The sequence below is a fragment of the Methylobacterium sp. PvP105 genome (assembly GCF_017876975.1).
Lineage (GTDB): Bacteria > Pseudomonadota > Alphaproteobacteria > Rhizobiales > Beijerinckiaceae > Methylobacterium > Methylobacterium radiotolerans.
Genome location: NZ_JAGIPA010000001.1, coordinates 4017635 through 4128520, shown reverse-complemented (window position 1 = coordinate 4128520; position 110886 = coordinate 4017635). Strand labels below are relative to the sequence as shown.

The 110886-nt window shown below is 71.3% G+C and carries 103 protein-coding genes, 1 tRNA gene and 2 pseudogenes (2 of these 106 only partly in view); 52 read left to right on the top strand and 54 right to left on the bottom strand.

All coding sequences use genetic code 11. The features are described from left to right. Positions 1-12 carry the beginning of a methyl-accepting chemotaxis protein gene (locus J3A75_RS20345; RefSeq protein WP_070999807.1) on the bottom strand. The gene continues 1680 nt to the left of window position 1, outside the view, so 12 of the gene's 1692 nt are visible here — the first part of the coding sequence; the start codon lies at positions 10-12; its stop codon lies off the left edge, out of view. A 474-nt stretch (positions 13-486) separates the two neighbouring features. On the opposite strand from J3A75_RS20345, the gene upp reads away from it, so the two are divergent. After that, entirely contained in the window at positions 487-1122 is a 636-nt protein-coding gene (upp, locus tag J3A75_RS20340; RefSeq protein ID WP_012319922.1) for a uracil phosphoribosyltransferase, read from the top strand. 9 nt (positions 1123-1131) lie between these two features. On the opposite strand, the gene J3A75_RS20335 is transcribed toward upp, so the two are convergent. The 4 genes from J3A75_RS20335 to kaiC are packed head-to-tail and all read right to left on the bottom strand — an operon-like array spanning position 1132 to position 5226. Further along, a complete protein-coding gene (locus J3A75_RS20335; RefSeq protein WP_012319921.1) occupies positions 1132-2886 on the bottom strand; it encodes a PAS domain-containing sensor histidine kinase in 1755 nt (584 codons plus the stop codon). Then, entirely contained in the window at positions 2886-3191 is a 306-nt protein-coding gene (locus J3A75_RS20330) for a circadian clock KaiB family protein (RefSeq protein ID WP_029359961.1), read from the bottom strand. The genes J3A75_RS20335 and J3A75_RS20330 overlap by 1 nt, the downstream gene beginning before the upstream one ends. Before the next feature lie 8 nt (positions 3192-3199). Further along, entirely contained in the window at positions 3200-3541 is a 342-nt protein-coding gene (locus J3A75_RS20325) for a circadian clock KaiB family protein (RefSeq protein ID WP_209650708.1), read from the bottom strand. Further along, positions 3538-5226, bottom strand: coding sequence for a circadian clock protein KaiC (gene kaiC / locus J3A75_RS20320; protein ID WP_070999806.1), 1689 nt, complete (start codon positions 5224-5226; stop codon positions 3538-3540). Before kaiC ends, J3A75_RS20325 begins: the two co-directional genes overlap by 4 nt. A gap of 245 nt (positions 5227-5471) precedes the next feature. Between kaiC and J3A75_RS20315 the strand changes: the two genes are divergently transcribed. The 4 genes from J3A75_RS20315 to J3A75_RS20300 all read left to right on the top strand — a co-directional run bounded on the left by J3A75_RS20315 (position 5472) and on the right by J3A75_RS20300 (position 9013). Then, positions 5472-6098: a DUF938 domain-containing protein gene (locus J3A75_RS20315; RefSeq protein WP_024829613.1), complete on the top strand. Its 627-nt coding sequence runs from the start codon at positions 5472-5474 to the stop codon at positions 6096-6098. A gap of 119 nt (positions 6099-6217) precedes the next feature. Continuing rightward, on the top strand, positions 6218-7459 hold the full coding sequence (locus J3A75_RS20310; RefSeq protein ID WP_012319916.1) for an ABC transporter substrate-binding protein: 1242 nt from the start codon (positions 6218-6220) through the stop codon (positions 7457-7459). A gap of 120 nt (positions 7460-7579) precedes the next feature. After that, entirely contained in the window at positions 7580-8593 is a 1014-nt protein-coding gene (locus J3A75_RS20305; RefSeq protein ID WP_053620912.1) for an NAD(P)H-quinone oxidoreductase, read from the top strand. Positions 8594-8707: 114 nt separating this feature from the next. Beyond that, positions 8708-9013, top strand: coding sequence for a hypothetical protein (locus tag J3A75_RS20300; protein WP_012319914.1), 306 nt, complete (start codon positions 8708-8710; stop codon positions 9011-9013). A gap of 42 nt (positions 9014-9055) precedes the next feature. Here the strand turns inward: J3A75_RS20300 and J3A75_RS20295 are convergent, their stop codons facing one another. From J3A75_RS20295 to J3A75_RS20250, 10 genes are all read right to left on the bottom strand, one after another. Beyond that, positions 9056-9937: a 3-hydroxybutyryl-CoA dehydrogenase gene (locus J3A75_RS20295; RefSeq protein WP_012319913.1), complete on the bottom strand. Its 882-nt coding sequence runs from the start codon at positions 9935-9937 to the stop codon at positions 9056-9058. Between the two features lie 183 nt (positions 9938-10120). Next, a complete protein-coding gene (locus tag J3A75_RS20290) occupies positions 10121-11074 on the bottom strand; it encodes an electron transfer flavoprotein subunit alpha/FixB family protein (RefSeq protein ID WP_012319912.1) in 954 nt (317 codons plus the stop codon). A 67-nt stretch (positions 11075-11141) separates the two neighbouring features. After that, positions 11142-11891, bottom strand: a complete 750-nt coding sequence (locus tag J3A75_RS20285; RefSeq protein WP_012319911.1) for an electron transfer flavoprotein subunit beta/FixA family protein — start codon at positions 11889-11891, stop codon at positions 11142-11144. A gap of 169 nt (positions 11892-12060) precedes the next feature. Beyond that, positions 12061-12633, bottom strand: coding sequence for a cob(I)yrinic acid a,c-diamide adenosyltransferase (locus J3A75_RS20280; RefSeq protein ID WP_012319910.1), 573 nt, complete (start codon positions 12631-12633; stop codon positions 12061-12063). Between the two features lie 13 nt (positions 12634-12646). Further along, positions 12647-13279, bottom strand: a complete 633-nt coding sequence (locus tag J3A75_RS20275) for an acyloxyacyl hydrolase (protein WP_012319909.1) — start codon at positions 13277-13279, stop codon at positions 12647-12649. A 139-nt stretch (positions 13280-13418) separates the two neighbouring features. Next, a complete protein-coding gene (locus tag J3A75_RS20270) occupies positions 13419-13604 on the bottom strand; it encodes a twin transmembrane helix small protein (RefSeq protein ID WP_012319908.1) in 186 nt (61 codons plus the stop codon). Between the two features lie 66 nt (positions 13605-13670). Next, positions 13671-16310 carry a TIGR02302 family protein gene (locus J3A75_RS20265; protein WP_012319907.1) on the bottom strand — a complete coding sequence of 880 codons (2640 nt, stop codon included), beginning with the start codon at positions 16308-16310 and terminating at the stop codon, positions 13671-13673. Between the two features lie 132 nt (positions 16311-16442). Then, positions 16443-17651 carry a polyhydroxyalkanoate depolymerase gene (locus J3A75_RS20260; protein WP_012319906.1) on the bottom strand — a complete coding sequence of 403 codons (1209 nt, stop codon included), beginning with the start codon at positions 17649-17651 and terminating at the stop codon, positions 16443-16445. Positions 17652-17886: 235 nt separating this feature from the next. After that, entirely contained in the window at positions 17887-18132 is a 246-nt protein-coding gene (locus J3A75_RS20255; protein ID WP_012319905.1) for a hypothetical protein, read from the bottom strand. Positions 18133-18302: 170 nt separating this feature from the next. After that, a complete protein-coding gene (locus J3A75_RS20250) occupies positions 18303-18512 on the bottom strand; it encodes a hypothetical protein (RefSeq protein WP_024829618.1) in 210 nt (69 codons plus the stop codon). A 378-nt stretch (positions 18513-18890) separates the two neighbouring features. Between J3A75_RS20250 and J3A75_RS20245 the strand changes: the two genes are divergently transcribed. The 3 genes from J3A75_RS20245 to J3A75_RS20235 all read left to right on the top strand — a co-directional run bounded on the left by J3A75_RS20245 (position 18891) and on the right by J3A75_RS20235 (position 19905). Further along, a complete protein-coding gene (locus J3A75_RS20245; protein ID WP_012319903.1) occupies positions 18891-19544 on the top strand; it encodes a Maf-like protein in 654 nt (217 codons plus the stop codon). Then, positions 19541-19726, top strand: a complete 186-nt coding sequence (locus J3A75_RS20240; protein WP_012319902.1) for a DNA gyrase inhibitor YacG — start codon at positions 19541-19543, stop codon at positions 19724-19726. The genes J3A75_RS20245 and J3A75_RS20240 overlap by 4 nt, the downstream gene beginning before the upstream one ends. 103 nt (positions 19727-19829) lie before the next feature. Further along, positions 19830-19905, top strand: a tRNA-Phe gene (locus J3A75_RS20235). 97 nt (positions 19906-20002) lie between these two features. On the opposite strand, the gene J3A75_RS20230 is transcribed toward J3A75_RS20235, so the two are convergent. After that, positions 20003-20755: a Crp/Fnr family transcriptional regulator gene (locus J3A75_RS20230; protein ID WP_012319901.1), complete on the bottom strand. Its 753-nt coding sequence runs from the start codon at positions 20753-20755 to the stop codon at positions 20003-20005. Between the two features lie 212 nt (positions 20756-20967). On the opposite strand from J3A75_RS20230, the gene J3A75_RS20225 reads away from it, so the two are divergent. After that, complete coding sequence (locus J3A75_RS20225) at positions 20968-21945, top strand: phosphoribosylaminoimidazolesuccinocarboxamide synthase (RefSeq protein ID WP_209650707.1); 978 nt, start codon at positions 20968-20970, stop codon at positions 21943-21945. Between the two features lie 53 nt (positions 21946-21998). On the opposite strand, the gene J3A75_RS20220 is transcribed toward J3A75_RS20225, so the two are convergent. The 3 genes from J3A75_RS20220 to J3A75_RS20210 form a co-directional block, all read right to left on the bottom strand. Then, positions 21999-22280, bottom strand: a complete 282-nt coding sequence (locus J3A75_RS20220; RefSeq protein ID WP_012319899.1) for a DUF2312 domain-containing protein — start codon at positions 22278-22280, stop codon at positions 21999-22001. A gap of 55 nt (positions 22281-22335) precedes the next feature. Continuing rightward, entirely contained in the window at positions 22336-23517 is a 1182-nt protein-coding gene (locus J3A75_RS20215; protein WP_063111826.1) for an alpha/beta hydrolase, read from the bottom strand. Positions 23518-23602: 85 nt separating this feature from the next. Then, positions 23603-24967 (bottom strand): MFS family transporter, encoded by a 1365-nt coding sequence (locus J3A75_RS20210; protein ID WP_012319897.1) that lies wholly within the window; start codon positions 24965-24967, stop codon positions 23603-23605. Between the two features lie 238 nt (positions 24968-25205). Here J3A75_RS20210 and J3A75_RS20205 point away from each other — a divergent pair, with 238 nt between their 5' ends. Then, on the top strand, positions 25206-26006 hold the full coding sequence (locus J3A75_RS20205; protein WP_012319896.1) for a DUF1236 domain-containing protein: 801 nt from the start codon (positions 25206-25208) through the stop codon (positions 26004-26006). A 54-nt stretch (positions 26007-26060) separates the two neighbouring features. Here J3A75_RS20205 and hrcA read toward each other — a convergent pair whose 3' ends face one another. After that, positions 26061-27116: a heat-inducible transcriptional repressor HrcA gene (gene hrcA / locus J3A75_RS20200; RefSeq protein ID WP_085985315.1), complete on the bottom strand. Its 1056-nt coding sequence runs from the start codon at positions 27114-27116 to the stop codon at positions 26061-26063. 167 nt (positions 27117-27283) lie between these two features. Between hrcA and rph the strand changes: the two genes are divergently transcribed. The 3 genes from rph to hemW are packed head-to-tail and all read left to right on the top strand — an operon-like array spanning position 27284 to position 29838. Next, entirely contained in the window at positions 27284-27997 is a 714-nt protein-coding gene (gene rph, locus J3A75_RS20195) for a ribonuclease PH (RefSeq protein ID WP_012319894.1), read from the top strand. Beyond that, complete coding sequence (gene rdgB / locus J3A75_RS20190) at positions 27994-28623, top strand: RdgB/HAM1 family non-canonical purine NTP pyrophosphatase (RefSeq protein ID WP_012319893.1); 630 nt, start codon at positions 27994-27996, stop codon at positions 28621-28623. The genes rph and rdgB overlap by 4 nt, the downstream gene beginning before the upstream one ends. Positions 28624-28662: 39 nt before the next feature. After that, positions 28663-29838, top strand: a complete 1176-nt coding sequence (hemW, locus tag J3A75_RS20185; RefSeq protein ID WP_012319892.1) for a radical SAM family heme chaperone HemW — start codon at positions 28663-28665, stop codon at positions 29836-29838. Here the strand turns inward: hemW and J3A75_RS20180 are convergent, their stop codons facing one another. After that, positions 29839-31104 (bottom strand): penicillin-binding protein activator, encoded by a 1266-nt coding sequence (locus tag J3A75_RS20180; RefSeq protein ID WP_070999805.1) that lies wholly within the window; start codon positions 31102-31104, stop codon positions 29839-29841. 134 nt (positions 31105-31238) lie between these two features. Between J3A75_RS20180 and rsmI the strand changes: the two genes are divergently transcribed. Together rsmI and J3A75_RS20170 are read left to right on the top strand one after the other, a co-directional pair. Beyond that, entirely contained in the window at positions 31239-32210 is a 972-nt protein-coding gene (rsmI, locus tag J3A75_RS20175) for a 16S rRNA (cytidine(1402)-2'-O)-methyltransferase (RefSeq protein ID WP_012319890.1), read from the top strand. Continuing rightward, the gene (locus J3A75_RS20170) at positions 32207-32596 is read left to right on the top strand and encodes a YraN family protein (RefSeq protein WP_070999803.1); all 390 of its coding nucleotides are present in this window, start codon (positions 32207-32209) and stop codon (positions 32594-32596) included. The genes rsmI and J3A75_RS20170 overlap by 4 nt, the downstream gene beginning before the upstream one ends. Before the next feature lie 38 nt (positions 32597-32634). On the opposite strand, the gene J3A75_RS20165 is transcribed toward J3A75_RS20170, so the two are convergent. From J3A75_RS20165 to J3A75_RS20155, 3 genes are all read right to left on the bottom strand, one after another. Continuing rightward, on the bottom strand, positions 32635-33024 hold the full coding sequence (locus J3A75_RS20165) for a response regulator (protein WP_012319888.1): 390 nt from the start codon (positions 33022-33024) through the stop codon (positions 32635-32637). 270 nt (positions 33025-33294) lie between these two features. Then, positions 33295-34407 carry a L,D-transpeptidase gene (locus J3A75_RS20160; protein ID WP_071000694.1) on the bottom strand — a complete coding sequence of 371 codons (1113 nt, stop codon included), beginning with the start codon at positions 34405-34407 and terminating at the stop codon, positions 33295-33297. A 76-nt stretch (positions 34408-34483) separates the two neighbouring features. Further along, positions 34484-35479, bottom strand: coding sequence for an extensin family protein (locus J3A75_RS20155; protein WP_070999801.1), 996 nt, complete (start codon positions 35477-35479; stop codon positions 34484-34486). Positions 35480-35661: 182 nt separating this feature from the next. On the opposite strand from J3A75_RS20155, the gene J3A75_RS20150 reads away from it, so the two are divergent. Continuing rightward, the gene (locus tag J3A75_RS20150) at positions 35662-37731 is read left to right on the top strand and encodes a M3 family metallopeptidase (RefSeq protein WP_070999799.1); all 2070 of its coding nucleotides are present in this window, start codon (positions 35662-35664) and stop codon (positions 37729-37731) included. An 84-nt stretch (positions 37732-37815) separates the two neighbouring features. Further along, positions 37816-38694 carry a hypothetical protein gene (locus J3A75_RS20145; protein ID WP_070999796.1) on the top strand — a complete coding sequence of 293 codons (879 nt, stop codon included), beginning with the start codon at positions 37816-37818 and terminating at the stop codon, positions 38692-38694. Positions 38695-38719: 25 nt separating this feature from the next. On the opposite strand, the gene J3A75_RS20140 is transcribed toward J3A75_RS20145, so the two are convergent. Both J3A75_RS20140 and J3A75_RS20135 read right to left on the bottom strand, forming a co-directional pair. Continuing rightward, positions 38720-38938: a hypothetical protein gene (locus tag J3A75_RS20140; protein ID WP_012319883.1), complete on the bottom strand. Its 219-nt coding sequence runs from the start codon at positions 38936-38938 to the stop codon at positions 38720-38722. 175 nt (positions 38939-39113) lie between these two features. Next, on the bottom strand, positions 39114-39506 hold the full coding sequence (locus tag J3A75_RS20135; protein ID WP_012319882.1) for a DUF2267 domain-containing protein: 393 nt from the start codon (positions 39504-39506) through the stop codon (positions 39114-39116). A gap of 275 nt (positions 39507-39781) precedes the next feature. Here J3A75_RS20135 and J3A75_RS20130 point away from each other — a divergent pair, with 275 nt between their 5' ends. The 6 genes from J3A75_RS20130 (at position 39782) to J3A75_RS20105 (ending at position 47160) form a co-directional block, all read left to right on the top strand. Then, positions 39782-40525: a (Fe-S)-binding protein gene (locus J3A75_RS20130; RefSeq protein WP_058606850.1), complete on the top strand. Its 744-nt coding sequence runs from the start codon at positions 39782-39784 to the stop codon at positions 40523-40525. Further along, positions 40522-42093, top strand: a complete 1572-nt coding sequence (locus J3A75_RS20125; protein ID WP_024829627.1) for a lactate utilization protein B — start codon at positions 40522-40524, stop codon at positions 42091-42093. Before J3A75_RS20130 ends, J3A75_RS20125 begins: the two co-directional genes overlap by 4 nt. After that, the gene (locus J3A75_RS20120) at positions 42090-42695 is read left to right on the top strand and encodes an LUD domain-containing protein (protein ID WP_209650706.1); all 606 of its coding nucleotides are present in this window, start codon (positions 42090-42092) and stop codon (positions 42693-42695) included. The genes J3A75_RS20125 and J3A75_RS20120 overlap by 4 nt, the downstream gene beginning before the upstream one ends. Before the next feature lie 249 nt (positions 42696-42944). After that, complete coding sequence (locus tag J3A75_RS20115; protein ID WP_012319878.1) at positions 42945-43805, top strand: transglutaminase-like domain-containing protein; 861 nt, start codon at positions 42945-42947, stop codon at positions 43803-43805. A gap of 735 nt (positions 43806-44540) precedes the next feature. Further along, positions 44541-46271 carry a dihydroxy-acid dehydratase gene (gene ilvD, locus J3A75_RS20110; protein ID WP_012319877.1) on the top strand — a complete coding sequence of 577 codons (1731 nt, stop codon included), beginning with the start codon at positions 44541-44543 and terminating at the stop codon, positions 46269-46271. After that, a complete protein-coding gene (locus J3A75_RS20105; protein WP_012319876.1) occupies positions 46258-47160 on the top strand; it encodes a tetratricopeptide repeat protein in 903 nt (300 codons plus the stop codon). Before ilvD ends, J3A75_RS20105 begins: the two co-directional genes overlap by 14 nt. A gap of 7 nt (positions 47161-47167) precedes the next feature. Here J3A75_RS20105 and J3A75_RS20100 read toward each other — a convergent pair whose 3' ends face one another. After that, positions 47168-47791 (bottom strand): glutathione S-transferase family protein, encoded by a 624-nt coding sequence (locus tag J3A75_RS20100; RefSeq protein WP_029357532.1) that lies wholly within the window; start codon positions 47789-47791, stop codon positions 47168-47170. 23 nt (positions 47792-47814) lie between these two features. Then, positions 47815-48609 (bottom strand): exodeoxyribonuclease III, encoded by a 795-nt coding sequence (gene xth, locus J3A75_RS20095; protein ID WP_053620923.1) that lies wholly within the window; start codon positions 48607-48609, stop codon positions 47815-47817. A 95-nt stretch (positions 48610-48704) separates the two neighbouring features. On the opposite strand from xth, the gene J3A75_RS20090 reads away from it, so the two are divergent. The 3 genes from J3A75_RS20090 (at position 48705) to glpX (ending at position 51946) form a co-directional block, all read left to right on the top strand. After that, positions 48705-49391, top strand: coding sequence for a ceramidase domain-containing protein (locus J3A75_RS20090; RefSeq protein WP_209650705.1), 687 nt, complete (start codon positions 48705-48707; stop codon positions 49389-49391). Positions 49392-49500: 109 nt separating this feature from the next. After that, entirely contained in the window at positions 49501-50817 is a 1317-nt protein-coding gene (locus tag J3A75_RS20085; protein ID WP_029357531.1) for a homoserine dehydrogenase, read from the top strand. Between the two features lie 145 nt (positions 50818-50962). Then, positions 50963-51946 carry a class II fructose-bisphosphatase gene (glpX, locus tag J3A75_RS20080; protein WP_012319871.1) on the top strand — a complete coding sequence of 328 codons (984 nt, stop codon included), beginning with the start codon at positions 50963-50965 and terminating at the stop codon, positions 51944-51946. Between the two features lie 57 nt (positions 51947-52003). On the opposite strand, the gene J3A75_RS20075 is transcribed toward glpX, so the two are convergent. Next, a complete protein-coding gene (locus tag J3A75_RS20075; protein WP_012319870.1) occupies positions 52004-52954 on the bottom strand; it encodes a L,D-transpeptidase in 951 nt (316 codons plus the stop codon). Between the two features lie 499 nt (positions 52955-53453). Between J3A75_RS20075 and J3A75_RS20070 the strand changes: the two genes are divergently transcribed. The 4 genes from J3A75_RS20070 (at position 53454) to J3A75_RS20055 (ending at position 58281) form a co-directional block, all read left to right on the top strand. Continuing rightward, positions 53454-54704 carry a nitrate/nitrite transporter gene (locus tag J3A75_RS20070; protein WP_012319869.1) on the top strand — a complete coding sequence of 417 codons (1251 nt, stop codon included), beginning with the start codon at positions 53454-53456 and terminating at the stop codon, positions 54702-54704. Between the two features lie 220 nt (positions 54705-54924). Continuing rightward, positions 54925-56217 (top strand): MFS transporter, encoded by a 1293-nt coding sequence (locus tag J3A75_RS20065; protein WP_012319868.1) that lies wholly within the window; start codon positions 54925-54927, stop codon positions 56215-56217. Positions 56218-56223: 6 nt separating this feature from the next. Beyond that, complete coding sequence (locus J3A75_RS20060; RefSeq protein WP_209650704.1) at positions 56224-57444, top strand: CaiB/BaiF CoA transferase family protein; 1221 nt, start codon at positions 56224-56226, stop codon at positions 57442-57444. 24 nt (positions 57445-57468) lie between these two features. Continuing rightward, positions 57469-58281, top strand: a complete 813-nt coding sequence (locus tag J3A75_RS20055) for an enoyl-CoA hydratase/isomerase family protein (protein ID WP_209650703.1) — start codon at positions 57469-57471, stop codon at positions 58279-58281. Positions 58282-58533: 252 nt separating this feature from the next. Here J3A75_RS20055 and J3A75_RS20050 read toward each other — a convergent pair whose 3' ends face one another. The 4 genes from J3A75_RS20050 to dctP form a co-directional block, all read right to left on the bottom strand. Beyond that, on the bottom strand, positions 58534-59001 hold the full coding sequence (locus J3A75_RS20050; RefSeq protein ID WP_012319865.1) for a YbaK/EbsC family protein: 468 nt from the start codon (positions 58999-59001) through the stop codon (positions 58534-58536). 196 nt (positions 59002-59197) lie between these two features. Further along, complete coding sequence (locus J3A75_RS20045; RefSeq protein ID WP_024829636.1) at positions 59198-60550, bottom strand: TRAP transporter large permease; 1353 nt, start codon at positions 60548-60550, stop codon at positions 59198-59200. Beyond that, positions 60547-61239, bottom strand: coding sequence for a TRAP transporter small permease (locus J3A75_RS20040; RefSeq protein ID WP_012319863.1), 693 nt, complete (start codon positions 61237-61239; stop codon positions 60547-60549). Before J3A75_RS20040 ends, J3A75_RS20045 begins: the two co-directional genes overlap by 4 nt. Next, positions 61236-62258, bottom strand: coding sequence for a TRAP transporter substrate-binding protein DctP (gene dctP / locus J3A75_RS20035; RefSeq protein WP_012319862.1), 1023 nt, complete (start codon positions 62256-62258; stop codon positions 61236-61238). Before dctP ends, J3A75_RS20040 begins: the two co-directional genes overlap by 4 nt. Positions 62259-62451: 193 nt before the next feature. Here dctP and J3A75_RS20030 point away from each other — a divergent pair, with 193 nt between their 5' ends. After that, the gene (locus J3A75_RS20030) at positions 62452-63105 is read left to right on the top strand and encodes a GntR family transcriptional regulator (protein WP_012319861.1); all 654 of its coding nucleotides are present in this window, start codon (positions 62452-62454) and stop codon (positions 63103-63105) included. Between the two features lie 177 nt (positions 63106-63282). After that, positions 63283-64212: a class I SAM-dependent methyltransferase gene (locus J3A75_RS20025; RefSeq protein WP_012319860.1), complete on the top strand. Its 930-nt coding sequence runs from the start codon at positions 63283-63285 to the stop codon at positions 64210-64212. A gap of 47 nt (positions 64213-64259) precedes the next feature. On the opposite strand, the pseudogene J3A75_RS20020 reads toward J3A75_RS20025, so the two are convergent. The 5 genes and pseudogenes from J3A75_RS20020 to J3A75_RS20000 all read right to left on the bottom strand — a co-directional run. After that, positions 64260-64880, bottom strand: a pseudogene (locus tag J3A75_RS20020) (GntR family transcriptional regulator); the annotation flags it as partial. Between the two features lie 129 nt (positions 64881-65009). Next, positions 65010-67949, bottom strand: a pseudogene (locus J3A75_RS20015) (FAD-binding and (Fe-S)-binding domain-containing protein); the annotation flags it as partial. Positions 67950-68181: 232 nt separating this feature from the next. Then, on the bottom strand, positions 68182-69987 hold the full coding sequence (locus tag J3A75_RS20010; RefSeq protein ID WP_012319857.1) for an IlvD/Edd family dehydratase: 1806 nt from the start codon (positions 69985-69987) through the stop codon (positions 68182-68184). Between the two features lie 156 nt (positions 69988-70143). Continuing rightward, positions 70144-70911 (bottom strand): SDR family oxidoreductase, encoded by a 768-nt coding sequence (locus J3A75_RS20005; protein WP_029357525.1) that lies wholly within the window; start codon positions 70909-70911, stop codon positions 70144-70146. 2 nt (positions 70912-70913) lie between these two features. Further along, on the bottom strand, positions 70914-71627 hold the full coding sequence (locus tag J3A75_RS20000; protein ID WP_012319855.1) for a GntR family transcriptional regulator: 714 nt from the start codon (positions 71625-71627) through the stop codon (positions 70914-70916). Positions 71628-71746: 119 nt separating this feature from the next. Here J3A75_RS20000 and J3A75_RS19995 point away from each other — a divergent pair, with 119 nt between their 5' ends. Genes J3A75_RS19995 through J3A75_RS19975 form a run of 5 tightly spaced genes read left to right on the top strand, consistent with a single transcriptional unit; the run spans position 71747 to position 78314 of the window. After that, positions 71747-73006 (top strand): ABC transporter substrate-binding protein, encoded by a 1260-nt coding sequence (locus tag J3A75_RS19995; protein WP_070999785.1) that lies wholly within the window; start codon positions 71747-71749, stop codon positions 73004-73006. A 7-nt stretch (positions 73007-73013) separates the two neighbouring features. Further along, positions 73014-73889 (top strand): branched-chain amino acid ABC transporter permease, encoded by an 876-nt coding sequence (locus tag J3A75_RS19990; RefSeq protein ID WP_012319853.1) that lies wholly within the window; start codon positions 73014-73016, stop codon positions 73887-73889. A gap of 14 nt (positions 73890-73903) precedes the next feature. Next, positions 73904-76462, top strand: coding sequence for a branched-chain amino acid ABC transporter ATP-binding protein/permease (locus J3A75_RS19985; protein ID WP_209650702.1), 2559 nt, complete (start codon positions 73904-73906; stop codon positions 76460-76462). Further along, positions 76459-77382 (top strand): 3-hydroxyacyl-CoA dehydrogenase, encoded by a 924-nt coding sequence (locus J3A75_RS19980; RefSeq protein WP_209650701.1) that lies wholly within the window; start codon positions 76459-76461, stop codon positions 77380-77382. Before J3A75_RS19985 ends, J3A75_RS19980 begins: the two co-directional genes overlap by 4 nt. A gap of 2 nt (positions 77383-77384) precedes the next feature. Further along, positions 77385-78314 carry a 3-keto-5-aminohexanoate cleavage protein gene (locus tag J3A75_RS19975; protein WP_012319850.1) on the top strand — a complete coding sequence of 310 codons (930 nt, stop codon included), beginning with the start codon at positions 77385-77387 and terminating at the stop codon, positions 78312-78314. 173 nt (positions 78315-78487) lie between these two features. Here J3A75_RS19975 and J3A75_RS19970 read toward each other — a convergent pair whose 3' ends face one another. Genes J3A75_RS19970 through J3A75_RS19960 form a run of 3 tightly spaced genes read right to left on the bottom strand, consistent with a single transcriptional unit; the run spans position 78488 to position 81378 of the window. Then, positions 78488-78769: a DUF167 family protein gene (locus tag J3A75_RS19970; RefSeq protein WP_024829646.1), complete on the bottom strand. Its 282-nt coding sequence runs from the start codon at positions 78767-78769 to the stop codon at positions 78488-78490. A 10-nt stretch (positions 78770-78779) separates the two neighbouring features. Beyond that, entirely contained in the window at positions 78780-80147 is a 1368-nt protein-coding gene (locus J3A75_RS19965; protein WP_245295786.1) for an FAD-binding oxidoreductase, read from the bottom strand. 37 nt (positions 80148-80184) lie between these two features. Further along, positions 80185-81378: a fumarylacetoacetate hydrolase family protein gene (locus J3A75_RS19960; protein ID WP_070999773.1), complete on the bottom strand. Its 1194-nt coding sequence runs from the start codon at positions 81376-81378 to the stop codon at positions 80185-80187. A 276-nt stretch (positions 81379-81654) separates the two neighbouring features. Here J3A75_RS19960 and J3A75_RS19955 point away from each other — a divergent pair, with 276 nt between their 5' ends. The 6 genes from J3A75_RS19955 (at position 81655) to J3A75_RS19930 (ending at position 88870) form a co-directional block, all read left to right on the top strand. After that, on the top strand, positions 81655-82716 hold the full coding sequence (locus J3A75_RS19955) for an ABC transporter ATP-binding protein (protein ID WP_029357517.1): 1062 nt from the start codon (positions 81655-81657) through the stop codon (positions 82714-82716). A 73-nt stretch (positions 82717-82789) separates the two neighbouring features. Continuing rightward, positions 82790-84100, top strand: coding sequence for an ABC transporter substrate-binding protein (locus J3A75_RS19950; RefSeq protein WP_053620930.1), 1311 nt, complete (start codon positions 82790-82792; stop codon positions 84098-84100). A gap of 23 nt (positions 84101-84123) precedes the next feature. Continuing rightward, positions 84124-85080: a carbohydrate ABC transporter permease gene (locus tag J3A75_RS19945; RefSeq protein ID WP_012319844.1), complete on the top strand. Its 957-nt coding sequence runs from the start codon at positions 84124-84126 to the stop codon at positions 85078-85080. After that, entirely contained in the window at positions 85077-86015 is a 939-nt protein-coding gene (locus J3A75_RS19940; protein WP_209650700.1) for a carbohydrate ABC transporter permease, read from the top strand. The genes J3A75_RS19945 and J3A75_RS19940 overlap by 4 nt, the downstream gene beginning before the upstream one ends. Positions 86016-86215: 200 nt before the next feature. Further along, on the top strand, positions 86216-87844 hold the full coding sequence (locus J3A75_RS19935) for a dihydroxyacetone kinase subunit DhaK (RefSeq protein ID WP_070999770.1): 1629 nt from the start codon (positions 86216-86218) through the stop codon (positions 87842-87844). A gap of 69 nt (positions 87845-87913) precedes the next feature. Next, a complete protein-coding gene (locus J3A75_RS19930; protein ID WP_024829650.1) occupies positions 87914-88870 on the top strand; it encodes a D-2-hydroxyacid dehydrogenase family protein in 957 nt (318 codons plus the stop codon). Positions 88871-88896: 26 nt separating this feature from the next. Here J3A75_RS19930 and J3A75_RS19925 read toward each other — a convergent pair whose 3' ends face one another. The 4 genes from J3A75_RS19925 to J3A75_RS19910 are packed head-to-tail and all read right to left on the bottom strand — an operon-like array spanning position 88897 to position 92949. Further along, positions 88897-90006, bottom strand: coding sequence for an ABC transporter permease (locus J3A75_RS19925; protein ID WP_083374363.1), 1110 nt, complete (start codon positions 90004-90006; stop codon positions 88897-88899). Further along, positions 90003-90926 (bottom strand): ABC transporter permease, encoded by a 924-nt coding sequence (locus tag J3A75_RS19920; protein WP_043073947.1) that lies wholly within the window; start codon positions 90924-90926, stop codon positions 90003-90005. The genes J3A75_RS19925 and J3A75_RS19920 overlap by 4 nt, the downstream gene beginning before the upstream one ends. Continuing rightward, on the bottom strand, positions 90923-92509 hold the full coding sequence (locus tag J3A75_RS19915) for a peptide ABC transporter substrate-binding protein (RefSeq protein WP_070999768.1): 1587 nt from the start codon (positions 92507-92509) through the stop codon (positions 90923-90925). The genes J3A75_RS19920 and J3A75_RS19915 overlap by 4 nt, the downstream gene beginning before the upstream one ends. A 2-nt stretch (positions 92510-92511) precedes the next feature. Next, the gene (locus tag J3A75_RS19910) at positions 92512-92949 is read right to left on the bottom strand and encodes a GlcG/HbpS family heme-binding protein (RefSeq protein ID WP_012319837.1); all 438 of its coding nucleotides are present in this window, start codon (positions 92947-92949) and stop codon (positions 92512-92514) included. Between the two features lie 175 nt (positions 92950-93124). Here J3A75_RS19910 and J3A75_RS19905 point away from each other — a divergent pair, with 175 nt between their 5' ends. Then, positions 93125-93859, top strand: a complete 735-nt coding sequence (locus tag J3A75_RS19905) for a dihydrofolate reductase family protein (protein ID WP_012319836.1) — start codon at positions 93125-93127, stop codon at positions 93857-93859. Here J3A75_RS19905 and J3A75_RS19900 read toward each other — a convergent pair. Both J3A75_RS19900 and J3A75_RS19895 read right to left on the bottom strand, forming a co-directional pair. Then, positions 93828-94856: an alpha/beta fold hydrolase gene (locus tag J3A75_RS19900; RefSeq protein ID WP_043073946.1), complete on the bottom strand. Its 1029-nt coding sequence runs from the start codon at positions 94854-94856 to the stop codon at positions 93828-93830. The genes J3A75_RS19905 and J3A75_RS19900 overlap by 32 nt on opposite strands. 80 nt (positions 94857-94936) lie before the next feature. Further along, a complete protein-coding gene (locus tag J3A75_RS19895) occupies positions 94937-96001 on the bottom strand; it encodes a WcbI family polysaccharide biosynthesis putative acetyltransferase (RefSeq protein WP_012319834.1) in 1065 nt (354 codons plus the stop codon). Between the two features lie 721 nt (positions 96002-96722). On the opposite strand from J3A75_RS19895, the gene J3A75_RS19890 reads away from it, so the two are divergent. Continuing rightward, on the top strand, positions 96723-97388 hold the full coding sequence (locus J3A75_RS19890) for a hypothetical protein (RefSeq protein WP_043073944.1): 666 nt from the start codon (positions 96723-96725) through the stop codon (positions 97386-97388). Between the two features lie 67 nt (positions 97389-97455). On the opposite strand, the gene J3A75_RS19885 is transcribed toward J3A75_RS19890, so the two are convergent. Then, positions 97456-98310 (bottom strand): LysR substrate-binding domain-containing protein, encoded by an 855-nt coding sequence (locus tag J3A75_RS19885; protein WP_070999766.1) that lies wholly within the window; start codon positions 98308-98310, stop codon positions 97456-97458. A gap of 92 nt (positions 98311-98402) precedes the next feature. Here J3A75_RS19885 and J3A75_RS19880 point away from each other — a divergent pair, with 92 nt between their 5' ends. Beyond that, positions 98403-99707, top strand: a complete 1305-nt coding sequence (locus J3A75_RS19880; protein ID WP_012319831.1) for an aspartate aminotransferase family protein — start codon at positions 98403-98405, stop codon at positions 99705-99707. Between the two features lie 69 nt (positions 99708-99776). Here the strand turns inward: J3A75_RS19880 and J3A75_RS19875 are convergent, their stop codons facing one another. Continuing rightward, positions 99777-101642, bottom strand: coding sequence for an ABC-F family ATP-binding cassette domain-containing protein (locus J3A75_RS19875; RefSeq protein WP_059409185.1), 1866 nt, complete (start codon positions 101640-101642; stop codon positions 99777-99779). A gap of 269 nt (positions 101643-101911) precedes the next feature. On the opposite strand from J3A75_RS19875, the gene J3A75_RS19870 reads away from it, so the two are divergent. Then, a complete protein-coding gene (locus J3A75_RS19870; protein ID WP_053620940.1) occupies positions 101912-102976 on the top strand; it encodes an HD-GYP domain-containing protein in 1065 nt (354 codons plus the stop codon). A gap of 27 nt (positions 102977-103003) precedes the next feature. Here J3A75_RS19870 and J3A75_RS19865 read toward each other — a convergent pair whose 3' ends face one another. Beyond that, on the bottom strand, positions 103004-103906 hold the full coding sequence (locus J3A75_RS19865) for a UDP-3-O-acyl N-acetylglycosamine deacetylase (RefSeq protein ID WP_070999764.1): 903 nt from the start codon (positions 103904-103906) through the stop codon (positions 103004-103006). A gap of 245 nt (positions 103907-104151) precedes the next feature. On the opposite strand from J3A75_RS19865, the gene J3A75_RS19860 reads away from it, so the two are divergent. The 4 genes from J3A75_RS19860 to J3A75_RS19845 are packed head-to-tail and all read left to right on the top strand — an operon-like array spanning position 104152 to position 107642. After that, positions 104152-104838, top strand: coding sequence for a Crp/Fnr family transcriptional regulator (locus tag J3A75_RS19860; protein ID WP_012319827.1), 687 nt, complete (start codon positions 104152-104154; stop codon positions 104836-104838). A 4-nt stretch (positions 104839-104842) separates the two neighbouring features. Further along, the gene (locus tag J3A75_RS19855) at positions 104843-105904 is read left to right on the top strand and encodes an ABC transporter ATP-binding protein (RefSeq protein ID WP_179240028.1); all 1062 of its coding nucleotides are present in this window, start codon (positions 104843-104845) and stop codon (positions 105902-105904) included. Continuing rightward, positions 105901-106872 (top strand): ABC transporter permease, encoded by a 972-nt coding sequence (locus J3A75_RS19850; protein WP_059409182.1) that lies wholly within the window; start codon positions 105901-105903, stop codon positions 106870-106872. Before J3A75_RS19855 ends, J3A75_RS19850 begins: the two co-directional genes overlap by 4 nt. Further along, positions 106869-107642 carry an ABC transporter permease gene (locus tag J3A75_RS19845; protein ID WP_029357495.1) on the top strand — a complete coding sequence of 258 codons (774 nt, stop codon included), beginning with the start codon at positions 106869-106871 and terminating at the stop codon, positions 107640-107642. The genes J3A75_RS19850 and J3A75_RS19845 overlap by 4 nt, the downstream gene beginning before the upstream one ends. Before the next feature lie 6 nt (positions 107643-107648). On the opposite strand, the gene J3A75_RS19840 is transcribed toward J3A75_RS19845, so the two are convergent. Both J3A75_RS19840 and J3A75_RS19835 read right to left on the bottom strand, forming a co-directional pair. Further along, a complete protein-coding gene (locus tag J3A75_RS19840; protein ID WP_070999761.1) occupies positions 107649-109109 on the bottom strand; it encodes a sodium:solute symporter in 1461 nt (486 codons plus the stop codon). Beyond that, a complete protein-coding gene (locus tag J3A75_RS19835; protein WP_012319822.1) occupies positions 109106-109309 on the bottom strand; it encodes a DUF3311 domain-containing protein in 204 nt (67 codons plus the stop codon). The genes J3A75_RS19840 and J3A75_RS19835 overlap by 4 nt, the downstream gene beginning before the upstream one ends. A gap of 197 nt (positions 109310-109506) precedes the next feature. Between J3A75_RS19835 and J3A75_RS19830 the strand changes: the two genes are divergently transcribed. Next, positions 109507-109737, top strand: a complete 231-nt coding sequence (locus tag J3A75_RS19830) for a hypothetical protein (protein ID WP_070999759.1) — start codon at positions 109507-109509, stop codon at positions 109735-109737. Positions 109738-109787: 50 nt separating this feature from the next. Here J3A75_RS19830 and ureG read toward each other — a convergent pair whose 3' ends face one another. Both ureG and J3A75_RS19820 read right to left on the bottom strand, forming a co-directional pair. After that, entirely contained in the window at positions 109788-110405 is a 618-nt protein-coding gene (gene ureG, locus J3A75_RS19825; RefSeq protein WP_070999757.1) for an urease accessory protein UreG, read from the bottom strand. Between the two features lie 9 nt (positions 110406-110414). Beyond that, on the bottom strand, positions 110415-110886 hold the 3' portion of the coding sequence (locus J3A75_RS19820; protein WP_234740626.1) for an urease accessory protein UreF. 239 nt of this gene lie beyond the right edge of the window; only the last 472 of its 711 coding nucleotides appear in the window; its start codon lies off the right edge, out of view — the gene reads right to left on this strand; its stop codon occupies positions 110415-110417.

Below are 110886 nucleotides of genomic sequence, written 5' to 3'. Positions count from 1 at the left end.
GGACACGCGCATGTAGATGATCGGCCAGATCCGAGGCTGAGACGGTCGCATCGATCGGATCGATGCCGAAGATCGCATTTAGAGCCTTTGATTTCACGCGCAAGTCGGTCCTTCATGGCATCTATCGTCGATATGTGTGGTATAATGACCGCCTATATGTCCGATCTGTTTTCAAATAATGCATACGCATTACCGGCGCAGATGTTTTATACCGCGATTAACACTATCGTTTCAGAATCAAATTTTTCTCATCGGAATGAAAGCGTTCTTTAGAAACGATGATTGATGGCTGTGCCGGGCCTCCGCGCGTCGATCCGCTCGGCTGCAGCCGTCCGGCGATGCCGGGGTGATCCCGGGACGGCCGGAACGCCTGCCTCGGATCGCGCGGCCGCGTCGGCCCCGTCTCCCCGCGCTGTCCGAGAGGACGAGTTGCGCCCCGGCTCCCGCTCCGGCATTGGTCCTCAACCGCGAGGAGAGGTGTTGGGCATGTCGACGGGTCGGGTCACCGTGGTCGATCACCCGCTGGTGCAGCACAAGCTCACCTATCTGCGGGACAAGAACCGCTCGACCAAGGGTTTCCGGCAGATCCTCAACGAGATCGGGATGCTCCTCGCCTACGAGGTGACCCGGGATCTGCCGCTGGAACCGGTGACGATCGAGACGCCGCTCCAGCCGATGCAGGGGCAGCAGATCCAGGGCAAGAAGCTGGTCCTGGCGCCGATCCTCCGCGCCGGGGTCGGCTTCCTCGACGGCATGCTGTCGCTGGTCCCGTCGGCCCGCGTGGCGCATATCGGGCTCTACCGGGATCCCGAGACGCTGGAGGCCGTGGAGTACTACTTCAAGGCGCCCTCCGATCTGGCTGATCGGACGGTGCTGGTGCTGGATCCGATGCTCGCGACCGCCAACTCGGCCATCGCGGCCCTGGACCGCCTCAAGGCCAGGGGCGCCTCGGACCTCCGCTTCGTCTGCCTGCTGGCGGCGCCGGAGGGCCTCGCCAAGTTCCAGGCCGCCCATCCCGACGTGCCGGTCTGGACCGCGGCGATCGACAGCCACCTGAACGACCACGGCTACATCGTCCCCGGCCTCGGCGATGCCGGGGACCGGATGTACGGCACCCGCTAGGAGTCCGCCTCAGCGCCGGCCGCGCCTGGCTCCGGCACGGCCCTTGCCGACGACGTTGCGGAGGGTCTGCGACAGCTGATCCACCGAGTAGGGCTTCTGGATCAGGTCGAAGCCGTGGACGCCCTCCTGGGCCAGAACGTGGCTGTACCCGGAGGTGAGGACCACCGGCAGATCGGGCAGGCGCCGCTTCAGCTCGCGGGCCATCGCGATGCCGCCCATGCCGGGCATCACCACGTCGGAGAACACGGCGTCGAAACGGAAAGGGATCCTCTCGATCTCGACGAGAGCCTCCTCGGCATTGGTCGCCCAGACGGTCTTGTGACCGAGATCCTCCAGGATCTGCGTGGCGAAGCGGCCGACCTCGATGTTGTCCTCGACCACGAGCACGCAGAGGCTGGCACCGTCGAGCCCGGTCTCCTCGCTGCGCGGGGCGGCGGACAGGTCCGGCGCATCTTCCGCCTGCGGCAGGTAGAGGGTGAAGGTCGTGCCGCGGCCGGGGCTGCTGGACACGTCGACGTCGCCCCCGGACTGCTTGGCGAAGCCGAAGACCTGGGACAGCCCGAGCCCGGTTCCCTTGCCGATCTCCTTGGTGGTGAAGAACGGCTCGAAGATGCGCGGCAGCACGTCGGGCGGGATCCCGATGCCGGTGTCGGACAGCGACACGGCCGCGAAGGTGCTGCGCGATCCCGCGTGCCCGCGGATCGCCGGCATGGGCCGGTCGCCCGAGAGCGTCAGGGTCAGGGTGCCCTCGCCGCCCATCGCGTCGCGCGCGTTCACCGCCATGTTGATCAGCGCGGTCTCGAACTGGCTGAGATCGGCGCGGATGTAGCAGGGCGCGGCGGGAATCTCGGCCACCACGCTGATGCGCGCGCCGGTCACCGAATCGAGCATCTCCGCCACGGCCCGCAGTGACGCGCCCACCTCGAACACCTCGGGCTTCAGCGCTTGGCGGCGCGCGAAGGCCAGGAGCTGGCCGGTCAGCTTGGCGGCGCGGTCGACCGTGTCGGAGATCGCCTCGACGTAGCGGCGGCGGCGCTCCTCCGGCAGCGCCGGCCGCTTGAGCAGGTCGGTGGAGGATTTGATCACCGTCAGGAGGTTGTTGAAGTCGTGCGCGACGCCGCCGGTCAGCTGGCCCACCGCCTCAAGCTTCTGCGACTGACGCAGCGCCTCCTCCACCCGCTCGCGCTCGGCGCTCTCGGACTGGAGGCGGGCATGGGCCTCCGCGAGGGCCAGCATGTTGCGTCTCTGCTCGGTCAGATCCGTCAGGACCCCGCACAGGAGCGGCTGGCCGCCCTGGCAGGCGAAGCGGCTCAGCGACAGGAAGGTGGCGCTCTCCGAGCCCGCCGCGTGCAGCGCGATCTCCTCGCGGACGGGATTGTCCATCGCCCGGCGGAACAGGCGGTCGATGTCGACATCCGCCTGCACGAAATCCTGGAGCGGGCGGCCGGTCAGGCGCTCCTGCGGCTCGCCGAGCATCTCGGCCAGCCGCCGGTTGCAGTAGAGCAGCGTCCCGTCCAGCGCCAGCGTGAAGGCGCCCTCCTGCATCTGCTCGATCAGCGCCCGGTAAGGCCGGTCCGCGTTCTCGAGCGTGTAGACGAGGCGCTCGTGGTTCGGCCCCTCCACCACGACGGCGTCGAAATCGCCCCGACGGATGGCCGCGAGGGTCTCCTCGCTCTCCTCGAGCCGCGCCTCCAGTTCGCGGATATGGGCGCGGTAGGCGTCGAGCCCGGGCTCGTCGCCGGGCAGCAGGGCATCCACACCCATCAGAACGGCTCCGCGACGGACGCGATCTCGAGGCCGCGGAGCACGCGGCCCTCGTCGAGGAGATCGCCCGAGAGGCGCCGTTCCGGCCCCGGCGCCAGTTTCAGGAGTGTGGGGGCGGCGAGGATCCCGTCGCGCTCGGCAAGCTCGGGCTGCTGATAGATATCGACAATCTCGAGCTCGTAGCGGCCCGGGATGTGGGCCTCGCAGACGCGGCGCAGGACCTCGACCGCGCGCAGCGAGCGCGGCGCGGTTCCGGCCACGAACAGCCGCAACCGGACACGCTCGGCGTCCGCCAACGGGGTCATGGCCGCGTTCAAGGCCGGTCGGCCTTGGGACGGATGTCGAGGCCGACCAGCACCTTCTTGGTATTCGACAGGTCGCCGATGATCCGCTTCAGCGGCGACGGCAGCCGACGCACGAGGGTCGGGATCGCCAGGATCTGATCGCCGGCGGCGAGCTGCGGGTTCTTCATGAGGTCGATGACCTCGATGTCGTAGTGGCCGGAGAGATGCTCCTCGCAGAACCGCTTCAGGTTGGTCAGCGCGGCGAGCGACTTGGCCGTCTGCCCGGCAACGTAGAGGCGCAGGTGGTAGTGGCCGGACTCCCGGTCCGGATCCGTCTCGGGTGCCTGGTCGTCCGATGTCGCATCGCTCATTCCGCGGCACTCCGTCGTGCGATCAACGCCTGCTGCTCCGCCTCGCGCGTGACGCCGCGCGCCGACTCCTCGGCACGCAGGCTCTCCTCCTCGTCCACGGCCGCCTCGAGACCGGCCTTGAGCTCCTCGATCTGGCGCTCCAGGGCGGAGCGCCGGCGCGCCATGTCCCGGAGCCTGCGCTCAGCCGCGTCCCGGTGCTGCTGCGCGGCGGCGCGCTCCTGCGCCTCCTGGACCAGGCGCGCCGTGCCGGTGAGGACACCTGAAGGACCAATATAGGCATCGACCAGCTGGATCCCGCCCGACGACATCAGAAATTCGCGGATCTGATTGGAGTGGCTCATGCCCCGCGCCTTGATGACGTAGAGCGTCCGCGTCCGCTCGCCGTTCGCCTCCATGTTCTGGAGCTTGATCCAGGCGTCCATCAGCGAGGACACGCCGAGGTCGTTGTCCTCGATCGAGGCGTCGTCGCCGCGCAGGGTGGTGAAGATCGCCGTGATGCCGCGGACCTTGATCAGGTCGATCATGCGCAGGAGCGTCGCCTGCAGCTCGCCCGACGGCCCGCGCAGGGCGGAGATCGGATCGAGCACCACCACGTCCGGCCGGAACTGGTCGAGGTCGCGGTGCATCCGCGCGAGATGCGTCTCCAGCCCGAACAGGCTCGGCCGCGCGGCCTCGAAGCGGAGCCGGCCGCTCGCCACGTGCGCGGCGAGGTCGAGCCCGATCGAGCGCGCGTTGCGGATGATCTGAGCGCCGCTCTCCTCGAACACGAAGGCCAGGCAGTGCTCGCCGCGCCGGCAGGCCGCGTCGAGGATCGAGGCGGCGAGCATGCTCTTGCCCGTTCCCGCCTCGCCGGAGATCAGGATTCCGGAGCCGCGATGGAAGCCCCGCGGCCCCAGCATGGCGTCGAGCCCCGCGATCCCCGTGGAGAGGATGCCGTCGGGCACCGCGTAGTCGAGCTCCGCCGAGGTCACCGGAAGGACGCTGATCCCCGCGTGATCGATCAGGAACGGGTACTCGTTGGTGCCGTGGGCCGAGCCGCGATACTTCACGACGCGCAGCCGCCGCGTGGTGACTTGGTCCTCGACGCGGTTGTCGAGCAGGACGACGCAGTCGGAGACGTACTCCTCCAGGCCCTGGCGGGTCAGCGGCCCGTCGCCGCGCTCGCCCGTGATGATCGCGGTCAGGCCGCGATCCTTGATCCAGCCGAACAGGCGGCGCAGCTCGGCGCGGAGCAGCGCCGGATCGGTGAAGCTCGCGAACAGGGTCTCGATCGTGTCGAGGACGACGCGCTTGGCCCCGATCGAGTCCACCGCGAAGCCGAGGCGGATGAACAGGCCTTCGAGATCGTACTCTCCGGTCTCCTCGATCTCGCTCCGCTCGACGCGCACGTGGTCGATGGCGAGATGACCGGCGGCAACGAGGCCGTCGAGGTCGTAGCCGAGCGACGCGACGTTCGCCGCCAGATCCTCGGCCCGCTCCTCGAAGCTCATGAACACGCCGGGCTCGCCGTAGAGGGTCGCGCCGTTGACCAGGAAGGTCGTGGCGAACAGCGTCTTGCCGCAGCCCGCCGCACCGCAGATGAGCGTCGGCCGCCCGGCCGGCAGGCCGCCATAGGTCAGGTCGTCGAAACCGGTGATGCCCGTCGCGACCTTGGGCAGTGTCGGGGCGGCTTGCGGAGCGGGCACGATGGGCGAAATCCTGGACGTCTCGGATGCGGGCTGGTCCGGAAGCGCGGCAGCGCTCGCCCCCGTGCCGGGCCGACCGGCCCGATCCGCAGATGCGGACGCGGACGACGGCTCGAACGGCGCGTTGTACGGGCGGAACACCGCTGGGATGCGGTATGGCAACGGGTCAGCCCGCGCAATACGGGTGCGTGACGCGTCCGGCCGGCATCCCGCCGACGGACTGCGCAGACCGACGGAGGGCAACCATGCTCGGCTGGGAGGCTGATGTGAACGACGCCCTGACGGCGCCGGCGGTCGCGCGCAACCGCGACGCGATCCTGGCCGTCCTGCGCGAGGTCCTGCCCGCAAGCGGCACCGTTCTGGAGATCGCCAGCGGTTCCGGCGAGCACGCGGTCCACGTCGCTGCGGCCCTGCCGGGCGTGGACTGGCTGCCGAGCGATCCCGAGCCCGCCGCCCGGCGCAGCATCGCCGCGCACGCGCTGCGCGCGGGGCTCGGCAACATCCGGCCGCCGCTCGCCCTCGACGCCGCGGCCGCGGCCTGGCCCGTCGCGCGGGTCGACGGGATCGTCTGCATCAACATGATCCACATCGCGCCCTGGGCCGCCACCGCGGGGCTGATGGCCGGAGCCGGCCGTGTCCTGAGCGAGCGCGGCATCCTGTTCCTGTACGGCCCGTTCCGCGAGGCCGACCGGCCCTTCGCGGAGAGCAACGCCGCCTTCGACGCCTCCCTGCGCGGCCGGGATCCGGCCTGGGGCGTGCGGGACCTCGACGCCGTCGCGGCGGAAGCGGCCCGGCACGGGCTGGACCTGATCCGGCGCGTAGCGATGCCGGCGAACAATCTCAGCGTGATCTTCGAACGTTCGAACAGGTGAGCCGTCGTCTGTCACGGCTTTCCGTATCTGCACACTGTATTCAAGCTGCCGCGTGATGCACAATCCGGTCCTGGACCCGATGCGGCGGCAAAAGCCGCAGGGGCCGCAGGAGGAAGCCCATGCCGATGGAACGCAGCGTTTCGAGTCGGGCCCTGGCCCTGCTCGCAGTGGCCGGATTGTTGGGATCGACGCAGGCGCGGGCCGCCGATCCGATCAAGATCGGGGTGATCGCCGAGGCCCAGTCGGTGGTCGGGGCCTCGATCCCGCAGGCCGTCCAGCTCGCCGCCGACGAGATCAACGCCCAGGGCGGCGTCGACGGCCGCCAGATCCAGGTCGTCACCTACGACGACAAGTCCTCCGCCTCCGACGCGGTCCGCGCCTTCCAGCGGGCGGTCTCCGAGGACAAGGTCAACCTCGTCATCGCCAGCTACATCTCGGAGGTCGTGCTGGCGCTGATGCCCTGGGCGGCCCGGCTCAAGACGCCGATGATCACGCCGGGCGCGGCCTCGAACGAGATCAGTCTCGCGGTCCACAAGGACTACGCCCGCAACAAGTACACCTTCCACGGCTACCTGACCTCGGCGGCCCTGGCCCAGTCGATCTGCGACTCGACCAAGGACATGCTGATCGACCTGATGAAGGTGAAGACCGCCGCGATCATGAGCGAGGACGCCGCCTGGACCCGGCCGCTCGACGTCGGCTACGAGAAGTGCCTGCCGGAGATCGGCGTGAAGGTGGTCGATCACATCCGCTTCTCGCCGGACACGGGCGACTTCACGCCGATCTACAACAAGATCGAGGCGGCCAAGCCCGACCTGATCGTCACCGGCATCTCGCATGTCGGCGTGCAGCCGACCGTGCAGTGGCAGAATCAGCGGGTGCCGCTCGCCATGACCGGCATGAACTCGCAGGCGACCTCCTCGACCTTCTGGGCCAACACCAACGGCGCCACGCAGGGCGTGATCTTCCAGAGCATCGCGGTGCCGGGTGCCGCGATCACCGACAAGTCGCTCGCCTTCAGTGCCGCCTTCAAGAAGCGCTTCGGCAGCGACCCGTCCTACGCCGGGTACATGGCGTACGATCAGGTCTACTACACGGCCGACGCGGTGAAGCGGGCCGGCACCACGGAGGCCGACAAGCTCGTCGACGCCCTGGAGAAGACCGACTGGGTCGGCACCGTCGGCCGCACGCAGTTCTACGGCAAGGACGACCCGTTCACCCACTCGATCAAGTACGGGGCGGGCTTCGTCACCGGCCTGATGGCGCAGTGGCAGGACGGCAAGCAGGTCGCGGTCTGGCCGAAGAGCCTCGCGCAGGGCGCGATCGTACTGCCGGCCGCCGTGAAGGCGGCGGCCCGCTAGCGGCACACCGGACCGGTGACGCGCGCGCGGCTTGCCAAGCGCGCCCGTTGCCGCAAGTAGAGCCGGACCGCGACACCGTGAGCGCGGCCGACACGACGTGCGCGCGGAGGACAATCGCTGATGGCCACCACCGACCTGCCCGGGAGCATGCGCCAGATCCGCTACGCGGGGTCCGGTGGACCGGAGGTGATCAGCCTGGAGACCGCGCCGGTGCCGAGCCCCGGGCCCGGTCAGGTCCTGATCGAGGTGGTGGCCGCCGGTGTGAACCGGCCCGACGTGGCGCAGCGGTCGGGGGTGTACCCGCCGCCGCCCGGCGCCACCGAGATTCCCGGCCTCGAGGTCGCCGGCCGCGTGGTCGCGCTCGGCAGCGGGGTCGAGAATCTGACGGAAGGGGACGAGGTCTGCGCCCTGGTGATCAGCGGCGGCTACGCCGAGTACGCTGTGGCCGAGGCGGCCCACTGCCTGCCGCGGCCGAAGGCCGTCGCGCTGGTCGACGCCGGCGGCCTGCCGGAGACGTTCTTCACGGTCTACTCCAACGTCGTGCAGCGCGGTCGCCTCGCGCGCGGCGAGAGTTTCCTCGTGCATGGCGGGTCGAGCGGCATCGGCGCCACGGCCATCCAGATCGCCAAGCACGTCGGCGCCCGGGTCTTCGCCACCGCCGGCTCGGCCGAGAAGTGCCGGTTCTGCGAGGATCTCGGCGCTGACGCCGCGATCGACTACAAGCAGGCGGATTTCGCCGAGGAGGTGAAGCGCCTCACCGAAGGGCGCGGCGTCGACGTCATCCTCGACATGATCGGCGCGAGCTATCTCGCCCGGAACCTCAAGTCGCTGGCACCGGACGGCCGGCTGGTGATGATCGCCCTGATGGGCGGCTACAAGGTGGACGGGCTGAACATCACGCCGATCATGCGCAACCGGCTGACCTTCACCGGCTCGACGCTGCGGCCGCGCGCGAAGGCCGACAAGGCCGCGATCGCCGACGGCCTGCGCCGGGACATCTGGCCGGAGCTGGAGGCCGGACGCATCCGGTCCGTCACCCACGCCACGTTCCCGCTGGAGCGGGCGCGGGAGGCGCACGAGCTGATGGAATCGAGCGCCCATCTCGGCAAGATCCTGCTGACGACCGGGCGCTAGCGCCGGCCCCGTCAGGAACCCGCCTCGGCGGCCCCGCGTTGGCGGCCGGTAACGAGATCGTGTCGCACAGCGCCCGTTCCGGCGTGTGGCGTCCCGCCGAGGAAGGTTTTGCACATGGCCGAGAGAATGAACCCCAACGAGAGCCGTCAGGGCGAGCGCGGCAAGCCCGTGCTCTGGGTCCTGGTGGCGAGCCTCGTCCTGCTGGCGATCGCCACCGTGGGTCTGCTCACGTGGAACGGCGCCAATTCGCCGAAGGACTACGCCAGCCAGAGCCAGGACGCGTCGCGCAAGGAGGTGACCGGATCGGTCAACGGCCAGTCGAGCGGCGCGTCGCCGTCGAACAGCACCGGCGTCCCGGGCGGCAACCCGTCCTACCCGCAGCCGGCCCAGCCGGGCGCGAACGGCGGCGCGGCGAAGTGAGCGCTCGCGGGACGGCCACGGGCCGTCCCGCGTTTGGCGCGCTCAACGCGTCGGGATCGGCGTCGGGCCGCGATAATCGTAGAAGCCGCGCTTGGCCTTCCGGCCGAGCCAGCCGGCCTCGACATACTTCACGAGAAGCGGGCAGGGCCGGTACTTCGAATCGGCCAGACCTTCGTACAGCACCTGCATGACCGACAGGCAGGTGTCGAGGCCGATGAAATCGGCCAGCTGCAGCGGGCCCATCGGGTGGTTGGCGCCGAGCTTCATCGCGGTGTCGATCGACTCGACCGATCCGACGCCCTCGTAGAGGGTGTAGATCGCCTCGTTGATCATCGGCAGCAGGATCCGGTTGACGATGAAGGCCGGGAAATCCTCCGACATCGTCGACGTCTTGCCGAGCTTCGCGATGAACGCCTTGGCCGACTCGTAGGTCGTGTCCTCGGTGGCGATGCCGCGGATCAGCTCGACGAGCTGCATCACCGGCACCGGGTTCATGAAGTGGATGCCGATGAACTTCTCCGGCCGGTCAGTCGCGGCCGCCAGACGGGTAATGGAGATCGACGACGTGTTCGTCGCCACCAGGGTCTCCGGCCGCAGCGATCCGCAGAGCGTGCTGAAGATCTCCCGCTTGGTCGCCTCGTTCTCGGTCGCCGCCTCGATCACCAGATCGCACGGTTCCAGGGCGGCGAAATCGCGGGCGGGGACGATGCGCGCGCGGGCCTCGCCGCTGTCGCCTTCCGTCAGCGTACCCTTCGAGACGAGGCGCGCGAGGCTGCCCTCGATCACCGTCAGGCCGTTCTCGAGCCGGGCGGGGTCGCGATCGTTCAGCAGGACATCGAGGCCGGCGGTGGCGCAGACCTGCGCGATGCCGCTGCCCATCTGGCCCGCGCCGACGATGCCGACCCGCTTGATCTCCATATGCATGTGCCGACCTGTGCCCCCAATGCGAATGCCGCGACACGGCCGCGCCGCCCACGGGGCGGCACGAACGCGACGGCACCGCGCGAAGTCTCGCCGTTGCAGCCTTCTAGACTAATCCTCGATCCGGAAGGAACCCGTGATGCCGCGTTCTGCGACAATGCTCGCGGATTGCCGGAACCGGTTCCGTTACTGGCCCTTGGCTTTCCCGATCTCGGATTGCAGCTCAGGCACGACCTGGAAGAGGTCGCCGACGAGCCCGTAATCGGCCACCTGGAAGATCGGCGCGTCCTCGTCCTTGTTGATGGCGACGATGACCTTCGAGTCCTTCATGCCGGCGAGGTGCTGGATCGCGCCCGAGATGCCCACCGCGACGTAGAGGTCCGGCGCCACAACCTTGCCGGTCTGCCCCACCTGCCAGTCGTTCGGCGCGTATCCGGCGTCGACGGCGGCGCGCGAGGCGCCGACGGCGGCGCCGAGCGTGTCGGCCAGCGGCTCGATCAGCTCGTGGAACTTGTCCGACGAGCCCAGCGAGCGGCCGCCCGACACGATGATCCGCGCCGAGGCCAGCTCCGGCCGGTCGGACTTGGCGATCTCCTCGCCCTTGAAGCTCGAGCCGCCCGCTTCGGGCGCGGCCGCCGACACGGCCTCCACCGGCGCCGCGGCGCCACCCTCTTCCGCGGCCTTGAACGCCGCCGTGCGCACCGTGATCACCTTCTTGCCGGCGGGCGCCTGCACGGTCTGGATCGCGTTGCCGGCGTAGATCGGACGCTCGAACGTGTCGGGCGCGACGACCTTGATGATGTCGGAGACCTGCGCGACGTCGAGCAGGGCGGCCACGCGCGGCAGCACGTTCTTGCCCGTGGTCGAGGCCGAGGCGATGATCGTGTCGTAGGGTTCAGCGATGGCGGCGATCAGGGCCGCGACGGGCTCGGCGAGGTCGTGGTCGTAGACGCCGTCCTCGGCGTTCAGGACCTTCTCGACGCCGTCGAGCTTCCCGGCGGCCTCGGCCACGGCCTTCGAGCCCGTGCCCAGCACCAGGGCGTGGATCGGGCCGCCGATCTCCTTGGCGGCGGCGAGCGCCTTCAGCGTGCTGTCCTTGATCTGGCCGTTGCCGTGCTCGACGAAGAGGAGTGTCGTCATGGTCTGGGGGTGCCCTCGAGGGTGGTGGTGCGGGGCTCGACCGTCGACCGGGAGCCCCGCCTGCGGATCAGATGACGCCGGCTTCGACCTTGAGCTTCTGAACGAGCTCGGCCGCGGAAGCGACCTTCACGCCGGCCGAGCGGCCCGGCGGCTCGGCGGTCTTCAGCACGGTGAGCCGCGGGGTCACGTCGACGCCCAGCGCGTCGGGTGCCAGCTCCTCCAGGGGCTTCTTCTTGGCCTTCATGATGTTGGGCAGCGACGCGTAGCGCGGCTCGTTGAGGCGCAGGTCCGTCGTCACGATCGCCGGCAGCCTGAGGCTCACGGTCTGGAGGCCGCCGTCCACCTCGCGGGTGACGTCGAGGCTGCCCTCGCCGGGCTCGATCTTGTACGCGAAGGTGCCCTGCGGCCAGCCGAGCAGGGCGCCGAGCATCTGGCCGGTCTGGTTCGAGTCGTCGTCGATCGCCTGCTTGCCGAGGATGACGAGCTCCGGGCTCTCCTTCTCGACGACGGCCTTCAGGAGCTTCGCGACGGCGAGCGGCTCGCAGTTCACGTCGGTCTTGACCAGGATCGCGCGGTCGGCACCCATGGCGAGCGCGGTGCGCAGCGTCTCCTGCGCCTGCTGCGGGCCGATCGACACGGCCACGATCTCGGTGACCTTGCCCTTCTCCTTCAGGCGGATCGCCTCCTCGACGGCGATCTCGTCGAAGGGGTTCATGGACATCTTGACGTTGGCGAGCTCGACGCCGGAGCCGTCGGCCTTCACGCGAATCTTGACGTTGTAGTCCACCACCCGCTTGACGGGCACCAGCACCTTCATGGCGGTCACGATCCTTCCCCGGAGGATTCTTGTCGTCGTGCAGGCCACTCCCACGGGCGCTCGGAGGCGCAGCGTGGCCGGGGCACGCAAGGCGCCGGACCGTAACGGCCACATTTCCGCCTTGTCAACGCGGCGCCGTGGCGGCCCCGCGAAAACCCGCGATGCCGGCTCAGCGATTGGCGCCGGGCACCCAGAGCACGTCGTCGGCGCCATCGGCGTTCGCCGCCCGGCTCGCCACGAACAGGAAGTCCGACAGGCGGTTGAGGTAGCGCAGCGCCTCCGGCGAGACCGTCTCGCCCTCCCGCGCCGCGAGGCTGACCGCCAGCCGCTCGGCGCGCCGGCAGACGGTCCGGGCCAGGTGCAGGGCCGCCGCCGCGGGCGAGCCGCCAGGCAGCACGAAGGATTTCAGCGGCGGGATCGCTGCGTTGAGGGCGTCGATGTCGCGCTCCAGCCGGTCGACCTGGCTCGCCACGATGCGCAGCGGCTCGTAGGGGAGGGGCTCCGGGGTCGGCGGCGTCGCGAGGTCGGCGCCGAGGTCGAACAGGTCGTTCTGGATCGCCCCGAGCATCCCGTCGAGGGGGCCCTGGGTGTGCAGCCGCGCCATGCCGATACAGGCGTTGGTCTCGTCGACGGTGCCGTAGGTCTCGACCCGCAGGTCCGCCTTCGAGCGCCGCTGCCCGTCCGCCAGCGCGGTCGTCCCCTTGTCGCCGGTCCTCGTGTAGATGCGGTTGAGCTTGACCAAGGGGGGGAATGCCTCAGAACGTGTAGCCGATCTTGCCGCCGTAATTGGTCAGGCCGCGGTTGTTGGCGCAGAGCCCGGCATTCGACATGTGCTCGACCGTCGCCATGATGCTCCAGTGCTCCGTCAGGCGGAAGCCCAGGGCGGCCGCCTCGCGGAACATCGGCGAGCAGCCGAGGGTGTTGAAGCCGTAGGGCGTCTCGGCCTTCGGGCCGGTCCAGCCGTTATGCGCCACGCCGCCGAAGAACCCGTCGAGGAACACGCGGCGGTTGAAGGTCTCGGGGAAGATCTCGAGGGTCCAGGTCGCGCCGAGATAGGCGTAGCTGGTCCGGCCGCCGGTGTTGTAGCTGCCGCCGACCGTCGGGCGCGGCACGAAGGCCTGCCAGAACGGGTCGTCGCTGATGCGCGGCTTGGCGAACAGGATCTCGCCGTTGACGTTCGCCTTGCTGAAACCGGGGAGCTTGCCCTCGGCGCTGCCGGGATCCTGCACCGCGCCGCCGATGCGGATCTCCGACACGATGCTGAGCGGCTGAACGGGCGCCGCGTAGGCAGCGGGCGGGGGCGGCGACGCGAGGTCCGCGGCCGCCGCCGGCAGGATCGCCGCCGCGGTCAGAAAGCCGAACACACAGAGGCGGGAAGGGGCAGTCATGCGGGCTCGGCCGTTCAGGCGCAGCGATTTGCTTCTACCGAGCGTAGCAGAGGCCCGCCGAGCGCGGCGGGCAATTCATCCTTTACCCAATCGAAAGGTGTTGGGTGCGGCGGCGCGGTCACACCCCCCCCGGCCGCCCTCAGGCGGACCGCCACCAGACCACGCCCATGATGATCACGATCGCCACGAACTGCAGGAGCACGCGCAGGCGCATCAGCTTCTGCGAGAGGTTGACGCTGCCGCCGCGCATCATGTTGGCGAGGCCCAGGACGAGGACGGCCGCGACGGCCAGGCAGGCGATCAGGACGAGGGTGTTGGACGACATGCGGTCGAAGATCCGGGTGGGGCGGGAGCCGCGATCCGGCTCCGCGCGTCGTGTTGTGGCGGGCGCTCAGTTGCGGCGGAGCAGGCGCTCGAAATAGTCCAGCTCCTCGCGGGGACGGCTCGGGTCGCCCAGCTTGCGCCGCAGCTCCTCCATGATGCGCCGGGCGCGCTGGACCGCCGATTCGTCGGCCGTGGGGACGCGGACCCGCCCGTCGCTCATGTCGCGGCCGCGGGTCGGCCGCCCGAGGGGATCGTCGTCGCGCGCCCCGGCCTGACCCTGCTGGCCCGGCTGCTGGCCGCCCTCCTGCTGACCCTCGCCCTGGCCCTCAGCCATCTCCTGCATCTGCTGGGCCATGCCGTCGGCGCCGCGTTTGAGGCCGTCGAGGGCGCGCCCCTGCGCGTCGACCGCCCCGTCCGAATCGCCGTCCTTCAGGGCGTTCTCGGCCTCGCGCATGGCCTCCTCGGCGTCGGAGAGACCCTGCTCGCCGCGCATGCCGTTCTCCTTCATGCGCTTCTGGAGGTCCTCGAGCCGCTGCCGGAGCGCCTGCTGGCGCTCGCCGACGCCGCCCTGCTGGCCCTCGCCCTGCTGCCCTTGGCCTTGCTGTCCCTGGCCCTGCTGGCCCTGCCCTTGCTGCCCCTTCTGACCCTGCTGGCGCTGGCCCTGCTGCCCCTGGCCCTGCTGGCCGCGCTGGCCCTGCTGCGGCTGGCCGCGATTCTGCGGGCGCTGGCCGCCGCGCTGCTCCTCGCCGTCCTTGAAGGTCTCGTCGCGCAGGCCCTGCTGCTCCCGCGACATCGCGTCGAGGTCGCGCATCTGCTTCTGCATCTCGCGGGACGCCTGATCGGAGCGGCCACCGCGCTCGGCGGTCTGGAGATTCTCCAGGATGTTGCGCAGCTGCTCCATCAGGCGCTGCGCCTCGGCGGTGTCGCCGCGCTTCATCGCCTCCGCCATGTCCTGGATCATCTTGTCGAGATCCTCCGGCGTGACGGTCTTGGTCTGTCCGTTGTTCTGGCCGCGCTCGCTCTGCTCGCGGGGCTCGCGGCCCTGCTTCTGCGCCATCTCGGACAGGAACTTGTCGAGCGCCTGCTTCAGGTCCTGCGTCAACCGCTTGATCTCGTCGTCGGGCGCGTTGCGCTCGATCGCCTCCTTCAGCCGGTCCTGGGCCTGACGGAGCTGCTTCTCGGCGTCCGAGAGGTCGCCGTCCTCGATCTTGAGGGCCATCTCCCACAGGAGGTCGGCCACCGCGACGAGGTCGGAATCCGTGCGCGCGCGGCGCAGCCGCTCGGTCGCCGTGCGCAGGCCGAGGAAGATCGCGGGCTGCGGCGTGAAGGTGTCGGGCGCGACCAGCAGGGCGTCCAGCGCCCCCTGGACCCAGCGGCGATCCGTGTCGGGCGCGGTGACGAGGCGGCGCCGCTGCTCGGCGAGCGCCCGCGCCAGCGGCTCGCGGAACGGCCGCGCCGGCAGGACGATCTCGGTGTCCGGCGTGCGCCCCTCCTGGCCGGCCTCGTCCTTGACGACGATGCGGTAGCGGACCTTCGCGCCGGACCACGGACTGTCCGTGAGGTCCACGAGGGTCTTGGTATCGGTGTCGCCGCTCGCGTCGCCGGGCAGCGCGAGGTTGATCTGCGGGACCGGGACCAGGGCGCGGGCGGATTTCAGCGGCTCGATCACCGCCTCGGCCGAGCTGATCCCGTAATCGTCCTTCGCCCGGTAGGTGAGGTTGAAGGTGCCGCGCCCGTTCACCTCGGGACCGCCGACGGCGGTCACCTCCGGCGGCCGGTCGGGGATCGCGTCGACGGTCAGGCGCTGCTTGCCCGCCGGGGTCACGATCGTCAGCGCGGCGCCCCCGACGATGCGGTAGCGCTCCTCGCGCAGATCGGGGCGCGCCTCCTGGCCCGGGACCGGGACCAGGCCGGCATTGGGCGTGAGGGTCGTCTCGGACGCGGCCTTGCCCTGGCCGGCGATCCGCACGATCAGCTGGGCATTGACGGGCGCGCGCAGGTGCTGGTCGCTCCCGTCCATCGCGATCAGCAGCGGCGGGAGCCGCGTGTAGAGCGGCGGGTCGATCCAGCCGTCCACCCGGAAGTTGGGACCCGGCGCCGCCGGCTCCTGCCAGTCGAAGGCGGCACCGATCCTCTGGCGCCACTCGGGACCGGCCACGAACAGGCTCGCGACCGCCGCGACCACGAGGCCGGCGCGCAGCGCGAAGGGATCGTGCCGGGTCATGCCCGGCCGCGGCAGGCCGACCCGCAGGGCCGAGATCGCCTGCGCGGCCCGGCGCTGGTGGAGATCCCACAGCAGCCGGCTCCCCGGATCGGCGGCACCGACGGCGAGGCTGTCCTCGGCCGCCGAGGCCGGCCCGTGGCGCAGCTTCGGGTCGCGGGACGCGGCCTCGCGGTCGAGCCGCGCCAGGGCCAGGCGCCGGTCCGGCCGTCCGACGTGGATCAGCGGCAGGAGCGCGGCCACGAGGAGGGCGCCGAGGGCGCCGAGGCCGATCTGGCGCCAGAGCGGCGTGAGGTCGAGCCACACGCCCGCCCAGGAGACGACCAGGAAGAGCAGACCGACGCCGATCCCGCGCCAGAGCACCGGCCACGCCTGCTCCCACAGGGCGGCCGCCCGCGCCTGCGCCACGAGCCGGTCGAGCCGCGTGGACGCCGCGTCCGCTCCGCCCGCGCTGGTCTTGCTCTCGGTGCCGTTCCTGCCGATCACGCCGACCGTTCCGCCTCACGCCGAAGGAGTGGCCCACAGAGCCGCGCTCGGCGGGCCCCGTCACACGTGCCTAGCATGGTGGGCCGCGCAGGTCGGCGGGTCAAATCGGCGCGACGCGCCCGACCGGCCCGGTCAGTTGTGCGCCTGGATGAAGTTGCGCACCTGCGGGTAGATCTGCGTCTCCCAGCGCCGACCGGCGAAGACGCCGTAATGGCCGACGCCGGCCTGGAGGTGGTGGGTGCGCATGTACGGGGCGAGGTCCGAGCACAGGTCGTGGGCCGCCATGGTCTGCCCGACCGCGCAGATGTCGTCCCGCTCGCCCTCGACCGTCATCAGCGCCGTGCGGCGGATCGCGCGCAGGTCGATCGGCTCGCCCCGGTACGACACCGCGTTCCGGGCCAGGGCGTGGTCCTGGAACACGGTCTTGACCGTCTCTAGGTAGAAATCGGCCGCGAGGTCGAGCACGGCGAAGTACTCGTCGTAGAAGGTCTCGATCGCCTCGGCCTTGTCGTGCTCGCCGTTGGCCATGTGCCAGAACAGGTCGGCGTGGCCCTGGATGTGGCGCTTGGCGTTCATCGCCATGAAGGCCGAGACCTGGACGAATCCCGGATAGACCTTGCGGCCGGCGCCCTTGTGGCGCGACGGCACCGTCGCGATCAGGTTCTTCTCGAACCACTCGATCGGCTTGGAGGTCGCGAGCTCGTTCACGCCCGTCGGGTTGATCCGGCAATCCACCGGACCGGCCATCAGGGTCATGCTGCGCGGTGCGGCCGGATCCTTCGCCTGCGCCATCGCGGCGGCGGCCACGAGGGCCTGCACGGCGGGCTGGCACACCGCCACCATGTGGGCGCCTTCGCCCATCGTCCGCAGGAAGCGGATGAGGTGGCTCACGTAGTCGTCGAAGCCGAACGTCCCCTCGGCGAGCGGCACGTCGCGGGCGTTGTGCCAGTCGGTGATGTAGACGTCGTGGTCCGGCAGCATCGTGCGCACGGTGGCGCGGAGCAGCGTGGCGAAGTGGCCCGACATCGGCGCCACCATCAGCACCTTGGGCTGCTCGGTGTGGATGTCCTTCTTGAAGTGGAGCAGCGTGGCGAAGGGCGTGACCTCGACCGCCTCCTCGGAGACCGGGACGCTCCGGTTCCCGACGGTCACCGAGTCGATGCCGTAGGGCGGCCGCGCGAAGGTCAGGCCGGCGCGCATCATCATGCGGGCGCCGGCGGACATCCAGGTCGCCGGCTCGCCCCACCCGACCCAGGGCGACCAGATGTCGTTCAGCAGCCGGCCCCACGCCCGGGTCTGGGCGGCGATGTCGGTCTGCAGGTCGAACGCGTCGTACAGCATCGGGCAGGCACTCGCTTGAGCCCTGCCCGGCACGCGGGCTATCGGGGCGGCGACGTTGGCGGATGCCGGAGTGGGGGTTGCATCAGCGTGGCCGTGCAGGATGGGTCCCGTTCCCGGGGGCGGCAACTGTCCGTTGGGCGGATGCGAACAAGAATCGTCGCGACGTGACTTTGATGCACCAGACGCCGCGCCGGTCACGCTGGTGCGCGCCGAATCGCCCGGCGCAGCCCTGGCCTCACGAGGCGCGGCGGATCGCGGGACGCGGCTCGGCCTCGCTCCGGCGATGCTCGCAGGCGACCTTGAGGTAGCGGTCGCTGCCCCCCGGCAACCCGGCCTGGGCGGCCATCGTCTGGGCGTGCATCAGGCATTCCATCGGCGTGTGCGCCGGCGCGATGATGACGTCGAGGGCGGTGTCCCGGGAGCAGTCCTGGGCCAGCAGCGTGCCGGCACAGACGAGGGCAACAGAGAGCAATTCCGACATGACGGACCTCAGCTTCGAGTGATCGAAAGGTCCGCGGGGTGCTCCGGCGTGCGAGCCACCGCGTTGTCGTTGCCTGGGGGCTTCCTCCGGTTGCTGGAGACTTCGAAGCACGTCACGTGCCAGCGCGGCGCGGGGCCTCGGAGGCCGGGGACGTGGCGATCGGGCCGGGCTCAGTCGCGGGCGGGAAGCCAGTGCGTCTCCGGCTCGTCCGCCGGCAGGAGCGCCGCGACCGCGTCGAGATCGACCACGTACTGGTCTGTGAGCCGTTGCCACATCTCGATCGGCGAGGCGACCTGCGGCCGGAGCCCGTCGAGGGCGCGGGCGAGCAGGGCGGCGTTGACGAGCTTCGGGCGCTGCACGAGCGGATCAGCGTTCAGCATCGATGACGATCCCATTCGGATGCCGCCATCCTCGGTCGATCGTGGTTAACGCCGGGTTACGGCCGCGGTCGTGACCTTGGGCTGTTCTTGCGAGCACCGCCGGGCGGATCTCTAATCTGGATCCGCTGCCGGGTTGGACGTCCCGATGCGCCGCCGAACCTGACCGGTGCTGCCGGCGCGCGTGCCGGGCGGTCAGGGATCGCGCGCTCGAGGCGGCGCGCGCCCGCGCCAACGGCCCGGCCCGCTCGAGTTCACAAGCCGGACCCCTTCCCTTATCAGGCTGGCGCATCGAGCCTGTCCCGGCCGACGAAGTGCCGCCGCGCAGGGCGCGCACGGCTCCGGTCGCGCGGCTCCGGTCGATTGTGCGAACGGGACATCATGGACGCCAAACCTGAAGCGATCGGCGCGACGCCGGAGCCGACAGCGCGACTCGTGCTCGCCTCCGCTTCGCCGCGCCGTCTCGCGCTCCTCCAGCAGATCGGGATCGAGCCGGCGGCGCTCCTGCCGGCCGAGATCGACGAGACGCCGCGCAAGGCCGAGCCGCCGCGCGAACTGGCGCGCCGCCTCGCGCGGACGAAGCTCGCCACCGCCGAGGCGGCGCTTCACCTGGAGGACACCGCGACACCCACCTGGCTCCTGTCGGCCGACACGGTGGTGGCGGTCGGGCGGCGCGTCCTGCCGAAGGCCGAGGTTCCCGACGAGGCCGCGGATTGCCTGCGCCTGCTCTCGGGGCGGCAGCACCGGGTCTACACGGCGGTCTGCGTCCTCTCGCCCCGCGGGCGCCGCGAGCGGATCGTCGAGAGCCGCGTCCGGTTCAAGCGCCTCTCGGGCCGCGACATCCAGGGCTACGTGGCCTCGGGCGAGTGGCGCGGCAAAGCCGGCGGCTACGCGATCCAGGGGCTGGCCGGAGCCTTCGTGGTGAAGCTGGTCGGCTCGTACAGCGGCGTGGTCGGCCTGCCGCTCTACGAGACCCTCAGTCTGCTCGACGGCGAGGGCTATCCCGTCCGGGCCGGGTGGGGCGCCCTGGCATGAGCCGCGAACGCCGGCCGCCGCCCTGTCCGATCTGCCGACAGCCGTCCGTGCCGGATTTCCGGCCGTTCTGCTCCCAGCGCTGCGCCGACGTCGATCTCGGGCGCTGGCTCAACGAGCGCTACGCGATACCCGAGGAGCGCGATCCGGACGCGCCGCCGCCCTCGCCGGATCCGGAGGACTGAATTTTTCGGCCTTCCGGTCACGTCGGCGTCACGCGAGGCTGGACAGGCCGCCAAGCACTCACTATACCCCGCGACGTCCGAGGCCGACACCGGCGCGGACGACGCCCAGGTAGCTCAGTTGGTAGAGCATGCGACTGAAAATCGCAGTGTCGGCGGTTCGACTCCGTCCCTGGGCACCATCAGCTCGCTGAGCGCCCGATCCTCGGATCGATAGAGCCCGCGACCGAGAACACGCCTCCTTCTCGACGATGAGCGGTCTCAGCGCGCGCGTGCCCGTCAGCGCGTCTCCGCATCGCGCAGGTGCAGGTAGGTCGGGTCGAACTCCGCCGCCTCCTGCAGCCCGGCCCAGTCGTTGACGGTGAGGCGGCGACCCCGCAGCGCGATGAGGCCGGCGGCTCGCAGATCGCGTACCGTGCGGTTGACGTGGACCGACGTGATGCCGAGGGCATCCGCGAGTTCCGGCTGCGTCATCGGCAGGTCGCAGGTCAGGTCGGGCGCCAGCCCGACCGCGCCGAGCCGCGTCACCAGCTCGCAGAACAGGTGGGCCATCCGGGCATAGGCTTCGCGGCGCCCGGTGTTGAGCATCCACTCCCGGACCATGGCGGCGTCGATCAGCGTCGCGCGCCAGAACACCTCGTTGAGCCGCGGGTGCGCCCGCAGCATGGCCCGGACCGCGTCGTGCTGGACGAAGCCGAGGCGGCAGGCGCTCACCGTGGCGATGTTGATGTCGAGCACCTCCAGGAACAGGCTCTGGAAATCCGGCACGTCCCCGGGGACATGGTAGCTCATCACCTGCCGCTTGCCCGCACGGGTCGACTTGTAGGTGCAGGCGATCCCGCTGAGCAGCGCGAAGCTCCGGGACGGGCGGTCGCCCTCCCGGATGATGTCCTGATTGGGCTCGAACTGGGCGACCTGCATGGGGATCGTGGCGAGCGCGGCGCGCTCCGCGTCGGTCAGCCGGAACAGGGCCACCGTCTCGATCCGGCGCAGGAACGGGTCTCTGCCCGACGGTTGGGGTGTCTCGTACATCGCGCCTCGGCCGTCCGGGAGACGCGTTCGGCGCCGTGCGGCCGGTCATCCACCGTCGTTGGTCCCCGCGTAAGTGTAGGGTTCCGGGCGGGCCCGACCAGGGCGAGGGCGGGCGCCGCGCGCCCTCGCGGGGGCCAGGACTGGAATTTCCCGGCCCGTCCGCGCACAGAGGTCCGACGGCGCGGTCGCCGTTCAGCCTGACGGAAAGCCCGATGAACACGGCAGATCTCGCCCCGCACGCGCATCAGGTCCTGCGCGACGCGACCCTGCCCGAGTTGCCTCGGCACTACCGCGGCAAGGTTCGGGACAATTACGACCTCCCTGACGGCCGGCGCATCCTCATCACCTCGGACCGGATCAGCGCCTTCGACCGGGCGCTCGCGGCGATCCCGTTCAAGGGCCAGGTCCTGACCCAGACCGCCCGCTACTGGTTCGAGCAGACCGCCGACCTCTGCCCGAACCACGTCATCGCCTATCCCGACCCGAACGTGGTGGTCGGCCGGCGCCTCGAGATCCTACCCGTGGAGGTGGTGGTGCGCGGCTACCTCGCGGGCACCACATCGACGTCGATCCTGACGCGCTACCGCGCCGGCGAGCGGGACATGTACGGCCACCGCTTCCCCGACGGGATGCGGCCGAACCAGCGGCTGCCGGAGGCGATCATCACGCCGACCACCAAGGCGTTCGACGGCGGCCATGACGAGCCGCTCACCGAGGCGGAGATCCTCGAGCGCGGATTGCTGACGCGCGCGCAGTGGCGGACCGTGTCCGAGGCGGCCCTGGCGCTGTTCGCGCGCGGGACGGCCCTGGCGGCGGAGCGCGGCCTGATCCTGGCCGACACGAAGTACGAGTTCGGAACGGATCCGGAAGGCCGGATCGTCCTCGCCGACGAGATCCACACGCCGGACAGCAGCCGGTACTGGTTCGCCCAGAGCTATCCCGAGCGCTTCGCCGCGGGTTCGGCCCCGGAGAGTTTCGACAAGGACTTCGTGCGCAACTGGGTCGTCGCCCGCTGCGACCCCTACAAGGACCCGATCCCGGAGATTCCGGCCGAGGTCGTCCTGGAGACCGCCGCGGTCTACATCCGCGCCTACGAGACGATCACCGGCGCGCGCTTCGTCCTGCCGGACCCGGCGGAGGATCCCCTGGAGCGGATCCGGCGCAACATCGCCGCCTATCTCGCGGCCTAGCTGCGATACGCGGAGAGGGGTGCGGCGCCCGGCGCCGCACCCGGTCGAGCGTGTCAGGCCGCGACGGCGATCGGGGCCGGCGACGGCGCGTCCATGGCGCGCAGGTAGACGTCGAGGAGCGTCTCCTGCTCGTCGCGCTCGTCCTTGTCCTGCTTGCGGATCTTCAGGATCTCCTTGAGCACCTTCACGTCGAGACCCTCGCCCTTGGCCTCGGCGAAGACCTCCTTCTTGGCCTCCATCAGGTCCTTGATCTCCTCCTCCAGCCGTTCCACGCGCTCGATGATCGAGCGGATGCGGTCGCCCGCGACGCCCACGGTGTCGGTCATGTCGGTCATGCAGTCCCTCGTCGGATGACGGCGGCACCCTCGCCGCGACACGGTAAGCGGCGGGTTAAGGCTGGGCCGGAGCCCGGACCCGGCCCTGGATCCAGCCGACGATCGCGTCCGCCACCGCGTCACTGTTCGATTCCAGCATCATCATGTGGCCGTTGCCGCGGATGCCGTGCTCGGCGAGCGCCAGCCGGTCCGGTCGCGCCCCGGCCTGGGTCAGGAAGGCCGCCGTGCAATCGTCCATGGTGGCCCGGAACGAGGCCTCGGCGGTGACGATCACCGCCGGGACCCGGGCGAGGTTCGGCAACCGGCGCGCGGGCTCGGCCTGGAGCCAGCAGCGGATCTTGTCGGGCGCGGCGGCGCTCTCGGCCTGGACGACCGTCAGGTCGGCCGGACCGCTCACCGGCGGCTCGAAGTGCAGCGGCACCCGGGTGATGCCGTAGGGCCGCGCCCGGGCCTCGCCGACGCGCTCGTACCACTCCGCACCGCCCTTGAAGCGGATGTCGTAGAAGGTCGGTCCGTTGGGCTCCACGGCCACGTGCGCCTTCACGAGGTCGGGCCGCTGATCCGAGACCGCCCAGCCGAAGACGCCCGCCTGCGAGTGCGTCAGCAGGATCGCGGGGCCGATCGTCTCGAGCAGCGCGACCAGCGCCGGATCGACCAGTTCCTCGCTCTTCAGCGCGCTGGCGATGTAGGGCACCTGGGAGAGGTAGAACTGGTCGAAGGCGGCGTTGCCGCGGACTCCCGCGCCGCCCGGCCACTGCGTGTGAAGCTTCGCCTGCGGGTAGAGCGCGAAGCGCTCCTGGCCGGTGAACACCGTCTCCAGATCCTCGGCGGGCAGGCGGGCGTAGGGACCGTAGGTGTCCGGGTCGCCGCCCGAGCGGCCGCGGCCGACCTGGTCGACGACGTAGACCGCGAAGCCCTTCGCGGCGAAGCGGTCGGCCCAGCCCGGGCGCCCGTCCGGGGTGCCGAGGAAGTTGGTCCCGGTCTGCGCGGTGCCGTGCACCAGGACGATCGGGTAGGGCTGCGTCACCCGCTCCGGGGCGCGGTACTCCACGAACATCTGCCCGGACGCCGTCGTCTTGCCGCCCGCCGTGGCGTAGCGGCCGCCGACGAAGAGGTAGCCCGCGGGCCGCGTCGGCCTGAACGGCGCGTCGGCGGTTCCCGGCTCGGCGGCCCCGGAGCGCGCTGCGGTCGCGAGACAGAGCAGGGCCAGCGCCCCGACGGCGGCATTCCTGAACATGGCGTCCTCCCGCGGGCGTCTGGCGCGCCCGGCGGGAGCCATATCAGCGTGAAAGGCCGGCCCGGTCCAGCCGGGCGGCCCTCGTTCAGGCGTGGGCGAGACGGGGCTTCTTGCCCAGCGCCTCCTCGACGGTGCCGGCGCCGTCGAGATAGCCGTGGACCTTGGGGTTCGGCATGATCAGCGAGGCCACGAAGGCGACCGCCATCAGGACAGTCACGTACCAGAAGAACGTGCTCTCCATGCCGTTGTCCTTGAACCACAGGGCGACGAACTCGGCGGTGCCGCCGAAGGTGGCGTTGGCGACCGCGTAGGACAGGCCGACGCCGAGGGCGCGGACGTTGGTGGGGAACAGCTCCGCTTTCACGATGCCGCTGATGCCCGTGTAGAACGACACCACCGCGAGGCCGAGGGAGATCAGCGCGAAGGCGAGGTAGGGGTCCTTGTTGGTCCCGAGAGCCGTCATCAGCGGCACCACCATGAGCGTGCCGAGGCCGCTGTAGAGCAGCATGTTGGCCTTCCGGCCGATCCTGTCGGAGAGCGCGCCGAAGAGCGGCTGGATGATCATGTAGACGAACAGCACCGCCGTCATCGTCTGCGACGCCGAGGTCTTCGGCATGCCGGCGGTGTTGACGAGGTACTTCTGCATGTACGTCGTGAAGGTGTAGAAGCTCAGGGAGCCGCCGGCCGTGTAGGCGACCACGACCAGGAACGCCCGCCAGTGCTTGGCCAGCGCGGAGAAGGTGCCGGCGGTCTCCTTGTCGCTGCTGTCCTTCGTCTCGGCCAGCGAGCGCCGCAGATAGAGCGCGACGACCGCCAGCGCGGCGCCGATGAAGAACGGGATGCGCCAGCCCCACGCGGTGAGTTCCTGACCGGTCATCACCGTCTGCAGCAGCACCAGGACCAGCGAGGCGAGGAGCTGGCCGCCGATCAGCGTGACGTACTGGAACGAGGCGAAGAAGCCGCGCCGGCCCTTGATCGCCACCTCGCTCATGTAGGTGGCCGAAGTGCCGTACTCGCCGCCGACCGACAGGCCCTGGAGCATGCGGGCGAGGAGCAGCAGCACGGGCGCCAGCGTGCCGACATGCTCGTAGGTCGGCAGGATGCCGATCAGCAGCGAGCCGAAGCACATCATCAGCACCGAGATGACCATCGAGGTCCGGCGGCCGACCCGGTCGGCGATGCGCCCGAACAGCCATCCGCCGATCGGTCGCATGAAGAAGCCCACCGCGAAGATGCCGGCGGTCTGCAGGAGCTGGCTGGTGGAATCGCCCTTCGGGAAGAAGGCCGGCGCGAAGTAGAGCGCGAAGAACGCGTAGCAGTAGAAGTCGTACCACTCGACGAGATTGCCCGAGGACGATCCGACGATCGCCCAGATCCGGCGCTTCCGGTCCGCAGCATCATCGAGGGCACTCGGTGCGATACCGATCGTATCGTCTCGAGAGGCGGACATGGCGTCTCCGTGGATCAATCTTGATGCCGGCCGAAACCGGTCTCTTCTTCGTGCGGCGCGACGTTACAGGTGACGCGCCTGATCGCAAGACCGTGATCCGACTTAGCCGAGGACAGCGCGGGCGCGTGTCACCGGCCGCGCGTCCACAGTGCCGCGGGACGGAACGGTTCGCCCCGAGGCCCCGTTGCGGCCCGGCGTGGGCGTCGATGGCGCTCCGACCACCCCAGGAGGAGAAGCCATGAAGCGGATTCTGAGAGACACGGTCGCGGCGGCCCTCGTCGTCGCCGGAGCGGCGACGGCGTTCGCGCAGGGCGGCCCGGGCGGCGGCGGAGCCGGACCCGGCGGCGGCGGCGCCGGCGGTCCCGGTGGCGCGGCCGGTGCGGGCGCCGGTCCGGCCGGTGGCGGTGCGGGCGGCGGTGCGGGCGGCGGCATGCGGGGTGGCGCCGGCGGGGCCGAGGGCGGGGCGATGCGCGGCCCCGGCGGGGCCGAGGGTGGCCCGCGCGGCGCCGAGCCGGGCGGCGCCGCCGGTCGCGGTACCGAGGGGCCGGGCCGTCCGGGCGGCGCGGCCGAGCGCAACGGACCGGCGGACCGGGGCGGGCCGGCCGCGAATCCCGGTGCCGGCGATCGCGGGGACCGGGGCGAGCGGGGTGGGCGCGAGCCCGGCGCCGGTCCCGAGCGCGGCAACCGCGACGCGGCCGGTCCCGCGCGCGGCGATCGCGGTCCGGCCGCGGAACGGGGTGGCCGCGCCGGCGCCCGCGACCGCGGCGCCGTCCGCGGCGCTGTCGGCCGCCTCGATACCCGTCAGCGGACCGAGTTCCGCAGCTCGATCACGCGCCTGGGCGTCTCGCCGCTCCGGGACGTGGCCTTCGGTCTGGCGGTGGGCACGGCGATCCCGCGCTCGATCACCCTCCACCGGCTGCCGCCGGCGATCATCGAGCTGGTGCCGGAATACGAAGGTTACGACTTCATCCTCGTGCGGGACGATATCGTGATCATCGATCCCGACACCTACGAGATCGTGGACGTGATCCCGGCCTGAGCGGGCGGTCACAGGAAGATCGGTGCGCCGGGCGGATCCTCTGCCCGGTGCCCTCTACCGCCCGCCGTCCAGGAGCTTCGACACCACGCGCGCCGTGTAGTCGACCATCGGCACGATCCGCGCGTAGTTGAGCCGGGTCGGACCGATCACGCCGACGACGCCGACGATCTTCTGCGAACCGTCGCGGAACGGCGCCGCGATCAGCGAGGAGCCCGACAGCGAGAACAGCTTGTTCTCCGAGCCGATGAAGATCCGCACGCCCTCGCCGCCCTCGGCGCGGGACAGGAGATCGATCACGTCCTTCTGGGTCTCCAGATCGTTGAACAGCAGGCGGATGCGCTCGAGGTCCTCGACCGCGCGCAGGTCGTCGAGCAGGTTGGCCTGCCCGCGCACGATCAGCTGGCGCGCCTCCGACGGGCCGACCGGCGTGGCGAGCCCGGCATCGACGAGGCGCTCGGTGATCGCGTCGAGCTCCCGCTTCATCGCCTTGCGACCGGCCTCGATCTCGGCGCGGAGCGTGCCGAGCGTGCGGCCCTGCAGGCGCGCGTTCAGGAAGTTCGTCGCCTCCTGGAGCGCGCCGGCCGGCAGGCCCGGCGGCAGGTCCACGAGGCGGTTCTCCACCGAGCCGTCGTCCGAGACGAGGATGACGAGGGCCCGGGCCGGATCGAGGCGCACGAACTCGATGTGCTTCAGGTTGACGTTCGCCTTCGTGGTCAGGACGACCCCGGCGCCCCGGGAGACCCCGGACAGCATGGTCGAGGCCTCGGCCAGGGCCGAGTCGAACGTGTGGCCCGAGGCGGCGGCGCGCATCTGCGCCTCGATCCGCGCCTGCTCGTCCTGGCTGACGTCGCCGAGCTCGAGCATCGCGTCGACGAAGAAGCGCAGGCCCAATTCCGTGGGCAGGCGGCCGGCGGACGTGTGCGGGGCGAAGATCAGGCCGGAATGCTCCAGATCCGCCATGACGTTGCGGATCGAGGCCGGCGACAGCGCCATCGGGAGGATGCGCGCCAGGTTCCGGGACCCGACCGGCTCGCCGGTGGTGAGATAGCTCTCGACGATCTGCCGGAAGATCTCCCGGGCACGCTCGTTGAGGGCGGCGAGCGCCTGCATGGACTGGCCGTTCGGGAAGTTGGGACTGGGGTGTGTCACGAGGTCATCCTGTGGTCCGATCATGTCCAACCGTCCCGCGCGGATCAATCCGCACGGCGATGCTTGCCCGTGGTTGCGCGGCGGCCTAAGAGCGCGGCCCTCGACACTCTCGACAGAAGGGGCCCGCGATGCGGCCTTCCAAGCGTGCCGCCGACGAGTTGCGGCCCGTGAGCCTGGAGCGCGCGGTCTCGCGCTACGCCGAGGGCTCGTGCCTCGTAAGTTTCGGCAACACCCGGGTGCTCTGCACCGCGTCCCTGGAAGAGCGCGCGCCGCCGTGGCTGCGCGGTTCCGGCAAGGGCTGGGTCACGGCCGAGTACGCCATGCTCCCGCGTGCGACGCACGAACGCACCCGCCGCGAGGTCGGTTCCGGGAAACCGTCGGGCCGGACCCAGGAGATCCAGCGGCTGATCGGCCGGTCGCTGCGCGCCGTCACCAACCTGCCGGCCATGGGCGAGCGCCAGATCACGATCGACTGCGACGTGATCCAGGCCGACGGCGGCACACGGACGGCCGCGATCACGGGCGCCTGGGTGGCGCTGCACGATTGCTTCGCCTGGATGCGGACGCGCTCGATCATCTCCGTCGATCCGCTGCGCGACCACGTCGCCGCCGTCTCGTGCGGCCTGTACAAGGGCACGCCGGTTCTCGACCTCGACTACGCCGAGGATTCGGCGGCCGAGACCGACGCCAACTTCGTGCTCACGGGCCGGGGCGGCATCGTCGAGGTGCAGGGCACCGCCGAGATGGAGCCCTTCACGCAGGAACAGCTCCTCGAACTCCTCGGACTCGCCCGCGCCGGCACGGAGCGGCTGGTCGCCCTGCAGAAGGAGGCCATCGCGTGAGCCGCCGTCTGACCGGGAAGGTGGTGATCGCCACGCACAATGCCGGCAAACTCACCGAGATGCGCGAGCTGCTCGCGCCGTTCGGGATCGAGGCGGTGTCGGCGGGCGAACTCGGCCTGCCCGAGCCCGACGAGACCGGCACCCTGTTCGCCGAGAACGCGGCCATCAAGGCGCAAGCTGCGGCCGAGGCCACCGGACTGCCGGCCTTCGCCGACGATTCCGGCCTGTGCGTCGACGCCCTCGACGGGGCGCCGGGCATCTTCTCGGCCCGCTGGGCCGGCCCGACCAAGGACTTCGCCGGCGCGATGGCGCGGATCTTCGCCGAACTCGACCGGCGCGGCGCGGCCGACCGCCGGGCGCACTTCGTGTCCGCCCTGGTGCTGGCCTGGCCGGACGGACACACCGAGCTGTTCGAGGGACGGGTGTTCGGCGACCTCGTCGCCGCGAAGGGCTCCGCGGGCTTCGGCTACGACCCGATCTTCCGGCCGGACGGCCACGACCGCACCTTCGGCGAGATGACCGCCGAGGAGAAGCACGGCGTCGACTGGCAGAAGGGGCGGGGCCTGTCCCACCGCGCCCGCGCCTTCGTCGAGCTGAGCCGCGCCTGCCTCGCGCCCGGCGCCTGATTTGCCAAACGGGGCGCGGGCGCTCACATCCCCGCCATCATGTCATCGACCGGCCCGGACCATCCGACCCGCGACGCGGGCTTCGGGATCTACCTGCACTGGCCCTTCTGCGCCGCGAAGTGCCCGTACTGCGACTTCAACAGCCACGTCCGCCGCGCGGGCGTGGACGAGCCCCGCTTCCTCGCCGCCTTCCGCGCCGAGATCGCCCACAATGCCGCCCGCACGCCGGGCCGCACCGTCACCAGCATCTTCCTCGGCGGCGGCACGCCCTCGCTGATGCAGCCCGCGACCGTGGCCGGCCTGCTCGACGCGGTCGCGGCCCACTGGGCGGTCGCGCCGGACGCGGAAGTGACCCTCGAGGCCAACCCGTCGAGTGTCGAGGCCGGCCGCTTCCACGGCTACCGCGCGGCCGGGGTCAACCGTGTGTCGCTCGGCATCCAGGCCCTCGACGATGCCTCGCTGCGGACCCTGGGGCGCCTGCACGACACGGCACAGGCCCTGGACGCGATCGCCCTGGCGCAGTCGGCCTTCGCGCGGACCTCCTTCGACCTGATCTACGCGCGGCCCGGCCAGACGCCGGCGCTGTGGCGGGCGGAGCTCGCCGAGGCGCTCGCGCGGGCCGCGGAGCACCTCTCGCTCTACCAGCTCACCATCGAGCCCGGGACACCGTTCCACGGGCTCGCCGCCGCCGGCAAGCTGGTGACGCCGGACGACGAGGTCGGCCGCGCCCTCTACGACGTCACCCAGGATCTCTGCGCGAGGGCCGGCCTTCCGGCCTACGAGATCTCGAACCACGCGCGGCCCGGCGCCGAATCGCGGCACAACCTGCTCTACTGGCGCTACGGCGAGTACGCCGGCATCGGTCCGGGCGCCCACGGGCGGCTCGTGACGCCCGGGGGCCGGCTCGGAACCGTGACGGAGCGATCGCCCGAGGCGTGGCTCGCCCGGGTCGAGGCCGAGGGCCACGGGATCGTCGAGACCGAGATCCTCACCGCAGCCGATCAGGCCGACGAGTTCCTGGTGATGGGCCTGCGCCTGCGCGAGGGGATCGATCCCGACACCTACGCGGCCCTCAAGGGACGGCCGCTGAACGGCAACCGGATCGGCATGCTGATCGGGGACGGCCTGCTGGAGCGGCTGCCCGGCGGCCGCATCGCCGCCACGGCGCGGGGCGCGCCGGTGCTGAACGCGCTGGTCGCCGAACTCGCCGCCTGATCAGATCGCGGGCTTCGCGAGGACCCGGGGCGCGGGGCTGACGGGCGTCGCGGCGTTGTTGCGGATCTCGTAGACCGCGAGGGACCGGTCGCTCTGACCGTCCGGCCGGAACCGGAACGTCCCGTCGACGCCGGCGAAGCCCAGGCTGTTGGTCAGGGTGGCCTCGGCGAAGCGCTGCGAGCCGTACCGCCGCGACAGGGCCGCCGCGAGGAGCACCGCGTCGTAGGCGAGGGAGGCCACCCGGGGCGGGACGGTGCCGAACCGCGCCTGGTAGCGCGCGCTGAAATTCGAGAAGCCGACGCGGTCCGGCGAGGCGAAGCGGCCGCCCTGCAGGGCGGGCAGCGCGAAGAGTGACGGCTCGTTCCAGAGGGCAGTGCCGAGGGGGCGCACCCGGGCCGGCGAGAAGCCCGCCTTCGTCAGCGCGGCCGCCACGGTCGGCATCGCGTCGGCGGTCTCCGGGATGAACAGCGCGTCGGCGGTGGCGCCGGGCCCGGCGATCACCCGCGCGAGCCGCTCCACCGCCGGGACGGGCGCGCCCGCCGGGTAGCGCTCCACGGCGGCGACCCGCGCGCCCTTCCGGGCGACGACCTCCCGGAACTCCGCCTCGACCGCGTTGCCGTAGGCCGTCTCCGGGATCAGCGCCGCGAAGGACCGCTTCCCGCCGGCGACCGCGTCCTCGATGACGCGGTCCACCTCCGGCTGCGGCAGGAAGCTCAGCAGGTAGACGCCCGGGTTCGCCACGGTCGCGTCCGTGGAGAAGCCGATCACCGGCTTGCCGGCGGTCCTGGCGACGGCGGCGGCGGCCTGGACGCTGCCGGCGAAGAGCGGGCCGAGGACGATCTCGGCGCCCTGGCGCAGCGCTTCCTGGGTCGCCTCCCGGGCGCCGTCCGGACTGCCCCGGTCGTCCTCGACGAGGAGCGTCAGGTCGGGCTGCTGGGCCTCGTCGTAGGCGAGCTGCGCCGCGTCGCGCATGGCGGCACCCACCGTCGAACCCTGGCCGGTCAGCGGCAGCACCAGGGCCACCTTCACCGAACCCGCGCCGATGCGCCCGCCGCCGCCAGCGGCCGGCATCGGCGCCGGCGTGGGCGCGGGGCCCGGCGCGCCCGGCACGGCGGCCGGCGGGGTCAGCTCGGCCTGCGGCCCGGTCGCGCGCCGGGCGAGGTCGCTGCCGATGCAGCCACCGAGCGACAGCAGGACGGCGCAGAGCGCGGCGGTCGGGGCGGTGACACGCACGAGACGGTCCCGCGCGCTTGTCGGGCGCGCCATGGCGCGTACTCCTTCGGGCAGGCTCCGCAGCCTGACCGGCACGATCCCAAATGTAAACGCGGCGGCCCGGACTTGCCCCCGGTCGCGCGGCCCCGCCGCGACGAGAGGCGGCGGGTGTGGCAAGATCGCCGGCGATGACCCGCAGATTCGACGACCCGGGGCCCGCCGCCTCGACCCGAGCTCCGTCACAGAAGCTCGCCCCCGACCGGCCGCGCAGCACGACCTTCACGGCCTTCGGGCTCGCGAGCGAGACAGAGCCCCTGTCCCCGGGCCTGCACATCGTGGCGACCCCGATCGGGAACCTGCGCGACATCACCATCCGGGCGCTGGCCACCCTGGCGGCGGCCGACGCGGTCCTGGCCGAGGACACCCGCGTCACCCGGAACCTGCTGGCGCATTACGGGATCACGACGCCGCTCCTGGCCTATCACGAGCATTCCAACGACGCGGTGCGCGAGCGGATGGTGGCGCGGCTGCGCGCCGGCGAGGCCCTGGCGCTGGTCTCGGATGCCGGGACCCCGCTCGTCTCGGATCCCGGCTACAAGCTGGTCCAGGCCGCCATCGAGGCCGGGATCGCCATCACGCCCGTCCCGGGGCCATCCGCGGTGATGACGGCGCTGGTCGCGGCGGGCCTGCCGACCGATCGCTTCTTCTTCGAGGGCTTCCTGCCGCAGAAGGCCGGAGCGCGGCGCAACCGCCTCGAGGCGCTGCTCCAGGTTCCCGGCACGCTGGTCCTGTTCGAGTCGCCGCATCGCCTGCCCGACATGCTGGCGGACGCCGCCGCGGTGCTCGGTTCGGAGCGGCCCGCCGCCGTGACCCGCGAGCTGACCAAGCTCTACGAAACCATCCGGCGCGATACGCTGGGCAGCCTGAGCGCGCGCTTCGCCCAGGAAGGACCGCCGAAGGGGGAGATCGTGGTGATCATCGGTGCGGCGACGGCGCCGGAGCGGACCGCGGACACGGACGCCGCCCTCGACGCCCTGATCCTGGCGGCCCTGGAGCGGCACTCGATCAAGGATGCCGCCAGCCTCGTGTCCGACGAGACCGGGCAGCCGCGGCGCCTCGTCTACGCGCGCGCGCTGGCGCTGGCGCGGGACCCGGGATGACCGGGGCTCTGCCGGACGGGGCCGGCCGGCGCCGCGCCGCCTATCGGCTCGGCCACCGGGCCGAGTGGTTGGCGCTCGCCGCGCTGATGCTGAAAGGCTACTGGCCGATCGGGCGGCGCGTCAGCGTCGCGGGCGGCGAGATCGATCTCGTCGTCCGGCGCTGGAACACCGTCGTCTTCGTGGAGGTGAAGGCGCGAGCGAAGCGCGACGATGCCCGGGAGGCGATCGACGGCGCCAAGCAGCGGCGATTCTCCCGCGCGGTCCGGGCCTGGATCGGTCGCAATGCCTGGTGCGCCGGAGCGACGTTCCGGGCCGACGCCGTGTTCGTCGGGCATCGGGCCTGGCCCGCCCATGTCGAGCGGGTCTTCACGATCGAGGGGCTCTGACGCGGGGACCTCAGCCTGCCTGCGCGAACGCCCCGCTCTCAGTCGCGGGCCGCGCGGATCGCCCCGATCAGGGTGCGCTTCAGGTCGGCCTGGCTGAACGGCTTCTGGACCACGGGCCTGTCGCGGAACGGCTCGCGGATGCCGGCGCCGCCGTAGCCGGTCGAGAAGACCAGCGGCAGATCGCGCTTGGCGATGGCCTCGGCCACCGGGTAGATCGGCTCGCCCGCCACGTTCACGTCGAGAATGGCGACCTCGAACGCCTCCTGCGACGCCATCTCGAGCGCCGAGGAGAGACGCGCGGCCGGCCCGACCACGGCACAGCCGAAATCGAGGAGCATGTCCTCCAGCAGCATCGAGATCGCGGCCTCGTCCTCGACGACGAGAACACGGACGCCGTTGAGGACGTCGTCGTTGGGGTCAGCAATCACGCCGGGCCGTCTTCCCTTCGAATGCCCCCGTCGCCGGGGATCTTGCCATGCGGTTGGTCAGGCCTTGCGCACCGCGTGAGCAGCGTCCGGAAGGGTGAACGCGGCCCGAGGGTCAGCCCGCGAGACAACCTGAGGCGTCGCCCGTAATGCGCAATGTGTCAAGCGTTCCTGGCCCGTTCCGACACCCAGACCGGGCGGTATGTTAACCGATGATACATTTTTGTGCTGACGGCGCCGCGAGGGCGGCTTGGGGCCGCGCCGCGCAGCACCTCAGTCGTCCTTGAAGCTGACCTTGGCACCTCGTGTCACATGCGCGGCGAGGTCGCGGGCATTCCAGTTCGTCAGGCGGATGCAGCCGTGAGACTCGGTCTTCCCGACCTTCTCGGGCTCAGGCGTCCCGTGGATCCCGTAGCTCGGAATCGCCAGATCGATCCAGACCAGGCCGACCGGATTGTTGGGCCCCGACTGGATGGTGAACTTGTGCTGCGCTTTCACGCCCTTGAAAGCGTATTTCGGGTTGTAGGTGTAGTTGGGGTCGAACGCGACGCCCTTCACCTTGGTCTCGCCGCTCGGTGCCGGCTTCTCGGAACTGCCGATCGACGCGGGATAGTAGGCCAGGAGCTTTCCGTCGGCGCCGAACGCGCGAACGTCGCGGCTCGTCTTGTCCACCTCGATGCGCTCGACCTTCGGCTCCTGCGGCAGATCCTTGGCCTTCGGTTTGTCCGTCCCCATCGGCTCGACCGCCGCCACCGCGATGGTGGTGCCGGCCTTGTCGAGGGGCTTGCCGGGATTAAGCGCGCTGACGAGGTCGCGGCTCATGTGGAACCGCTCGGCCAGCATCTCGCGGGGGTTGGTGTAGCCCAGCGTCTTGAGCTCGGCCTGCTCCTCCATCTTGGGCGGGATCCGCTCGACATAGGGGCCCGCGGCGTCGCTCTCGGTGAGCGTGTAGTCCGTGACCGCGGGCTTATCGCTGGTCGCCTGGAGCTTGTCCCAGATCTCGGGCGTCAGATCCTCGCTGGCGGGCAATCCCTGAGCCACCGCGAAGGCCGAGAGGGCGTGCCGGTAGTTGTCGCCTTTCCGACCGTCGATCGCGCCGGGATAGAAATGCGCGCGATCGAGCAGCACCTGGGCTTTGACGATCAGCGGATCGGCCTTCTCATCGGACGACTTGGCCCGACGCTTCTTCGCGTCCGGCTTCGCGCCCTCGGTCTTCCCGGCGCCCGTCTGTGACAGGGTCGCGGCGTTCACCGCCTCGGCGGTCAGCGCCGGCGGCTCGGCCGTCTCGGCCTTCTGGCCTTTCCCGGTCCGCGCCGTCGCGCCGTGCGCGGCCAGACAACTCGCCAGCAGTGCCGCGCTGACCGACAGCCAAGGTTTCGGGATCATCGTCGTCGTCATTCCGGGGAGCGGAGGCGCTCCCGAGCCGAGAAATGCCGGATCTGCGGGAACGTTCCACGCGGCTCTACTGGCACAAGCGGTGACCGGCGTTGCGCTCGCGCTCGTCGAGATGGAAATGATTGGCGTGGGCGGCGTTCGATCCCGGGCCGAGGACGGTGCGGAAGAAGCCGCACGCCTTGGCGCGCACCGCGCCGAGGAACTGTGCCTCTTCGGAACCGTCCGGCATCGCCTTCACGGGGATATTCGCGCGTCCCGCGAAGGCGAAGCCCATGATGTCGGCGGCGTTGGCGAAGGCGTGCTCGCTGAGCTTGGCGTCGACGTCGTGGTTCTGCCCGCGGCAGACATAGGAGCCGCCGAGCTCGAGCGCGGTCACCGGATGCTTCAGCGTCCGCTCGGCCTCAACCTGAACCTCGGTGACCCAGCGCGCCAGCGCCTCGGCGGTCCGGCAAGTCAGCGTGGCGCCCTGCGGCAGGGCCACGCCGTCGGCGAACTTCGTCACCTTGAGCGGCAGCGGCGCGGTGCACTGGCCTTCTGAGATCGGCGGCAGCGGCTCGAAGTCGACGCCGAGGCGCTTGAGGCGCGTCCGGCAGGCGCTGTCGTCCGGCGGCGTCACCTTGAGGGCCAGGGCGGCCGCGCCCGACAGCTCCGGCGGCCGCTCGGGCGGTGCCGGCGGCGGTGACGGGATCTCCGGCTTGGCGGCCTCTCTGGCGGCGTCCTTGCCGGCGTCCTTCCCGGCGTCCTTCCCGGTTTCCTGAGCGGCGTCCGAGGGCTTCTCGCGGCCGGTCTCCCTCGACGGCTCCCGGACCGGTTCCTTGCTCGGCTCAGCCACGGCCGGTTTCAGCTCCGGCGGCCGCGCGGGCGGCGTCGGCGGCGCCGGATCGGCGACGGGCGGCTTCAGCGCCTCGGGACGCTCCGGCGGCAGGGGCGGGGGCGTCGGCACGGTGGCCGCCGGCGCCTCGATGGCGCGGGCCGGCGATACCGGGAAGGCGAGCCCTGCGGCGAGGGCACCGCCCGCGAGAACCAGCGCGGGTCGGAGGGTCGATAGGCTGCGTCCCGGCATGGGGCCTCGAAGCGTGGGCATTGGCCTCTACAACGAGCGAGACGTCATTCGGATCGCCCGGACCCGGTTGACGGCCGCGCCGATCGGTCCACTGTCTTCCGGATCGCGCCGGCACACCCCATGTCGGCGCACCGGCGGCGCAGACGAACGCGCTGTCGCGTGGACGTAGATTTGAGGACTGCATGTCGGACGCAGCTGATGCCGGGCTCCCGAGCCTGCCGCAGGACAATCCCTTCCGCGAAGCGCAGTGGAGCACCCCGCACGGCCTGCCGCCGTTCGATCGGATCCGGCCGGAGCACTACGGACCCGCGTTCGAGGCCGCGCTCGCCGCGCACGATTCCGAGATCCGCGCCATCGCCGGCCAGACCGCGCCGGCCACCTTCGCCAACACCGTCGCGGCGATGGAGCGGGCCGGCCTCGCCCTCGAGCGCGTCGCCGGCGTGTTCTACAATCTGACCGGCAGCCACACCAACCCGGAGTTGCAGGCCATCGAGCGGGAGATCGGGCCCAAACTCGCCCGGCACGGGAGCGCCATCTACCTCAACCCCGAGCTCTGGGCCCGGATCTCGGCGATCGACGCCGGGGGGCTCGGTGCGGAGGAGCGGCGGGTCCTCGACCGGTACCGGATCCGCTTCCGCCGGTCGGGGGCGGATCTCGGGCCCGAGGACAAGGCCCGCATCGCCGAGATCGCGGCGCGCATGTCGGAGCTCGGGACGACGTTCAGTCAGAACCTCCTGGCCGACGAGAGCAGCTTCATCCTGCCGCTGCAGGGCGAGGAGGACCTGGCCGGCCTGCCGCCGTTCCTGCGGGCCGCGACCGAGAGCGCCGCGAGGGAGCGCGGCCTCGACGGGCACGTCGTCACCCTGTCCCGCTCGCTGATCGAGCCGTTCCTGGTCTGCTCGACGCGGCGCGACCTGCGCGAGCGCGCCTACGCGGCCTGGACCCGGCGCGGCGAGAACGGCGGCGCGACCGATAACCGCGCGATCATCGCGGAGATCATCCGGCTGCGCGCCGAGCGCGCGCGGCTCCTCGGCTTCGAGAGCTTCGCGCATTTCGCCCTCGACGACACGATGGCGGCGAGCCCAGACGCGGCGACCGGGCTGCTGCGGGACGTGTGGACGCCGGCCCGCGCGCGGGCGGCGGAGGAGCGTGATCGCCTCCAGGCCACGATCCAGGCAGAGGGCCACAACTTCGCCCTGCAGGCGCACGATTGGCGGCACTACGCCGAGAAGGTGCGGCGCGCCGAGCACGACCTCGACGAGAGCGAGATCAAGGCGTACCTGCCCCTCGAGCGGATGATCCAGGCGGCGTTCGACACGGCCGCCCGGCTGTTCGGCTTGACCTTCACGGAACTCTCCGACGTGCCGCGCTACCATCCCGATGTCCGGGTCTGGCGGGTCGGCAATCCCGACGGGTCCGAGGTCGGCCTGTTCCTGGGGGACTATTTCGCCCGCGCCTCGAAGCGGTCCGGCGCCTGGATGAGCGCCTTCCGCTCGCAGGAGCGCCTCAACGGGCCGATCACGCCGATCATCGTCAACGTCATGAACTTCGCCAAGGCGCCCGACGGCGAGGCGACGCTGCTGTCCTTCGATGACGCCCGCACCCTGTTCCACGAGTTCGGCCACGCCCTGCACGGGCTGCTCTCGGACGTGACCTACCCGCTCCTGTCCGGGACGGCGGTGTCGCGCGACTTCGTCGAGCTGCCCTCGCAGCTCTACGAGCACTGGCTCGAGCAACCGGAGGTCCTGCGCGCCCACGCGCGCCACCATCGCACGGGCGAGCCCATGCCCGACGCCCTGCTCAGGAAGCTGCTCGCCGCGCGGACCTTCAATCAGGGCTTCGCCACGGTGGAGTACACCGCCTCGGCGATCGTCGACATGACGCTGCACCTCTCGGCGGAGGGCGAGGGCGGTCTCGACGTGCCCGCCTTCGAGGCCGAGGCCCTGCGGCGGATCAGCATGCCGGCCGAGATCAGCATGCGGCACCGCACGCCGCACTTCGCCCACATCTTCTCGGGGGACGGCTACGCCGCCGGATACTACAGCTACCTCTGGTCGGAAGTGCTGGACGCGGACGCCTTCGACGCGTTCCGCGAGGCCGGCGACATCTTCGATCCGGCGACGGCGAAGCGGCTGCGGACCTTCGTGTACGGGGCCGGCAACCTGCGCGATCCGCGCGAGGCCTACACGGCCTTCCGCGGGCGGATGCCGAGCATCGAGCCGCTGCTGAAGAAGCGCGGGCTGGCGGCCTGAGCCGTCAGACCGCGGTAAGGGTTTCGTAAACAAACGTCCTTAACGAACGCTTGCAGCGCGAGGCCGCGTGCGGAGTTCGGGGCGATGACGAAGATCGAAGCCAAGCAGGCCGGGTCCCCGGGGGTCTCTCCGGCCGAACTGCTCAGGGCCGCGGTGACCGGCAAGACCGAGGCCGCGGCAGCCGCGAACGAGACCGCGGCCTCGCCCGCCGCCGCGAGATTCACGATGGCGTCGCTGTCGCGCCTCGATCCGAAACGGTTCGCGGTCCCGGGCGCGACCCTGGCGATCGGTGTCCTCCTGGGCGGGGGCGTGATGGCGCTCTCCCGCCCGGCCTCCGTCCGGCCCGACGCGCTCGCGGCCCTGGAGACGACGCTCGATGCCGGCCGCACCGAGACCGTGCGCCTCGCCGCCGATATCGCGCAGCTCCACACCGTGCTCGCCGACCTGCGCGCCTCGACCGACGGCGCGCGGAAGGAGGCGGCGAGCCGGAGCACCGCTCTCGGCGAGCGCCTGGCGCAGGTCGACAAGAGCCTGAACGGCAAGATCTCGGCCCTCGGCGAGCGGCTCGAGCAGGTCGAGCGCGACCATAACACCCGCCTCAGCGGCCTCGCCGCGCAGCTCGACCGCCGCGCCGCCGCGAAGGCGGAGCCGACCCAGACCGGGAGCATCGGGGAGCCCGCCCGCGCCGTCGAGGCGAAGCCCGAGGTCAAGGTCGCGGACGCCAAGGTGAGCGAGCCCAAGCCGAAGCCGGCCGCGTCCGACAAGCCGCCGGTGATCGAGGGCTGGGCCCTCCGCGACGTCTACGAGGGCACCGCGATCCTGGAGAACCGTCGGCGCCGCCTCGTCGAGGTCGCCCCCGGCGACGTCATCCCCGGCGTCGGCCGCGTCGAGGGCGTCGAGCGCCACGGACGGGAATGGGTGGTGGTGACCCGGCAGGGCCTCGTCACCGCGCAGGCCTGGTAGGCGTCGGCGCGACGGGCCGAGCCTCTCAGCGGCCCGTGAACCCGGTCGGCGCCAGCTCGCCGGGCGCGATCGGGAAGCGCGGCTCGATCGTCATCGGGTCGGCCAGGGCCGCCGCGCGCTCCGCCCGCCTGCGACCGTGCCTCAGGGCCCGGGTCTGCGCCGCGCGGGTCGGGTGCAGAATGGCAGCGAGCAGGGACTGCCCTTCGAACTCGCTGTCCAGGTTCTTGGCTTCGAAGACGGGCATGGCCGGCCTGCTTGAGTGCGGTACCGGACACTGCCAAAGGCGTCGATCCGGGCCACATCCCCAATAACGGGGATCGCGTGGACAGGTTCCGTCAAGCTTTCGCCTCGAAACCTCTTTTTTACTCTTCGTCCAGGCGTCACCCGAATGCAGTGCGGCCGCGCACACCGATCCGCGGTCAGACGAACTGGTTCAGCCCGGGGATGGAGCCGATGATCGGGCCCATCGCGTCCTCGCCGACCTTCTCGCGGCCGAAGGCGAACAGCTCCTGGCCGAGGGGCTGCATCTGACCCATCGGCACGCCGGCGGCCATCAGCTTCTGGCCGAGCGCCATGACGCCGCCGCCGCCCATCATGCCGCCGAGCATGCCCATCAGGCCGCCGCCGCCGCTCTCGCCGGCGTTCGACTCGGCGATCAGCGCCTCGGAACCCGGCAGGGCCGCCAGCAGCTGGCCGACCTCGGCGGCAGGACCTTCCTTCTGCAGGAAGGCCAGGATGTGCCCGATGGCGGTCTGAGCGGTCGCGGCGTCGAGCCCGGTGCGGGTGGTGACGCGGGCGAGCAGTTCTTCCATGGTGATGATCTCTTCGGAACGCTTCCAGACGTCCTTCGACTCTGGGGCGTCGGAAATCAAGCGCGCGGCATCGCTCCCCGGGAAAACTCCCCGGCTTCGCGCGGGCGATCGCGCGCGGGCCGAGGCCGGGCGCGGGGAGGCAGCGGCGACCGGTTACAGCGGGCACGGTGCCGCAGTGAGCGATCTCGCCAAGGATCGCCCCATCCGGTAGACCCTGGGCCAGTCTTGAACCGTTCCAGGCCACCGGGCCGGGTTAGTCAGGGAGTTGCCAGACCATGCGGGTCGGCCTGTTCGTGCCGTGCTACGTCGACGCCTTCGAGCCCGAGGTCGGGATCGCCACCCTCGAGCTCCTCGAGCGCCTGGGCTGCACGGTCGAGTATCCGTTCGACCAGACCTGCTGCGGGCAGCCGATGACCAATACCGGCTGCCACGCCGAGGCCGCCGCGACCGAGGCGCTGTTCGTCAAGAACTTCTCCGGCTTCGACTACGTCGTCGCCCCGTCGGGCTCCTGCGTCCACCAGGTACGGGAGCACCTGACGGCGATCCCCCAGACCGACGAGGTCAGCCACGTCCGCGCCAGCACCTACGAGCTCGTGGAGTTCCTGCACGACGTGCTGAAGGTCGAGGACCTGCCCTGGGCGAACTTCCCGCACAAGGTCGCCTATCACACCAACTGCAACGCCCTGCGCGGCATCCATCACGCGCGGCCGACCGAGCTGGTGAAGCCCGACTTCTCGAAGCCCCTCGACCTGCTGCGCCTCGTGAAGGGCGTCGAGCTCGTCGATCTCGCCCGGCCGGACGAGTGCTGCGGCTTCGGCGGCACCTTCTCGGTGTTCGAGCCGGCCGTCTCGGCCAAGATGGGCTACGACAAGGTCGCGGATCAGAACCGGGCCGGGGCGGACTACGTCGTGTCGGCCGATTCCTCCTGCCTGATGCACCAGAAGGGCTGCGCCGAGCGTCTGGGATTGCCGCTCAAGTACATCCACATCGCGCAGGTGCTGAACGGAGCCGCCGCATGAGCGTCGAGGATCTCAACCCGCGCGAGCGCGAAGGCGTCATCCACCCGGAGGTGCGGGCCGGCCACGACGAGAGCGAGCGGGCGCCGGACGGCCGGCGTCTCCAGCACGCGGAGGCCGCCTCGAAGCCGATCCGCGCGCCGCAGACCCGGGAGCCGCAGCCGCGCGGCGCGAAGATCCGGGGCGATCGCCCGATCAACCAGTCCGAGGCCGCCGAGCGTTTCCTCGCGGCGCCGCTGCACCAGGCGGCCCACGACGAGCGCCTGTGGGACCTGCGCAAGAAGCGCGACGCCTCCGCGCACGGGATCCCGGAATGGGAGGAGCTGCGCGAGCTCGCCTCGCAGATCAAGACCCACACGCTGAGCCATCTCGACCGGTATCTCGAGCAGTTCGAGGCGGCCGCGAAGGCCAACGGCGTCCACGTGCACTGGGCGAAGGACGGCGCCGATCACAATCGGATCGTGCTGGAGATCCTGCGGAGCCACGGCGCCAGGACGCTGGTGAAGTCGAAGTCGATGCTCACCGAGGAGTGCGGCTTCCGCCACCACATGGCGGCCAACGGCATCGAGGTCATCGAGACGGATCTCGGCGAGCGGATCCAGCAGCTCGACAACGAGGAGCCGAGCCACGTCGTGGCGCCGGCCGTCCACAAGACGCGGATGGACGTGGCCGAGGTCTTCGCCAAGACGCTCGGCACCGATCCGGACAACGACGACGCGCACTACCTCGCCGAGAGCCAGCGCGAGACCACGCGGCCCTACATCCTCAAGGCCGATGCCGGCATGACGGGATGCAATTTCGCGATCGCCGAGACGGGCACGGTCGTGACCTGCACCAACGAGGGCAATGCCGACCTCTCCGGCAACGTGCCGCCGCTGCAGATCCACTCCATCGGCATCGAGAAGATCATCCCGAAGGTCGAGCATCTCGGCGTGTTCATCCGCCTGCTGTCGCGCTCGGCACTGGGCTCGCCGATCACCCAGTACACCTCGCACTTCCGCGCGCCCCGCGCGGGCACCGAGATGCACATGGTGCTGGTCGACAACGGCCGATCCGAGCGCCTCGGCATGGAGGAGTTCTGGACCTCCTTGAAATGCATCCGCTGCGGCGCCTGCATGAACACCTGCCCGGTCTACAGGCGGTCCGGCGGGCTCTCCTACGGGGCGACCTATTCGGGGCCGATCGGGCTGATCATCGATCCGACCTTCAACAAGCGGAAATACTCGACGCTGCCGTTCTCCTCGACGATGAACGGCTCCTGCACCAACGTCTGCCCGGTGAAGATCAACATCCACGAACAGATCTTCGCGTGGCGGAAGGTGCTGGTCGAGGAGCACCAGATCCCGGCGCTCAAGCAGGGCATGATGAAGGCCGCGGGCGCCGTGCTCTCGCGCCCGGCCGCCTATCGGGCGGCGATCGGCGCGGCGGATTCCGCGCTGAAGGTCCTGCCGCGCTTCGCGGTCTACAACCCGCTCAACACCTGGGGGAAGAAGCGCGAGATGCCCGACGCGCCGCGCCAGACCTTCCACGCCTGGTACAAGCAGAACCGCATGAAGGACACCGGTCGATGAGCGCCCGCGACGCGATCCTCGACGGCATCCGCAGGAACCGGCCGGCCGGCGACTTCCCGCTGCCGGAGGTGCCGCTGTTCACACCGCTCGTCGGCGACGACCTCGTGGCGGAGTTCGGCGAGCGGCTGAAGCGCATGGGCGGACGCGTGGCCGAGCCCGGTGCCGGCGACGTGTTCGCGGGCGTGCGCGAGCGCCTCGACGCCGCCAAGGTCGTCGCCTCCGCGGTCCCCGAGCTGACCGGAAACCGCGATCTGCGGGGCGTGCGCGCGCCCGAGGAGGTCGAGGACGTCGACGTGGCGGTGGTCCGGGCGGTGTTCGGCATCGCCGAGACCGGCTCGGTGCTGTTCACCCAGGATCAGTTGATCGTCAACGCGGTCGGCTACCTCGCGCAGCACCTCGTCGTGCTGCTCGATCCGGCCGACATCGTGCCGAACGTGCAGGCGGCCTACCGCCGGCCGGAATTCGGCCGCTCGGCCTACGCGGTGCTGCATACCGGCCCGTCGGCGACCGCCGACATCGAGGGGGTCCTGATCCACGGCGCGCAGGGCGTCCGCTCGCTGACGGTGCTGCTGCTCCCGAGGGATGCCGCCGAGCGCGGCTAAGACCGGCTCCGTCGCCGCGGCCGTCCTCGCGAGCGGAGCGAAGCAATCCAGGGATGCGCCACGGCCGGCGATGTCGCGCTGCCCTGGGTCGCTTCGCTGCGCTCGCGATGACGGCGGCGCCGCCCGCCCGACGCGGCACCTGTGTCTTGCCCGCATCGCCCCGATCGAACGGCCATCGAGCCGGAACCGACGATCGGGCGCGCCCCTTGCTTGGACGACGGACGGGCCGTCATCCGGCAAGGAGATCCGATGCGCTACACCCTCGGTTGCAGCCTGTCCTACAACATCCTCTCGGATACCACCTTCATCTTCAATCTCGAGGTGGCGAAGCTGAAGAGCGTCGAGATCCTGAGCGAGAGCCTGGTCCTGACGCCGAACCTCAAGCGCGATCTCTACACGACCCCTGACCTCCAGAACCGCTATCTGGCGGTCAACGTGCCGACCGGTCAGTTCGCGCTGGAGTACAACGCCGAGGTCGACCTCACGGTGCATCGGGCCGACCCGGCGACCATCAACGAGACGCCCATCGGACAACTGCCCCTCGACATCCTGCCGTTCCTGCTCCCGAGCCGGTTCGTCTCCTCGGACCGGCTGACGCCCTTCGCGCTGGCCGAATTCGGCGCTCTGCCCAAGGGCCACGCGCGCGTGAACCAGATCTGCAACTGGATCCACGACCACATCGCCTACCAGCCCGGCACCAGCGACGGCGAGACGACCGCGGACGAGTCCCTGCTCAAGCGCGCCGGCGTCTGCCGCGACTTCGCGCATATCGGCGCCGCCTTCTGCCGGGCGCTCGGTATCCCGGCCCGGTTCGTGAGCTGCTACGCCCATGGCCTCGTCCCGAGCGACTTCCACGCCGTGTTCGAGGCCTATCTGGACGGGCGCTGGTGGCTGTTCGACGCCACCCGACAGGCCGACCTCGACGGGCTGGTGCGGATCGGCGTCGGGCGCGACGCCGCGGAGATCGCCTTCTCGACACCCTTCGGCAACATGCAGCCGGTCAATCAGCAGGTGCGGATCCAGCGGACGGATGGGCAGGGCAGCCCGATGCCGCGCACGGTGGACGCCATCTCGACCGAGATCCCCGCGCCCCACGCTGGAGCGGCCTGAGCGCAGGTCCGGCAGCGATCACGGCGTCGTGTGATCCTGTGATCCCGGACGCGCGGCGACGGACGGGTTGACCGCGCCGGTCGCCGCATGCCGCGTGCGGGCCAGCGGGAGCCGTCAGATCGGCGGCGGAGAGCGGCGCCGGCGCCGCTCGGTCTGGCCGGCCGCACCTCACGAACGGGCGCGGATCCCGCCGCTCCGCGGGCCCGGCGGCCTCGCGAGCCTCAAGCAACGGCGGGCGCCGGCCTCGTCGCGCCTGGATCGCGGCAGGTCGCTCGACGCGTGCGCCGGCGTATTGTCGGCGCCATCCCCGCGGACGGATAGTGATGCCGCGACTTTCCGGGCGCCGTATTGCCGCGTTTCTTGGGGATCGCGCCCGGGAGATCCTCGGCCTGCCTGAAGACAAGTTGCGCATCGTCGGAGCGCCCCATTCGCACCCGGCCATTGTCCTTCATCTTGTCGCCGCCGGCGAATTCGCCGCAAGCGTGGCTGTGGCGGGGTCGCAACACCGTAAAACGATCCCCGCTCCGCCCCGAGACCTGCCCGTAAACGCCGCGATCCCGCCATAGTCCGGGCCCACCTCAACATCCGCGGTAAACGGCAATCTCGACAACGATTTACCGTTCGGAAACGAGGACTTCCCGAGTACGCGGACGGATTTCCCGGCGCTTCGCGAACGGCGACGCGCCGCGGTTCAACGCACCCTCGGGATCGGCTGCGAAGGCTTGGTCTGAAGTCATGGTGACGCGTTTGAACGACAAGTCGAAGCTGCCGAGCCGCCACGTCACGGAGGGGCCCGACCGCGCCCCGCACCGCTCCTACCTCTACGCCATGGGCCTGACCCGCGAGCAGATCCACCAGCCGCTGGTGGGTGTCGCCTCGTGCTGGAACGAGGCCGCGCCCTGCAACATCTCGCTGATGCGCCAGGCGCAGGCGGTGAAGAAGGGCGTCGCCGCCGCCAATGGGACGCCGCGCGAGTTCTGCACGATCACGGTCACCGACGGCATCGCCATGGGCCACGGCGGCATGCGCGCGTCGCTGCCGTCGCGGGAGGTCATCGCCGACTCGGTCGAGCTGACCATGCGCGGCCACGCCTACGACGCCCTCGTGGGTCTGGCGGGCTGCGACAAGTCGCTGCCCGGCATGATGATGGCGATGGTCCGCCTGAACGTGCCCTCGATCTTCATCTACGGCGGCTCGATCCTGCCGGGCTCGTTCCGTGGCAAGCCCGTGACCGTTCAGGACCTGTTCGAGGCGGTCGGCAAGGTGGCCGTCGGCGACATGAGCCTCGAGGATCTCGACGAGCTGGAGCAGGTCGCCTGCCCGTCGGCCGGCGCCTGCGGCGCGCAGTTCACCGCCAACACCATGGCGACGGTCTCCGAGGCGATCGGCCTGGCGCTGCCGTACTCGGCCGGCGCCCCGGCCCCCTACGAGATCCGCGACAAGTTCTGCGCGACTGCCGGCGAGAAGGTGATGGAGCTTCTGGAGAAGCGCATCCGCCCGCGCGACATCGTCACCCGCAAGGCCCTGGAGAACGCCGCCACGGTGGTGGCGGCCTCGGGCGGCTCGACCAACGCGGCGCTGCATCTGCCGGCGATCGCGCACGAGTGCGGCATCGAGTTCACGCTGTTCGACGTGGCCGAGATCTTCCGGCGCACGCCCTACATCGCCGACCTGAAGCCCGGCGGGCGCTACGTCGCCAAGGACATGTTCGAGGTCGGCGGCATCCCGCTGCTGATGAAGACGCTCCTCGACCACGGCTTCATGCACGGCGACTGCATGACGGTCACCGGCCGCACCATCGCGGAAAACATGGACCGGGTGACCTGGAACCCGGACCAGGACGTGGTCTACCCCGCCAACCGCCCGATCACCCCGACCGGCGGCGTCGTCGGCCTCAAGGGCAACCTCGCCCCCGAGGGCGCGATCGTGAAGGTCGCCGGCATCCCGGCCGAGAAGCAGGTCTTCACCGGCCCGGCCCGCGTGTTCGACGGCGAGGAGGCCTGCTTCGCGGCCGTGCAGGCGCGCAGCTACAAGGAAGGCGACGTACTCGTGATCCGCTACGAGGGTCCGCGGGGCGGCCCCGGCATGCGCGAGATGCTGTCGACCACCGCGGCCCTCTACGGCCAGGGCATGGGCGACAAGGTCGCGCTGATCACCGACGGGCGCTTCTCGGGCGCGACCCGGGGCTTCTGCGTCGGCCATGTCGGCCCCGAGGCCGCCGTGGGCGGCCCGATCGGGCTGCTCCGCGACGGCGACGTGATCACCCTCGACGCGATCCAGGGCACGCTCAGCGTCGCCCTGTCCGACGCGGAACTGGCCGAGCGCCGCAAGGCCTGGACCGCGCGGCCCAACACCGCGACCTCCGGCTACCTCTGGAAATACGCGCAGGGCGTCGGCCCGGCCCTGTACGGCGCCGTCACCCATCCGGGAGGTGCCAAGGAGACGCAGAGCTATGCGGACGTCTAGGACTGACCTCAGCCGGCGCCGGGCGCCGGCCGGGGCCGATCCCGGTCGGTTCCGGTGCGTCGGCGGGCTCGCGGTCGCGGCCTGGGCGCTCGCCCTGCTCGCGCTGCCGGTCACGCCGTCGCGCGCCCTCGACGCCAATGTCCGCACGCCCGTGCAGGTCCCGGTCGCCGACAAGAGCTACCGCTCGGCCAAGGACGCGCTCCGGGCCGGCATGCGGGAGTACAATGCCGGCGACAAGCAGGGTGCCGCCCGCGCCCTCGAGTACGCGGCCGGCCAGGGCCACGCCCTGGCGCTGTGGAAGCTCGGCCGGATGTATGCCGACGGCGACGGCGTCCCGCACGACGACCTGAAGGCGTTCGAGTTCTTCTCGCGGATCGCCGATGCCAGCACCGACGACGGGCCCGATCCGCAGAACTCGGCGGTCCTGGGCAGCGCCTTCACGGCGCTGGGCACCTACTTCCTGGAGGGAATCAAGGGCACCTACGTGCGCCCCAATCCCGAGCGCGCCTACGACATGTTCAACTACGCGGCGTCCTACTACGGGGACCCCAACGCGCAGTACAATCTCGCCCGGCTCTACCTCGACGGCACCGGCGTCGAGGCCGACCCGCGGCAGGCCGCGCGCTGGTTCAACCTCGCCGCCGAGAAGGGCCACCATCCGGCGCAGGCGCTGCTCGGCGACATGCTGGTCAACGGCCTGGGCGGCATCCCGATCCAGCGGGTGCGGGGCCTGATGTGGCTCTCCCTCGCCCGGGAAGGCGCCGAGAGCCGCAAGGACGACTGGATCGTCGCGCTCTACGAGAAGAACTGGGCGGCCGCCAGCGAGGACGACCGCGCCGAGGCGCAGACGCAGCTCCAGACCGTGGGCTCGATCCGCAAGCGGCGCTGAGCCGCCCTCAGCTCTTCGCCGCGGCGATCGCCGCGGTGAAGGACGGCCGCTCGAGCGTCGCCGCGACCCAGTCGGCGAGCTTCGGCCAGCGGGCGCCGTCGACCGCGACCTTGGCCAGCCGCAGGTTGTGGAACGGCGCCGCCACGGCGATGTCGGCGATGCCGAACCGGCCGCCGACGAGGTAGGGCCCGCCGATCTGCGATTCGAGGTAGTCGAACAGCGGCGGCAGCGCCGTGTCGACGGTCCGCTGCGCCAGCGCCTCGTCGCCCTCGACCTTGAACAGGCGCGGCTTCAGGAAGCGCTCGACGAACGGCACGAGCACCTGGCGGGTCAGCTCGCACTCGCCGAACTTGTCGAACCAGCGGGCGCGGGCGGCGTCCCGCGCGTCCTCGGGGATCAGCGCGGGCGCCGGATGCTGCCGCTCGAGATAGTCGAGGATCGCGCTCGAATCGGCGAGGCGATACCCGGCCTCCTCCATCGCGGGGATCTTCCCCATCGGGCTCGCGGCCCGGAAGTCCGGATCCGGCGCGTGGAAGCCGACCGGGCGATGCTCGAACGCGACGTCCTTCTCGTAGAGCGCCACGAGCACCTTGCGCACGTAGGGCGACACGCTGCTGCCGTAGATGATCATCGTCGTTTCCCCCGATCGCGGCTCTACCCGGCCGCCAGCTCCGCCGTGACCGGCACGTGGTCCGACGGCTTGTCGAGCCCGCGCATGTGCTTCTGGACCGAGGCCGAGACCAGGCGGTCGCCGGCCTGGGGCGAGAGCAGCAGGTGGTCGATGCGGATGCCGGCGTTCCGCTGCCAGCACCCGGCCTGATAATCCCAGAAGGTGTATAGCCCGTCGCGCGGATCGCAGGCGCGCAGGGCGTCGGTGTAGCCCTCGGCGAGGATCGCCCGGAACGCCGCCCGGGTCGTCCCGAGGAACAGGGCGTCGGAGCGCCACGCCTCCGGATCGGCCGCGTCGGCCGCCTCCGGGATGACGTTGTAGTCGCCCGCCAGCACCACCGCGATCTCGTCCTCCAGCAGCGCCCGGGCGTGGAGCCGCAGCCGCTCCATGAAGGCGAGCTTGTACGGGTATTTCGGGCTGTCCACCGGGTTGCCGTTCGGCAGGTAGATCGACGCGACGCGCACCGGGCGCGTGTCCGCGCCCGTGATCAGCGCCTCGATGTAGCGGGCCTGCGCGTCGTCCGCGTCGCCCGGGAGCCCGCGCCGGATCTCCGACATGGCGAGGGGCGCGCGGACCAGCAGGGCCACGCCGTTATAGGCCTTCTGCCCCAGCGTCTCGACCGCGTAGCCCGCCGCCTCGATGTCGGCCTGCGGGAAGGACTCGTCCTGGCACTTGAGCTCCTGCAGGCAGACCACGTCGGGCCGCGCCTCCTCCAGGAAGCCGAGCAGGTGCGGGAGCCGCTGCTTGATCGAGTTGACGTTCCAGGTGGTGATCCGCATCGCCTCGCTTCCGGTCGCCGCCCGGCCGTCATCCGCGCTTCGCGTCGCGCTGACAAGGCCATCCCGGCGCAAGGACGGGGAAGTAGGGTCGGCGGATGAACTGGTTCGAGCCGGTGTCGGCCTACTGCGAGCGGGGCGGGCCGGACTTCTGGGCCGAGCCTGCCAACGCGCTGTCGAACGCGGCCTTCCTGCTGGCCGCCGCCGCCGCGGCGCGGCGCGCCTCCGTGGCCGATCCGCCGGACCGGACCTGCCTCGGGCTGGCGGCCCTGATCGCCGTGGTGGGCGTCGGCTCGTTCCTGTTCCACACCCTGGCAGTCTACTGGGCGATGCTCGCCGACGTCGTGCCGATCGCGCTGTTCATCTACGCCTACCTCGCGCTGGCGCTGTCCCGGTTCCTGCGGCTGGCACCGGTCCGGGTCGCGGCGGCGACCGGGGGGTTCGCCCTCCTCGGCTTCGCGCTCACGCCTCTTCTCGACGGCCTGACCGGCCTCGACGTCGCGCGGCTGACCAACGGCTCGGTCGACTACCTGCCCGCCCTGCTGGCGCTGTTCGGCGTCGCCTGGGCGGCCGCGCGGCGGCCGGAGGAGCGCTTCGTCGGGACCGGGCGGCGGCTCGCCGGCATCGGCCTGCTCTTCCTGATCTCGCTGGCGGCGCGGACCGGCGACCGGGCGGCCTGCGCGCTGCTGCCGACCGGCACGCACCCGCTCTGGCACGTGCTGAACGCCGTCGTCCTGTACGCCCTCGTGGCGACGGCGATCCGCCACCGGGAGACCGCCGGGTGACACGCCCCGCGGTTCCGGGCCAATTCCTTGCGGGCGGGGCGGAATTCTTGCAGAAGTGCGCCGCATCGGGCGCCCGGCCCATCGCGGTCGCCCGGGCACGGAAGGGGTCATGACAGTGAGCTTTCGCCTCGGGATCGCCGGACTCGGGACCGTCGGAGCGTCCGTGGTCCGGATGATCGAGCGCCGCCGCGCCGCCTTCGCTGCGGCGGGCCTCGATATCCGCGTCACCGCGGTCTCCTCGCGCGACCGCGGCCGGGACCGCGGCCTCGACCTGTCGGACATCGCGTGGTTCGACGACCCGGTGGCGCTCGCCCGGTCGGAAGCCGTCGACTGCGTGGTCGAGCTGATCGGCGGCGCCGAGGGGCCCGCCAAGGCGGTGGTCGAGGCGGCGCTCGAGGCGGGCAAGCCGGTGGTGACCGCCAACAAGGCGCTGCTGGCCCGCCACGGCGCCGCCCTGGCCGCGCAGGCTGAGGCGAAGGGCGTGGCCCTCGCCTTCGAGGCGGCGGTGGCCGGCGGCATCCCGGTGATCAAGACCCTGCGCGAGGGCCTGCCGGGCAACGCGGTCTCCCGCGTCTACGGGATCCTCAACGGCACCTGCAATTACATCCTCAGCCGCATGGAGCGCGAGGGGCTGACCTTCGAGGCCTGCCTGAAGGACGCGCAGGCCCTGGGCTACGCCGAGGCGGACCCGACCTTCGACGTCGAGGGGTTCGACACCGCGCACAAGCTCGCGATCCTGACGAGCCTCGCCTTCGGGACCGCGGTCGACGCGGACGGCGTGTCAGTGGAGGGCATCTCCCGGGTGCAACCCCTCGACCTCCGCATGGCGGACGAGCTCGGCTACCGGATCAAGCTGCTCGGCGTCGCGCAGGCGACCGAGGCCGGCATCGAGCAGCGGGTCCACCCGACCATGGTGCCGAAATCCTCGGCGATCGCGCAGGTCATGGGCGTCACGAACGCCGTGACGATCGACGCGGACGCGGTGGGCGAGCTCACCCTGATCGGTCCCGGCGCCGGCGGCGAGGCCACGGCCTCCGCGGTGGTGGCCGACATCGCCGACGTGGCGCGCGGCGTGATCCGCCCGACCTTCGGCGTTCCGGCCGCGGCGATGCGCGCCAGCGAGCGCGTGGAGATGCAGCGTCACGAGGGCGGCTACTACATCCGCCTCACCGTCCACGACCGCCCCGGCGTCGCGGCCGGCGTCGCGCAGCGGATGGCCGAGCGATCCATCTCCCTGGAGAGCATCCTGCAGCGCCGCGTCGAGGGGCCGGAGGCCGATCCGCGCGGCCGCTCCGGCCGGCCCGTGCCGCTGGTGCTGATCACCTACGCGGCGACCGAGGGCAACATCCGCGACGCGCTCGACGCCATCGGCGCCGACGGGCTGCTGGCGGAGCCGCCGCAGCTGATCCGGATCGAGCGTGAATAACAGTGCATACGGTAGCGTGACCCGCCACCGCTTGATGCAGGATAGTGGGCCTTAGCGAACCGGCGTATACGCTGCGCGGCCGTCATCCGACGGTATCCATCCGGGATCCGACCCCAAGATCGGACCCGGCCAGAGGCAGGAAACCATGGAAGAGGCCCCCAAGCCGGCATCGCGCGGCGTCCCGCGCACGCTCGCCCTCGAACTGGCCCGCGTGACGGAGCGTGCCGCCATCGCCGCCGCCCGATTGCGCGGCCAGGGCGACGAGAAGGCGGCCGACCAGGCGGCGGTCGACGCGATGCGCGACGAACTCAACGGCCTGCCGATCCGCGGCACCGTGGTGATCGGGGAGGGGGAGCGCGATCAGGCGCCGATGCTGTTCATCGGCGAGCAGCTCGGTCTCGGGGAAGGGCCCGAGGTCGACATCGCGGTCGATCCGCTGGAGGGCACGACCCTCTGCGCCAAGGACATGCCCGGCGCCATCGCGGTCATGGCCATGGCGGAGCGCGGCTCGCTCCTCGCCGCGCCCGACGTCTACATGCAGAAGATTGCCATCGGGCCCGGCTACCCGCCCGGGCTCGTCGATCTCGACGCCAGCCCGACCGACAACATCCTGGCGCTGGCCAGGGCCAAGGGCGTCGATCCGAAGCAGATCACCGCCCTGATCCTCGACCGGCCGCGCCACGCGGCCCTCGTGGCCGAGGTGCGGGCGGCCGGCGCGGCGGTGCGCCTGATCTCGGACGGCGACATCGCCGGGATCATCTTCACGGCGAGCCCCGAGGAGACGGGCATCGACCTGTATCTCGGGACCGGCGCGGCGCCCGAGGGCGTGCTGGCGGCCGCCGCGATGCGCTGCATCGGCGGCCAGATGCAGGGGCGCCTGATCCTGGATACCCCGGACCGGCGGCGCCGGGCCGCCGAGATGGGCATCGAGAATCTCGACCGGAAATACGACCTGACCGACCTCGCGAGCGGTGACGTCATCGTGGCCGCCACGGGCATCACCGACGGGGCGCTCCTGCGCGGCGTGCGCTTCAGGCCGGACCGGATCCAGACCGAGACCCTGGTCTACCGGTCCGAGGCCGGGACGGTGCGGCGGATCCTCGGCGAGCACCGCCGCGGGCTGACCTGATCCCGCGGGCCGCCGGTCCGCGACCGGCGGCGTTCAGTCCGACGGTTCGGCCCGGCTTCAGTTCAGCACTACCACCTTGCTGCCGACGGGGACGCGGCTGAACAGGTCGATCGCGTCCTGATTGATCATCCGGATACAGCCCGACGACACGCTCTTGCCGATGGAGAAGGGCTCCAGCGTCCCGTGGATGCGGAACAGCGTGTCCTTGTTGCCCTGCCAGAGGTACATGGCGCGGGCCCCGAGCGGGTTGCGCAGGCCGCCGGCGACGCCGAGGCCGCTCTGCAGCTTGTCGACCTCGCTGGCGAGCTTCGGGCTGCGGGCGATCATCTCCTTCGGCGGGTACCAGTCCGGCCAGGCCTGCTTGGAGTTCACCGTCGCGGTACCCGACCACGAGAAGCCCTGCTTGCCGACGCCGACGCCGTAGCGCCGGGCCCGACCGTTCGCCTCGACCAGGGTGAGCTGGTGCGCCCGCGGGTCCACGATGATCGTCCCCGGCTCGTAGGGCCCGTGATAGGCGATCTCCTGGCGGAGGAACGCGGGGTTCATCTTCTTGTAATTGAACGCCTGGACCGGGAACACGTCGTCCGTGATCGGGCCGTAAACCTTGGCGTAGTCGATCGGCTCGTTGTCGGGCGCGCGGAGGACGGCCTTGGCCTTGGCGGCCTCCAGGGGCGACAGGCCCTCTGCCGGCGGCACGCTGCCCGGGCGGGCCGGAACCGTCGGATCGTCCGTCTCCAGGGTGGCGGCCGGCGGCGGCGCGACCGGGGCCTGCGCGGCGGGGCGCGGCGGTGCCGGGCGCACGAAGTCGGTGCGGCCGGTATAGGGCAGGTAGCGGCCGCCGCGACGGACGTAGAGCGCGCCGTTCTGATCCTGGTAGAGCTGACCGTCGTCGCCGAACCCGTCGATCCCGGCCTCGCCCACCGGGCCGCGGCCCTGGGCGTGCGCGGTGGAGGCGAGGGCGAGGACCGTGAAGCCGGCCAGGAGAAGGCGACGGATCGGGGCGGACATGGTTCGAATTCCTCGGGAGGCGTCGCCGGGGCTTGCCGCGACGCGCAGGCGAGCGGGCCCGCACGAAGTCGCGGCGCAGCTCATCCCGGGGCTTAGCAAAGGTCGCGCTTTACCGCCAAGTTGCCGACGTTGATCGAGGGCAACTTACAGGGTCTTCCGGGTCGTTTCTCCGCGCCTGTGTTGCCCTCGTGCAGCAATGATTTCGACGGCGTCGCTCACCGATCCGTGAGCGCGTCGGGCGGGCGCCCGTTTACTCGGCACGCCTGCCTCGCCGAGCGGCAGCGACTCGGCGGGAGGAGGTCCGGCCCGGAGACGGCCGGAGCCGGGCGGACCGCGCGGCACGCGTCCCGTGCGGTATGGCACGCTTGCTGCATTGCCCACTCAGCCGCGCCTGCTGCGGCGGCGGAGCAACGGCGCTCCAAACAGCGGACGGTGTGAGTCCGGATCCCCGGCATGAGCGACCGCGTGGCGGTTCGCCCACTTACGACGAGCACCAGCTATGGCCAGCTTCAAAACGGTGATGAAGTCGGGTCACCCCCCGACGCTGTTCGCGGCATTCCTCTACTTCGATTTCTGTTTCGCCATCTGGGTCCTGAACGGCGCCATGGGGCCGTTCATCACCGAGACCTTCAAGCTCTCGCCGGCCCAGACCGGCTTCATGATCTCGCTGCCGATCCTCGCCGGAGCGCTGATGCGCTTCCCGCTCGGCGTTCTGGCCCAGTATATCGGCCGGAAGAACGCCGCGATCACCGAGATGAGCGTGATCATGCTGGCGATGGCCTACGGCTATCTCTTCGTCTCCTCCTACAACGACGTCCTCGCCATGGGCGTCCTGCTCGGCATCGCCGGCGCGTCCTTCGGCGTCGCGCTGTCCCTCGGCTCGGGCTGGTTCCCGCCGGAGCACAAGGGGCTGGCGATGGGCATCGCGGGCGCCGGCAATTCCGGCACCGTGCTGGCCGTGCTGTTCGCCCCGCCGCTGGCCCAGGCCTACGGCTGGCAGACCACCTACGCCTTCGCGGGCGTCGTCATGCTGCTGCCCCTCGCGATCATGATCGTGCTCGCCAAGGAGCCGCCGGACTGCGAGCACCAGACCTTCAAGGAGCACGTCTCCTGTCTGTTCACCAAGGACGGCTGGGCGTTCTCGCTGATCTACGTCATCACCTTCGGCGGCTTCATCGGCCTCTCGAACTTCCTGCCGACCTTCTTCTACGAGCAGTTCGCGGTGACGAAGGTCGAGGCCGGGCGCCTAACCATGCTGGCGGCCTTCATGGGCTCGGGCATCCGGATCGTCGGGGGCTACTTCGCCGACCGGATGGGCGGGATCGCGGTCCTGTCGGTGGTGCTGCTCGCGGCGATCGCCACGCTGCTGTCGCTGACCGCGACCCCCTCCCTGGCGCTCACGACGCTCCTGTTCATGCTGTGCTTCGCGGCCCTCGGGGCCGGCAACGGCGCGCTGTTCCAGCTCGTTCCGCTGCGCTGGCCGACCAACACGGCCGTGGCCGGCTCGATGATCGGCGAGATCGGGGCGCTGGGCGGCGCGATCCTGCCGAACGTCATGGGCCTGTCCAAGCAGTATACCGGCTCGTTCTCGCTGGGCTTCGTCGGCTACGCCGCCTTCACGGCGGTCGTCCTCGGCTGCCTCGCGCTCTGGCAGCGGAAGTGGGTCGGGAGCTGGGTCGGGCCGCGCGGCAAGGCACTCGGCACCGCGGCCGAGGCCGAGCAGGGCCAGCTGCGGCCCGCGACGGCCTGACCGCCGCAGCGTCTCGTAGCGGCGAACGACCTGTGACGGGGACCCTGGGGTCCCCGTTTTCAGTTGCAGCGCGAACCAGGAATTCGCGTGCCGGATGCAGGTCGGCGGTTGCCTTCCGCCTCGCAACGCGTTTGAATAATGCATTACGAGAGAGCGCCCGGCCCCGACGCCGAGGCGCCCGGCGACCGCGAGAGGCGGAGCCCCATGGGAGGAACGGTCGATGTCGAAGCGCTTCAGCGCCACGAACGGCGTGCTCGGCCTGCTCTGTGTGATGTACTTCATCACCTATCTGGACCGGGTGAACATCGCCACGGCCGGCGCGGAGATCATGCGCGATTTCGGCATGTCGAAGACCGATTTCGGTCTGATCCTGTCGGCCTTCGCCTACCCGTACGCGATCTTCCAGGTGATCGGCGGGTCGGTCGGCGACAAGTTCGGCGCCCGGCGCACGCTGCTCGCCTGCGGGGTGATCTGGGCCTCGGCGACCATCCTGACCGGCATGGTCGGCGGTCTCGTGAGCCTGTTCCTGGCCCGGGTGCTGCTCGGCTTCGGCGAGGGCGCGACCTTCCCGACCGCCACCCGCGCCATGCAGAACTGGACGGCGCCCGGCCGGCGCGGCTTCGCGCAGGGCATCACCCACGCCTTCGCGCGGCTCGGCAACGCGGTGGCGCCCCCGATCGTCGCCTTCCTGATCTACCATTTCGGCTGGCGGACCAGCTTCGTGATCCTCGGCGCGGTGAGCTTCGTCTGGGTCGCGATCTGGTGGCTGTACTTCCGTGACGACCCGTCCGAGCATCCGGCGATCACCAAGGCGGAGCTCGACACGCTGCCGCCGCCCCGCAAGGTCGGCGCGAAGCAGAGCGTGCCGTGGGGCGCCCTGACCCGCCGCATGCTGCCGGTCTCCATCACGTATTTCTGCTACGGCTGGACCCTGTGGCTGTTCCTCGGCTGGCTCCCGAGCTTCTTCAAGGAGAACTACAGCCTCGACCTGAAGAACTCGGCCCTGTTCGCCTCGGGCGTGTTCTTCGCGGGCGTCGTCGGCGACACGGTCGGCGGCATGCTCAGCGACTCGATCCTGCACCGCACCGGCAACGTGAAGCTCGCGCGCCTGTCGGTGATCGTGATCGGCTTCCTCGGGGCCGCCGCCAGCCTCGCCGGCGTGTTCATGACGCGGGACCTGACGCTCGTGGCGCTGCTCCTGTCCTCCGGCTTCTTCTTCGCCGAGCTCGTGATCGGACCGATCTGGTCCGTGCCGATGGATATCGCGCCGAAATATGCCGGGACCGCCAGCGGGCTGATGAACACCGGCTCGGCCGTGGCGGCGATCGTCTCGCCGATCGTCTTCGGCGTCATCGTGGACGCGACCGGGAGCTGGACGCTGCCCTTCGTCGGCTCGATCGGCCTGTGCCTGCTCGGCGCCGCGCTGGCCTTCACCATGCACCCCGAGCGGGAGTTCGTGGATCCCGTCACGCCGCCGGTCGCCCCCGCGGCCACCGTGCCGGCCGGGGAGTAGGGCGCGATGGCGGAAACGATGAAGCGGTCGGGCCCGCTCGCCGGGATGCGGGTGATCGAGCTCGCCCACATCATGGCCGGGCCGGTCTGCGGGTTGATGCTCGCCGACATGGGCGCGGAGGTGATCAAGGTCGAGAAGATGGAGGGCGACGACACCCGTCGCACCGTCCCGCCCGCCCTCGAGGGCGAGAGCGCCGCCTACATGATGATGAACCGCGGCAAGCGCGGCATCAGCCTCGACCTGAAGGATCCGGACGGCGTCGCGGTCCTGCGCCGCCTGCTCAAGGGCGCGGACGCCCTGATCGAGAACTACCGCGGCGGCACGATGGAGCGCCTCGGGATCGGGTGCGAGACCCTGAAGGTCGAGTTCCCCGAGCTGGTCTACTGCTCGCTCTCCGGCTTCGGCCGCACCGGTCCCTACGCCGACCGGGCCGGATTCGACCTCGTGGCGCAGGGCATGAGCGGCCTCATGTCGGTGACCGGGGAGGGCCCCGGGCGACCGCCGATGAAGTGCGGGCCGCCGGTCACCGACATCACCGCCGGCATCCTGGCCGCCATGGGCGTCCTGGCCGCCTACGCGAACCGGCTCCGGACGGGCCGGGGGCAGGCGGTCGACACGTCGCTGTTCGAGGCCGGCATCACCCACACCTACTGGCAGTCGGCCATCGCCATGGCGACCGGGATCGCGCCCGGCCCGATGGGCTCGGCCCATCCGCTGAACGCCCCCTACGAGGCCTTCGAGACCGCCGACGGCTGGATCACGATCGGCGCGGCCAACCAGACCAATTGGCTGCGCCTGCTCAAGGCCATCGGCGCCGACGACCTCGCCGAGGACCCGCGCTTCGCGCTCAACCGCGACCGGATGGCCAACCGGCACGACCTCGCCGCGACCCTCGCGCCGATCTTCCGGGCCCACAGCTCGGCCGAGTGGCTCGCCCGGCTCGAGGCCGGCGGCGTGCCGGCCGGACCGGTCCTCGACGTGAACGCGATGCACCGCGACCCGCAGGCGCTCGCCCGCGAGATGGTGGTCGAGGTGGATCACCCGCGGGTCGGGCGCATGAAGACCCTGGGCCTGCCGGTGAAGTTCTCCGAGACGCCGGGACGCGTGCATGGGCCGGCCCCGTTGCTCGGCGAGCATTCCCGGGCGATCCTGGCCGAGGCCGGGTACGCGCCGGCCGAGATCGACGCGCTGATCGCGCGGGGCGTGGTCCGCGAGACCGCGGCCTGACGCCGCCACCCGGAGACGCCGCGCATGACCGCCAAGCCCGCGACCGACGAGCTGCTGTTCACCATCGACGAGGCCGGCATCGCCCGCATCGTCCTGAACCGCCCGCAGGCGCGCAACGCGCTCACCTTCGCGATGTATCAGGGCCTGATCACCTGCTGCGAGGCGATCGCCGAGAATCCGGCGGTCAAGGCGCTGATCATCACCGGCGCGGGCGACAAGGCCTTCGCGGCCGGGACCGACATCGCCCAGTTCCGCGACTTCAGCACCGCCGAGGACGCGCTGGGCTACGAGCGCTTCATGGACAAGGTGCTGGGCTCCCTGGAGCGGCTGCGGGTGCCGACCATCGCGGCGATCGCCGGGGCCTGCACGGGCGGCGGCGCGGCCATCGCGGCAGCCTGCGACCTGCGGATCGCCACCCGCGACGCGCGATTCGGCTTCCCGATCGCCCGCACCCTCGGCAACTGCCTGAGCCAAGGCAACCTCAAGCGCCTCTCCGGCCTGATCGGCCCGGCGCGGGTCAAGGACATCATCTTCACCGCCCGCCTCGTCGGCGCCGAGGAGGCGCTCGGCATCGGGCTCATCGGCGAGATGGTGGACGATCGCGCCGCGCTCACCGAGCGGGTGGACACCCTGGCGCAGCTGCTGGCCAACCACGCGCCGCTGACCATGCAGGCGACCAAGGAGGGGCTGCGGCGCCTCGCCGAGGAGGAGGCCGGCGCCGAGGGCGCCCCGCAGCCCGGCGATGACCTGATCCTCATGTGCTACATGAGCCAGGACTTCCGCGAGGGCATGGAGGCCTTCCTCGGCAAGCGCACGCCCAACTGGACCGGGCGCTAGGACCGCTCCCGGTCGTGCCGCGACAGTCCGGAGGGAAGGCGTCTTCGGTAACGAGACAGTGGCGCCATGCCCCCTCTCCCGTGCGGGAGAGGGTTGGGGTGAGGGACGAGAACGTTCAGGATCAAGCGCGCGATCCTGCGTTGACCGCGCGCGCCTCGTCCGGACAGACCTGATCCCTCACCCTGTCCCTCTCCCGCACGGGAGAGGGGACCCGCGCCTCGTGCGGAGCGGGAACGGCGCTGACCAAGCCGCTCAGCCCGGCAGCGCGCAGACATCGACCCAGGCGGCGCCGGTGAGCTCGGCCATCCGCGCCGGCGCGATCCGCACCGAGCTGTGGGTGCTGCCGGCCGCCGGCACCACCTCGTCGAACGCTCTCAGCGAGACGTCGCAGTAGACCGGCAGCGGCGTCGGCAGGCCGAAGGGGCAGACGCCGCCCACCGGATGGCCGGTCACGGCCTCGACCTCGCCGAGATCGAGCATCCGCACCTTGCCGCCGAAGGCGGCCTTGGCCTTCCGGTTGTCGAGGCGCGCGTCGCCGCGCGTCACCACCAGGGCGACCTGCTCGCCGACGCGGATCGAGAGCGTCTTGGCGATCTGCGCCGGGACGACGCCGTGGCCCTCTGCCGCCTCGGCGACGGTCGCGGTGCTGGTTTCCAGGACGATGACCGCGATGTCGGGCGCCTTCTCGGCGAAGAAGGCGCGCACGGAAGTGAGGCTCATGGTTCGATCCGGAGCTCGAGATCTGCGCGGCGCGGCGCGCGCGCTGCCATAGGCGGCTCCGGGCGCGGCGGCCAGAGCGCCGACGCGGGTGGTAGCTGCGCGGAACGCGGCGCTCGCCCGACCGCGTCTCCTCACGCGGCGGGCCCCTCTCCGGGCGGAGAGGGGCCCGCCGCGCGGACTCGTTGCGCGTCTCGACCTACCGCGTCGTCGTCAGCAGCAGGTCCGGCAGCCACATCGCGATGCCCGGCACGAGGCACAGGATCAGGATCGCCACCGCCATCAGGATCACGAAGGGCAAGGTGCCCCAGATGATGTCCGAGAGCGGGATGTCGGGGGCGATGTTCTTGATGACGAAGATGTTCAGGCCCACCGGCGGGTGGATCAGGCCCATCTCCATGGTGATGGTCATCACGACGCCGAACCAGACGAGGTCGAAACCGGCGGCCTTGAGCGGTGGCAGGATGATCGGCGCCGTCATCAGGATGATCGAGACCGGCGGCAGGAAGAAGCCGAGCGCGATCACCAGCGCCAGGATGGTCACGAGCAGTACCCAGGGAGAGAGCTGCATCGCGACGATCGCGGCGGCGGCCGATTGCGAGATGTGCAGGTAGCTCATCACGTAGGCGTAGAGGAGCGACATGCCGATGATCAGCATCAGCATGGTCGATTCCCGCAGCGTCGCCGTCAGGATCGGCGTGACGTCGCGGAAGCGCCAGACGCCGTAGATCGCGGCGATCAGCGCCAGGGCCATCAGCCCGCCGAGGCCCGCGGTCTCGGACGGCGTGGCGTAGCCGCCGTAGAGCGCCACCATCACGCCGGTGAGCAGGACCACGAAGGGCAGGACCCGCGGCAGCGTCGAGAACCGCTGCGCCATGCTGTACTGCTCGTCGGCCAGGATCGGCGAGGCCGGCCCGCCGCGCTCCAGGGCCTCCTTGGCGGCGGCGTACTCGGAGCGGAACCGCACCATCGACCACGCGGCGAACAGGCCCACCAGCAGGAGACCCGGCCCGATGCCCGCGAGGAACAGGCGCCCGAGCGACTGCTCGGCCGCGACCGCGTACAGGATCATGGTGATCGAGGGCGGCAGCAGGATGCCGAGCGTGCCGCCCGCCGCGATGATCCCGGCCGCGAAGCCCGGCGAGTAGCCGCGCTTGCGCATCTCCGGGATGCCGGCCGAGCCGATCGCCGAGCAGGTGGCCGGGCTGGAGCCCGCCATGGCGGCGAACAGCGCGCAGGCGAAGACGTTGGCGATGCCCAGGCCGCCCGGGATGCGGTGCATCCAGGCATGCATGGCCGTGTAGAGATCCTGACCGGCCTTGGACCGGCCGATGGCAGCGCCCTTCAGGATGAAGAGCGGGATCGACAGCAGGGTGATCGAGGCCATCTCCTCGTAGACGTTCTGCGCCACCGTATCGAGGGAGGCGCCGGGCATGAACGCCACCATGAAGGCGAGCGCCACGAAGCCCAGCGCGAAGGCGATGGGGATGCCCGAGAGCATCGCCCCGAGGGTCGCGCCCGCGTACAGGAAGCCGATCGCGGCCGTGCTCATCGTTCAACCTTCGCGGAAACGGTCTGACCCAGCGGATCCGGTCCTCGGGGCGCGACCTCGGCCGCCCCGTGCATGTCGCGATTGACGTCGGCCCCGAGCCCGATCTTGGGCTGCGCCCATCCGGCGGCCCGCGGCCCGTAGGCGAGGGCCTCCGCGATCTGCAGGACGAACTGGAGGCACAGCAGGCTCATGCCGACGGACATGAGCGTGTAAGGGATCCACAGCGGCGGCCCCCAGGTCGATTGCGAGACCTGTCCGTCGACCCAGGCCTCGTGATCGAGGGACCAGCTCTTCCACGCGAAGAACAGGCAGAAGGCGAGGCTGACCAGGTCGGCCAGGAGGAGCCGCACCCGGTTCGCGGCCGGCGGGAGGAGACCGGTCAACGCCTCGATCGCCACGTGCCCCCGCTTGGCCTGGACGCCGGCCGCCGACAGGAAGGTGGCCCCGATGATCAGGAACACCGCCATCTCGTCCTGCCACTCCGTCGGCTCCTTCAGGAGGTAGCGGACGACGACGCTGTGGGTGAGCACGAGGCAGGCCGCCACGAGGCAGAGACCGCCCAGGGCCAGGATCACCCTGTTCAGGAGGCGCATGCCCCGGTCGAAGGCGCCGAGGAGGCCCGGCAGGCGCGGCTCTTCGGCACCGCGCGCCTCCGGAGCGGCCGTGGCCGCGTCGAAGCCGTGGCTCACGCGACCTGCTCCGCGAGCTTCAGCAGCTCCGCGCAGTTCGCGTTCTTGGCGGCGTAATCCTTCCAGGCGGTGTTGCGGGCGAGATCCCGCCACTGGCCGAGGGATTTCTCGTCGACCTGGACGACTTTGGCGCCGGCCTTGGCGAAGATCTCCTCGACCCGGGTGTCGTCCTCCTTCGCGCCGGACTGGCCGAAGGCTTCGAGCTCCGTGCCGACCGCCATGATCAGGTCCTGCTGCTCCTTCGGCAGGCCCGAGAACACGATCTTGGACATCATGATCGGCTCGAGCATGAACCAGTAGGAGCGCTCGCGCCCCGAGGTCAGCGCCTTGGACAGCTCCTCCAGGCGGAAGGAGATCAGGCTCGTGGAGGAGGTGATCACCGCGTCGCAGGCGCCGGTCTGCATCGCCGCGTAGGACTCGTTCGACGGGATCGAGAGGGTGGCCGCGCCGGCCTCCTTCATCATCATGTCCATCTCGCGCGAGCCGCCGCGGACCTTCATGCCCTTGGCGTCGGCCGGCGCCACGAGGGCGCGCTCCCGGCTCGCGACGCCGCCGGCCTGCCAGACCCAGGAGACCAGGATGATGCCCTTCGCGTCCAGGATCTCGGTGAGCTTGCGGCCGACCGGAGCCGCCTTCCACGCCACCGCCTGGGCGTAGGACGTCACCAGGGCGGGCATCAGGCCGATGTTGAGCTCCGGGATCTCGCCACCCGCGTACGGGCTCGGGTAGAGCGACATGTCGAGCGCGCCCTTGCGCATGGCGCCGAACTGGGCGTTCGTCTTCATCAGCGAGGAGCCCGGGTAGACCTGGACGTCCAGGGCACCCTTCGAGCGCTCGCCGACCATCTTGGCGAACTTCCGGCACATGCGGTCGCGGAAATCGCCCTCGTCGATCGTGCCGCCGGGAAACTGGTGGGACAGCTTCAGCGTCGTGGCCGCCTGGGCGCTGTTCAGGCCGAACCGCAGGATGGCCGGTGCCGCGAGCGTGGCCGCGATCAGCGAGCGACGAGTGGGCGTCATGAAGCTCTCCCGCACCGCAAACAACGCGGCGTACTTTTGTGCGCCGCAATAGTGCGGCGCTTCGTTGTATGCATGGAAAACCGGCTTGTATATTTTGTCAATGCTCCAGCATAATGTTCGCGTGCGTCGAACATCCGCCGGCCTCAACGGGCGGGGCGTCGCGCGGCCCGATCATCGGGGAGGAACCGGGAGCATGAGCCACGCGCAGCGGCTGAGGCAGCGTATCGAGGACGAGATCGTCTCGGGCGAGCTCGCCCTGGGGTCGCGGCTCGACGAGAACCAGCTCGCGGCCCGTTTCGGGGTCTCGCGCACGCCGATCCGCGAGGCGCTGCTGCAGCTCGCCGTCACCGGGCTCGTGCAGACGAAGCCCCGGCGCGGCGCGATCGTCAGCGCCCCCGAGCCGCACCTGCTGCTCGCCATGTTCGAGACGATGGCGGAGATCGAGGCGGCGTGCGGCCGCCTCGCGGCGCGCCGCCTCGTCGCCGAGGACGCCGCCGCGCTGCGCGCCGCGCTGGAGGGCTGCCGCGCCGCCCTGGCGACCGAGGACACCGAGGCCTACTACGCCGAGAACTACGTGTTCCACACGGTGGTGTACCGCGCGAGCCGGAACGCGTTCCTGGCGGAGCAGGCGCTGTCGCTCCATCGCCGTCTCGCCCCGTACCGGCGGCTGCAGCTGCGCGTGCGCCAGCGCCTGCCGCAATCGCTGGCCGAGCACGAGGCGATCGTCGCCGCGATCATCGCGGGCGACGAGGCCGGCGCCGCGGACGTCCTCCGCAGCCACGTGATCGTCCAGGGCGACCGCTTCACCGATCTCGTGGCGGGTTTGCGGGCGCCGAGCGCCGCCTGAGCGGAGCAGCCGCAGCCGCGAGGCCGGTGCGGGCGGCCCGTCCGATCCGAACCGGGTCCGAAGGCCACGCTTTCATCGCGTCCTAACCCTGCGCGCAGGTCGGACTGCGTAGGTGTTCCGCCTGACTCGACCGTAAGTTGCAGTACCGGCATTGTTCGCCCGAACCGGGGACAGATCATGCTGAAGGACGTCGTCAGGAGCGCGGGCCGCCGGGCGGGAGTGGATATCTTCCGGGCGAGCCGGGAGGCGTTCCGCTGGAGCCACACGGTCCACGACTACTACCCCGTCGTGCCGTCGTCGCGCTGGACGCCGGGCCGGGCGCCGCACGGCCAGCTCAAGGCGGTGCTCGGCCGGTCCCACGCCGCCTACGATCGCTTCCTCACCGAACTCGAGGCGCAGGCGGACCTGCTGCACAGCGTCCCGCACGACGCCCCAATGGCCGGCGCCGCGACACCCCACTGGAACAACACGTGGTTCACCGCCCTCGACGGCGCCGCGCTGATGACGATGCTGGCCTGGAAGCGCCCCGCGCGATTCTTCGAGATCGGCTCCGGCTGCTCCACCTGCTTCGCGCGGCACGCGATCGATACCCTGACGTTGCCGACGCGGATCACCTCCATCGATCCGATGCCGCGCCGCGAGATCGACGCCCTCTGCGACTGGACCGTGCGCAGCCCGCTCGAAGCCTGCGACCTGAAGATCTTCGAGGAACTGAAGGCCGGCGACATCCTGTTCTTCGACGGATCGCACCGCTCCTTCGCCAATTCGGACGTGACCGTGTTCTTCTTCGAGGTCATGCCGCGCCTCGCGCCGGGCGTGATCGTGCAGATCCACGACATCTTCATCCCGGACGACTACCCGTCCGCGTGGAACTGCCGGCTGTACAACGAGCAGTACCTGCTCGCGGCGATGCTGCTGTGCGGCGCGCCGCCGTTCCGGGTAACCGTGCCGGTGATGTACATCTGCCAGGACCCTGCCATGAGCGCCCGGGTCAGGACGGTGTTCGCCGCCCGCGGCGCCGGCCCCGACATCCCGTTCCTCTACGCGAACGATTCGCGCACGCCGGGCGCGTCGTTCTGGTTCGAGATGACCGGGATGCCCGGCTGATCGCGCGCCTCCTCGATGGCGCCGGCCGCCCGCCGCGATTGAGGCGTTCAGGCCGTCTCGGCGGCACCGTAATTGGCGGCGATCACCGACTTCTTCCCGCGGATGTGCTCGCGCATCAGCACGGCCAGGGCGGCACCGTCGCGGGCGCGCAGCAGCGCGATCATCCGCTCGTGCTCGGAGACCGCGCGGGCCCACTGCTCCGGGGTCTGGTGGGCGGAGTAGCGCGAGCGCTGGATCCGGCCCGACAGGCTCTCGTAGATGTTGGCGAGGATCGTGTTGCGGCTCGCCGCCATGATCCCCTCGTGGATCCGGCGGTTGTGGCTGAAGTAGCCGGCCTCGTCGCCGGCCTTCCAGGCCTCGACCATCGCGTCGTGATCGACCACCAGGGCGTCGATGTCGGCGTCGGTGATCGTCCGGCAGGCGAGGTCGCCGGCCGTCGCCTCGAGGCCGGCGATCACCTCCATCATCTCCTCGAGCTCGCCGTCCGAGATGCTGGCGACGCGGGCCCCGCGGTTCGGGAGCAGCTCGAGGAGACCTTCTGTCGCCAGGATCTTGATCGCCTCGCGGAGCGGGGTCCGCGAGATCCCGAAGCGCTCGGTCAGCTCGCCCTCGTTGATCCGCGCCTTCGGCTCCATCTCGCCGGACCGGATCAGCTCGCGCATGCGCTCGGCGACCTCGTCGTGGAGGTAGCGGCGGCTGATTCCGATCCCGGGCTCGATTTTGTTCATGGTCCCCCGACACACGTCAGGTCGGTGCGACCTGTGGTCTATGTGTAGGTGCCCGGCAATGGAGTGTCGAGGCGCGAGGGCCCGATCCAGCACGCGAGCCACATGTTCCGCCTGGAGACCCAGCCCGTCGTGGATCTGATGGCGGCAGCTCGTCCCGTCGGCGACCACGAGATCGTCGTGCCCGGCGGCGCGCAGGGCGGGGAACAGCGACAGCTCCGCCATCGCGAAGGACGTCTCGATCGATTCCGGCCGGTAGCCGAAGGCGCCCGCCATCCCGCAGCAACTCGATTCGATGACCCGCAGGTCGAGCCCCGGGACCGCCCGGAGCACCGTCTCGACCGAGCCCATCGCGCCGAAGGATTTCTGGTGGCAGTGCCCGTGCAGATGCGCGACGCGGCCGCCCTGGTCGGCGAACGGCAGCGCGATCCGGCCCGCCGTCAGGTCCGCCGCCAGCAACTCCTCGAACAGGAACGACCGCTCGGCCAGCAGCGCCGAGTCCGCGCCCGGCAGCAGCGCTGCGAACTCGTCCCGGAAGGTGAGCAGGCAGGACGGTTCCAGGCCGACCACGCGGGCGCCCGCGCGGAGGAACGGCAGCAGCGCGTCGAGGGTGCGGCGCGCCTCCTGGCGCGCCCGGTCGGTCTGGCCGGCGGAGAGCCAGGTCCGGCCGCAGCAGAGGGGACGCCGGCCGCGGGACGGGTAGATCCGGTGCAGCCGGTAGCCCGCGGCCCGCAGCACGCGCTCGGCCGCCTCGAGGTTCTCCCGCTCGAAGGCGCGGTTGAAGGTGTCGCCGAACAGGATCACGTCGCGGTAATCCCCGACGACGTCCTGCGCGTGGGCGGGCTCGCCCTGCTCGCTCCAGGGCCGGCGCCAGCGCGGCAGCGAGCGCTTGGCCGAGAGGCCGGCGAGTCGCTCCGACAGGGCGGCGAGGGCCGGGTATCGGTCCCGCAGATTGAGGAGCGGCGCCAGCTTCGCGGCGGCCCCGGCATAGAGCGGCATCGCCGCGATGAGGCGCTCCCGCAGGGGAAGCCCGTGGCGGGCGTGGTAGTGGTGCAGGAACTCGATCTTCATCTTGGCCATGTCGACGCCGGTCGGGCACTCGCGGCGGCAGGCCTTGCAGGACACGCAGAGATCGAGGGTGCGCTTCATCTCCGGGCTGGTGAAGGCGTCCTTTCCGAGCTGGCCCGAGATGGCGAGCCGCAGCGAATTGGCCCGGCCGCGGGTCAGGTGCTGCTCCTCCCCGGTGGCCCGGTAGGAGGGGCACATCGCGCCGCCGGCGAGCTTCCGGCAGGTGCCGTTGTTGTTGCACATCTCGACGGCGGAGCCGAAGCCGCCCCAGTCCGACCAGTCCAGAGCGGTCTTCATCGGGGCCGAGACCGCGTAGTCCGGCTTGAACCGGAACAGGCTGCGATCGTCGAATTTCGGCGCCCGCACGATCTTGCCGGGGTTGAGTCGGTTGTCCGGGTCGAACGCGTCCTTCACGGTCTCGAAGGCGCGGGTGAGGGTCGCGCCGAAGAGCGGCTCCACGAATTCCGAGCGCGAGATGCCGTCGCCGTGCTCGCCGGAATACGAACCCTTGTAGCGACGCACCAGCTCGGAGGTCTCCTCCGCGATCGCCCGCATCCGCCGGACATCGCCGGCGTCCTTCATGTCGAGGATCGGGCGGACATGCAGGCAACCGACCGAGGCGTGGGCGTACCACGTGCCGCGGGTGCCGTTCTTGGTGAAGACCTCCGTCACCGCGTCCGTGTAGTCGGCGAGGTGCTCCAGCGGGACGGCGCAGTCCTCGATGAAGGAGACCGGCTTGGCGTCCCCCTTCATCGACATCATGATGTTGAGGCAGGCCTCGCGGACCTCCCAGACCGATCTCTGGCGGGCGGGCTCGACCACCTCCACGACGGCGTCCGGAAAGCCGTGATCGGCCATGCAGGCGTCGAGTCGCTTTAGGTCGCGCCGGAGGGTCGCGAGGTCGTCTCCGGCGAACTCGGTCAGGAGCAGGCAGTTCGGCTTGCCTTTGGTGATGTCGGCGAGCGTCGTGCGGAACAGCGGGATGTCGGCGCCGAGCACGAGGACGTTGTTGTCGACGAGCTCGACCGCCACCGGGTCCAGGCCGACGATGTGCCGCGTCGTCTCCATGGCGGCCCGGAAGGACGGGAAGTGGCACACGCCCATCACCCGGTGCGTCGGCAGGCGCGAGAGCTTCAGCGTCACCGCGGTGGTCGCGGCCAGCGTGCCCTCGGAACCGACGAGCAGGTGCGCGAGGTTCGGCTGGGCCTCGATCAGCGCATCGAGGTTGTAGCCGCCGACACGGCGCTGAACCTTGGGGTAGCGCGCCTCGATCTCGGCGCGGTGATCCTCGGCGAGGCCGCGCATCCGCGCGGCCAGCGCCGCGGCCCGATCCGATCCGTTCACGCCCGGATGAGCGTTGCCGGTCAGGTCGAAGCCGAAGGCCTCACCGTCGTGGAGCAGCGCCTCGATCGCCAGAACGTTGTCGCTCATCTTGCCGTAGCGCAAGGAGCGGGCCCCGCAAGAATTGTTGCCCGCCATGCCGCCGATGGTGCAGCGGGTCGCCGTCGAGGGCTCGACCGGGAAGAACCAGCCGTCGGCCTTCACCCGGGTGTTCAGGCGCTCCAGCACCATGCCGGGCTCGACCGTGATCGTGCCGGCCTCCGCGTCGTAGGCCAGGACGCCGTTGAAGTACCGCGAGCAGTCGACCACGAGCCCCGACCCGATCGGCTGGCCGTTCTGCGAGGTGCCGCCGCCGCGCAGGATCACCGGCGCGCCGTGCTCGGCAGCGATGCGCAGGGTCGCGGCGATGTCGGCGGCGGAGCGTGGCAGCACCACACCGGCCGGCATGATCTGGTAGATCGACGCGTCGGTGCTGTAGCGCCCGCGGGTGAACGCGTCGAAGCGCGCCTCACCCTGGAGCTGCTCCGCCAGCCTGCGCGGCAATCCGGCATCCAGCCGCGCCGCGGCACGCGGCGTCGGGGCATGCGCCCTCGCTTCCGTCACGATCGATCCCTCCCGGGATGGGACGCGCCCACCCGCCGGGAAATGTATTCAAAATTCACTGCGGAGCAAACCGGCCGCGGCGTCGCGCCGGGAGGTCTGCCGGCGCCCTGCGCGGCGGCATGCCCCGAAGGACGCCGCGATCGTCGCCCGGCGCGCGGCGTTTTTCAATTCCGCGGCGACCCGGCACGTCCGGCGCCGCGTCCGCCGAACCGATCGCGATTCGGAAACGGCCTCAGTGGTTGTCCCGCGGGACCCCGGAGGCCTGCGCGACCTTCTGGAACTTCACCGCCCCCTTCATCACCATACCCTGGTCGAGCTGTTCGACCTGATCGCGGTAGATCTCCTGCCAGGGCGTCTGAGTCGCCGGGTAGGGATAGCCGCCGCGCGCCGCCAGATCCGCGCGCCGGCGGGCGAGTTCCTCCGCCGGCAGCAGGATGTCGGCGCTCCGTCGGTTGAGGTCGATGCGGATGCGGTCGCCGGTCTGCAGCAGCGCAAGCCCGCCCCCTGCGGCCGCCTCGGGTGAGGCGTTCAGGATGGCGGGCGTTCCGGAGGTGCCGGATTGCCGGCCGTCGCCGATGCAGGGCAGGGAGGTGACGCCGCGCCGGATCAGGGCGCCGGGCGGCTGCATGTTCACCACCTCGGCGGCCCCCGGATAGCCGATCGGACCGGCCCCGCGCATGATCAGGATGGTGGTCTCGTCGATGTCGAGCGCCGGGTCGTCGATCCGCGTGTGGTAATCCTCCGGACCGTCGAACACCATGACGCGGCCCTCGAAGGCCATCGGGTCGTTCGGATTGCGCAGGTAGCGGGCTGCGAATTCCTCGGAGATCACGCAGGTCTTCATGATCGCCGAGTCGAACAGCGTCCCCTTGAGGTTCAGGAAGCCCGCGCGCTCCATCAGCGGCGCATCGTAGGCGCGGATCACGTCGCGATTCCAGCTGTGCCGTCCGCGGTAATTCTCGCCGACGGTCCGGCCGTTGCAGGTCAGGGCGCCCTCGTGGACCTTCCCGGCCTCGATCAGCTCGGCGAAGACCGCCGGGAGGCCGCCCGCGCGGAAATACTCCTCGCCGAGCCAGCGGCCGGCAGGCTGCATGTCCACCAGGAGCGGGATCTCGAACCCGACCCGTTCCCAGTCGTCGCAGCTCAGCGGCACGCCGATATGCTTGGCGATGGCGTTGATGTGGATCGGCGCGTTGGTCGACCCGCCGATCGCGGCGTTGGCCACGATGGCGTTCTCGAAGGCCTCGCGGGTGAGGATGTCGGACGGCTTCAGGTCTTCCCAGACCATCTCGACGATCCGCTGCCCGGTGGCGTAGGCGGCCTGGCCGCGCTCGCGGTACGGCGCCGGGATCGCCGCCGAGCCGGGCAGGGCGAGCCCGAGCGCCTCGGCGAGGGCGTTCATCGTCGAGGCGGTGCCCATGGTGTTGCAATGGCCGGTCGAGGGTGCCGACGACCCGACGATGTCCATGAACTGCTGGAAGTCGATGTCGCCCGCCGCGTGCCGCTCGCGCGCCTTCCAGACGATCGTGCCCGAGCCGGTCAGCTCCTTGTGGAAGTAGCCGTTGAGCATCGGCCCGACATTCAGCGAGATCGCCGGGATGTTGACCGTCGCCGCCGCCATCAGGCACGCCGGCATGGTCTTGTCGCATCCGGTCAGCAGCACGACCCCGTCGAGCGGGTAGCCGTACAGAACCTCCACCAGGGACAGGTAGGCGAGGTTGCGGTCGAGCGACGCGGTCGGCCGCTTCCCCGTCTCCTGGATCGGGTGACAGGGAAACTCGAAGGCGACGCCGCCGGCCGCCGTGATCCCCTCCCGCACCCGCTTGGCGAGCTCGATGTGGTGGCGGTTACAGGGTGAGAGGTCGGAACCCGTCTGGGCGATGCCGATCAGGGGCTTGCCCGACCGAAGCTCCTCCGGCGTCAGGCCGTAATTGAGGTAGCGCTCCAGGTAGAGGGCGGTCATGCCCGGGTTGTGGGGGTTGTCGAACCAGGCCTTCGAGCGCAGGTCGGCGGGCGTGATCCGGCGTTTGTCGCTCATGGTCGCTTCCTCGCATCCTGGGGCCGGCGCTGGCGATCCGGCTTCTGTGTTCCGCTGCCGCCGCGGGCGTCGCGACATCGGTCGCGGCGCCGCGGGCTCGATCTTGCAATACTCCGGCGGGTAATCAGCCGCAGCACCGTCGACGCTGGATTGATTTCAGGACAGCATCCGCGTGTCACCGTCGATGGAGATGGCCTGCCCCGAGATCGTCCGGCCGCGCGGCGAGCAGAGCAGCAGGATCTGGTCGGCGAGCTGCCGCGCCGTGACGTATTCCTTCACCGACACGAACGAGAACGCCCGCGCCTCCATGTCGGCGAAGCTCGTGCCCTGCTGCTGGGCCTTCGATTCGAGCACCCGGCGCTGGCGATCCCCGGCGACGAGACCCGGCAGGATCGCGTTCACCCGGATCCCCGCGCCGCCGAGCTCGATCGCCAGGGACTTGGTGAAGCCGATCACTCCCCATTTGGCGGCCGCGTACGGACTGCGCAGGGCGAATCCGAACTTGCCTGCGGCCGAGGAGAGGTTGACGATCGAGGCGTTGGCACTCTGGCGGAGGTGCGGCACCGCCAGCCGCGCGCAGTTGAATTGGCTGGTCAGGCAGACCGTGAGGCAGCGGTCCCAGTCCTCGGGGGCGATCTCCTCGACCCGGCCGGTCGGGCCGGCGATCCCGGCATTGTTGACCAGCACGTCGAGGCCCCCGAGGAACTCGACCGCCTGGTCCATCATCGCGGCGACGGCGTCGCGGTCGGCGACGTCGGTGCGGCTGCGCCCGACGGTGTCGGGCAGTGCGGCCAGGGCCTCAGCGTCGATATCGCAGGCGAAGACGCGCGCGCCTTCCTCCACGAACGCGTCGACGATCCCGCGGCCGATCCCGGCAGCGCCCGCCGTCACCACGACGCGCAGGCCGGCAATTCCCAGATCCATGGTCAGTCCTCTCCCTGAACGTCCCGCAGGCCGCCGCGGGTCAAGATGAACTCCGCGGCCTCCCGGATGTCGGCCGCGATCGCGGCCGCGGCCGCCGCGCCGTCCCGAGCCTCGATGGCCGCCACGGCCTCGGCGTGCCGCCGGAGCGCGAAGCCCTGGAGCAGGCGTTCCGGATGGGCGCGCAAATCCAGGTTGATCACCGGACCCGCCTTCAACCAGAGGCGGGCGATGATCTCCTGCAGGGGTCCGAGCCCGCAGGCGCCGTAGATCGCGAAATGCAGGTCGCGGTTGAGCTGAACGGCCCGCGCCCTGTCGGGCTCCGGCGCCTCGGCCTCGGCCCGGAAGGCCGCCTCGGCGCGCCGGATCGCCGCGAGCTCGGCCGCCGTCCGACGCTCGGCGGCCCGCGCCACAGCGATGCCCTCGACCGCGATGCGTGTCTCGACGAGGGCGCGGAAAGCCGGGGCCCCCATGACCGGTACCCGGATCACCCGATTCGGCGCCACTTCCAACACGCCGTCCGCGGCGAGCCGGCTCACCGCCTCGCGCACCGGCATGACCGAGACGCCGAGGGCCGCCGCGCTCTGGCGCAGGGACAGCCGGTCGCCCGGCGCCAGCCGCCCCGAGGCGAGGAGGTCCGACAGGGCCTCGTAGACGGTATCGGACAGGGTCCGCCGCGCGAGCTGGGGCAGTTCGGCGAGGGCCAGGGTGGAATTCATGTGCCGACACTAGACGGATCCGGCACTATCGCGCTAGTGATCTGTGATCACAGTTCGGGTGAGGGCCGTCAGAGCCCGCCGCAACAACCCGGCTGGAGGACACGCACGGGAGCGGAACGATGACGGACCGGTACGGGGATTCCCTTTCTCGCCGCAGCCTTCTGCGCGCCGGCGGCGCGGCGCTCCTCGCGCCGGCCTTCGCGAGCCCGGCGCTCTCTCAGGGACAGTCGGAGGTGATCCGGATCGGCCATCTGACGCCGCGCACGGGCTTCCTCGGCCCGCTCGGGGAGTTCGCCGTGCAGGCGGCCCAGCTCGCGGTGGAGGAGATCAACGCCGCCGGCGGCATCGCGGGCCGGAAGGTCGAGCTGCTCTCGGAGGACAGCGTCAATCCGCAGACCGCCTCGGCCAAGGCCGAGCGCATGGTCCAGCGCGACCGCGTGGCCTGCCTCGTCGGCGAGATCAACTCGGCCTCCGCGCTGGCGATCAGCCAGGTCGCCCAGCGGGAGAAGATCCTGTTCATCAACACCGGCGCCAACTCGGACGCGCTGCGCGGCTCCGACTGCAAGCGCTTCATGTTCCACGTCGAGTCGCAGAACACCATGATGGTGCGCGCCTGCGGGCGGGCGCTGCTCGACCGGGGCCTGATCAAGGGCCGCAAGGTCTACGCGCTCACGGCCGACTACGCCTTCGGCCACGATCTCCTGAAGCAGGCGAAGAAGTACTTCGCGGCCAACGACGCCACCCTCGTGGGCGAGGACCTGATCCCCACCGAGCTGACCGACTTCTCGCCGTTCCTGCTGAAGCTCCGTCAGGCCAAGCCGGACCTCGTGATCTGCAACCTCGCGGGCGCGCAGATCACCAACTTCCTCAAGCAGTACAGCGAGTTCGGCCTGCCGTTCCCGGTCGCCGGATTCGGCTTCGACACGGCGCTCGCCTGGGGCGCCGGGCCGGGCAACTTCCTCGGTACGTGGCCGGTGATCTGGCATCACCAGATCGACTCGCCCTCGGCCAAGAAGTTCGTCGCCGCCTTCAAGGCCAAGTACAAGAAGCCGCCGGAGAACCAGGGCTGGGGCGACTACACCGCGATGAAGATCGTCGCGCAATCCATGAACGAGCTGAAATCGACCGAGTCGATCAAGGTCGTGGAGCACCTCGAATCGGGCGCCAAGTTCGACATCGCGAAGGTCCGCGAGGGCTATTTCCGCCCCTGGGACCACGAGCTGATGCAGGAGATGTTCGCGATCACCGCCCTGCCGGCGGATCAGGTCAAGAACCCTTTCGACATCTTCACCTCGACCGGCCCGCTGCCCGGCCCCGGCGAGAGCCTGGAAGTGCTCGCCACCACCCGCGACGAGAACGCCTGCACCTTCCCGGCGTGAGGCGGCCATGCAGCTCGTCTTCATCCTGGAGCAGGTGCTCAACGGCCTGCTGATCGGCGTGCAGTACCTGCTGATCGCGCTGGGCCTGTCGCTGATCTTCAGCCTGGGCGGGATCGTGAACCTCGCCCACGGCGCCTTCTACGCGATCGGCGCCTACATGACCGTGCTGCTGACGCCGACCATCGGCTTCGGCGGCGCCCTCGTCGCCTCGCCGCTGGCGGTGGCGGTGCTCGGCCTGCTGATCGAGCGGTTCCTGCTGCGGCGCTTCTACCGCGGCGACCCGACGCTCGGCCTCCTCCTCACCTTCGGGCTCGCCATGGTGGCCGAGCAGGCGCTGCGCATGGCCTTCGGGGCGGCGCCGGTGCCGTTCGGGATCCCGCCGTGGCTGCGCGGGCAGGTCTTCATCGGCGACCTGATCTACTCGCGCTACCGGCTCTCGATCCTCGTGGTGGCCCTCGCCTGCGTCGCCGGCCTGTGGCTGCTGCTCACGCGGACCAGCTTCGGGCGCGTGGTCCGGGCCGGCGTGCAGAACCCCGACATGGTCGCGGCGCTGGGCATCTCGCTCCGGCCCTACATGACGGCGGTGGTGACGATCGCGGTGGGGCTCGCGGCGCTCGCCGGGACCATGATGGCGCCGGTCACGGGCGTGCAGCCCGCCATGGGCGCCGAGATCCTGACCTTCGCCTTCGTGGTGGTGGTGATCGGCGGTCTCGGCTCGTTCTGGGGCGTGGTGCTCGCCGCGCTGATCGTCGGCGTGGTCCGGGGCCTCACCGCCTACGCCTACCCGCCGGCCACCGAGGCCGCCGTCTACGCCCTCATGGTGCTCGTCCTGCTGCTGCGCCCGCGCGGCCTGTTCGGCGAGCACATCGCCCGGTTCGAGTGAGCGGAGAGCGTCCCATGTCCGGAACCGCCGAGCCGCTGCCGCTCGCCCTGCCGCAGCGCGGCCTGATCCTGCGCGAGAGCCGCCAGCTCTGGGCCGCGCTCGCCGCGCTGATCGTCCTGCCCTTCGCCCTCGACGCGATCGGCCTGACGCTGATCACCGCCACCGACGTGGTGATCTTCGCCCTGGCGGTGCTGGGACTCAACATCCTGGTCGGCTGGACCGGGCTCACCTCGTTCGGCCACGGGGCGTGGTTCGGGATCGGCGCCTACGCGGTGGCGATCCTGCAGACACGGCTCTTTCCCGGCGACATGGCGCTGCCGCTCCTCGGCGCCCTGGCGATCACCGGATGCGCGGCCCTGGCCGCCGGCGGCCTGATCCTGCGGCGGCGCGGCGTCTACTTCTCGCTCCTGACGCTCGCCTTCACGGCGATGCTCTACGCCATCGCGTTCCGGTGGACCGACCTCACCGGCGGCGAGAACGGCATCGGCAACCTGCACCGCTGGGCGGCGCTGCAGGAGCCCGGCGCCTACTACGCCGCGGTGTCCGGCATCGCCTTCGCGGTGCTGGTCGCCCTGTGGCGCTTCCGGCGCTCGCCGATGGGCACCGTGCTGGTGGCGATCCGCGAGAACGAGCAGCGCGCGGGCTTCCTCGGCTACGCCACCAACCGCTACAAGCTCGCCGCCTTCGTGATCTCGGCGACGATCACCGGGCTGGCGGGCGCGCTCGCCGCCTACAGCCACCGCTTCACCTCGGCCGACCCGATCTCCATCGCCTTCTCGGGCGAGCTGCTCGCCATGGTGGTGATCGGCGGGATGCGCTCGTTCCTCGGACCGGCGCTGGGCGCGCTGTTCTACATCCTGTTCCGCGAGTTCCTGTCGATCTACACCGCCGACTGGCTTATGTACTTCGGCCTGCTGTTCGTCGCCTTCATCGTGTTCTCGCCGGACGGCCTGGTCGGCATCGCGGCGCGCCTCATGAAGCCGTTCCGGCGCGTCCCGTCCGAGGGTGCGGCCATGTCGGCCCGTCGCGCCGGAGCCTCCGGTCGCGTCCCCGCCCGCTTCATCGCGGAGGGGCGCGGCAACGGCCCGGTTCTGGTCGCCGACGAGATCCGGAAGAGTTTCGGGCCCGTGAAGGCGGTGCGCGGCGTGTCCTTCGCGGTGGAAGACCGGACGCTCCACGCCCTGATCGGACCGAACGGCGCCGGCAAGACGACCGCCTTCAACCTGCTCTCGGGGATGTTCCGGCCGAGCGGCGGCAGCATCCGCCTCGACGGAAGCGAGATCGCCGGCCTGGAGCCGCACGCCATCACCCGGGCCGGGATCGGCCGCTCGTTCCAGATCACCAACCTGTTCCCGGGCCTCTCCGTGGAGGAGAACGTCCGCCTCGCGGTGCAGGCCCGGCACGCCGCGCATTTCAGCCCCTGGCGAGACGCGCTGGCCGTCCGCGAGATCGCCGACGACACCGCCGAGCTGCTGCGCTGGACCGGCCTGTCCGGCATCGAGCGGGCCGAGGCCGGCAGCCTGTCCTACGGCGGGCAGCGGCTCCTCGACATGGGTCTGGCGCTGGCCACGCGGCCGCGCGTCCTGCTCCTCGACGAGCCGCTCGCGGGCCTCGCGGCCGCCGAGCGCGAGCGCGTCGGCGATCTCATCAAGGCGCTGTCGGCCGACATTCCGGTGCTGCTCGTCGAGCACGACATCGACCGCGTCTTCCGCCTCGCCGACCGGGTGACCGTGATGGCCGACGGCGCCGTACTGGTCGACGGCTCGGTCGCGGACGCCCGGGACGACGACCGGGTGCAGGCGGTCTATCTCGGCTCGGGCACGGCGGCGATCGCCGCGAAGCCGCGCGCCAGCGCCGCGGAGGCCGAGACGCTGCTCGCCATGGAGGGCGTCGACACCTTCTACGGCAAGTCGCACATCCTCAACGGAGTGAATCTCGCGGTCCGCCGGGGCGAGGTCGTGGCGCTCCTCGGACGCAACGGCGCCGGCAAGTCGACCCTGCTCAAGACGCTGATCGGCACCGCGCCGCCGGCCGCCGGCCGGATCGTGCTCGGCGGCAAGGACATCGCCGGTCTGTCGCCCGACCGGATCGCCCGGCTCGGGATCGGCTACGTGCCGCAGGGGCGGGCCCTGTTCGCCGGCATGACCGTCGCGGAGAATCTGGGCCTCGGCCGCCTGCGGCGGCTCACCGGCGCCGGCATCCACTGGGACGAGGAGAAGGTCCTCGAGTTCTTCCCGCGCCTGAAGGAGCGGTGGACCGTCGACGCGGCCCGCCTGTCCGGCGGCGAGCAGCAGATGGTCGCGGTGGCGCGGGCCCTCTCGGGCGACACGCGGCTCCTCTTGCTCGACGAGCCCTTCGAGGGCCTGTCGCCGGCCGTGACGGAGGAACTGTTCGAGGCCTTCGACCGGCTGCGCCGCGAGATCGCGATCATATTGGTGGACCACCACCTCGACCTCGCGCTGGCGCTGTCGGACCGGACGGTGGCCCTGGAGCGCGGCAGCGTGCAGTGGACGGGCGCGTCGCGTCTCCTGCGCGAGGATCAAGAGCTGAGGCGGAAGGTGCTGTGGCTATGATCGAGAGCGTCGCGATCGTCGGCGCCGGCCTGATCGGCCGGGCCTGGGCGATGATCTTCGCCCGCGCCGGCTGGGACGTGCGCCTGTTCGATCCCGCGGCGGGCGTCGCCGAGGCCGCGATCCCGCTCTGCGCCGAGGGGCTGCGGACGCTCGCGGCGCATGATCTCTGCGCCGACCCTGCGGCCGCCGCGGGGCGCATCGGCGCGGCCGGCACCCTCGCGGCCGCCCTCGACGGCGTCGCCTTCGTGCAGGAGAACGGGCCGGAGCGGCTGGAGGTGAAGCGGAGCCTCTTCGCGGACCTCGACGCCGCGGCGCCGCGGGATGCCGTCATCGCCTCGTCCTCCTCGGCGATCCGCTGCTCCCTGTTCACCGAGGATCTGCCGGGTCGGGCGCGCTGCCTGATCGGCCATCCGGTCAACCCGCCGCACCTGATCCCGCTGGTGGAGATCTCCGGCGCTCCGTGGACGGCCCCCGACGCGCTGGACCGGGCCCGGCAGGTCTACGAGCAGATCGGGCAGGTGCCGATCACCGTGCTGAAGGAGATCGAGGGCTTCATCCTCAACCGGCTCCAGGGCGCCCTGCTGGCGGAGGCGTTCCGCCTCGCCTCGGAGGGCTACGTCACCCCGCAGGATCTCGACAAGACCGTCGCGGACGGCCTCGGCCTGCGCTGGAGCTTCATGGGTCCGTTCGAGACGATCGAGCTCAACGCGCCGGGCGGCATCGCCGATTACTGCGCGCGCTACACGGGCTTCTACAAGAGCCTCGCCGCCGACCCGGCGCCGCCCTCGGTCTACGAGGCACCGGCCACCGAGGCCATCCTGGCCAACTGGCGGTCGCCGACCGATCTGCCCGCACGCATGAACCGCCGCGATTCGCGGCTGGCGGCGCTCCGCGCCCACAAGGCTTCACGGAAGGACTGAGCATGGCCTCACAGCGGAAAGTCATCATCACCTGCGCGGTGACGGGCGCGATCCACACGCCGAGCATGTCGCCGCACCTGCCGGTGACGCCCGAGGAGATCGCCGACGCCGCCATCGGCGCCGCCGAGGCGGGCGCGGCCATCGTGCACCTGCACGCCCGCAACCCGGAGAACGGCCAGCCCGATCAGACACCGGAGGCCTTCGCCAAGTTCCTGCCCGTGATCAAGCAGCGCTCGAACTGCGTGGTGAACATCACCACGGGCGGCGCGCCGACCATGTCGATCGAGGAGCGGGTGCGCCCGGCCGCGACCTTCCAGCCGGAGGTCGCTTCGCTGAACCTCGGCTCGATGAATTTCGGCCTGTTCGGCATGCTCGACCGGTTCAAGGACCTGAAGCACCAGTGGGAGCGGGACTATCTCGGCAACAAGGACATCATCTTCCGCAACACCTTCGGCCAGATCGAGCACATCCTGACGACCTGCGGCCCCAACGGGACGAAGTTCGAGTTCGAGTGTTACGACACGGCGCATCTCTACAATCTGAAATACTTCTTCGACCGCGGTCTCGTGCAGGCGCCGCTGTTCATCCAGACGGTGTTCGGCCTCCAGGGCGGCATCGGCGCGCATCCGGACGACGTCATGCACATGAAGCGCACCGCCGACCGTCTCTTCGGTGACCAGTACCGCTGGTCGGTGCTCGGGGCGGGCCGCAACCAGATGAACATCGCCGCCATGGCGGCCGCGATGGGCGGCAACGTCCGCGTCGGACTGGAGGACAGCCTCTGGGACGGTCCGGGCAAGCTCGCCGAGACCAACGCCGCGCAGGTCCGGCGCGTGCGCGCGATCATCGAGGGGCTGGGCCTCGCGGTCGCCTCGCCCGACGAGGCGCGGGAGATCCTGGCGCTGAAGGGCGGCGACAAGGTCGCGTTCTGACCGATCAGTCGATGGATGATGCGTCCTGGAAGGTGGGACGCATCGTCCAGGACCAGCTGACGTTCAGGCTCTTCCGTCCTTGCGAGCGCAGCGAAGCAATCCAGTGTAGCGCGCCATCTGAGGCCTGGGCGCTTCTAGATTGCTTCGCTGCCTCGCAAAGACGTCGAGAAGCCTCAGGGAGACCCGAACACGCGGTCCAGATCCGCCTGCGCGACGCCGTCGATCTCCAGGATCTTCAGCCGGCTCTGATCGCCGGTGACGATGCGGACCGAGCCGCGACTGACCTTCAGCGCCTTGGCGATCAGCGCGACCAGCGCCCCGTTGGCCGCGCCCTCGACCGGCGGTGCGGCGACGCGGGCCTTCAGGTAGGGCTGCCCCTTCTCGTCGCGGGCCCAGCCCTCCGCGGCGTCGCGCCCCCCGCGCGGCGTGAGGCGCACCGCCAGGCGGATCGCCACGGCGGAGCCCTCAGAAGATCTTGCCCGGATTCAGCAGGTTGTCCGGATCGAGCGCCCGCTTCACGAGCCGCATGACGGCGATCTCCTCGGGCGAGCGCGACAGCTTCAGCTTGGCCCGCTTCTCGAGCCCGATCCCGTGCTCCGCCGAGACGGAGCCGTTCAGCTCCGCCAGCGGCTCGTAGATCGCCGCGTCGATCGCCGCGTTGCCGGCGGCGTCGAGGCGGGTGGTGTTCCAGTGCAGGTTGTTGTCGCCGATATGGCCGTAGACGACCGCCCGGCAGCCCGGGATCGCCGCGAGCCGGTCGAGCGCGCCGCGGACGTAGCCGTCCATCCGCGCGAGCGGCACGCTCACGTCGAAGGCCCGGTCGATCCCGTCGGCGTTCAGGTGCTCGACGCGGTCGCGGATCCGCCACATGCCGCGGCGCTGCTCCTCCGAGGCGGCGACCACGGCGTCGAGGATCGTGCCGTCGCCCATCAGACCTTCCAGCAGGCCCAGGAACCGGTCCGATTCCTCGGGGACGCACTCGACCTCGATGATCGCGTAGAACGGGTAGTCCGGACCGAGCGGCGGGGTCGCGCGCCCGGGCGCGGTCATCAGCCGGTAGAAGTCGGGCCACAGGCCCTCGAACGAGGAGACACGCCCCTGGAAGGCGCTCTGCGCCGCCCGCAGCACCCGCGCGCCGTCGTCGACTCCGGGGCACGCGATCAGCGCCGTCGCGTAGCCGGCGGGCTCCGGCCGCAGGCGGATGACCGCCCGCGTGACGATGCCCAGCGTGCCCTCGGTGCCGAGGAAGAGCTGCTTGAGGTCGAGCCCGGTGTTGTTCTTGATGAGCGGCCGCATCGACGACACCACCGTGCCGTCGGCGAGCACCGCCTCCAGGCCGAGCACCATCTCGCGCATCATGCCGTAGCGCAGCACCCGCAGGCCGCCGGCGTTGGTGGAGATCGCGCCGCCGACCGTGGCCGAGCCGCGGGCCCCGAGATCGAGGGGGAAGAACAGGCCCGCCGCGGACGCGGCGTCCTGCACGCTCTCGAGGGTGGCGCCGGTGCCGACCACCACCGTCATGCCGAGCGGATCCACCGGCTCGATGCCGGTCATGCGCTCGGTCGACAGGGTGATCTCGTCGGGCTGGCAGAGCGTGCCGTCGACGAGGCCGGTGGCGCCGCCGCGCGGGACCACGGCGACGCCGGCCGCGCGGCAGGTGGCCATGACGGCGCTGGTCTCCTCCGTGCTGCGCGGGCGCACCAGCGCCAGGGCGGCGCACGGCTCGGTCGGGCGCGTCCAGTTGGCCGAGCGCCCGCGCAGCTCCGCGTCGGTGACGAGACCGGACGGTCCGACGATCGCGGCGAGGCGGTCGAGGAAGGCGGTGTCGGTCATCGGCATGCTCTCAGGGCTCGGTCCGGTCGCCGCTCTGTCACAGAATCCCGCGCGCGGCGAGATTCCGCATCAGCGCGCGGGCGCCGAAGGTCCAGGGTTCGCAGGCGTCGCACGGGCGCATGCGGTTGACGAGGCTGCCGAGCTCCGGGCTCGCCACCACGACGCGGTCGCCGTCGGCGTGGGTGAAGCCGAGCCCCGGGCCGTGCCGATCCTGGATCGGCGCGAACATGGTGCCGAGGAGGAGGAGGGCGCCGTCGGGATAATTGTGCGTCCGCCCCATCAGCGCCTCCGCCAGTTCCTCCGGATCGCGGCTGATCTCGGAGAGCGGCGAGGTGCCCTCCAGCCGGAAGCCGTCCGTGCCGGTGACCTCGAGGGTCACGGTGGTGCGGCGGACGTGGTCGAGACCGAAGGTCCCGTCGAACAGGCGCAGGAACGGCCCCAGGGCGCAGGAGGCGTTGTTGTCCTTGGCCTTCCCGAGGAGCAGCGCCGACCGCCCCTCGAAGTCGCGCAGGTTCACGTCGTTGGCCAGCGTCGCGCCGACGATCCGCTGGTCGGAGGCGACCGCCAGCGCCACCTCGGGCTCGGGGTTGTTCCAGTGCGAGTCCGGGTGCAGGCCCGCGTCCGCGCCGCAGCCGACGGCCGAGAGCGGCTGCGCCTTGGTGAAGATCTCGGCGTCCGGGCCGATGCCGACTTCCAGGTACTGGCTCCAGGCGCCCTGCGCGACCAGCACCTCCTTGAGGGCCATGGCCTCGGGCGAGCCGGGCTTGAGTCGGCGCAGGTCGCGGCCGACCAGGCGCTCGACCTCGGCGCGGATCGCCGCCGCGGCAGCGAGATCGCCGCGGGCGCGCTCCTCGATCACTCGCTCCAGCATCGAGGTGGCGAAGGTCACGCCCGCCGCCTTCAGGGCCTGCAGGTCGACCGGCGCCAAGAGCCACGGCCGGCTGGTGTCGCGCGCGTCGGGCGGCGTGTTGGCCAGGGTCGCGTCGAGGCTGCCGAGGTCCTCGCCCTCGGCGCCGCGCAGGGCGGCGGCGGGATCCGGGGCCTCGCACAGGTCGCTGACCGTCGGGAAGGCGGCGGTGACGTCGAGGATTCGGGCCGCGCCGTCCGCGTCGGCGCGGATCGCCACGACGCTCGGACCGGCCACGTCCGGCCGCCACACCCGGCCCACGAGGGCGCCCCGGCATCCGTCGGCGGGCAGGATCTCCCGCGCGGTCAGGCCCGATAACGACATGTGCTCACGTCCCCTGGATGTCCGCCCGCGCGACGGCCGCGTGACGGGCCCGGTGCCGGCTCCGCGGCCGGCGCGCGATCCCATAGCATTCCGGGTGGCCCGTCATCCCGCCGTATGTTTCACCGGGCCCCGCTCGTCACGGGCGCCGGGCGGGTCCGCCTGACAGATCCAAGATTATCTGTAGCTTTGCCCGGGCGCCCGCTTGCTTTCCCCCGGCCGCTCCTTTGTACTGCCGACTTAGAGCCGCCGATAGAGTGGCCTTGACCGGGAGGAAGCATGGCCTCGGTGGGAATCCGCGAGGTTCGCAAGGCTTTCGGATCGACGAATGTCCTGCACGGCGTGTCCGTGGATATCCGGGACGGTGAATTCGTGATCCTGGTCGGCCCGTCCGGATGCGGGAAATCAACGCTCCTGCGGATGATCGCCGGGCTCGAGAATATCTCCGGCGGCGAGATCCGCATCGGCGAGCGCGTGGTGAACGATGTGCCGCCCAAGGAGCGGGACATCGCCATGGTGTTCCAGAACTACGCCCTCTACCCGCATCTCACGGTTCGCGAGAACATGGCGTTCTCGATGCGGATCCGGAAGGCGCCCGCCTCCGAGATCGACCTCCGGGTCAACAAGGCCGCGCAGATTCTCGGGCTCACCCACCTGCTGGACCGCTACCCGCGCCAGCTCTCCGGCGGCCAGCGCCAGCGCGTCGCCATGGGCCGGGCGATCGTGCGCGACCCGCAGGTTTTCCTGTTCGACGAGCCGCTCTCCAACCTCGACGCCAAGCTGCGCGTGGCGATGCGCACCGAGATCAAGGAGCTGCACCAGCGCCTGAAGACCACGACCATCTACGTCACCCACGACCAGATCGAGGCCATGACCATGGCCGACCGGATCGTCGTGATGCACGACGGGGTCGTGGAGCAGATCGGGCCGCCCCTCGAACTCTACGACCGGCCCGACAACCTGTTCGTCGCGGGTTTCATCGGCTCGCCGGCCATGAACTTCGTGCCCGGCCGGGTCCGGGCGAACGGGCGCCTCACCTTCAGCACCGAGACCGGCCTGTCGATCCCGCTCGCCGACGCGCCTGCCGGCGTCGACGGGCGGCCGCTCATCCTCGGCGTCCGCCCCGAGCATTTCGACCTCGCGCCCGACGGGATCGCCGCGGAGGTCGTCGTCGTGGAGCCGACCGGCTCCGAGACCATGCTGGCGGTGCGGGCCGGAGGCCAGGATCTCACCTGCGTGCTGCGGGAGCGCGTGCGCGAGCGGCCGGGCGAGACCGTCTCCCTGCGGCCGAACCGCGTGCACTTCTTCGACGCCGAGACCGGCCGTCGCCTGCCGAGCTGACCCGCGTCGGATCCGGCGCGGGATCGGGGCGCGCGGCGCCCTCAGAAACAGGATCACCGAGGGAGAAGAAACGATGTCCGTTCTCGATCGCCGGTCCCTCCTCGCGGGCGCCGCCGCGGCCGGCCTCGCCGCCGGCGGCGACCTCCTCGGCTTCGCCAGGGCCTGGGCGCAGACCGCGGAATGGAAGCCCGAGCCGGGAGCGAGCCTGTCGCTCCTGCGCTGGAAGCGCTTCGTTCCGGCCGAGGACGAGGCCTTCATGAAGCTGGTCGACGCCTTCACCAAGGCGACGGGCGTCAAGGTCACGGTGAGCAACGAGTCCTTCGACGACATCCAGCCCAAGGCGTCGGTCGCCGCCAATACCGGGCAGGGGCCCGACATGGTCTGGGGCCTGTTCTCGTTCCCGGCGCTCTTCCCCGACAAGTGCCTGCCGCTCGAGGACGTGGCCGAGTCCCTGGCCAAGAAGTACGGCCCCTGGTTCCCGTCCGCGGAGGCCTACGGCAAGGTCAAGGGCAAGTGGATCGCGATCCCCGTGGCGTTCAACGGCGGCTACCCGAACTACCGCATCTCGGCGATGAAGAAGGCCGGGTTCGACAAGTTCCCCACCGACACCGCGGGCTTCCTCGAGCTCTGTCGCGGCCTGAAGAAGAACAACACGCCGGCCGGCTTCGCCCTCGGCCACGCCACCGGCGACGGCAACACGTGGTGCCACTGGGCGCTCTGGTCCCACGGCGGCAATCTCGTCGACGCCAACGAGAAGATCGTCATCAACTCGCCCGAGACCGCCAAGGCGCTCGAGTACGTCAAGTCCCTGTACGAGACCTTCGTGCCCGGCACGGTGTCGTGGAACGACTCGTCGAACAACAAGGCCTTCCTGGCCGGCGACCTCTACCTGACCAACAACGGCATCTCGATCTACGCGGCGGCCAAGAAGGACAACCCGAAGCTCGCCGAGGACATGGACCACGCGGTCTGGCCGATCGGACCCGTCGGCAAGCCCACCGAGTTCCAGCTCGCCTTCCCGATCCTGGCCTTCAAGTACTCGAAGGCGCCGAACGCCTGTAAGGCCTTCATCGCCTTCATGATGGAGGCGGCGAACTACAATCCCTGGCTGGAGGCGGCGCAGGGCTACCTCTGCGAGCCCCTGTCGAACTACCCGAAGAACCCGATCTGGACGAGCGACCCGAAGAACGCGGTCTTCGCCGAGGCGGGCCGGCGCTCCCTGGCGGCGGGCGGCCTCGCGCCGGTGAGCGAGCGCATCGCCGCGGTGCTCGCCGACTTCGTCATCGTCGACATGTTCGCCAGCCACTGCACCGGCCGCGAGGACGTGAAGGGCGCCATCAAGAACGCCGAGCGCGCCGCCACCCGCATCTTCCGGAACACCTGACCCCACCCGCCGGAGGCGAGACCATGGCGCACACGGCCCTGACGCAGCCCGCCCCGGCCGCAATCCCGACCCGATCGGCCTGGCAGCGCGTGCGCGCGAGCCGGGGCTGGGCGGGGTTCTGGTTCATGCTGCCGACGGCGCTGATCCTCGGCCTGTTCCTGGCCTACCCGCTCCTGAAGGGCATCTGGCTGTCCTTCACCAACGCGCGGATCGGCCGCGAGGGCGTCTTCGTCGGTCTCGAGAACTACGAGTGGCTCTGGGACGACGACGTCTTCTGGCTCTCGGTGTTCAACACCTGCCTCTACACGGCGGTGGCGTCCGTGGTGAAGTTCGGGGTCGGTCTCTACCTCGCGCTGCTGCTCAACAAGAACATGCCGTTCAAGTCGATCATCCGGTCGATCGTGCTGATCCCGTTCGTGGTGCCCACCGTGCTGTCGGCCATCGCGTTCTGGTGGATCTTCGACAGCCAGTTCTCGATCATCTCCTGGTCGCTGCGCCATCTCGGGGTGATCGACGGCAACATCGACTTCCTCGGCGAGCCGGCCATGGCGCGCGCCTGCGTGATCTTCGCCAACATCTGGCGGGGCGTGCCGTTCATCGCCATCACGCTGCTCGCCGGTCTCCAGACGGTCTCGCCCTCGCTCTACGAGGCCGCGACGCTCGACGGCGCCTCGAACTGGCAGATCTTCTCGCGGATCACCCTGCCGCTCCTGACCCCGATCATCGCCGTGGTCATGACCTTCTCGGTGCTGTTCACCTTCACCGACTTCCAGTTGATCTGGGCGATGACGCGCGGCGGTCCGGTGAACGCCACCCACCTGATGGCGACCCTCTCGTACCAGCGCGGCATCCTCTCGGGGACGCTCGGCGAGGGCGCGGCCATCGCCACCGCCATGGTGCCGTTCCTGCTCGCGGCCATCGGCATCTCGTGGTTCGGCCTGCAGCGAAGGGCTTGGCAGTCCGGGGAGTCCGACCGATGAGCGCGCCCGCACCGCCGGCCCACGCCGACCCGCACCTCGCCCCCGTCCTCACGGCCCAACCCGCCGGGCTCACCGACAACTCGGAGGGGATGGCCTATCTCGAGCGCCTGCCGCGGCGGCTCGTGACGACCTACCTGCCGCTCCTCATCATCCTCGCCGTGCTGCTGTTCCCGTTCTACTGGATGGCGCTCACCGCCATCAAACCGGACGAGCAGCTGATCGATATGGAGCGGTTCAACCCGTTCTGGGTCGTGGACCCGACGCTCAAGCACATCAACAAGCTCCTCTTCGAGACGCAGTATCCGCGCTGGCTCTGGAACACGATGTACGTGTCGGTGGCGGCGACCGTGCTGTCGCTGTTCGCGAGCGTGCTCGCCGCCTACGCGTGCGTCCGCGTGCGCTACCGGGGCGCCGGCTGGGTCGGGGCGGCGATCTTCCTCGCCTACCTTGTGCCGCCCTCCATCCTGTTCATCCCGCTCGCCACGATCATCCAGGCCTACGGCCTGTTCGACTCGCCGATCGCCCTGATCCTCGCCTATCCGACGATCCTGATCCCGTTCTCGACCTGGCTCCTGATGGGCTACTTCAAGACCATCCCCTACGAGCTCGAGGAATGCGCGCTGATGGACGGCGCCAGCCGGTGGCAGATCCTCACCAAGATCATCCTGCCGCTCGCCTTCCCGGGGCTGATCTCGGCGGGGATCTTCTCGCTGACCCTGTGCTGGAACGAGTTCATCTACGCGCTGACCTTCCTGTCCTCGACGCAGAACAAGACGGTGCCCATCGCCGTGGTGAGCGAGTTCGTGGACGGCGACGTCTACAAGTGGGGCTCGCTGATGGCCGGCGCGCTGCTCGGCTCGCTGCCGCTGGTGATCCTCTACTCGTTCTTCGTCGAGTACTACGTGTCCGCGCTCACCGGCGCCGTGAAGGAGTGAGGGGACGCGTCAGACCATCGTTCTAGCGAGCGCGGCGAAGCGAGCCAGGGCAGCGGGACGTCGGTCGGCGTGGCGCTGCCCGGATCGCTTCGCTCTGCTCGCGGGGACGGAGACCGTTGCCAGCAGGGCTCGACAGCGCGGACAATGCGCGCGGATCCGCCGGCGCAGAATCGCGGGCCGGCCCCATCGAAGGTCACGCCATGGCCCATTTCATCGACGCCCGCTCCACCCTGGTCAACGATGCGGTCGACGGCCTCGTCGCGGCCAGCGGCGGACGCCTGGCGCGGCTCGACGGCGACCCGGGCATCCGCGTCGTTCTCCGCGCCGCTCCGGATTCCGGGAAGGTCGCGGTCGTCTCCGGCGGCGGCTCCGGTCACGAGCCGGCCCATGCCGGCTTCGTCGGGCCGGGCCTGCTGAGCGCCGCCGTCTGCGGCGACGTCTTCGCCTCGCCGAGCGTCGACGCGGTCCTGGCCGGGATCCTCGCGGTGACGGGACCGGCCGGGTGCCTGCTCGTCATCAAGAACTACGCGGGCGACCGGTTGAACTTCGGCCTCGCCGCCGAGCGCGCCCGGGCGCTGGGCCACAAGGTCGAGACCGTGATCGTGTCGGACGACATCGCCCTCCCGGACGCCAAGCAGCCCCGCGGCGTCGCCGGGACGCTGTTCGTGCACAAGGTGGCGGGTCACGCCGCGGAGGCCGGAGAACCGCTCGAGACCGTGGCGGCGCTCGCCCGCCGGGCCGCCGGGGCGGCGAAGTCGCTCGGCATCGCGGTCTCGACCTGCACGATCCCCGGCTCGGCGCGCAGCGAGCGGCTGGCGGAGGGGCAGGCCGAACTCGGCCTCGGTATCCACGGCGAGCCCGGCGCGGAGCGCATCGCCCTGCCCAAGGCCAGCGAGCTCGCCCGCATGATGGCCGAGCGTCTCGCGCGGTCCGTCCCGGGCGCGGACGGGCTGGCGCTGCTCGTGAACAATCTCGGCTCCGCCTCCGCCCTGGAGATGCAGATCCTCACCCGGGCGGTGCTCGCGACCGATCTGGGCCAGCGCGTCCGCCTGCTGCTCGGGCCCGCCCCGCTGATGACGGCGCTCGACATGCACGGCGCCTCGCTGTCGGTCCTGCCGCTCGACGACGCGCTGGAGCGCGCCCTGTCGGAGCCCGTCCCGGTCCCGGCCTGGCCCGCGGCGGTCCGGGTCGAGCCGCCGATCCTGCGGCCGGTGCCCGCGGGGCTCGCGGGCGAGGCCTTCGCGCCGTCGCACGACGCCGTCACCGCTGCCCGGATCCGGGTCGTCGCCGAGGCCCTGATCCGGGCCGAGGGTTCTCTGAACAGCCTCGATGCCAAGGTCGGCGACGGCGACGCCGGCACGACCTTCGCGGGCGCGGCCCGCGCCGTCCAGGCCGATCTCGACCGCCTGCCGCAGGCCGAGCCCGCGGCCCTGTGCCGGGCGCTCGCCGAGCGGATTGGGCGCGCGGTCGGCGGATCGAGCGGCGTGCTCGGATCGATCTTCTTCGCCGCGACGGCCTCGGCCCTCGCCGACGGCGCCGCGTGGCCCGAGGCTCTCGGGCAGGGGGTGGCGCGCGTCCAGGGCTACGGCGGCGCTAAGGCCGGCGACCGCACCCTGCTCGACGCCCTGATCCCAGCCGTGGAGGCGCTGAAGAACGGCGATCTGGCCGCCGCCGCGGCGGCCGCCCGGGCCGGTGCCGAGGCCACGGCCGGGATGGAGCGCGCCGGCGCGGGCCGCTCGAGCTACCTGGCGGCCGGGGACCTCGCCGGTGTCCAGGATCCCGGCGCCGCCGGCGTGGCGGCAGCGTTCGCGGCTCTGGCCGGCGCATAGGAACAGGGCGCCGCGCGTCGTCGCACGGCGACCGTTGACGCACCTTCCACCGAGGCCTAACCCCCTCTCATGCGCACCTGCCTGATCCTCGACGATTACCAGCAGGCGGCTCTCGCGCTCGCGGACTGGACGCGCCTCTCCGACCGCGTCGCCGTCTCCGCGATCGCCCAGCACATCGCGAATCCCGACGATCTCGTGGCGCGGATCGCGCAGGCCGAGATCCTCGTGATCATGCGGGAGCGGACGCCGTTCCCGGCGGCGCTGCTGGAGCGGCTGCCCCGGCTCGAGCTGCTCGTGACCAGCGGCATGCGCAACCTCGCCATCGACCTCGCGGCGGCCAGGGCGCGCAACGTCGTCGTCTGCGGCACGGATTCGAGCCCGACGCCGCCGACGGAGCTGACCTGGGCGCTGATCCTCGGACTGGCCCGTCACGTGGCGCCGGAGAGCCTGACCCTGCGGGCAGGCGGCCCCTGGCAGAGCACGATCGGCACCGACCTCGCGGGTGCGACCCTCGGCGTCCTCGGCCTCGGGAAGATCGGGACTCGGGTGGCCGAGATCGGGCGCGCCTTCGGCATGCGGGTGATCGCCTGGAGCCCGAATCTCGACGACGCCCGCGCCGCCGCCGCCGGGGTGGAGCGGGCGGCCTCGAAGGAGGCCCTGCTGGAGGCGAGCGACGTCGTCACGATCCACCTCGTGCTGGGCGACCGGACGCGCGGCCTGCTCGGCGCGGCCGAGCTGCGCCGCATGCGCCGCGACGCCTTTCTCGTGAACACCTCGCGCGCGCCGATCGTCGATCAGGCCGCGCTGCTCCAGGCCCTGGAGGAAGGCTGGATCGCGGGAGCCGGCCTCGACGTGTTCGAGACCGAGCCCCTTCCGGCCGACAGCCCGTTCCGGCGCCTGCCCAACGTGCTGGCCCTGCCGCATCTCGGCTACGTGTCGCGCAGCAACTACCGGACGTTCTTCACCCAGGCGGTGGAGGACATTGAGGCCTGGCTCGCCGGTGCCCCGATCCGGCGCCTGGGCTGAGTCCGGATACGCCGCCCGACGCGGCCTCAGTCCCCGCGGGGTTCCAGCGCGTCCGCGAGGCCGTCGCCGATCAGGTTGAGCGCCACCAGGGTCGCGATCAGGAAGGCGGCCGGGGCCGCGAGCAGGTGCGGCGCCGCCTCGATGGAGCGGGCGCCCTCGGCGATCAGGACGCCCCAGCTGGTCTGCGGCTCCTGCACGCCGAGCCCGAGGAACGACAGGAAGCTCTCCAGCAGGATCACCTGCGGCACCAGCAGCGTGGCGGTCACCACCACCGGGCCGAGGGTGTTGGGCACGATGTGCCGGAGGATGATGCGCGGTGTCCCGAGCCCGAGCGCCCGCGCGGCGCGGACGAAGTCGCGCTCGCGCAGCGACAGGGTCACGGCGCGCACCACCCGGGCCATGTCGAGCCATTCCACCGCGGCGATCGCCACCAGCATGAGCAGCAGGCTCGGGCGGAAGAACACCAGCAGCAGGATCACGAAGAACACGAAGGGGAGGGCGTAGAGCACGTCGACGGCGCGCATCATCGCGGCGTCGACGGCGCCCCCGACGAAGCCCGCCGTCGCGCCGCAGGCGACACCGATGAGCAGGGCGACGAGGCTGGCCGCGAGCCCGATCGCCAGCGAGATCCGTCCGGCGACGAGGCAGCGGGTCAGCAGGTCGCGGCCCTGGATGTCGGTGCCGAGGGGGAAGTGGAGGCGCCGGATCGGCACCGCTACGACGAGGCCGCGCCCGCCGTCCCGGTCCTCCAGGACGGCGGGCGTCCCGAACAGCGCCGAGCGCGGCAGGTAGACGAGGCTGCGGCGGTCGACGCCCGCGTCGGACCCCAGGGTGAGCCGCATCGTGTCGCCGTCGCGCTCGACCGCGTCGAGCCGCGCGCGCATGCGGAAGGCCAGGCGCTCGAGCGCCGGCCGGAGACGCGCGGCGTCGGGCTGCGCGGTGAGGCCGGCCGGGAGCTGGCGCAGGTCCGGATAGGCGCGCTCGGGATCGTGGCCGGTGAGGCCCGGGCCGATCAGGCAGGCGAGGGCGATCAGGACCAGCAGGGTGAGCGCCGCCACGGCGGTGCGCTCCCGCGCGAACCGGAGGACGGCGCGCCGGGCCGGACCCGGCGCCGCCACGGTCGCGGTCGCGGTCACGCCGCCACCCGGAGGCGCGGGTCGAGCCACGCGCAGGCGAGGTCGGCGGCGAGGTTGAGCAGGATCACCAGCCCGGCGACGAGCAGGACCGTGCCCATGACCAGCGTGTAGTCGCGGTTGAGCGCGCCCTCCACGAAGTACCGCCCGATGCCCGGCAGCCCGAAGATCGTCTCCACCACCACCGAGCCGGTGAGCAGGGCCGCCGCGAGCGGCCCGAGATAGGCCACCACCGGCAGCAGCGCCCCCCGCAGGGCGTGCCGGGCGACGCGGGCCGGCGGCAGGCCGAGGCTGCGCATGGTGCGGACCGGCTGCGTCCGCAGGGCCTCGGCCAGCGAGGTCCGGGTGAGCCGGGCCAGGGCACCGACCTGCGGCAGGGCCAGGGTCACCACCGGCAGGATCAGATGGCTCGGCGCGCCGTCGTTCCAGCCGCCGAGCGGCAGCCAGCGCAGGGTCAGCCCGAAGGCGATCTGGAGCAGCGGCGCGACGACGAAGCTCGGCAGCGAGAGGGTCAGGGCGGCCCCGACGCCGAGCAGCCGGTCGACGAACCCGCCGCGCCGGAGCGCCCCCGCGATCCCGAGCCCGACGCCGAGCGCGGTGGCCAGCGCGAGGGCGAGGACGCCGAGCGTCGCGGAGACGGGCAGGCCCCGGGCGATCAGGCCGAGGACGGTCTGGTCGCGGAACGAGAAGGAGGGTCCCAGATCGCCCTGCGCCAGCGCCGCGAGGTAGCTGCCGAACTGCGCGATCAGCGGCCGGTCGAGGCCGTAGACCCGGCGCAGGTTCTCCAGGGCGGCGGGCGCCAGCGGCCGCTCCAGGTCGAACGGCCCGCCCGGGGCGAGCCGCATCAGGAAGAAGCTGACGGTCACCACGGCGAGCAGCGTCGGCACGGCCTGGAGGAGGCGGCGCAGGATGAAGCGGATCACGCGTCGAGCCTCATGAAGCGGGTCGGCGCGGCGTTGCGCAGGTTCGGGTGATAGCCGTGCAGCCGCGGCGCGATCAGCGCCTTCGAGCGGTAGTGCATCAGCGGGATCCAGGGCAGCTCGCGCAGCGCGATCGCCTCCGCGTCGTAGAGCAGGCCGGCCCGGCGGGCGAGGTCGCGCTCAGTGGCGGCTCGCGCCATCAGGGCGTCGTAGGCGGGGTCCGACCAGTGGCCGGCATTCATGCCGTCGTTCCCGCTCTGGAGCAGGAACAGGAAGTTCTGCGGATCGGAATAGTCGGCGATCCAGCTGTAGCGGGCGACGTCGAAATCGCCGCCGTCGCGCAGGTAGGCGAAATGCGTCTTCGCGTCCGTGTAGACGAAGCGGGTCACGATCCCGAGGTCGCGCCACATCTCGCCGATCGCCACCGCGATGGTGCGGTTGTTGTCGCTGATGTTGAACCGGTATTCCACGGTGAGCGGCCGGTCGGGCCCGAACCCCGCCTCCGCGAGCAGCCGGCGCGCCTCCGCCTCGTGATCGATCGGCAGGCCGAGGCGGCCCTCGGTCTCGGGGGGCGTCCGATAATTGTCGAGGCCGGGCGGGCACAGGGAGTAGGCCGGGCTCATCGTGCCGCCGTTGAGCCCGTCGGCGAGGTACTCGCGGTCGATGACGAGCGACAGCGCCCGGCGGACGCGCCGGTCCGAGAACGGCGCTTTGCGCGTGTTCACAACCAGCGCCGCGAGCCCCAGCGAGGGGCCGAGCACCACCTGCGGCCCGAAGCGGCGGCGCAGGTCGGCGATCTGGTCGACGGGCAGGTCGGAGAGCGAGTCGATCTCGCCGGCGGCGTAGCGGCGCACCGCGGCGGCGATGTCGGGCGTCGGCAGGAAGGCGACGCGCGGAATCGCGAGGCTCGCGGCGTCCGGATGGTGCGGGTTGGCCTCCAGCGTGATCGCGCCGCCCGGCACGCGGTCGGCGAGCCGGTAGGGTCCGTTGGTCACGAGGTTTCCCGGCCGGGTGAAGCTGTCGCCGTAGCGCTCGACCGAGGCGCGGTGGACCGGCAGCGCGGTCTGGTGGGTCAGGAGCTCCAGGATGTAGGGCGTCGGCTGTTCCAGCGTGATCGCGAGCCGGAGCGGCCCCTCGGCGGCGACGCCGAGGGCGTCGGCCGGGGCCGCGCCGCGGTTCACGGCGGCGGCGTTGCGGATCGGGAACAGGATCTCGGCGTACTTCGCCGCCGTCGTCGGGTCGAGCATCCGGCGGAACGCGTAGACGAAATCGTCGGCGGTGACCGGCTCGCCGTTCGACCAGCGACCGTCGGGGCGCAGGTCGAAACGCAGGCTCACCCCGTCCTCGGAGACGGACCAGGCGCGCGCCGCGCCCGGGATGATCGTGCCCCGGTTGTCGTAGGTGAGCAGTCCGTCGCAGAGGTCGCGCAGGATGTGCGCCTCCGCGACCGTGGACGAGCGGTGCGGGTCCAGCGTCTCGGGATCGGCGTCGTTGCCGCGCCGGTAGAGCGCGTCGGCCGCGCGGGCGGGCCGCACGGCCGCGAGGGCGATCGCGCCGGCCAGCCAGTCGCGCCGCCGCGGGCGCACGGTCAGGCGCCGGTATCCGGCCTGAGGCCGGCCGCCTCGATCCCGGCCACCGCGCAGATCTCGTCGTTGTCCGAGGTGTCGCCGGAGATGCCGACCGCGCCGAGGAGACGTCCCTCGCCGGAGCGGATCAGCACGCCCCCCGGCACCGGCACGAGGGCGTCGGGACCGGCGAGGTGGGTGACGGCGGCGACGAAGTAGGGCTGCTGCTCCGCCCGCGCGTGGATCGCCCTCGAGCCGAGGCCCAGCGCCAGGGCGCCGTTGGCCTTGCCGCTCGCGATCTCGGCCCGGCGCAGGGACGTGCCGTCCTCGACCGCGACCGCCTTGAGCGCGCCGCGGGCATCGTAGACGACGACGGCCAAGGGCTTGAGGTTGCGGTTCCGCGCCTCCCGCAGGGCGGTGTCGACGACGGTGCGGGCGGCCTCGAGGGTCAGGTCGATCATCGGATTCCAGCGCGGACGCCGCTCCCGGCGGCTTACTCATCCTTACGGACCGGGGACCGCCGGGTCCACCGACGCGAAGCGCTGCGGCGTTCGATCCGCTGGGCGCGGCCGGCGCGCCGCCTAGTTTCGGCGTGGCCCGCGCGGGAGGCCCCGGCGCGCCGAGCGAGGAGCGCCCATGGAATCGGCCGAACGCCCCTACGTGATCTGTCACATGACCTCGTCGGTCGACGGCCGGATCAAGGTGCGACGCTGGAAGACGCTGGACGCCGACAGCCATTACGAGCGCGTCCACGGCGAGTTGAAGGGCGATGCCTGGATGTGCGGGCGCGTCACCATGCAGGGCTACGCCGACAGCGCCGATCCGCTGCCGGAGCCGGTCGCGGACGACGGCGTGCCGGTCCCGCGGGAGGACCACGTCGCCCGCCGCGACGCGCCCGGCTACGCCGTGGCCCTCGACGCGCGGGGTCGCCTGGATTGGGGCGCGCGCGACGCGATCGAGGGGGACCACGTCGTGGTGGTGCTCACCGAGTCCGTGCCGGATTCGCACCTGCGCGCGCTGCGGGCGGGCGGCCAGTCCTACCTGTTCGCGGGCGACCGGGCGGTCGACTTCCCCCTGGCGGCCGCGAAGCTGCGCGCCCTGTTCGGGATCGAGCGGCTCCTCGTCGAGGGCGGCGGCCACATCAACGGGTCGATGCTGAAGGCCGGGCTCATCGACGAGCTGAGCCTGCTCCTCGTGCCCGCGGTCGATGGCCTGAGCGGGACGCCGGCGGTGTTCGACATCGGCGGCGAGGAGGCGGACACGATGGGCAGCCGCCGCAAGCTCGACCTGACGGCCTGCGAGCGCCTGTCCGACGGCGTCGTGTGGCTCCGCTACCGGATCACGCCGGTCGAGCCGCCGGCAGGCGAATGATGCTCGCCAGGAACGCGTCGTAGCCGGCCGCGACCGCCTCCGGCCGCTCGAAATGCGGGAAGGCGCCGGTCGGCAGGGTGTCGACGCGCCAGTTGGGCCGGTCGGCGACCCGGGGCACCAGCCGGTAGTCGACGAAGTCGCCGCGCTCCCCGTGCACCATCCAGACCGGGAGGCGCAGGCGCTCGTAGAGGCGCGTCGCGTCGGTGGGAAACAGGTGGCCGGCGATGAAGCAGAAGGGCGCGTGCTCGGCGCCGGGCTGGTGGGCCGACGCGTAATCGTAGGCCAGCAGCCCCTCGTTGATGTCGGACGAGCCGAAGGTCTTCGCCAGGAAGAACCGCATGCTCGGCCGCGTCACCAGGGCATCGAAGAGCGGCCGCCCCAGGGGAGGGCGGTCGAGGACGCGGCGCAGCCAGTCGCGGCCGCGATGGCCGTCCGGCGGCCCGTCCCCGGAGAGCCGGGCGTCGAACCCCGTCGGGCTGATCAGCGCGAGGCTGCGATAGGCGTCGGACCGCTCCAGGCTCGCCCGCGCCAGGAACGAGCACGAGAGCGACAGGGCCAGGGCGTCGATCGCCCAGCCGCCGTGGCGGCTCCGGATCTCGTCGACCGCCGCGTGGATCGCCTCCACCATCAGGCGCGGCGTGTAGCGCCGGCGCGAGCGCTCCGAGAAGCCGAAACCCGGGAGATCCAGGGCGTAGACCGGCCGCGTGCCGCGGTAGCGCAGGTACAGCGGCCGGACCTCGTAGGCGTTGGCTGCCGCGTTGATCGAGTGGATCAGCAGGAGCGGGACGCCCTCGGCCTCCGCGGACCAGTACAGCGAGAGCGCGCCGGCGCGCCGGGTCCGGAGCCGCTCGTGCCGGCCCGGCAGCGCGGGCGGCAGAGGCATGCGCCGGTTCACCGCGAGCGCGCTCCAGCCGACCAGGGCCGCCGCCGAGCCGACGAGCGTCAGGGCCGCCGCGGTCGCGGTACGACCCGCGCGATGGCGGGACACGGAACTCATCGGGACACCTCGACGTCCATCCCGCGGCGGCGGGCCGTGCGCGACAACGCCGGGAACGTGGGGAAGTGCCCGGACGGTCGCTACGAGGCGTGGCCGGCGAGACTGCCGGCATTCACCGCCGGGGCGCGGCTTGCCGGCCGCGCCGGCGCCTCGCCCCGGCCCGCGGCCTCGCGCAGGAAGTCCACCGTGGGCTGATCGTTGAGCCAGCCCTGGACGCGCTGCGAGATCAGGAGCTTCCGCTCGCGCCGGTCGTAGTTCGCGTAGGAGGCGGCGACGAACTCGGCCCGGCTCATCGTGCGCGCGGGGCCGGACCGGCGCGTCTCCGCCTTGAAGAACAGGGCGCTGCCGGGCACGCCGTAATGCTGGGCGATCTCCGGATAGACCGGCCAGCTGCCCTGGCCGCCGAGATCGTCGGGGAGGAACGCGTCGAGGTCGCATTCCTCGAAGGGCACGCCGGCACGGGTCAGCAGACCCCGGGCGAGGTCGGCCACGACGTAGAGCTTCGTGTGGTTGATCGAGTGCATGAAGCAGCCCCGGCGCGCCCAGCGCGTGAGGTGCGTGTCGAGATCGTACCCGGCCTGGACGCCGAGCCCGCGCAGGTACGCGACCGACTCGTCCCAGAGGTTGAAGTATCCCAGGCGCTCGAAGACCGGTTCGGAGAACAGCCGCAGCGCCTGCGCCTGCGAGAAGCCCGACAGGTAGGCGAACAGCGTGATCGCCGAGTGCGAGTGCCCCATCGGCCCCGAGATCAGGCCGTTGAGGGTGACGGAATCCTGCACGCCGACGTGGACCAAGTCGGGATGGTAGGCGCTGAACACGATGGTCGGGATCAGGCGGACCTTCGGATGCGTCCGCAGGGTGTCGATCGTGCCGCCGCCCTTGAACTTGGGCAGGTAGATGCTGGTGAAAACGTGGTCGTACCCGTCCGCATGCGCCATCAGGTCGGCGAGCCGCGGGAACCGGCGTGAGGCCGTGAACGCCGAGACGAAATCGACCTGCGCGTGCGGCAGCAGGTAGCGCATCGTCTTGGCGATGGATCCGGCCTGACAGACGCCGATCACGAGGATGCGCGGCGAGCCTGTCCGCTTCTTCCCGAACTGCGCGAGCCGGTGCCGCGCGCGCCAGAGGCTATCGACGGTCAACATCCGGCCTCTCTCGCATGTCCGCGGGCCGCGGGCAAACACCGCACCCATGCGCATCCCGCAGGGCGGGACCGCCGGTCCGGCCCCCCCGCGACAGGCGTGCCCTCTGAGCCAGCGTCGGGGCGGGTCGGGAGACCCGCGTAGTCGAGCGGACGCCGTGGCAGCCCCCGCCACCTGTGGATCGCCCGCACTTTCAGTGTCGCGGTCCGAGAGTCACGAATACCCGATACGCGCCTCTGTCTTTCTCTAGCGGAGCGAAGCAACGCATCGATCGACCCGAGCTTATTTTCGAATTCGTCACCAAATCGGGTGCGGGGAATCGGAACCGTGCGAGGATTCAACTTACGCATCGTTGACAGACTCAAGTCCTTGCCCACAAATCCGATTCAACGAGGCATGAAGCTCGCGGATGGGGCGCTCGCGGTCATGAGGACCGGCGGGCCCTCGATGACCGAGGTGGTCCCTCTCTCGTCGTTACCCCGCGTAAGCGGCCGCTCCGGCAGGCGCGGCGTACTCCGATGGCCCGGCCCGCACGGCCGGCCTCGGGCAGAGCTGACTTCACGGCGCTGCCGCAGAACGCTCGGGGTCGCGGCGCTCCGCATCGCCATGACCGTCGTCAATGCCCGCGCCACGTGGCCGTCGGCGGCCGGTAGACGCCGGAGCGACGACGCTGCGCGGATCGGAGGCCGGGTTCCGCGTCGGAGGAAAAGCTGGAGACTGCGCGATGGATTACGTACCTCCGATGGCCGCGATCACGGCTGGCGCCCAGAAGGCGCTCCCCGCCGAGGCGGCCGCGCTCGCGCCGGCGCACGACGTGAAGCCCGTCGCGGCGCCGGATCCGCGGTCGATCTACACGCTCACGCCGGAGGCGGCCGGCGCCGTCTTCGCCCTGGTCGAGAACCGCATCCAGGTGATCGACGCTGCGCTCGACGTGACCGACCGGCGAGGCACGCAGGTCGCCGCCGCGGCGATGGCGGCGGCCACGGCGACGACGCCGGTCGTGTCGCCGGAGACGACGAAGACGATCGCCGCGGCCAATCGCAACTGGAGCGAGGATGTCCGGCTGGATCACAGCCCGTCCCGGCTCGTCGGGACCGACACGGTCGTGGCGTACGACAGCCCGCGGGTGACGGCGGCCTGGAGCGTGGCCTTCCCGGAACTGGCCGGCAGGAAGCTCCGAGCCGCGCACTTGCCGGGTCCGAGCCTCCGCTCCGTCGTGCACGAGGCCGAGGCACGCCTGGACGACACCGGGAGCGACATCTACCTCCTCTGCAACAGCGCGCATTTCGAGACGATCCGCCAAGCCCATCCGCGGACGCACATCAACTGGATCAACGTCGACAACGACGAGATCGTCGTGGTCTGGCAGAAGCCGTCCGAGGAGGGCTAGGGCCGCGCTCGCCACCGGTCCCGGTCCGCGGAGCCCGGACCGACGGGTGCCCTGTGCGGTCGCCCGATCAGAGCGTCGGCAGGATCGCGCGCAGGTGGGCGGCGAAGGCGCGAGTCAGCGGCGCCGCATGCGCGGCGTCCAGGCGGATCGTCAGGCCGATCCGCGGCAGCGCGGGCAGGCTGCTGCCGCGGGTCAGGATGCGCAAGTCGGGCGGGACCGCGGCGCGGGTGAGCACCGCCACAGCCTGGGCAGAGCGCGCCACCGCCAGCAGCCCGGACAGGCTGCCGCTCGCGTAGGCGATCCGGTACGCGCGCCCGGCCTGGTCGAGGGCGGCCCGGGCCGCCCGGTGGTCCAGGGTGTCGGGGTCGCCGAGCGCGAGCGGCAGCGGGTCGGGCCAAGGCGCCGCGGCGCCGCGCGGCGCGACCCAGACGAGGTCCTCGCGCCGCAGGATCTCCCGCCCGGCCGTCAGGGGGACGGAGACGAGCGCCAGATCGAGCCCGCCGCGGCCCAGGCGATCCTCCAGACGGGGCGTCGCGGCACAGACCACCTCGATCGCGGCGTCGGGGTGAAGGCGCGCGAAGCCGCGCAACAGGGCTGGAAGGAAGGCCTGCGCGTAATCGTCCGGGCAGCCGAACCGCAAGGTGCCGTTGAGGCGCCCGCCGGACAGCTCGGCCACCGCGTCGTCGTGCGAGGCGAGGATCCGGCGCGCGTGGACGAGGAGGCGCTCGCCCTGGACGGTGAGCACCACACCGCGCCCGGTCCGCCGCAGCAGCGGCTGCGCGACCAGATCCTCCAGCCGCTTCATCTGCATGCTCAGGGCGGCCTGACTGCGCCCGACCCGCTCCGCGGCCCGGCTCAGCGCACCCGTCTCCGCCACCGTGGCGAAGCTGCGCAGGAGGTCGATGTCGAGGCTCTGGGCCATCAGGATCGCTGAACCCTGGGTTCAGAACTATAAGCTTCTCTGGGGTCTTCGGTCGTCCTAGCATGGGCCGGCCTGCCACGGGACCCGGATCGATGACGACGCGGAACGACGACCCCGATTTCTGGACGCGCGCCCGCCGGCACCTGGTGCGCTACGGCGGCACCTTCGCGCCGGTGATCATCGAGCGGGCCGAGGGGAGCTTCGTCTACGACGCGGACGGCCGGGAGATCCTGGACTTCACCTCCGGCCAGATGAGCGCGATCCTGGGGCACGGGCATCCCGAGATCGCCGCCGTCGTCTCGGACCACGTCGGCCGCCTGGATCACCTGTTCAGCGGCATGCTGAGCCGGCCGGTGGTGGACCTCGCGACGGAGCTGGCCGGCCTCGCCCCCGGCGGGCTGGAGCGGACGCTTCTCCTGACCACCGGCGCCGAGGCCAACGAGGCCGCCCTGCGCATGGCCAAGCTCGCCACCGGCGGCTGGGAGATCGTGAGCTTCGCGCAGTCCTGGCACGGCATGACGGCGGGCGCCGCCTCGGCGACCTACAGCGCCGGCCGCAAGGGCTACGGCCCGGCCCCCGTCGGCTCCTTCGCGATTCCCGCACCGAACGCCTACCGCCCCACCTTCGCGCGGGACGGGGCCGCCGACTGGCAGACCGAGCTCGACTACGCCTTCGCGCTGGTGGATCGGCAGTCGACCGGCAACCTCGCGGCCTTCCTGGCCGAGCCGATCCTCAGTTCCGGCGGCATCCTCGAACTTCCGCCCGGCTACCTCGCGGCCCTCAAGCGCAAGTGCACCGAGCGGGGCATGCTGCTGATCCTCGACGAGGCCCAGACGGGTATCGGCCGCACCGGCCTGATGTTCGCCTGCGAGCGCGACGGGGTGGTGCCCGACATCCTGACCCTGTCGAAGACCCTAGGCGCCGGCCTGCCGCTCGCGGCGGTCCTGACCACGCCGGAGATCGAGGATCTCTGTCACGCCCGCGGCTTCCTGTTCTACACGACGCACGTCTCCGACCCGCTTCCCGCCGCGGTGGGGCTCAAGGTGCTGGAGATCGTCCGGCGCGACGGCCTGGTCGGCCGGGCCGAGGCGGCCGGCGCGCGGCTCGCGGCGCGGCTGCGGGCGCTGCAGCAGCGCTTCGCCTGCATCGGCGACGTGCGCGGGCGCGGGCTCCTTCAGGGCATGGAGATCGTGGCCGACCGGGACACGAAGGTGCCGGCGCCGGAGCTGGGCGACGCGATCACGCGGCGCTGCCTCGAACTCGGGCTGAGCATGAACATCGTGCAGCTGCCCGGCATGGGCGGCGTGTTCCGCATCGCCCCGCCGCTGACCGCCACCGACGCGGAGATCGACCTCGGCGTCGACATCCTCGAGCGGGCGATCGAAGGTGCGGTCTGAGGCGGCCGCCGCGCCGGTCGCCCGCGCCGGCCGGCCCGCGCGCTCGGCCGAGTCGCGCGGGCCGCCGCGTCACGCCGCCTCGATCTCGGTGCTGACCGTCAACCACTCCTCCTCGGCGGCGGCGAGCGCAGTCGCGGCGTCCGACCGCATCTTGGCGATCTCGCCGGCCTTGGCGGCGTTTTCCCGGAACGCGGACCCGTCCTCCAGGGCCGCGTCGATCTTCTGGATCGCCGCGGTCAGCTTGGCCATCCGCGCCTCGATGGCCTCCAGCCGCTTGCGCAGGGGCGCCAGGGCCGCGCGGCGCTCGACGCCGGCGCGGCGCGCCTCGGCCTTCTGGCCGCCGGACGGCTCGGCCTCGCGCTCTGCCTCGCGTTCGGGCCCCGACAGGACGAAGCGCCGGTAATCGTCCATGTCCCCGTCGAAGGTCTTCACCGTGCCGTCCGCGACCAGCCAGAGCCGGTCGGCGCAGGCCTCGACCAGGAACCGGTCGTGCGAGACGAGGATGACGGCGCCCTCGTAGTCGTTGATCGCCTCCACGAGGGCCTGCCGGCTCTCGATGTCGAGGTGGTTGGTCGGCTCGTCGAGAATCAGGAGGTGCGGGCCGTGGAAGGCCGCGAGCCCCATCAGCAGCCGCGCCTTCTCGCCGCCCGACAGCTTCTCGACCGGCGTGTCGGCCTTGTTGGCGCCGAAGCCGAGCCGCGCCGTGGCGCTGCGCACCTTCGCCTCCGGCACGTCGGGCATCAGGGTCCGGACATGCGCGTAGGCGCTCTCGGCGGGGCGCAGCTCGTCGAGCTGGTGCTGGGCGAAGTAGGCGACCTCCATCTTGGAGGAGCGCTTCACCTCGCCGGCGACCGGCCCGAGCCGGCCGCCGATCAGCTTGCAGAAGGTCGACTTGCCGTTGCCGTTGGCGCCCAGCAGCGCGACCCGGTCGTCTGGCGCGAGGCTTAGGTCGAGGCCGGTGAGGACGATCCGGTCGCCGTAGCCGGCCTTGACCCGCTCCATGGCGACGATCGGCGGCGACAGCGGCTTCTCGGGGCTCGGCAGGTGAATCACCGGCACGTCGTCCTCGAGCAGAGCCGCGATCGGCTCCATCTTGGCGAGCCGCTTCATCCGCGACTGGGCCTGCCGCGCCTTGGTGGCCTTGGCCTTGAAGCGGTCGATGAAGCTCTGCAGATGCGCGCGCTCGGCATCCTGCTTGGCCTTCGCCTTGGCCTGGAGAACGCGCTTCTCCGAGAGCTGCTTGGCGAAGCTGGTGTAGCCGCCGCGGTAGATCGTCAGCTTGCCGCGGTCGAGGTGCAGGATGTGGTCGACGCTTGTGTCGAGCAGGTCGCGGTCGTGGCTGATGATGATCGCGGTGCGCGGGTAGCGCTCCAGGTAATCGTACAGCCAGAGCGTGCCCTCGATGTCGAGGTAGTTGGTCGGCTCGTCGAGGAGCAGCAGGTCCGGCTCCGAGAACAGCACGGCGGCGAGCGCCACGCGCATCCGCCAGCCGCCGGAGAAGTCCGAGCAGGGTCGCGCCTGGGCGGCCGCGTCGAAGCCCAGCCCGTGCAGGATCGCGGCGGCCCGGGCCGGCGCCGAGTGGGCGCCGATATCCACGAGCCGCGTCTCGATCTCGGCCCGGCGCAGCCCGTCCGCGTGCTCGGCCTCCGCCATCAGGCGGGCGCGCTCCGTGTCGGCGGCCAGCACGACGGCGTGCAGCGTCTCCGGTCCGGCCGGCGCCTCCTGGGCGACGGCGCCGATCCGCATGCCCTTGGGCAGCGCCACCGACTTCGCGTCGACCGGGAGGTCGCCGAGAATGGCCTTGAACAGGGTGGTCTTGCCGGCCCCGTTGCGCCCGACGAGCCCGACCCGGGCGCCTTCCGGGATCGTGAAGCTCGCGGAATCGAGAATCAGACGGTCGCCGATGCGATAGGTGAGGTCGTTGACGCGCAGCATGCCGGCGTTCTGGCGGTCCGGACGCCGCGAGGCAAGGGCGGCCTCCGCGCCGACCGGTCCCCCCCCCCGCGTTGATCCAGCCCCTCCTGCACGACGGCCATGAGAAGTAGCGAACACCAGCTTCGGCAGTCGGAATTTTAACGGAATGCCGTCAAATCTCCCCTGAGTGCTGTGCATATAGCCGGCGATATTATGGTGTCCGGTCCTATAGCGTCCGCACACCGGTGGGTGAAGCGCCCGGGCGGGGGGCGCGCCGCAGGGGGGAGATCTTGGGCCAGACCCTGATCCTGACCGACGACGTCGAGCGCGGCGAGCGGCTCGCGCGCAATCTCGGCGGCGGCACGTCCGTGGTGCTGCACGACCTCTACGGCGACGCCGTCCCGCCGCGGGGCGCGTCGCTGATCATCAGCGACGTCAGCGCGCTGACCTCCGAATCCGTACGGCGGCTGCGCCAAGCGCTGTCCACCGCGCGCGGGCCCGACATCCCGTTCCTCGCCCTGATCCACGGCAATCTCGGTCGCGGCGAGATCCAGGCCACCGCCCTCGGCGCGACCCGCGCGATGCCGGCCTCCGCGGCGAGCGCCATGCTGCTGAACGCGGTCGCGGCGCTGACCAACGCCGCGCCGAGCCCGCCGCGGACCGGCAACTGGCGGCAGAACGTCAACGACGCCCGCTCGGCCTTCGTCAGCCTGTTCCGCGCCGATCAGGTCCCGCCGGCCGCGATGGTCGAGAACGGTGCCGACTTGGTGAACCAAGCGATCCGCGAGGCCAAGGTGCGCGACTGGCTCAAGGTCGTCGCGAGTTTCGACGACGTCACGCATCGCCACTGCCTGAGCGTCGCCGGCATCGCCGCCGAGTTCGCCCGCGTCCTGGGGCTCAACGAGGCCGATTCCCGATACCTCGTCAAAGGCGCGCTGCTGCACGACATCGGCAAGGCCAAGATCCCGCTCGCGATCCTGAACAAGCCCGCGCCGCTGACGCCGGCGGAGCGCGTCGAGATGGATCGTCACCCGGCGCTGGGACACGAGATGCTGCTCACGGGCGATTACGACGCGCTGACCCTGTCGGTGGTCCGCTCGCACCACGAGTATCTCGACGGGTCGGGCTATCCGGACGGATTGCGCGGGGCGCAGATCCCGGACCTCGTCCGGCTGATCACCATCTGCGACATCTTCGCGGCGCTGATCGAGGCGCGCCCCTACAAGGCGCCGAAAGCCCCGGGCGACGCCTACGCCATCCTCGGGTCCATGAAGGCGAAGCTGGACGCGGATCTGGTCCGCGCCTTCGGCGCCGTCGCGGTCGCCTGCGAGACGCCCCGCCGCGCCTCGGCCTGAGACCGCGGCCAACCGGCGGACCGTCGCTCAGACGAGTTCCCAGGCCCCGCCGTCCCGCATCAGGGCGGCGACGAGGGCGTGGTTGAGCTCGTGGCCCGTGTGGAAGGCGCAGATCCGGCCCTCGATCGGGTGGCCGGCCAGCGCCAGGTCGCCGACGAGGTCGAGGACGCGATGGCGGACCGGCTCGCCGGGGACCCGCATGCCGCCGAGCACGTGCCCCCGTACGAGGAGCGCCGCCGAGCGGGGCGAGACGCCCTGCAGGAAGTCGTTGCGCGTCATGTAGCCGTAGGCGCGGCCCGCCATGGCGCGCATGTAGCGGCCGAAGCTGCGCGCCGGCGCGATCTCGCGCTCGAACGTGTCCGATGTGATCGCACCCGACCAGTCGATCGATCCGAAATGCGCCAGCGCGACGTGGCCGGTGATATGCAGGCCCCGGCCCGGCTCGATCTGGAGGCGGCGCCGCCCGTTCTCGACCGCCACCGTGCGCAGCAGCCGCATCACCCGGCAGGGCAGGCCCTGCTCGCGCCGACCGGCGGCCCGGATCGCCTCGCACCAGGGCGTCGCGCTCCCGTCGAAGATCGGCAACTCGTCCGCGTCGATCTCGGCCAGCACGTTGTCGATCCGCAGCGCGCTGAGCGAGGCCATGAGATGCTCGATCGTGCGCACCAGGACGCCGTCGCGCCGCAGCGCCGTGGAGAGCGGCTGCGATTCGCGGTAGTGCCAGTGGGCGGGAACGTCGACGGCCCGACCGTCCTTCAGGTGGCGGCGAAAGACGATGCCGTGGCCGGCCGGTGCGGGGCTGACGCGGACCGTGGCGTGACGCCCAGAATGGAGGCTGCGGCCCGACCGCTCGAAGGGGAACGCGAGCGTCGCCTGCTGGCGGGGACCGGCGGAGGATGTCGAGCGCGGGAAGGGAACGTCTTGATGCATCGGGACTGCCCGCCTCGGCGGGCCAGGAATTTAGCCCTCATACCTGATCCACGCTAATAAACTCCTGTTCATCGGCGCGCGGCTTGACCGCCCCGCCCGCGACCGTCACGATTGGCGCTGCCCGATCGATCCAGCACCGCCCCGGCGGGGCGCGGCTTCACTGTGCGGGCTGCTCCCGTCCCCAGATCTGCTGGCCGGCCCCCGTCAGGGCAGGGACGGAGGCCGGAGTTGAGGGAACACGATCGATGGCGCGGTTGGGGACAATACCTTTCTTCAAGGATCCCGGCATCGAGCTCAGCCCCTACGAGCCCCGCTGCCACTGGCGCCGCTTCGACGAGAACGAGGTCCTCGTCGACTTCGACGACATCTCCACCGACGTGTACTTCATCGCTTCCGGCGAGGTCCGCATCCTGAACCGGACCCAGTCCGGCAAGGAGGTCATCCTGGGTGAGATGCGCGGCGGGGCCTTCTTCGGCGAGCTCGCCGCCATCGACGGGATCGGCCGCTCGGCCAACGTCACGGCGCTGACGCGCGGCGAGGTCTGCGTGGTCCCGGCCCCGGTCTTCCGGCAGATCGTGTTCGCCTCCGAGGCGATCGCCGACCGGCTGTTCCGGCTCCTGGCCAAGCGCGTGCGCGAGCTGAACACGCGGCTCATGGAGCACGCCCTGCTCGACCTCAAGCACCGGCTCTACGCCGAGCTGCTGCGCCTGTCCGTGCCCCGAACCGGCACGGCGGGCGAGCGAGTCGTCTCGCCGCCGCCCTACCACCACGTCCTCGCCGCGCGGATCGGTTGCCGCCGCGAGCAGGTGACCCGGGAATTCACCGCGATGGCGGCGGAGGGTTTGGTCGACCGCACGCGCGGCGCCCTGGTCCTGCGCCGGCCGGACCTCCTCGAAGCGCGCGTGGCCGAGGCGCTGCGCGAGGATTCCTGATCCGTTGTCCGACAGGCCGGCGCCGCGCCTGCGGCTCGAGGAGCTGACCAAGCGCTTCGGCACCCATCGCGCGGTGGACGCCGTGTCCCTCGACCTCGAGGCGGGGGAGTTCTTCTGCCTGCTCGGCCCGTCGGGCTGCGGCAAGAGCACCCTCCTGCGCATGATCGCGGGCTTCGAGAGCCCGACCTCGGGGCGGATCCTGCTGGGCGAGCAGGATCTCACCGCGCTGCCGCCCCATCGGCGGCCGGTGAACATGATGTTCCAGTCCTACGCCCTGTTCCCGCACATGAGCGTGGCCGGCAATATCGGCTACGGCCTGAAGGGCCTGGGCCGCGCGGCCCTGGCCGAGCGGGTGTCGGAGCTGCTCAAGCTCGTGCGCCTGGACGGGTTCGGCGAGCGTCGCCCGGAGACCCTCTCGGGCGGCCAGCGGCAGCGGGTCGCCCTGGCCCGGGCGCTCGCCCGGGAGCCGAAGCTGCTGCTGCTCGACGAGCCGCTCGGCGCGCTCGACCGCGGCCTGCGCGAGGAGACGCAGGGTGAGCTGCGCGCCGTGCAGCGCCGCCTCGGCACCGCGTTCGTCGTCGTCACGCACGATCCCGAGGAGGCGATGATGCTCGCCGACCGGATCGGCGTCATGGAGGCGGGCCGCCTGATCCAGGTCGGGCCGCCGGCCGACCTCTACCGCCGCCCGGCGAGCCGCTTCGTGGCCGGCCTGCTCGGCGACGTGAACCTCATCCCCGGCCGGCTCGGGCCGGCGGCGGGCCCCGACGCGATCCGCACGGTCGAGACCGCGCACGGCCCGGTCCGGGGCTTCGCGGAGGCCGCGCTCGCGGAGGGCGCCGCCGTCGTGGTGGCGGTGCGGCCCGAGGACGTGGCATTGGGCGCGGAGGGGCTGCCGGTGGTCGTCACCGACGCCGTGTTCCTGGGCGACCGGGTTCGCCGAACGCTGCGCCTGCCGGACGGCGCCACCCTGCGGGCGAGCGGGCGGCCCGCGGAGGCCGGCGCGGCGCCGGGCTCGGACGCGCGCGCCGGTTTCGCGGCCGACGTCGCGGTGATCCTTCCGGCATGAGGACCGGTGTGCCGGACGAGGACCCCGCGGCGGGGCAACCGGGGGTCGGGTCCGCGCGCGGCCGGACCCGCGGCCGGCTGTTCGACCGGCTGGTCCGCCTCCCGCCCTTCCTGTGGCTGGCGGCGTTCTTCCTGCTGCCCTTCGCCATCACGCTCAAGATCAGCCTGTCGGAACCCGCCACCGCGATCCCGCCCTACCTGCCGCTCCTCGACTGGCGCGGCGGGCTCGACGGCTGGTCGGCCTTCCTCGAAGCCCTGAACTTCGACAATTACCTGACGCTCGCCGCCGATCCCCTCTACCGCGACGCCGCCCTCGGCTCCCTGACCTACGCGGGCGTGGCCAGCCTGATCCTCGTCGGGCTGGGGACGCCTCTGGCCTACGCCCTGGCGCGGGCGCCGTCCCGCTGGCAGCCGCTCCTCGTGGCGCTGGTGATCGTGCCGTTCTGGACGAGCTTCCTGATCCGGGTCTACGCCTGGATCGCGATCCTCAAGCCCGAGGGGCTGCTCAATCTCGCGCTGCGCCGCCTCGGCCTGATCGACGCGCCGCTGACCATCCTCAACACCGACGCGGCGGTGATCGTCGGCCTCGTCTACGCCTACCTGCCCTTCATGGTGCTGCCGCTCTACGCGGTGATGAACCGCCTCGATCCGACCCTGCGCGAGGCCGCGGCGGATCTCGGCTCTTCGCCGAGCCGGGTGTTCTGGACCGTGACCGTGCCGCTCAGCCTGCCGGGGATCGCGGCCGGCGCGGGGCTCTGCTTCATCCCGATGGTCGGCGAGTTCGTGATCCCCGACCTGCTCGGCGGGTCTGAGACGCTGATGCTCGGTCGGGTGCTCTGGACCGAGTTCTTCTCGAACCGCGACTGGCCGCTGGCATCGGCGGTCGCCGTGCTGATCCTCGCCATCGTCATCGGACCGGTGGTGCTGTTCCGGGACAGCCTGCGCGCGGGCGAGGGCGAGGCGCCGTGACCTGGGTGACCCGCACCGCCCTGGCGGCCGGCCTGGGTTTCCTCTACGGGCCGATCGCGGTGCTGATCGTGTACTCGTTCAACGCCTCGCCGATGGTGACGGTCTGGGGCGGGTTCTCGACCCGCTGGTACGGCGCCCTGCTCGCCGACGCGCCGCTCCTGTCCGCCGCCTGGGTCTCCCTGAAGGTCGCGGTCCTCGCGAGCCTGCTCGCCACGATCCTCGGCACGCTGGCCGCCCTCGCCCTGGAGCGGCAGGGCCGCTTCCGCGGGCGCGCCCTGTTCACCGGTCTCGTCTTCGGGCCGATCGTGATGCCGGAGGTGATGATCGGCCTGTCGCTCCTGCTGATGTTCATCGGGATCGGGCTGGACCGCGGCCTCGCGACGATTGTCATCGCCCACACGACCTTCTGCACCGGGTTCGTGGCGGTGGTGGTCGGCGCGCGCCTGCGCGGCCTCGACCGGTCCCTCGAGGAGGCCGCGGCCGATCTCGGCGCGGCGCCGGGGCGCGTGCTCATGACCGTGACGCTGCCGCTGCTGGCGCCCGCCCTGGCGGCCGGCGCGCTCCTCGCCTTCACCCTGTCGCTCGACGACCTGGTGATCGCGAGCTTCGTCTCCGGCCCGGGCTCGACCACCCTGCCGATGCGGCTCTACAGCCAGGTCCGGCTCGGCGTGAATCCGGAGATCAACGCGGCCTCGACCCTGCTCGTCGGTCTGGTGAGCGTCGCGGTGCTGCTGGCCTCCTGGCTCACCGGTCGCCGGCGACAGGGCTGAGCGGCGTCACTCCGCGGCCTGCGCCGCCGTCGCGCCCGCGCGCACCGCCTGCGCCACGACGAACGTCACGATGACGTTCACCACCAGCGCCACGATGCCGACATTGACGTCTTGGAGCGGCCCCAGGACCGGCAGCTTCGCCAGGCTGAACCCGGAGAGGACGGTCGCCGCCACCGTCGCCACGCCCGCGACGATCCCGGCGATCGCGGCGCGGCGGTCGAGGGGGTTGCGGCGCATCAGGCTGGTGATGAAGCACGGGAAGAGCTGCGTCACGAAGTTGTAGCCCATGAGCAGGAGCTGCACGATCGTGTCGCCGCCCGACAGGGTGAAGCCGACGCAGACCAGCGCCAGCACCGGCACGAGGATCTTGCACAGCCGCGCGGTGGCGGCGTCGTCCATGCCGGGACGCAGCGGCCGGACGAGGTTGTTCGCCACCAGCGTGACGCCGGCGATCAGGATCATCGAGCCCGGCACGAGGGCGGTGAGCACGCCCGTGGCGCCGATCAGCCCGATGACCCACGGCGGGAAGGTGGCGAGGGAGAGCTTGAACAGCGACAGGTCGACGTCGGGACCCGTGAGGCCCGGCACCTGCATCACGGCGGTGAAGCCGATCACGAACACGAACAGGTTGATCAGCTGATAGATCGGCAGGATCACCGCGTTGCGCCGGAACGCGCCCGGCTCGCGCGCCGTGTAGAGCGACGCGAAGGTGTGCGGCCACATGTAGCCGCCGAGCGCGGTGAGCAGGACCGTGGTGGTGAACCACGTCGGGCTCTGGCCGCGGTCGGGCAGGGCCAGGAAGCCGGGCTTGGCGGCCTCGATCGCCGTGAACAGGCCCTCGTAGCCGCCGTAGTAGTGCACCGGAAGGTAGATCCCGAGGAACACCACCACGAACAGGATGCTGGTGTCCTTGATCACCGCCGTCCAGGCGGAGCCGTGCACGCCCGACACGACCACGTAGGCGGTCAGCGCGGCCGCGCCGATCCAGACCGCGGTGGTCGACGAGATCGCGCCGTAGGACGCCGTCGAGACGATGATCCCGAGGCCCTTGAACTGCAGCACGAGGTAGGGGACGAGGGCGACGATCCCCACGAGCGCCACCAGCATGCCGAGCGCGCGGCTGCCGTACTTGCGCGCGAAGAAGTCGGGCTGCGTGTAGAGGTTGTGCTGCTTGGCGTAGCGCCAGACCGGGGGCAGCAGCCAGTACGAGGTGACGTAGGCGAGCGTCAGGTAGCAGAGGATGTAGTAGGCGGGGCCGCCCTTCCCGTAGGCGATGCCCGAGCCGCCGAGGAACGTGAAGGTCGTGTAGATCTCCCCGGCCATCAGCAGGAAGACCAGGGCGGTGCCGAAGCCGCGGCCGCCGACGGTCCACTGCTCCAGCCCCATCTCGCGGCCCAGCCGCGCGTAGAGGCCGAGGGCGATCGCCAGCGCGAAGCCGGCGGCCACGATGACGAGCGCGACGCTCATCGGGGATCCTCCGGCGCGCGGTTCTGAGGGTCGGTCAGGTAGATCAGCCCCATCACGGCCGAGGTTCCGATCACGCAGAACACCAGCCAGGCGAGGAGCAGCGGCAAGCCGAACACGAAGGGCTCGACCCGGTTCAGGAAGAACGGGCCGACCAGGATGCCGAGGAAGGGCAGGGCGGCCAGCCACCGCAGATTTCGCATGCCTGATACCGTTCAGAAGGCCCCGATATCGCGGGGTGAATCAGTCACGAACCGCTGTCAACGCTGCGAACGCCCGACGGCGCTCATCCCGATCACGTCTGCGTGCTGTGCGCGCGCGCACGCGGCCGCGCTCCCGGCGCGCATATCCTCGTGAGGCGTCGCGCCGTCCGACACGGCGGACGCCGAGGGACTTCACGATGACCCGTTCTCTGACCATCGCGGCGCTGGCCGCGCTCCTCGCCGTTCCGGCAGCCCAGGCGGAAGCCCGCGCGCGACACGCGACCGCCAAGGCGCAGCCGAGCGCCGCGATCAAGTCGCGCCAGAACGTCATGAACGATTTCAACGCGCGGATGAGCCGCCTCGACGCGCTCATGGGCGTCCCGAGCACGTCGTCGGTTCGCGCACGCTCGGCCGAGGCTGGACGCTAGGAAGGCCGAAGGAAGCTCCACGAGCCGGTCGTGCCGGCCGGCTCGTCGGCTCAGCGGCCCAGGCCGCCCGCCTCCTCGACGAAGCGCGCCACCGCGTCCGCGCCCGTCCCCTCGCGCAGGGACGCGAAGACGTAGGGCCGGGTGCCGCGCATCCGCTGCGTGTCGGATTCCATCACCGAGAGGTCGGCACCGACGAGCGGCGCGAGGTCGGTCTTGTTGACGATCAGCAGATCGGACCGGGTGATGCCCGGACCGCCCTTGCGGGGGATCTTCTCGCCCCCGGCCACGTCGATGACGTAGAGCGTGATGTCGGCGAGTTCCGGCGAGAACGTCGCCGCGAGGTTGTCGCCGCCGGACTCGATCAGCACGAGGTCGAGCTTCGGGAAGCGCCGGCTCATCTCGGCCACGGCGGCGAGATTGATCGAGGCATCCTCGCGGATCGCGGTGTGCGGACACCCGCCGGTCTCGACGCCGAGGATGCGCTCCTCCGGCAGGGCGCCCGCGACGGTCAGGATCCGGGCGTCCTCCTTCGTGTAGATGTCGTTGGTGATGGCGCAGATCTCGTAGCGGTCGCGGAAGCGCTTGCAGAGCTGCTCCATCAGGGCGGTCTTGCCGGAACCGACAGGTCCGCCGATGCCGACGCGGAGGGGGCCGTTCGAGGAGGTCATGCTGGGGGCTCAGGATCGGAAGATGCGGGAATACTGGGTCTCGTGGCGGAAGGAGCCGAGGTCCAGGCGGAAGGTGGCGGCACCGAGGGCGTCGAGATCGGACGCGGCGGCCGCCTCGGCGAGCCCGGCGAGGCGCGGGGCGAGGGCGGCGACGACCCGCGTGCCGGCGGCCTGCCCCACGGGCGCCGCCCGGAGAGCGGCGGAGACGAGATTCTGGAGGAAGGCGAGGCCGTAGGCGGCGAGCACGGGCTCCGGCGCCATGCCGTGCGCACCCGCGGCGAGGCCGACCGCGACCGGATAGGCGACCGGCCCCGGCAGTTCCTCCGCCAGGGCGGCGAGGGCGTCGCAGGGCCACGCGCCCCGCGTCGCGTCGAGGAAGCTCCGGCCCTGCTGGCTCGTCTCCAAGTGCAGCTCGCGCGACGGCGCCAGGGCGAGCGCGAGATCGTTGACGGCGACCAGCGCGGCGCCGTCCGAGGTCCGC

Bases quoted from the DNA above. Each gene is read 5' to 3' on its own strand.
- upp (WP_012319922.1), top strand. From the start codon at position 487: ATGTCGACGGGTCGGGTCACCGTGGTCGATCACCCGCTGGTGCAGCAC.
- J3A75_RS20335 (WP_012319921.1), bottom strand. From the start codon at position 2,886: ATGGGTGTGGATGCCCTGCTGCCCGGCGACGAGCCCGGGCTCGACGCC.
- J3A75_RS20330 (WP_029359961.1), bottom strand. From the start codon at position 3,191: ATGACCCCGTTGGCGGACGCCGAGCGTGTCCGGTTGCGGCTGTTCGTG.
- J3A75_RS20325 (WP_209650708.1), bottom strand. From the start codon at position 3,541: ATGAGCGATGCGACATCGGACGACCAGGCACCCGAGACGGATCCGGAC.
- J3A75_RS20315 (WP_024829613.1), top strand. From the start codon at position 5,472: ATGCTCGGCTGGGAGGCTGATGTGAACGACGCCCTGACGGCGCCGGCG.
- J3A75_RS20310 (WP_012319916.1), top strand. From the start codon at position 6,218: ATGCCGATGGAACGCAGCGTTTCGAGTCGGGCCCTGGCCCTGCTCGCA.
- J3A75_RS20305 (WP_053620912.1), top strand. From the start codon at position 7,580: ATGGCCACCACCGACCTGCCCGGGAGCATGCGCCAGATCCGCTACGCG.
- J3A75_RS20300 (WP_012319914.1), top strand. From the start codon at position 8,708: ATGGCCGAGAGAATGAACCCCAACGAGAGCCGTCAGGGCGAGCGCGGC.
- J3A75_RS20295 (WP_012319913.1), bottom strand. From the start codon at position 9,937: ATGCATATGGAGATCAAGCGGGTCGGCATCGTCGGCGCGGGCCAGATG.
- J3A75_RS20290 (WP_012319912.1), bottom strand. From the start codon at position 11,074: ATGACGACACTCCTCTTCGTCGAGCACGGCAACGGCCAGATCAAGGAC.
- J3A75_RS20285 (WP_012319911.1), bottom strand. From the start codon at position 11,891: ATGAAGGTGCTGGTGCCCGTCAAGCGGGTGGTGGACTACAACGTCAAG.
- J3A75_RS20275 (WP_012319909.1), bottom strand. From the start codon at position 13,279: ATGACTGCCCCTTCCCGCCTCTGTGTGTTCGGCTTTCTGACCGCGGCG.
- J3A75_RS20270 (WP_012319908.1), bottom strand. From the start codon at position 13,604: ATGTCGTCCAACACCCTCGTCCTGATCGCCTGCCTGGCCGTCGCGGCC.
- J3A75_RS20260 (WP_012319906.1), bottom strand. From the start codon at position 17,651: ATGCTGTACGACGCGTTCGACCTGCAGACCGACATCGCCGCCCAGACC.
- J3A75_RS20255 (WP_012319905.1), bottom strand. From the start codon at position 18,132: ATGTCGGAATTGCTCTCTGTTGCCCTCGTCTGTGCCGGCACGCTGCTG.
- J3A75_RS20250 (WP_024829618.1), bottom strand. From the start codon at position 18,512: ATGCTGAACGCTGATCCGCTCGTGCAGCGCCCGAAGCTCGTCAACGCC.
- J3A75_RS20245 (WP_012319903.1), top strand. From the start codon at position 18,891: ATGGACGCCAAACCTGAAGCGATCGGCGCGACGCCGGAGCCGACAGCG.
- J3A75_RS20240 (WP_012319902.1), top strand. From the start codon at position 19,541: ATGAGCCGCGAACGCCGGCCGCCGCCCTGTCCGATCTGCCGACAGCCG.
- J3A75_RS20230 (WP_012319901.1), bottom strand. From the start codon at position 20,755: ATGTACGAGACACCCCAACCGTCGGGCAGAGACCCGTTCCTGCGCCGG.
- J3A75_RS20225 (WP_209650707.1), top strand. From the start codon at position 20,968: ATGAACACGGCAGATCTCGCCCCGCACGCGCATCAGGTCCTGCGCGAC.
- J3A75_RS20220 (WP_012319899.1), bottom strand. From the start codon at position 22,280: ATGACCGACATGACCGACACCGTGGGCGTCGCGGGCGACCGCATCCGC.
- J3A75_RS20215 (WP_063111826.1), bottom strand. From the start codon at position 23,517: ATGTTCAGGAATGCCGCCGTCGGGGCGCTGGCCCTGCTCTGTCTCGCG.
- J3A75_RS20210 (WP_012319897.1), bottom strand. From the start codon at position 24,967: ATGTCCGCCTCTCGAGACGATACGATCGGTATCGCACCGAGTGCCCTC.
- J3A75_RS20205 (WP_012319896.1), top strand. From the start codon at position 25,206: ATGAAGCGGATTCTGAGAGACACGGTCGCGGCGGCCCTCGTCGTCGCC.
- hrcA (WP_085985315.1), bottom strand. From the start codon at position 27,116: ATGCAGGCGCTCGCCGCCCTCAACGAGCGTGCCCGGGAGATCTTCCGG.
- rph (WP_012319894.1), top strand. From the start codon at position 27,284: ATGCGGCCTTCCAAGCGTGCCGCCGACGAGTTGCGGCCCGTGAGCCTG.
- hemW (WP_012319892.1), top strand. From the start codon at position 28,663: ATGTCATCGACCGGCCCGGACCATCCGACCCGCGACGCGGGCTTCGGG.
- J3A75_RS20180 (WP_070999805.1), bottom strand. From the start codon at position 31,104: ATGGCGCGCCCGACAAGCGCGCGGGACCGTCTCGTGCGTGTCACCGCC.
- rsmI (WP_012319890.1), top strand. From the start codon at position 31,239: ATGACCCGCAGATTCGACGACCCGGGGCCCGCCGCCTCGACCCGAGCT.
- J3A75_RS20170 (WP_070999803.1), top strand. From the start codon at position 32,207: ATGACCGGGGCTCTGCCGGACGGGGCCGGCCGGCGCCGCGCCGCCTAT.
- J3A75_RS20160 (WP_071000694.1), bottom strand. From the start codon at position 34,407: ATGATCCCGAAACCTTGGCTGTCGGTCAGCGCGGCACTGCTGGCGAGT.
- J3A75_RS20155 (WP_070999801.1), bottom strand. From the start codon at position 35,479: ATGCCGGGACGCAGCCTATCGACCCTCCGACCCGCGCTGGTTCTCGCG.
- J3A75_RS20150 (WP_070999799.1), top strand. From the start codon at position 35,662: ATGTCGGACGCAGCTGATGCCGGGCTCCCGAGCCTGCCGCAGGACAAT.
- J3A75_RS20145 (WP_070999796.1), top strand. From the start codon at position 37,816: ATGACGAAGATCGAAGCCAAGCAGGCCGGGTCCCCGGGGGTCTCTCCG.
- J3A75_RS20140 (WP_012319883.1), bottom strand. From the start codon at position 38,938: ATGCCCGTCTTCGAAGCCAAGAACCTGGACAGCGAGTTCGAAGGGCAG.
- J3A75_RS20135 (WP_012319882.1), bottom strand. From the start codon at position 39,506: ATGGAAGAACTGCTCGCCCGCGTCACCACCCGCACCGGGCTCGACGCC.
- J3A75_RS20130 (WP_058606850.1), top strand. From the start codon at position 39,782: ATGCGGGTCGGCCTGTTCGTGCCGTGCTACGTCGACGCCTTCGAGCCC.
- J3A75_RS20125 (WP_024829627.1), top strand. From the start codon at position 40,522: ATGAGCGTCGAGGATCTCAACCCGCGCGAGCGCGAAGGCGTCATCCAC.
- J3A75_RS20120 (WP_209650706.1), top strand. From the start codon at position 42,090: ATGAGCGCCCGCGACGCGATCCTCGACGGCATCCGCAGGAACCGGCCG.
- J3A75_RS20115 (WP_012319878.1), top strand. From the start codon at position 42,945: ATGCGCTACACCCTCGGTTGCAGCCTGTCCTACAACATCCTCTCGGAT.
- ilvD (WP_012319877.1), top strand. From the start codon at position 44,541: ATGGTGACGCGTTTGAACGACAAGTCGAAGCTGCCGAGCCGCCACGTC.
- J3A75_RS20105 (WP_012319876.1), top strand. From the start codon at position 46,258: ATGCGGACGTCTAGGACTGACCTCAGCCGGCGCCGGGCGCCGGCCGGG.
- J3A75_RS20100 (WP_029357532.1), bottom strand. From the start codon at position 47,791: ATGATCATCTACGGCAGCAGCGTGTCGCCCTACGTGCGCAAGGTGCTC.
- xth (WP_053620923.1), bottom strand. From the start codon at position 48,609: ATGCGGATCACCACCTGGAACGTCAACTCGATCAAGCAGCGGCTCCCG.
- J3A75_RS20090 (WP_209650705.1), top strand. From the start codon at position 48,705: ATGAACTGGTTCGAGCCGGTGTCGGCCTACTGCGAGCGGGGCGGGCCG.
- J3A75_RS20085 (WP_029357531.1), top strand. From the start codon at position 49,501: ATGACAGTGAGCTTTCGCCTCGGGATCGCCGGACTCGGGACCGTCGGA.
- glpX (WP_012319871.1), top strand. From the start codon at position 50,963: ATGGAAGAGGCCCCCAAGCCGGCATCGCGCGGCGTCCCGCGCACGCTC.
- J3A75_RS20075 (WP_012319870.1), bottom strand. From the start codon at position 52,954: ATGTCCGCCCCGATCCGTCGCCTTCTCCTGGCCGGCTTCACGGTCCTC.
- J3A75_RS20070 (WP_012319869.1), top strand. From the start codon at position 53,454: ATGGCCAGCTTCAAAACGGTGATGAAGTCGGGTCACCCCCCGACGCTG.
- J3A75_RS20065 (WP_012319868.1), top strand. From the start codon at position 54,925: ATGTCGAAGCGCTTCAGCGCCACGAACGGCGTGCTCGGCCTGCTCTGT.
- J3A75_RS20060 (WP_209650704.1), top strand. From the start codon at position 56,224: ATGGCGGAAACGATGAAGCGGTCGGGCCCGCTCGCCGGGATGCGGGTG.
- J3A75_RS20055 (WP_209650703.1), top strand. From the start codon at position 57,469: ATGACCGCCAAGCCCGCGACCGACGAGCTGCTGTTCACCATCGACGAG.
- J3A75_RS20050 (WP_012319865.1), bottom strand. From the start codon at position 59,001: ATGAGCCTCACTTCCGTGCGCGCCTTCTTCGCCGAGAAGGCGCCCGAC.
- J3A75_RS20045 (WP_024829636.1), bottom strand. From the start codon at position 60,550: ATGAGCACGGCCGCGATCGGCTTCCTGTACGCGGGCGCGACCCTCGGG.
- dctP (WP_012319862.1), bottom strand. From the start codon at position 62,258: ATGACGCCCACTCGTCGCTCGCTGATCGCGGCCACGCTCGCGGCACCG.
- J3A75_RS20030 (WP_012319861.1), top strand. From the start codon at position 62,452: ATGAGCCACGCGCAGCGGCTGAGGCAGCGTATCGAGGACGAGATCGTC.
- J3A75_RS20025 (WP_012319860.1), top strand. From the start codon at position 63,283: ATGCTGAAGGACGTCGTCAGGAGCGCGGGCCGCCGGGCGGGAGTGGAT.
- J3A75_RS20010 (WP_012319857.1), bottom strand. From the start codon at position 69,987: ATGAGCGACAAACGCCGGATCACGCCCGCCGACCTGCGCTCGAAGGCC.
- J3A75_RS20005 (WP_029357525.1), bottom strand. From the start codon at position 70,911: ATGGATCTGGGAATTGCCGGCCTGCGCGTCGTGGTGACGGCGGGCGCT.
- J3A75_RS20000 (WP_012319855.1), bottom strand. From the start codon at position 71,627: ATGAATTCCACCCTGGCCCTCGCCGAACTGCCCCAGCTCGCGCGGCGG.
- J3A75_RS19995 (WP_070999785.1), top strand. From the start codon at position 71,747: ATGACGGACCGGTACGGGGATTCCCTTTCTCGCCGCAGCCTTCTGCGC.
- J3A75_RS19990 (WP_012319853.1), top strand. From the start codon at position 73,014: ATGCAGCTCGTCTTCATCCTGGAGCAGGTGCTCAACGGCCTGCTGATC.
- J3A75_RS19985 (WP_209650702.1), top strand. From the start codon at position 73,904: ATGTCCGGAACCGCCGAGCCGCTGCCGCTCGCCCTGCCGCAGCGCGGC.
- J3A75_RS19980 (WP_209650701.1), top strand. From the start codon at position 76,459: ATGATCGAGAGCGTCGCGATCGTCGGCGCCGGCCTGATCGGCCGGGCC.
- J3A75_RS19975 (WP_012319850.1), top strand. From the start codon at position 77,385: ATGGCCTCACAGCGGAAAGTCATCATCACCTGCGCGGTGACGGGCGCG.
- J3A75_RS19965 (WP_245295786.1), bottom strand. From the start codon at position 80,147: ATGACCGACACCGCCTTCCTCGACCGCCTCGCCGCGATCGTCGGACCG.
- J3A75_RS19960 (WP_070999773.1), bottom strand. From the start codon at position 81,378: ATGTCGTTATCGGGCCTGACCGCGCGGGAGATCCTGCCCGCCGACGGA.
- J3A75_RS19955 (WP_029357517.1), top strand. From the start codon at position 81,655: ATGGCCTCGGTGGGAATCCGCGAGGTTCGCAAGGCTTTCGGATCGACG.
- J3A75_RS19950 (WP_053620930.1), top strand. From the start codon at position 82,790: ATGTCCGTTCTCGATCGCCGGTCCCTCCTCGCGGGCGCCGCCGCGGCC.
- J3A75_RS19945 (WP_012319844.1), top strand. From the start codon at position 84,124: ATGGCGCACACGGCCCTGACGCAGCCCGCCCCGGCCGCAATCCCGACC.
- J3A75_RS19940 (WP_209650700.1), top strand. From the start codon at position 85,077: ATGAGCGCGCCCGCACCGCCGGCCCACGCCGACCCGCACCTCGCCCCC.
- J3A75_RS19935 (WP_070999770.1), top strand. From the start codon at position 86,216: ATGGCCCATTTCATCGACGCCCGCTCCACCCTGGTCAACGATGCGGTC.
- J3A75_RS19930 (WP_024829650.1), top strand. From the start codon at position 87,914: ATGCGCACCTGCCTGATCCTCGACGATTACCAGCAGGCGGCTCTCGCG.
- J3A75_RS19910 (WP_012319837.1), bottom strand. From the start codon at position 92,949: ATGATCGACCTGACCCTCGAGGCCGCCCGCACCGTCGTCGACACCGCC.
- J3A75_RS19905 (WP_012319836.1), top strand. From the start codon at position 93,125: ATGGAATCGGCCGAACGCCCCTACGTGATCTGTCACATGACCTCGTCG.
- J3A75_RS19900 (WP_043073946.1), bottom strand. From the start codon at position 94,856: ATGAGTTCCGTGTCCCGCCATCGCGCGGGTCGTACCGCGACCGCGGCG.
- J3A75_RS19895 (WP_012319834.1), bottom strand. From the start codon at position 96,001: ATGTTGACCGTCGATAGCCTCTGGCGCGCGCGGCACCGGCTCGCGCAG.
- J3A75_RS19890 (WP_043073944.1), top strand. From the start codon at position 96,723: ATGGATTACGTACCTCCGATGGCCGCGATCACGGCTGGCGCCCAGAAG.
- J3A75_RS19885 (WP_070999766.1), bottom strand. From the start codon at position 98,310: ATGGCCCAGAGCCTCGACATCGACCTCCTGCGCAGCTTCGCCACGGTG.
- J3A75_RS19880 (WP_012319831.1), top strand. From the start codon at position 98,403: ATGACGACGCGGAACGACGACCCCGATTTCTGGACGCGCGCCCGCCGG.
- J3A75_RS19875 (WP_059409185.1), bottom strand. From the start codon at position 101,642: ATGCTGCGCGTCAACGACCTCACCTATCGCATCGGCGACCGTCTGATT.
- J3A75_RS19865 (WP_070999764.1), bottom strand. From the start codon at position 103,906: ATGCATCAAGACGTTCCCTTCCCGCGCTCGACATCCTCCGCCGGTCCC.
- J3A75_RS19860 (WP_012319827.1), top strand. From the start codon at position 104,152: ATGGCGCGGTTGGGGACAATACCTTTCTTCAAGGATCCCGGCATCGAG.
- J3A75_RS19850 (WP_059409182.1), top strand. From the start codon at position 105,901: ATGAGGACCGGTGTGCCGGACGAGGACCCCGCGGCGGGGCAACCGGGG.
- J3A75_RS19840 (WP_070999761.1), bottom strand. From the start codon at position 109,109: ATGAGCGTCGCGCTCGTCATCGTGGCCGCCGGCTTCGCGCTGGCGATC.
- J3A75_RS19835 (WP_012319822.1), bottom strand. From the start codon at position 109,309: ATGCGAAATCTGCGGTGGCTGGCCGCCCTGCCCTTCCTCGGCATCCTG.
- J3A75_RS19830 (WP_070999759.1), top strand. From the start codon at position 109,507: ATGACCCGTTCTCTGACCATCGCGGCGCTGGCCGCGCTCCTCGCCGTT.
- ureG (WP_070999757.1), bottom strand. From the start codon at position 110,405: ATGACCTCCTCGAACGGCCCCCTCCGCGTCGGCATCGGCGGACCTGTC.